Annotated in this window: 106 protein-coding genes, 5 tRNA genes and 2 CRISPR repeat arrays (2 of these 113 cut by a window edge); of the genes, 65 read left to right on the plus strand and 46 right to left on the minus strand. The window is 67.6% G+C overall.

The window, feature by feature from the left end; genetic code table 11:
• Positions 1-351: the 3' end of a L,D-transpeptidase gene (locus PFX91_RS03085; RefSeq protein WP_502888238.1), read on the plus strand. The gene continues 951 nt to the left of window position 1, outside the view; 351 of the gene's 1,302 nt are visible here — the last part of the coding sequence; its start codon lies beyond the left edge, outside the window; its stop codon occupies positions 349-351.
• Between the two features lie 95 nt (positions 352-446).
• On the opposite strand, the gene PFX91_RS03090 is transcribed toward PFX91_RS03085, so the two are convergent.
• The 4 genes from PFX91_RS03090 to PFX91_RS03105 form a co-directional block, all read right to left on the minus strand.
• Positions 447-1,097, minus strand: a complete 651-nt coding sequence (locus PFX91_RS03090) for a TetR/AcrR family transcriptional regulator (protein ID WP_285729243.1) — start codon at positions 1,095-1,097, stop codon at positions 447-449.
• A 750-nt stretch (positions 1,098-1,847) separates the two neighbouring features.
• The gene (locus tag PFX91_RS03095; RefSeq protein ID WP_285729245.1) at positions 1,848-2,090 is read right to left on the minus strand and encodes a hypothetical protein; all 243 of its coding nucleotides are present in this window, start codon (positions 2,088-2,090) and stop codon (positions 1,848-1,850) included.
• Positions 2,091-2,465: 375 nt separating this feature from the next.
• On the minus strand, positions 2,466-2,705 hold the full coding sequence (locus tag PFX91_RS03100) for an NADAR family protein (protein WP_502888239.1): 240 nt from the start codon (positions 2,703-2,705) through the stop codon (positions 2,466-2,468).
• Between the two features lie 44 nt (positions 2,706-2,749).
• Positions 2,750-3,538 carry a dioxygenase family protein gene (locus tag PFX91_RS03105; RefSeq protein ID WP_285729247.1) on the minus strand — a complete coding sequence of 263 codons (789 nt, stop codon included), beginning with the start codon at positions 3,536-3,538 and terminating at the stop codon, positions 2,750-2,752.
• A 79-nt stretch (positions 3,539-3,617) separates the two neighbouring features.
• On the opposite strand from PFX91_RS03105, the gene PFX91_RS03110 reads away from it, so the two are divergent.
• The 6 genes from PFX91_RS03110 to fxsT all read left to right on the plus strand — a co-directional run bounded on the left by PFX91_RS03110 (position 3,618) and on the right by fxsT (position 13,176).
• Positions 3,618-4,124 (plus strand): MarR family winged helix-turn-helix transcriptional regulator, encoded by a 507-nt coding sequence (locus tag PFX91_RS03110; RefSeq protein WP_285729248.1) that lies wholly within the window; start codon positions 3,618-3,620, stop codon positions 4,122-4,124.
• A gap of 183 nt (positions 4,125-4,307) precedes the next feature.
• The gene (locus PFX91_RS03115; RefSeq protein WP_285729249.1) at positions 4,308-4,748 is read left to right on the plus strand and encodes a DoxX family protein; all 441 of its coding nucleotides are present in this window, start codon (positions 4,308-4,310) and stop codon (positions 4,746-4,748) included.
• A gap of 225 nt (positions 4,749-4,973) precedes the next feature.
• Positions 4,974-5,936, plus strand: a complete 963-nt coding sequence (locus tag PFX91_RS03120; protein ID WP_285729250.1) for a S1 family peptidase — start codon at positions 4,974-4,976, stop codon at positions 5,934-5,936.
• Positions 5,933-7,480: an effector-associated domain 2-containing protein gene (locus tag PFX91_RS03125; RefSeq protein WP_285729252.1), complete on the plus strand. Its 1,548-nt coding sequence runs from the start codon at positions 5,933-5,935 to the stop codon at positions 7,478-7,480. The genes PFX91_RS03120 and PFX91_RS03125 overlap by 4 nt, the downstream gene beginning before the upstream one ends.
• Before the next feature lie 30 nt (positions 7,481-7,510).
• Entirely contained in the window at positions 7,511-8,689 is a 1,179-nt protein-coding gene (locus PFX91_RS03130; RefSeq protein ID WP_285729255.1) for an AAA family ATPase, read from the plus strand.
• Positions 8,686-13,176, plus strand: coding sequence for an FxSxx-COOH system tetratricopeptide repeat protein (gene fxsT, locus PFX91_RS03135; RefSeq protein ID WP_285729256.1), 4,491 nt, complete (start codon positions 8,686-8,688; stop codon positions 13,174-13,176). Before PFX91_RS03130 ends, fxsT begins: the two co-directional genes overlap by 4 nt.
• Positions 13,177-13,219: 43 nt before the next feature.
• Here the strand turns inward: fxsT and PFX91_RS03140 are convergent, their stop codons facing one another.
• Together PFX91_RS03140 and nhaA are read right to left on the minus strand one after the other, a co-directional pair.
• Positions 13,220-13,420, minus strand: a complete 201-nt coding sequence (locus PFX91_RS03140; protein ID WP_285729257.1) for a DUF397 domain-containing protein — start codon at positions 13,418-13,420, stop codon at positions 13,220-13,222.
• Between the two features lie 863 nt (positions 13,421-14,283).
• Entirely contained in the window at positions 14,284-15,555 is a 1,272-nt protein-coding gene (gene nhaA, locus PFX91_RS03145; RefSeq protein ID WP_285729258.1) for a Na+/H+ antiporter NhaA, read from the minus strand.
• A 233-nt stretch (positions 15,556-15,788) separates the two neighbouring features.
• Between nhaA and PFX91_RS03150 the strand changes: the two genes are divergently transcribed.
• Positions 15,789-16,667 carry an alpha/beta fold hydrolase gene (locus PFX91_RS03150; protein WP_285729260.1) on the plus strand — a complete coding sequence of 293 codons (879 nt, stop codon included), beginning with the start codon at positions 15,789-15,791 and terminating at the stop codon, positions 16,665-16,667.
• Between the two features lie 31 nt (positions 16,668-16,698).
• Here the strand turns inward: PFX91_RS03150 and PFX91_RS03155 are convergent, their stop codons facing one another.
• A complete protein-coding gene (locus tag PFX91_RS03155; RefSeq protein ID WP_285729261.1) occupies positions 16,699-17,034 on the minus strand; it encodes a DUF2795 domain-containing protein in 336 nt (111 codons plus the stop codon).
• Positions 17,035-17,273: 239 nt separating this feature from the next.
• On the opposite strand from PFX91_RS03155, the gene PFX91_RS03160 reads away from it, so the two are divergent.
• Complete coding sequence (locus PFX91_RS03160) at positions 17,274-17,525, plus strand: hypothetical protein (RefSeq protein WP_285729263.1); 252 nt, start codon at positions 17,274-17,276, stop codon at positions 17,523-17,525.
• 43 nt (positions 17,526-17,568) lie between these two features.
• Here PFX91_RS03160 and PFX91_RS03165 read toward each other — a convergent pair whose 3' ends face one another.
• Complete coding sequence (locus PFX91_RS03165) at positions 17,569-18,723, minus strand: undecaprenyl-diphosphate phosphatase (protein WP_285729264.1); 1,155 nt, start codon at positions 18,721-18,723, stop codon at positions 17,569-17,571.
• Positions 18,724-19,672: 949 nt separating this feature from the next.
• Here PFX91_RS03165 and PFX91_RS03170 point away from each other — a divergent pair.
• On the plus strand, positions 19,673-20,509 hold the full coding sequence (locus tag PFX91_RS03170) for a peptidoglycan recognition protein family protein (RefSeq protein ID WP_285729266.1): 837 nt from the start codon (positions 19,673-19,675) through the stop codon (positions 20,507-20,509).
• A 304-nt stretch (positions 20,510-20,813) separates the two neighbouring features.
• On the opposite strand, the gene PFX91_RS03175 is transcribed toward PFX91_RS03170, so the two are convergent.
• From PFX91_RS03175 to PFX91_RS03185, 3 genes are all read right to left on the minus strand, one after another.
• Entirely contained in the window at positions 20,814-21,134 is a 321-nt protein-coding gene (locus tag PFX91_RS03175; RefSeq protein ID WP_285729268.1) for a MerR family transcriptional regulator, read from the minus strand.
• 512 nt (positions 21,135-21,646) lie between these two features.
• Positions 21,647-22,504: a bile acid:sodium symporter family protein gene (locus PFX91_RS03180; protein ID WP_285729269.1), complete on the minus strand. Its 858-nt coding sequence runs from the start codon at positions 22,502-22,504 to the stop codon at positions 21,647-21,649.
• 38 nt (positions 22,505-22,542) lie between these two features.
• Positions 22,543-24,897, minus strand: a complete 2,355-nt coding sequence (locus PFX91_RS03185; RefSeq protein ID WP_285729270.1) for an arylsulfatase — start codon at positions 24,895-24,897, stop codon at positions 22,543-22,545.
• A gap of 1,063 nt (positions 24,898-25,960) precedes the next feature.
• Here PFX91_RS03185 and PFX91_RS03190 point away from each other — a divergent pair.
• From PFX91_RS03190 to PFX91_RS03230, 9 genes are read left to right on the plus strand one after another with little or no spacing between them, the layout of a single operon-like run.
• Positions 25,961-27,211: an AMP-binding protein gene (locus PFX91_RS03190; protein ID WP_285729543.1), complete on the plus strand. Its 1,251-nt coding sequence runs from the start codon at positions 25,961-25,963 to the stop codon at positions 27,209-27,211.
• A complete protein-coding gene (locus PFX91_RS03195) occupies positions 27,208-27,456 on the plus strand; it encodes an acyl carrier protein (protein WP_285729272.1) in 249 nt (82 codons plus the stop codon). Before PFX91_RS03190 ends, PFX91_RS03195 begins: the two co-directional genes overlap by 4 nt.
• The gene (locus PFX91_RS03200; protein ID WP_285729274.1) at positions 27,453-27,860 is read left to right on the plus strand and encodes an ectoine synthase; all 408 of its coding nucleotides are present in this window, start codon (positions 27,453-27,455) and stop codon (positions 27,858-27,860) included. Before PFX91_RS03195 ends, PFX91_RS03200 begins: the two co-directional genes overlap by 4 nt.
• Positions 27,861-27,907: 47 nt before the next feature.
• Positions 27,908-29,041, plus strand: coding sequence for an acyl-CoA dehydrogenase family protein (locus PFX91_RS03205; RefSeq protein ID WP_285729275.1), 1,134 nt, complete (start codon positions 27,908-27,910; stop codon positions 29,039-29,041).
• A gap of 14 nt (positions 29,042-29,055) precedes the next feature.
• A complete protein-coding gene (locus PFX91_RS03210) occupies positions 29,056-29,742 on the plus strand; it encodes a transglutaminase-like domain-containing protein (protein ID WP_285729276.1) in 687 nt (228 codons plus the stop codon).
• An 8-nt stretch (positions 29,743-29,750) separates the two neighbouring features.
• On the plus strand, positions 29,751-30,704 hold the full coding sequence (locus PFX91_RS03215) for a pseudouridine-5'-phosphate glycosidase (RefSeq protein WP_285729278.1): 954 nt from the start codon (positions 29,751-29,753) through the stop codon (positions 30,702-30,704).
• The gene (locus PFX91_RS03220) at positions 30,701-31,387 is read left to right on the plus strand and encodes an HAD family hydrolase (protein WP_285729279.1); all 687 of its coding nucleotides are present in this window, start codon (positions 30,701-30,703) and stop codon (positions 31,385-31,387) included. Before PFX91_RS03215 ends, PFX91_RS03220 begins: the two co-directional genes overlap by 4 nt.
• On the plus strand, positions 31,384-32,778 hold the full coding sequence (locus PFX91_RS03225) for an MFS transporter (protein WP_285729280.1): 1,395 nt from the start codon (positions 31,384-31,386) through the stop codon (positions 32,776-32,778). The genes PFX91_RS03220 and PFX91_RS03225 overlap by 4 nt, the downstream gene beginning before the upstream one ends.
• Positions 32,775-33,515, plus strand: a complete 741-nt coding sequence (locus tag PFX91_RS03230) for an aspartate racemase/maleate isomerase family protein (protein WP_285729281.1) — start codon at positions 32,775-32,777, stop codon at positions 33,513-33,515. Before PFX91_RS03225 ends, PFX91_RS03230 begins: the two co-directional genes overlap by 4 nt.
• 479 nt (positions 33,516-33,994) lie before the next feature.
• Here PFX91_RS03230 and PFX91_RS03235 read toward each other — a convergent pair whose 3' ends face one another.
• From PFX91_RS03235 to PFX91_RS03265, 7 genes are all read right to left on the minus strand, one after another.
• On the minus strand, positions 33,995-34,501 hold the full coding sequence (locus PFX91_RS03235) for a class I SAM-dependent methyltransferase (protein ID WP_285729283.1): 507 nt from the start codon (positions 34,499-34,501) through the stop codon (positions 33,995-33,997).
• Positions 34,502-34,512: 11 nt separating this feature from the next.
• The gene (locus PFX91_RS03240; RefSeq protein ID WP_285729284.1) at positions 34,513-34,665 is read right to left on the minus strand and encodes a hypothetical protein; all 153 of its coding nucleotides are present in this window, start codon (positions 34,663-34,665) and stop codon (positions 34,513-34,515) included.
• 119 nt (positions 34,666-34,784) lie between these two features.
• Positions 34,785-35,831, minus strand: coding sequence for a protein-L-isoaspartate O-methyltransferase family protein (locus tag PFX91_RS03245; protein WP_285729286.1), 1,047 nt, complete (start codon positions 35,829-35,831; stop codon positions 34,785-34,787).
• 26 nt (positions 35,832-35,857) lie between these two features.
• Positions 35,858-36,283 (minus strand): lasso peptide biosynthesis B2 protein, encoded by a 426-nt coding sequence (locus PFX91_RS03250; protein WP_285729288.1) that lies wholly within the window; start codon positions 36,281-36,283, stop codon positions 35,858-35,860.
• Positions 36,280-36,564 (minus strand): PqqD family protein, encoded by a 285-nt coding sequence (locus tag PFX91_RS03255; RefSeq protein ID WP_285729289.1) that lies wholly within the window; start codon positions 36,562-36,564, stop codon positions 36,280-36,282. The genes PFX91_RS03250 and PFX91_RS03255 overlap by 4 nt, the downstream gene beginning before the upstream one ends.
• Positions 36,561-38,384: an albusnodin/ikarugamycin family macrolactam cyclase gene (locus PFX91_RS03260; protein ID WP_285729290.1), complete on the minus strand. Its 1,824-nt coding sequence runs from the start codon at positions 38,382-38,384 to the stop codon at positions 36,561-36,563. Before PFX91_RS03260 ends, PFX91_RS03255 begins: the two co-directional genes overlap by 4 nt.
• 70 nt (positions 38,385-38,454) lie before the next feature.
• A complete protein-coding gene (locus PFX91_RS03265) occupies positions 38,455-38,601 on the minus strand; it encodes a hypothetical protein (RefSeq protein ID WP_285729291.1) in 147 nt (48 codons plus the stop codon).
• 251 nt (positions 38,602-38,852) lie between these two features.
• Here PFX91_RS03265 and PFX91_RS03270 point away from each other — a divergent pair, with 251 nt between their 5' ends.
• Positions 38,853-39,773: an AbiTii domain-containing protein gene (locus PFX91_RS03270; protein ID WP_285729292.1), complete on the plus strand. Its 921-nt coding sequence runs from the start codon at positions 38,853-38,855 to the stop codon at positions 39,771-39,773.
• Between the two features lie 41 nt (positions 39,774-39,814).
• Here the strand turns inward: PFX91_RS03270 and PFX91_RS03275 are convergent, their stop codons facing one another.
• The 6 genes from PFX91_RS03275 to PFX91_RS03300 all read right to left on the minus strand — a co-directional run bounded on the left by PFX91_RS03275 (position 39,815) and on the right by PFX91_RS03300 (position 45,768).
• A complete protein-coding gene (locus PFX91_RS03275; protein WP_285729293.1) occupies positions 39,815-41,014 on the minus strand; it encodes a helix-turn-helix domain-containing protein in 1,200 nt (399 codons plus the stop codon).
• Positions 41,015-41,066: 52 nt separating this feature from the next.
• A complete protein-coding gene (locus tag PFX91_RS03280) occupies positions 41,067-41,516 on the minus strand; it encodes an NUDIX hydrolase (RefSeq protein WP_285729294.1) in 450 nt (149 codons plus the stop codon).
• A 366-nt stretch (positions 41,517-41,882) separates the two neighbouring features.
• Positions 41,883-42,593, minus strand: a complete 711-nt coding sequence (locus PFX91_RS03285; RefSeq protein ID WP_285729295.1) for a 5-formyltetrahydrofolate cyclo-ligase — start codon at positions 42,591-42,593, stop codon at positions 41,883-41,885.
• Positions 42,594-42,608: 15 nt separating this feature from the next.
• The gene (locus PFX91_RS03290) at positions 42,609-43,817 is read right to left on the minus strand and encodes a helix-turn-helix domain-containing protein (protein WP_285729297.1); all 1,209 of its coding nucleotides are present in this window, start codon (positions 43,815-43,817) and stop codon (positions 42,609-42,611) included.
• Positions 43,818-43,930: 113 nt separating this feature from the next.
• Positions 43,931-44,812 carry a phosphotransferase enzyme family protein gene (locus tag PFX91_RS03295; protein ID WP_285729298.1) on the minus strand — a complete coding sequence of 294 codons (882 nt, stop codon included), beginning with the start codon at positions 44,810-44,812 and terminating at the stop codon, positions 43,931-43,933.
• Positions 44,813-44,817: 5 nt separating this feature from the next.
• Complete coding sequence (locus PFX91_RS03300) at positions 44,818-45,768, minus strand: hypothetical protein (RefSeq protein WP_285729299.1); 951 nt, start codon at positions 45,766-45,768, stop codon at positions 44,818-44,820.
• A 530-nt stretch (positions 45,769-46,298) separates the two neighbouring features.
• On the opposite strand from PFX91_RS03300, the gene PFX91_RS03305 reads away from it, so the two are divergent.
• The 7 genes from PFX91_RS03305 to PFX91_RS03335 all read left to right on the plus strand — a co-directional run bounded on the left by PFX91_RS03305 (position 46,299) and on the right by PFX91_RS03335 (position 52,931).
• Complete coding sequence (locus PFX91_RS03305; RefSeq protein ID WP_285729301.1) at positions 46,299-46,694, plus strand: roadblock/LC7 domain-containing protein; 396 nt, start codon at positions 46,299-46,301, stop codon at positions 46,692-46,694.
• Between the two features lie 77 nt (positions 46,695-46,771).
• The gene (locus PFX91_RS03310) at positions 46,772-47,056 is read left to right on the plus strand and encodes a helix-turn-helix domain-containing protein (protein WP_285729303.1); all 285 of its coding nucleotides are present in this window, start codon (positions 46,772-46,774) and stop codon (positions 47,054-47,056) included.
• Complete coding sequence (locus PFX91_RS03315; RefSeq protein WP_285729305.1) at positions 47,040-47,651, plus strand: hypothetical protein; 612 nt, start codon at positions 47,040-47,042, stop codon at positions 47,649-47,651. The genes PFX91_RS03310 and PFX91_RS03315 overlap by 17 nt, the downstream gene beginning before the upstream one ends.
• Positions 47,648-48,883 carry a styrene monooxygenase/indole monooxygenase family protein gene (locus PFX91_RS03320; protein WP_285729306.1) on the plus strand — a complete coding sequence of 412 codons (1,236 nt, stop codon included), beginning with the start codon at positions 47,648-47,650 and terminating at the stop codon, positions 48,881-48,883. Before PFX91_RS03315 ends, PFX91_RS03320 begins: the two co-directional genes overlap by 4 nt.
• Positions 48,884-48,932: 49 nt before the next feature.
• Positions 48,933-49,631, plus strand: a complete 699-nt coding sequence (locus tag PFX91_RS03325; RefSeq protein ID WP_285729308.1) for a class I SAM-dependent methyltransferase — start codon at positions 48,933-48,935, stop codon at positions 49,629-49,631.
• Positions 49,628-52,507, plus strand: a complete 2,880-nt coding sequence (locus tag PFX91_RS03330) for a beta-ketoacyl synthase N-terminal-like domain-containing protein (RefSeq protein ID WP_285729309.1) — start codon at positions 49,628-49,630, stop codon at positions 52,505-52,507. The genes PFX91_RS03325 and PFX91_RS03330 overlap by 4 nt, the downstream gene beginning before the upstream one ends.
• Before the next feature lie 10 nt (positions 52,508-52,517).
• A complete protein-coding gene (locus tag PFX91_RS03335) occupies positions 52,518-52,931 on the plus strand; it encodes a WhiB family transcriptional regulator (protein WP_285729311.1) in 414 nt (137 codons plus the stop codon).
• Positions 52,932-53,015: 84 nt separating this feature from the next.
• Here PFX91_RS03335 and PFX91_RS03340 read toward each other — a convergent pair whose 3' ends face one another.
• Entirely contained in the window at positions 53,016-53,273 is a 258-nt protein-coding gene (locus tag PFX91_RS03340) for a hypothetical protein (RefSeq protein WP_502888240.1), read from the minus strand.
• A 166-nt stretch (positions 53,274-53,439) separates the two neighbouring features.
• Between PFX91_RS03340 and PFX91_RS03345 the strand changes: the two genes are divergently transcribed.
• The 12 genes from PFX91_RS03345 (at position 53,440) to PFX91_RS03400 (ending at position 70,870) form a co-directional block, all read left to right on the plus strand.
• Positions 53,440-54,345 carry an endonuclease/exonuclease/phosphatase family protein gene (locus PFX91_RS03345; RefSeq protein WP_285729312.1) on the plus strand — a complete coding sequence of 302 codons (906 nt, stop codon included), beginning with the start codon at positions 53,440-53,442 and terminating at the stop codon, positions 54,343-54,345.
• A gap of 49 nt (positions 54,346-54,394) precedes the next feature.
• Positions 54,395-55,705, plus strand: a complete 1,311-nt coding sequence (locus tag PFX91_RS03350) for a tetratricopeptide repeat protein (protein WP_285729313.1) — start codon at positions 54,395-54,397, stop codon at positions 55,703-55,705.
• 41 nt (positions 55,706-55,746) lie between these two features.
• On the plus strand, positions 55,747-56,973 hold the full coding sequence (locus PFX91_RS03355) for a hypothetical protein (RefSeq protein WP_285729314.1): 1,227 nt from the start codon (positions 55,747-55,749) through the stop codon (positions 56,971-56,973).
• Positions 56,974-57,145: 172 nt separating this feature from the next.
• The gene (locus PFX91_RS03360) at positions 57,146-59,059 is read left to right on the plus strand and encodes an ABC transporter ATP-binding protein (RefSeq protein ID WP_285729315.1); all 1,914 of its coding nucleotides are present in this window, start codon (positions 57,146-57,148) and stop codon (positions 59,057-59,059) included.
• A gap of 843 nt (positions 59,060-59,902) precedes the next feature.
• Positions 59,903-60,724: direct repeats of the CRISPR family, unit length 30 nt; unit sequence GTCCTCATCGCCCCTGCGAGGGGTAGCAAC.
• Positions 60,725-61,155: 431 nt separating this feature from the next.
• Positions 61,156-61,830, plus strand: coding sequence for a CRISPR-associated endoribonuclease Cas6 (gene cas6 / locus PFX91_RS03365; protein ID WP_285729316.1), 675 nt, complete (start codon positions 61,156-61,158; stop codon positions 61,828-61,830).
• The gene (locus PFX91_RS03370; protein WP_285729318.1) at positions 61,827-63,233 is read left to right on the plus strand and encodes a hypothetical protein; all 1,407 of its coding nucleotides are present in this window, start codon (positions 61,827-61,829) and stop codon (positions 63,231-63,233) included. The genes cas6 and PFX91_RS03370 overlap by 4 nt, the downstream gene beginning before the upstream one ends.
• A complete protein-coding gene (gene cas7i, locus PFX91_RS03375) occupies positions 63,233-64,261 on the plus strand; it encodes a type I-B CRISPR-associated protein Cas7/Cst2/DevR (RefSeq protein ID WP_285729319.1) in 1,029 nt (342 codons plus the stop codon). Before PFX91_RS03370 ends, cas7i begins: the two co-directional genes overlap by 1 nt.
• Positions 64,258-67,467: a CRISPR-associated helicase Cas3' gene (gene cas3, locus PFX91_RS03380; protein WP_285729321.1), complete on the plus strand. Its 3,210-nt coding sequence runs from the start codon at positions 64,258-64,260 to the stop codon at positions 67,465-67,467. The genes cas7i and cas3 overlap by 4 nt, the downstream gene beginning before the upstream one ends.
• Positions 67,464-67,961 (plus strand): CRISPR-associated protein Cas4, encoded by a 498-nt coding sequence (locus tag PFX91_RS03385; protein WP_285729322.1) that lies wholly within the window; start codon positions 67,464-67,466, stop codon positions 67,959-67,961. The genes cas3 and PFX91_RS03385 overlap by 4 nt, the downstream gene beginning before the upstream one ends.
• Complete coding sequence (gene cas1b / locus PFX91_RS03390) at positions 67,961-68,941, plus strand: type I-B CRISPR-associated endonuclease Cas1b (protein WP_285729324.1); 981 nt, start codon at positions 67,961-67,963, stop codon at positions 68,939-68,941. Before PFX91_RS03385 ends, cas1b begins: the two co-directional genes overlap by 1 nt.
• 79 nt (positions 68,942-69,020) lie before the next feature.
• The gene (locus PFX91_RS03395) at positions 69,021-69,212 is read left to right on the plus strand and encodes a CRISPR-associated endonuclease Cas2 (RefSeq protein ID WP_285729544.1); all 192 of its coding nucleotides are present in this window, start codon (positions 69,021-69,023) and stop codon (positions 69,210-69,212) included.
• Positions 69,213-69,345: 133 nt separating this feature from the next.
• Positions 69,346-70,555: direct repeats of the CRISPR family, unit length 30 nt; unit sequence GTCCTCATCGCCCCTGCGAGGGGTAGCAAC.
• Positions 70,556-70,597: 42 nt separating this feature from the next.
• On the plus strand, positions 70,598-70,870 hold the full coding sequence (locus tag PFX91_RS03400) for a hypothetical protein (RefSeq protein WP_502888241.1): 273 nt from the start codon (positions 70,598-70,600) through the stop codon (positions 70,868-70,870).
• A 229-nt stretch (positions 70,871-71,099) separates the two neighbouring features.
• On the opposite strand, the gene PFX91_RS03405 is transcribed toward PFX91_RS03400, so the two are convergent.
• From PFX91_RS03405 to PFX91_RS03440, 8 genes are all read right to left on the minus strand, one after another.
• Positions 71,100-71,915 carry a class I SAM-dependent methyltransferase gene (locus tag PFX91_RS03405; protein WP_285729327.1) on the minus strand — a complete coding sequence of 272 codons (816 nt, stop codon included), beginning with the start codon at positions 71,913-71,915 and terminating at the stop codon, positions 71,100-71,102.
• A gap of 667 nt (positions 71,916-72,582) precedes the next feature.
• Entirely contained in the window at positions 72,583-75,261 is a 2,679-nt protein-coding gene (locus tag PFX91_RS03410; protein WP_285729328.1) for a Gfo/Idh/MocA family oxidoreductase, read from the minus strand.
• A gap of 25 nt (positions 75,262-75,286) precedes the next feature.
• Entirely contained in the window at positions 75,287-76,342 is a 1,056-nt protein-coding gene (locus PFX91_RS03415; RefSeq protein ID WP_285729329.1) for a phosphotransferase enzyme family protein, read from the minus strand.
• A gap of 49 nt (positions 76,343-76,391) precedes the next feature.
• Entirely contained in the window at positions 76,392-77,465 is a 1,074-nt protein-coding gene (locus tag PFX91_RS03420; protein WP_285729331.1) for a glycosyltransferase, read from the minus strand.
• Complete coding sequence (locus PFX91_RS03425) at positions 77,462-78,226, minus strand: hypothetical protein (protein WP_285729333.1); 765 nt, start codon at positions 78,224-78,226, stop codon at positions 77,462-77,464. The genes PFX91_RS03420 and PFX91_RS03425 overlap by 4 nt, the downstream gene beginning before the upstream one ends.
• Entirely contained in the window at positions 78,223-79,116 is an 894-nt protein-coding gene (locus PFX91_RS03430) for an MDR/zinc-dependent alcohol dehydrogenase-like family protein (protein ID WP_285729335.1), read from the minus strand. The genes PFX91_RS03425 and PFX91_RS03430 overlap by 4 nt, the downstream gene beginning before the upstream one ends.
• Positions 79,116-79,973: a phosphoenolpyruvate carboxykinase (ATP) gene (locus PFX91_RS03435; RefSeq protein WP_285729336.1), complete on the minus strand. Its 858-nt coding sequence runs from the start codon at positions 79,971-79,973 to the stop codon at positions 79,116-79,118. Before PFX91_RS03435 ends, PFX91_RS03430 begins: the two co-directional genes overlap by 1 nt.
• Positions 79,970-81,010, minus strand: a complete 1,041-nt coding sequence (locus PFX91_RS03440) for a phosphoenolpyruvate carboxykinase (ATP) (protein ID WP_285729338.1) — start codon at positions 81,008-81,010, stop codon at positions 79,970-79,972. Before PFX91_RS03440 ends, PFX91_RS03435 begins: the two co-directional genes overlap by 4 nt.
• A 165-nt stretch (positions 81,011-81,175) precedes the next feature.
• On the opposite strand from PFX91_RS03440, the gene PFX91_RS03445 reads away from it, so the two are divergent.
• Positions 81,176-82,306, plus strand: coding sequence for an NsdA family TPR-like regulatory protein (locus PFX91_RS03445; RefSeq protein ID WP_285729340.1), 1,131 nt, complete (start codon positions 81,176-81,178; stop codon positions 82,304-82,306).
• Here the strand turns inward: PFX91_RS03445 and PFX91_RS03450 are convergent.
• The 3 genes from PFX91_RS03450 to PFX91_RS03460 all read right to left on the minus strand — a co-directional run bounded on the left by PFX91_RS03450 (position 82,300) and on the right by PFX91_RS03460 (position 84,103).
• Positions 82,300-82,698, minus strand: coding sequence for a DUF397 domain-containing protein (locus PFX91_RS03450; protein ID WP_285729545.1), 399 nt, complete (start codon positions 82,696-82,698; stop codon positions 82,300-82,302). The two genes, PFX91_RS03445 and PFX91_RS03450, sit on opposite strands and share 7 nt — an antisense overlap.
• Positions 82,699-83,100: 402 nt before the next feature.
• A complete protein-coding gene (locus PFX91_RS03455; protein WP_285729546.1) occupies positions 83,101-83,283 on the minus strand; it encodes a DUF397 domain-containing protein in 183 nt (60 codons plus the stop codon).
• Positions 83,276-84,103, minus strand: coding sequence for a helix-turn-helix domain-containing protein (locus tag PFX91_RS03460; protein ID WP_285729341.1), 828 nt, complete (start codon positions 84,101-84,103; stop codon positions 83,276-83,278). The genes PFX91_RS03455 and PFX91_RS03460 overlap by 8 nt, the downstream gene beginning before the upstream one ends.
• 180 nt (positions 84,104-84,283) lie before the next feature.
• On the opposite strand from PFX91_RS03460, the gene PFX91_RS03465 reads away from it, so the two are divergent.
• The 5 genes from PFX91_RS03465 (at position 84,284) to PFX91_RS03485 (ending at position 89,745) form a co-directional block, all read left to right on the plus strand.
• Positions 84,284-84,796: an ATP-binding protein gene (locus tag PFX91_RS03465; RefSeq protein ID WP_285729342.1), complete on the plus strand. Its 513-nt coding sequence runs from the start codon at positions 84,284-84,286 to the stop codon at positions 84,794-84,796.
• Between the two features lie 970 nt (positions 84,797-85,766).
• On the plus strand, positions 85,767-86,624 hold the full coding sequence (locus PFX91_RS03470; RefSeq protein ID WP_285729343.1) for a replication-relaxation family protein: 858 nt from the start codon (positions 85,767-85,769) through the stop codon (positions 86,622-86,624).
• A gap of 1,018 nt (positions 86,625-87,642) precedes the next feature.
• Positions 87,643-87,915: a helix-turn-helix transcriptional regulator gene (locus tag PFX91_RS03475; RefSeq protein WP_285729344.1), complete on the plus strand. Its 273-nt coding sequence runs from the start codon at positions 87,643-87,645 to the stop codon at positions 87,913-87,915.
• Complete coding sequence (locus PFX91_RS03480) at positions 87,905-89,377, plus strand: tyrosine-type recombinase/integrase (protein ID WP_285729345.1); 1,473 nt, start codon at positions 87,905-87,907, stop codon at positions 89,375-89,377. Before PFX91_RS03475 ends, PFX91_RS03480 begins: the two co-directional genes overlap by 11 nt.
• Before the next feature lie 295 nt (positions 89,378-89,672).
• A tRNA-Lys gene (locus tag PFX91_RS03485) sits at positions 89,673-89,745 on the plus strand.
• Between the two features lie 309 nt (positions 89,746-90,054).
• Here the strand turns inward: PFX91_RS03485 and PFX91_RS03490 are convergent.
• The 4 genes from PFX91_RS03490 to PFX91_RS03505 form a co-directional block, all read right to left on the minus strand.
• Entirely contained in the window at positions 90,055-93,447 is a 3,393-nt protein-coding gene (locus PFX91_RS03490) for an NACHT domain-containing protein (RefSeq protein WP_285729347.1), read from the minus strand.
• A 451-nt stretch (positions 93,448-93,898) separates the two neighbouring features.
• Entirely contained in the window at positions 93,899-94,993 is a 1,095-nt protein-coding gene (locus PFX91_RS03495; protein ID WP_285729348.1) for a helix-turn-helix domain-containing protein, read from the minus strand.
• Between the two features lie 58 nt (positions 94,994-95,051).
• Entirely contained in the window at positions 95,052-95,717 is a 666-nt protein-coding gene (locus PFX91_RS03500; protein WP_285729350.1) for a hypothetical protein, read from the minus strand.
• A gap of 889 nt (positions 95,718-96,606) precedes the next feature.
• A complete protein-coding gene (locus tag PFX91_RS03505) occupies positions 96,607-97,749 on the minus strand; it encodes a PP2C family protein-serine/threonine phosphatase (protein ID WP_285729352.1) in 1,143 nt (380 codons plus the stop codon).
• A 324-nt stretch (positions 97,750-98,073) separates the two neighbouring features.
• On the opposite strand from PFX91_RS03505, the gene PFX91_RS03510 reads away from it, so the two are divergent.
• From PFX91_RS03510 to PFX91_RS03525, 4 genes are all read left to right on the plus strand, one after another.
• A complete protein-coding gene (locus tag PFX91_RS03510; RefSeq protein ID WP_285729353.1) occupies positions 98,074-98,460 on the plus strand; it encodes a PPOX class F420-dependent oxidoreductase in 387 nt (128 codons plus the stop codon).
• Positions 98,461-98,591: 131 nt separating this feature from the next.
• The gene (locus PFX91_RS03515) at positions 98,592-99,206 is read left to right on the plus strand and encodes a TetR/AcrR family transcriptional regulator (RefSeq protein ID WP_285729355.1); all 615 of its coding nucleotides are present in this window, start codon (positions 98,592-98,594) and stop codon (positions 99,204-99,206) included.
• 200 nt (positions 99,207-99,406) lie between these two features.
• On the plus strand, positions 99,407-99,667 hold the full coding sequence (locus tag PFX91_RS03520) for a PspC domain-containing protein (RefSeq protein WP_285729357.1): 261 nt from the start codon (positions 99,407-99,409) through the stop codon (positions 99,665-99,667).
• Positions 99,667-99,795 carry a hypothetical protein gene (locus tag PFX91_RS03525; RefSeq protein WP_285729359.1) on the plus strand — a complete coding sequence of 43 codons (129 nt, stop codon included), beginning with the start codon at positions 99,667-99,669 and terminating at the stop codon, positions 99,793-99,795. Before PFX91_RS03520 ends, PFX91_RS03525 begins: the two co-directional genes overlap by 1 nt.
• A 107-nt stretch (positions 99,796-99,902) precedes the next feature.
• On the opposite strand, the gene PFX91_RS03530 is transcribed toward PFX91_RS03525, so the two are convergent.
• Positions 99,903-101,207, minus strand: a complete 1,305-nt coding sequence (locus PFX91_RS03530) for an MFS transporter (protein ID WP_285729360.1) — start codon at positions 101,205-101,207, stop codon at positions 99,903-99,905.
• A gap of 253 nt (positions 101,208-101,460) precedes the next feature.
• Entirely contained in the window at positions 101,461-101,802 is a 342-nt protein-coding gene (locus tag PFX91_RS03535; protein ID WP_285729362.1) for a metallopeptidase family protein, read from the minus strand.
• A gap of 104 nt (positions 101,803-101,906) precedes the next feature.
• Here PFX91_RS03535 and PFX91_RS03540 point away from each other — a divergent pair, with 104 nt between their 5' ends.
• The 4 genes from PFX91_RS03540 to PFX91_RS03555 all read left to right on the plus strand — a co-directional run bounded on the left by PFX91_RS03540 (position 101,907) and on the right by PFX91_RS03555 (position 103,878).
• The gene (locus tag PFX91_RS03540; RefSeq protein ID WP_285729547.1) at positions 101,907-103,439 is read left to right on the plus strand and encodes a metallophosphoesterase family protein; all 1,533 of its coding nucleotides are present in this window, start codon (positions 101,907-101,909) and stop codon (positions 103,437-103,439) included.
• A 105-nt stretch (positions 103,440-103,544) separates the two neighbouring features.
• Positions 103,545-103,617 (plus strand) — tRNA-Glu (locus PFX91_RS03545).
• 87 nt (positions 103,618-103,704) lie between these two features.
• Positions 103,705-103,779: transfer RNA gene (locus PFX91_RS03550), tRNA-Asp, on the plus strand.
• A gap of 25 nt (positions 103,780-103,804) precedes the next feature.
• Positions 103,805-103,878 (plus strand) — tRNA-Phe (locus PFX91_RS03555).
• Positions 103,879-103,954: 76 nt separating this feature from the next.
• Here PFX91_RS03555 and PFX91_RS03560 read toward each other — a convergent pair.
• Positions 103,955-105,331: a replication initiator gene (locus PFX91_RS03560; protein WP_285729363.1), complete on the minus strand. Its 1,377-nt coding sequence runs from the start codon at positions 105,329-105,331 to the stop codon at positions 103,955-103,957.
• Positions 105,332-105,365: 34 nt separating this feature from the next.
• Here PFX91_RS03560 and PFX91_RS03565 point away from each other — a divergent pair, with 34 nt between their 5' ends.
• On the plus strand, positions 105,366-105,590 hold the full coding sequence (locus tag PFX91_RS03565) for a hypothetical protein (protein ID WP_285729364.1): 225 nt from the start codon (positions 105,366-105,368) through the stop codon (positions 105,588-105,590).
• 3 nt (positions 105,591-105,593) lie between these two features.
• Here PFX91_RS03565 and PFX91_RS03570 read toward each other — a convergent pair whose 3' ends face one another.
• Complete coding sequence (locus tag PFX91_RS03570) at positions 105,594-105,923, minus strand: hypothetical protein (protein ID WP_285729365.1); 330 nt, start codon at positions 105,921-105,923, stop codon at positions 105,594-105,596.
• 568 nt (positions 105,924-106,491) lie between these two features.
• Here PFX91_RS03570 and PFX91_RS03575 point away from each other — a divergent pair.
• The 3 genes from PFX91_RS03575 (at position 106,492) to PFX91_RS03585 (ending at position 108,555) form a co-directional block, all read left to right on the plus strand.
• Positions 106,492-106,776 carry an ATP-binding protein gene (locus PFX91_RS03575; RefSeq protein WP_285729366.1) on the plus strand — a complete coding sequence of 95 codons (285 nt, stop codon included), beginning with the start codon at positions 106,492-106,494 and terminating at the stop codon, positions 106,774-106,776.
• A gap of 297 nt (positions 106,777-107,073) precedes the next feature.
• Positions 107,074-108,057: an LLM class flavin-dependent oxidoreductase gene (locus tag PFX91_RS03580; protein WP_285729548.1), complete on the plus strand. Its 984-nt coding sequence runs from the start codon at positions 107,074-107,076 to the stop codon at positions 108,055-108,057.
• 102 nt (positions 108,058-108,159) lie between these two features.
• Complete coding sequence (locus PFX91_RS03585) at positions 108,160-108,555, plus strand: DUF6188 family protein (protein ID WP_285729367.1); 396 nt, start codon at positions 108,160-108,162, stop codon at positions 108,553-108,555.
• 110 nt (positions 108,556-108,665) lie between these two features.
• Here PFX91_RS03585 and PFX91_RS03590 read toward each other — a convergent pair whose 3' ends face one another.
• Entirely contained in the window at positions 108,666-109,439 is a 774-nt protein-coding gene (locus PFX91_RS03590; protein ID WP_285729368.1) for a protein phosphatase 2C domain-containing protein, read from the minus strand.
• Between the two features lie 117 nt (positions 109,440-109,556).
• Between PFX91_RS03590 and PFX91_RS03595 the strand changes: the two genes are divergently transcribed.
• Both PFX91_RS03595 and PFX91_RS03600 read left to right on the plus strand, forming a co-directional pair.
• Positions 109,557-109,784 (plus strand): hypothetical protein, encoded by a 228-nt coding sequence (locus PFX91_RS03595; protein ID WP_285729369.1) that lies wholly within the window; start codon positions 109,557-109,559, stop codon positions 109,782-109,784.
• 105 nt (positions 109,785-109,889) lie between these two features.
• Positions 109,890-110,699 carry an alpha/beta fold hydrolase gene (locus PFX91_RS03600; RefSeq protein ID WP_502888242.1) on the plus strand — a complete coding sequence of 270 codons (810 nt, stop codon included), beginning with the start codon at positions 109,890-109,892 and terminating at the stop codon, positions 110,697-110,699.
• 7 nt (positions 110,700-110,706) lie between these two features.
• On the opposite strand, the gene PFX91_RS03605 is transcribed toward PFX91_RS03600, so the two are convergent.
• A complete protein-coding gene (locus tag PFX91_RS03605) occupies positions 110,707-111,117 on the minus strand; it encodes an RNA-binding S4 domain-containing protein (RefSeq protein ID WP_285729371.1) in 411 nt (136 codons plus the stop codon).
• 95 nt (positions 111,118-111,212) lie between these two features.
• On the opposite strand from PFX91_RS03605, the gene PFX91_RS03610 reads away from it, so the two are divergent.
• The 6 genes from PFX91_RS03610 to PFX91_RS03635 form a co-directional block, all read left to right on the plus strand.
• Positions 111,213-111,287: transfer RNA gene (locus PFX91_RS03610), tRNA-Asp, on the plus strand.
• 75 nt (positions 111,288-111,362) lie between these two features.
• On the plus strand, positions 111,363-112,088 hold the full coding sequence (locus PFX91_RS03615) for an rRNA methyltransferase (protein ID WP_285729372.1): 726 nt from the start codon (positions 111,363-111,365) through the stop codon (positions 112,086-112,088).
• A gap of 395 nt (positions 112,089-112,483) precedes the next feature.
• Positions 112,484-113,296, plus strand: coding sequence for a nitrate reductase molybdenum cofactor assembly chaperone (locus PFX91_RS03620; RefSeq protein WP_285729374.1), 813 nt, complete (start codon positions 112,484-112,486; stop codon positions 113,294-113,296).
• Positions 113,268-114,206 (plus strand): DUF5996 family protein, encoded by a 939-nt coding sequence (locus PFX91_RS03625; RefSeq protein ID WP_285729376.1) that lies wholly within the window; start codon positions 113,268-113,270, stop codon positions 114,204-114,206. The genes PFX91_RS03620 and PFX91_RS03625 overlap by 29 nt, the downstream gene beginning before the upstream one ends.
• A 112-nt stretch (positions 114,207-114,318) precedes the next feature.
• Positions 114,319-114,606: a GNAT family N-acetyltransferase gene (locus PFX91_RS03630; protein WP_285729378.1), complete on the plus strand. Its 288-nt coding sequence runs from the start codon at positions 114,319-114,321 to the stop codon at positions 114,604-114,606.
• Positions 114,607-114,727: 121 nt separating this feature from the next.
• Positions 114,728-115,091, plus strand: partial view of an alanine/glycine:cation symporter family protein gene (locus tag PFX91_RS03635; RefSeq protein WP_502888243.1) — the 5' portion only. The gene runs 1,181 nt beyond the window's last position; 364 of the gene's 1,545 nt are visible here — the first part of the coding sequence; the start codon lies at positions 114,728-114,730; the stop codon falls past the right edge of the window.

Raw genomic sequence — 115,091 nt, forward strand, 5'->3', positions numbered from 1 at the left:
GGCATCCCCGAGGACGACCCGGGCGCCTACAACGTGGACGTGCAGTACGCGGTCCGCACCTCCAACAGCGGCGAGTTCGTGCACGAGGCCTCCTACAACGGCAGCATCGGTTCGGCCAACACCTCCAACGGCTGCACCAACCTGCGGATGGACGACGCCCGCTGGTTCTTCGAGAACACCCTGATGGGCGACATCCTGGACACCACCGGCACCGACCGTGAGTTCGAGTGGGACAACGGCTGGGGCTTTTGGCAGAAGTCCTGGGACGAGTGGCTGGCCGACAGCGCCACCGGTGAGCCTCAGGTCACCGACGGCTCCGGCACCCCCGGCTCCGTCCACGGCGAGCAGTAGCCGACGAGCGTCGCGCGAACGCGAGGGGCGGTGGGGTGCACCCCACCGCCCCTCGTCGTCCTCGCCTCCGGCACTCCCGAGGGAAGGACCTTCGCTCAGTCCCGCCGGGACAGCCGGGCCACGACGGCGTCTATCACCAGTTCGGTCACGGCCGCCATGTCGACGGCCTCGGAGTCCAGCAGCCACTGCACCTGGAGACCGTCCATCACGGCGATGATCGCCGTGGCCGCCGCCCGCGCCGGGGTGTGTCCGTCCGGTCCGGGTGTGCCCGCCTCCTCGCGGTGCCCCGGTCCGAGCCGCTCCAACACGGCCTCCTCGATCTGCCCGCGCAGCACCGTGTAGCGGTCGCGGAACCACTCCTGGGCCGGATGGTCGTCGGTGGCGCTCTCCGCGGACAGCACCGTGTACAGCCGGGTGGCGCCGGGACGGGAGGCGTTGCGCTCGGCGGTGGTCACCAGGTGGTCCAGCATCCGACCGCCGGACGGCGCGGGCTCGTCGTCGTCGCGAAGTTCCAGGACCGCGGTGAGCAGGTCGGTCTTGGATCCGAAGTGGTGCAGGACCCCCGCCGGGGTGATGTCGAGCATCGCCGCGATGTCGGCCAGGGAGGTGTTGTGGAATCCCTGGGAGGCGAAGGCGTCGGCTGCCGTGCGCAGGATCTGTTCGCGTCGGTTCGCCCGCCTGCGTGGTGTCGGGGCCTCGGTACCGGGCGAGGGTCGGGCGTGGGGATCGGGGGGTGTCTGGCTCATGCTGGCGCTCGCTTCCTGTGCCCGGGAGGGGCACCTCGGTCCCGTGGCCGGGGGTTCTCGGGGACCCGGTGTCCACGGTATCGGGGTTCCCGGTAAGCATGCTTAATGAGCGTTAAGTAAGCGGTGTCCCGGCTCGACGGACGGACCTCCCGGGGGCGCGGGGCCCATGACCCCGGACCCTCGCTTCCGGGACGCCCGGCTCCGGACCGAGACGAGGTGCGCCTGTTCGCCCGGTCGCGCGAGATGGGTTCCGCCCGGGAACTCCTCGGCCGAACCGTCGCCGATCATCGGAGCCGGGGACCACGCCCTCCCGCGGGATCCGCTGCGACGAGGTCGTCGACGGCAAGACGGTCCCTCTTGCGCGTCCGGCGGCCAGTACGGGCGGACTCCCGGCCACGACGCCCTCCCCGTCGTCGCGCGGGAGGACGAACGTGTCCTCCCGCGCGTGGTCGGTTCGCGGGGACATGTTCCGCTCCGCGACGAGAACGGTCTGCCGCCTCCGGGTCTTGGAAGGCGTGCGCCGCGCCGGCGCCGTCGATCTCCGCACGGCCGTCATGGTCAACGCCGGTGCTCGGCGCACGCGCGGGCCGTCACATGGCGCGGGCTCACCCCGAGTGCCGGGGAACCTACCGCCTCGTGGTCGGATCATCCGGTCGTGGCATCGCGCGTCGGCTCTTCGCCGAGGCGCGTCGATCCCGACCCGGGTTCCTCGGGGCGCGTCGGGCGGCCGGCACCGGCCGCCACCCCGTCTCACCAGGCGCGGATGCCACCGACCGGCGAGGGCAGGCGCTCGTTGAGCCAGGTCCAGGCGCCGTTGTTCTCGGTGAAGCGGCGCTGGACGCGCTCCACCTCGGTGAGGGGGTTGGCGAACACCTCGGTCCACGCCCCGGCGGTGCGTTCCTCCAGATAGAGACTGCGGGCGTCGGTACGCATGCGTACCGCCTGCAAGGTGTGGGAGGAACCGTCGCGCAACTGGATGCGGTAATAGGCCATGGGAAGTCCCTGGGAGTGTGGTTCGTCCTGGTCGGAAAGGACGGCGGTTTCCCGAACGTGCGGTGGACCGGTTTCCCGGGGCGTGCGGCGGGACGCGCTCTGGCGTGCCGCGAGGGTGTGCCTGAAGGGTGGCGGCGAGAGTGCCGAGACCCGGACTGCTCCGGGGAAACGGGCGCCGGCGCCGGGCGCCGTGCTGTTCCGTGTTCCTGAACCCTACTCCTGTCCGGAACCGTATGGGGACGGAAGCGGGGAGTTCGTGGAGGAAATCCGCGTGATCCGTTCGTGAAGAGGGATCTAGATTCGGAAAAAGAACATGTTCGCGTAACATTGCACGCAAATCGGTGTAAGCCAGTCCGGTGACTTCCGTGGTGACCGTCACGCGGCGGTGTCGCCGAAGAGGCGGGCCTTGGCGGCCATCACGTAGTGCTCCGAGGTGGGGTAGACGACCCCCGCCACGGTGAAGTCGGCCGGCCACCACTGGGAGAGGCAGGCCGCCGAAACGCCTCCGGAGGCCGGCGGACTGTGACCCCAGAAGCCCAGGTACTTCGCCGGCCCCGCGGAGGTGAGCAGTTCCTCCACCGTGCGGGCTCGGCCGGGCGTGCGTGCGCTCGTCATGAGGGACGGTCTCACAGGCGGTACCGACACCCGGGCGGCGTCCCTCAGTCGAACTGGAACGATCTCTTGGCGAGTCCGTGCCAGAACCCGTCCACCGTCGACAGAGAACTCCTGTGGTCGTCCAGCGCGGCGCCCAGGGCCACGAACAAAGGCGCGAAGTGGTCGCTGCGCGGGTGCGCGATCGTGGCGGCGGGGGCCTTGTGGCCGAAGTCCACCAGGGCGTCCACGTCGTGGTCGGCCACGGCCCGGTTCACCCAGTCGTCGAACTCCGTCGACCAGGAGGGCGCCCGTCCGTGCGCCCGCGGGGACATCTCGCGCAGATTGTGCGTGGTGAACCCGCTGCCGACGATGAGGACCCCCTCCTCGCGCAGAGGGGCCAGACGGCGCCCCAGAGAGAGGAGACGGGCCGGGTCGAGCGTCGGCATGGAGACCTGAAGGACCGGGATGTCGGCTTCGGGATACATCTCCTTCAGGGGGACGTAGGCGCCGTGGTCGAGTCCACGGTCCGCTTCCTGGTGCAGCGCACCACCTGGACCGGTGACGAGTTCACGGACGCGTTCGGCGAGCGCCGGCGCACCAGGGGCCGGGTACGTGACTCCGTAGTAGCGTTGCGGGAAGCCCCAGAAGTCGTAGGTCAGAGGGACTCCGTCCGCCGTGGCGCCGATGGTGAGCGGAGCGTCCTCCCAGTGCGCCGAGACGACGAGGATCGCCTTCGGGCGGGCGAGACCACCGGACCAGTCGGCGAGCTCCCGGGTCCACAGGGCGTCGTCCGCCAACGGCGGCGCACCGTGGCTGAGGTAGAGGGTCGGCATGCGTGAGGGCTGCTGTGACATGGACATCCTCCAGGGGAGATCAGATCTGTTGACCAGAACAAAGTTGAACTCTCAAGTTATTCCTGGAAAGGCGGATCCCGTGGCCGGCACGAGGTGGCTCGACGAGGACGAGCAGCGGACCTGGCGGACCTTCCTGGCCGCCGTCCACCTGTTGGAGGGGGCGCTGGACCGTCAGCTCAGACGTGACTCGGGGCTGCCCCACGCCTACTACCAGGCCCTGGTGATGCTGTCCGAGGCGCCAGGGGGCGAGCTGACGATGACGGAGCTGGCGAGGCTTCTGCGCTCCTCGCCCAGCCGCCTCTCGCACGCGGCGGCCCGCCTGGAGGGGGAGGGGTTGATCCGTCGCTTCAAGCGGCCCAAGGATCGGCGCACCACCATCGCCGAACTCACGCCGCGCGGGGCGGAGGTGCTTCGCGCGGCGGCGCCGGGGCACGTGAACGAGGTCCGGCGGTTGGTCTTCGACGCGCTCACCGGCGAGCAGGTCGAGCGACTCCACGGCATCTCGGAGGCGCTGCTCGCCGCTCTCGACCCCCACGGGGAGGAGCCGCGGTACACGAACCCGGGGGGTGCGGGGGACCGCGACTGAGTCGTGTTCTGTTCTTCTCCTTGAGCAGGGCGAATGGTGGTCGGGAGAATTTTTCGGCGGTGACGCCCTAGGTGTTCGCGCGCAATCGTATTACCATTCATTTCCCTGGGAAGGTCGTGAACTCGAGTTCTCTTCGGGATGTCGTCTTCTCCCGGGGTACCCGCTCACAGAACAGGACCCCCCATGAATGAGAATGCTTTCGTCTCCCACGCGGGCGATGCCGCGACGCTGCTGGCCAGAGCGGCCGTCGGCGTCGTCTTCATCGCCCATGGCTGGCCCAAGGCGACCGACCTCGACGGCACCGCCCAGGGGTTCGCCTCCCTGGGCATCCCCTTCCCCCAGTTCGCCGCGCTGCTGGGGGTGTTCATCGAGGTGGGCGCGGGCTTCGCGCTCATCGTCGGCTTCGCCCTGCCCCTGGCGGGCCTGCTGCTGGCGTTCATGATGGCCAACGCCTACTTCTTCGCCCACCTCGGGGATCCGCTGGTCGGCGGCTTCGAGTTCACGCTGGTCCTCGGTGCGTGCGGGCTGGCCCTCGGTTTCGCGGGCGGTCGCTACGCGCTGGACAGCCTCATGCCGTGGGGGCGCGGACGTCGCCGGCCTTCCGAACCCGTGTCGACCCGCTGACCGGGCCATACGGCCGTTCGCCAAAGGAGTCGGACGGCCGGGGTCACTTTTCTTTACTTGATCACCTTGATTCACAATTCGGACAGAAAAGCGGGCTCGTATATCTGTGGCGCTGCGTCACGCCGTGGCCTTTTGTGAATTGTGGGTAGAATATGTGCATAGTCGATCACGGGGGCGCGTCTCCGAGCCCGTCCCCGAAGCCCCCGCCCGTCGAACGGGAGCACAGTGTCCCACCCGGCCCTCCACGAGCCCGACTGGCAGCTGCGCGTCACCGATCGCCGCGGTACGGCCCTGCACGGAGCGGCGGTGCTGGTGGCGCCCGAGTACGCGCTCACCTGTGCCCACGTCGTCCGTGAGGCCGTGGCCGAGCCCCCTCACCACTCCGACCCCGGAGGAGCCGGCCCGGGAGGCGCCGGCCCCGGAAGCACCGTCCGCCTGGACGCGCCGCGCGGCGGCCCCCGGTGGGAGAGCACCGCCACGGTCGTCCTCGACGGCTGGTGGTGGGACACCGCCGCCCCCTGGGACGTGGCCGTCCTCCGCCTGGACAGGCCCGCCCCGGCGCGTCCCGCGACCTCGGCCCCGCACCGTGTCGGCGACCGCGTCCGCGTCCTCGGCTTCCCCCGCGCCGAGAACGGCCGTTGGGTGACCGGCCGCGTCGTCGGTACGAGCGGCAGCCGCCACGGCAACGTCCAGATCGACGTCGACTCCACCGCGGGCTTCACGGTCCTGCCCGGGTTCAGCGGCAGCGGCGTGCGGGGGGAGAGGACCGACACCCTCCTCGGCCTGGTCTGCGAGGCGTCGGGAGACGGCAGGGCGGGATGGATGATCCCCATGGAGGCGATCCCCCGGGTGTGGCCGTCCTCGGGGGGCGCCCCGGCCACGGACGGAGCCACGGTCGGTGCGAAGGAGGCGCTCGCACGCACCGCCAGGGCGATGACCGACCTGCACACGTTGCTCACGCCCGACATGCGTCTCGACTTCTATCTGGCGCTCGACCCCCGCCTGCGGCGCGGCCTTCGCGCGGACCAGGACATCCGGTCCTTCGCCACGCGGTTGGTGACCCTCGCCCACCACGAGTACGGGCTGCTGCGCGAGGTGCTCGACCTCCTCGACGAACGGGAGGAGGGCGGCGCGGGCATGCTCAGAGTCCGTGAGGAGGCGGCGCTCCTGGAGGAGGCGTCGCGGTGAGCGAGGTGACCGCCCCGGAGGAGGGGCGCCTCCCCCTGAACGGGGACGGACCCGGGGCGCCGCCCCCACCGGAGGACGACGAGGACCTTGTCGACGCCCTGTGCGAGATCCAGCACGTCTTCACCCAGGAGGCGCGCGAGCAGTTGGCCCGCAAACTGCCGACGAGCATCCGGCGGAACCTGCGACTGGACGGTCCGGCGGTCGGCTTCGCCAGGGAACTCGTCCGCCTGTGCCGGGACCAGACGCGCCTGGGCTGCCTCGTGCGCTGGATCCTGTACCTGGAGGAGGGCGGACGCGGCTCACGCCGGGTGGCCCGGGCCGCCGAGACCCTGATCCACGTCGAGGAGTGGGAACAGCTCGTCCACCTGCTGCCCGAGGAGACCACCCCCGCCGACATCCACCTTGTACGCGAGGAACTGCGACGGCACGCCCCCACAGAGGTCGCCGAGGCCTTCGAGGCCGCCAGGTCCGACCGGTTCGCCCCCGACGAGGCGCCGCCCGACACGGCCTGGGACAGGTTCGTGGACCTGGCCGAGATGTCCGTGCCCCGGGACGGCGAGCCTCCTCTGCGGGTCTTCTGCTCGCTCCTGCCCTCCTACCTCCCCCTGCCCTCCTGCCGGGAGCTGCTCCTGCTCTGGGGAGGAGGGCGTCGTGACCGGCCGACCATGCCCTCGGGGACACGTGTGCCCGCACGGCTGGTGGTCCACATCACGCAGTCCGAGGACAGGGACCGCTACGACATCGACTACTGGACGGTGCTCAGTGAGAGGAGGGGACAGGAGCCCGACTTCTGCTTCCACGGCCAGGCCCCGAGGCTGGCGGCGGAGAACCTCGGAGACCACGTGAGCGGCCTGCTCACCCTCATGGAGATGGACCATCGGGTCGGCCACCACGAGGGTCTGCGCGTGGAGCTGGTCGCCCGGATGGACCTGCTGCGCGCCCTGGAGGCCGAACGGTGGCAGGAGGCGGGGAAGGGCGGACAGCGGCTCGGAGCCCGGGCCGAGGTGGTCTACCGGGCCGAGGAGCTGGTGGACGAGGCCCGTGCGGACACCGCTGCGGCCCGGCGGACCTGTGCCCGTCGGTGGCGGAGTCTCGACGACGCGTGCGAGGTCCGGCACCTGGACACCGCGCACGAGCCGGAAATACGGACGAGGAAAGGCGGTCGTACCTATCGGGAACCATTGGCCCCACGACTACAGGACGATAGAATTCTGGTCCTCTCCGTCCCCTCGCATCTGGATGAGTGCCACATGACGGTCTGGGCGGCCATCAAGGTCGGGGTTCCGGTTGTGGTGTGGCGTTCCGCCGCTCACGGCCAAGGAATCGGACCATGGCTCAATCTGGGGAAGGTGGGGCGGGAGGTGAAAGTGTCACCCGACAGAATACGAGAGTTGCCGAAAGCACTCCACGAATCACGATCGGGATGCGTTTCGGTCGGCGATACCGGGTACATCGAAGAATGCTTCGAGGTCGCCGTCTTCTACCACGACTCCCTTCCGGTTCTGCCCTACCCCCGACAGATGACCACGCACAGCATCCGATAGCCCCCTTGGGCGCGGCTCGAAGGGCCTGCCATGACCACACCAGCCGAACCCGGATCGAGTAGTTCCGCGCCGGAATGGTGGATCTTCCACGGCACAGGCCAGCCGCGCGCCCACTTCGACGTGGACACCCGACTGCCCCCACCGCCCAGGTGGCGCGTCTACGGCGGGGGAACGGACCCCGGGGGAACCGACGGCGAGTCGGTCCTCTACGACCCCGGCCCCCAGGCCTCGCGGACCGGTACGGACAGCGAGCGTCATCTGGGTCCGGTCCGGCTCTGGAGCACGCCCGTCCCCCTCGGTCCGCACCGCCGTCGACTGCTGGACAAGGTCAACGCCGCGATCTGCCTGAGGCGCCCCCTGCTGTTGGTCGGGCCGCCCGGGGTCGGCAAGTCCAGCCTCGCCCACCAGATCGCCAGGGAGCTGGGCCTGGGTCGGGTCCTGCGCTGGTCCGTTACCAGTCGGAGCACCGTGGCCGACGGACTGTACACCTACGACCCGCTCACCCAGATCCACGACCTCAACCTGGAGAACGCCCGTCGACGGGCCGTCGGCGGGCCGGACCGCCGTTACGCGCGCGTCGGCGGCGCCGAGGCGCACCTGCGCAGCAGCGCGGAGTCGATCGGACGCTACCTCACCCTGGGCCCCCTGGGCACGGCGTTCCTGCCCACACGGTCCCCACGGGTACTGCTGATCGACGACTTCGACCTCGGTGACTTCGATCTGCCCGGCGATCTCCTCGATCTCTTCGAGAACGGTGGCTACGACGTCCCCGAACTGGGCAGGCTGGCCAACGTCGCCGAGACGATCCGTGTGGCCACGGACGACCCCGGGCGCACGGCGGTGGTCAGACGCGGGAGCGTCCTGTGCTCCGCCTTCCCCATCACGGTGTTGACCTGCAACGACGACAGGGACCTGCCCCCCGCCTTCCTGCGTCGCTGCATCCCGGTCCACATGGGGTTGCCCGACGAGGACGAACTGATCGCGGCCGTGGCCGGGCACTTCGACGGTGACCCGCCCCCCGGTACGCGGAGTCTGGTGATCGAGTTCCTCAACCGGAGCGCCGACGGCCAGACCCTGGCCGTGGACCAGCTCCTCAACGCCGTGCACCTGGTGGGCGCCATGGGAGGGGAACAGGGGGAGCCCGGGCCCGAGCAGGTCCGTCACCTCTCCGACCTGCTCTGGCACCGCCTCACGGAAACCCCGGGATGAGCCGCGAACACCAGCCGGGGGACGGGCGCCTCCGGGGCGGTGGCGACGGAACGGACGAGGCACTCGGACTCGGGGGGCTGGGTCTGACCCCCACCGAGTGGGCCGACGCGGTCCACCTCGCGGTGCTCCGGTCACGCGCCGAGGAGGTGCGGCGCGGTCGCCCCTCCTTTCCGCTTCCCCCGGAGGGGGGTCTCGCGACCGAGGCGGCGCCCGTCCGCCCCGACGGGCCTTCCGACACCGGGCCCGCGGCCACCGTCCGAGGGCTCCCCACATCCGGTGGCGGGGCGTCGGCGCCTTCCCGCGCCGGACCGGGCCGGTCCACGGTACGGACGTCGGGGGGACCACAGTCCTGGGAGGCCGACGCACGGCGGGGCGGGCCGCCGGTGGAGGCGCCGGGCTTCGTCCAGCCGGCGCTGGACCGGCGTCAGGAACTGGTCGCCGCACTCGCCCCGCTCGACATCAGGCGGCGGGTGGGAAGGGCGGACCTGGTCGACGCGGAGGGCACCGCGCGCAACTACGCCCGCTCCCTCCTGGACAGCGTGCACTGGACCGAGGAGGAACGCAGGGACGTCGGCGTGCCGGTGGTGCCCGAAACGCTGAGGCGGTGGGAGAGGACGACCGAGCTCACCCTCCTGGTGGACGACGGCGTCACCATGCTCTTCCAACGCGCCCTGGTGGAGGAGTTCGTCCGGTTGGCGCGCTCCAGCGGCCTCTTCCGTCAGGTCAGGGCCCTGTACTTCGACTCGGGGCGTACGGGCCGCCCGGTGCTGCGCGACGCGCGGGGCCGTTCCCGCCCTCTCGGCGACAGAGGGCGGACGGGGGTACGGGCCGCCCTGGTGCTCACCGACGGGCTCGGGGCGGCCTGGCGGGACCGGGACTTCCAGAACTGGATCGCCCGGGCCGCCGCCCGACGCACGGTCGCGATCTGCCACCTGCTCCAGCCACGACTGTGGCGGCGCGGCGCCATCGACACCGTGCCCACGGAGCTGGCGGTGCCCTGGCCGGCCCGACCCGGTGTCACCAACGCCCGCTACGTGCGTGAGCGCGCCCTCACCGATCCGACGCGAGAAGAGGAGGAGCCGGGGACCGGTGTGCTCGTCCCCGTGCTGGGGTTGAACCCCCGTTCCCTCCACTCGTGGGCGTCCTTCGTGGCGGCGCGTGGACGGACGCGGTTGTGGGCGCACACGGCGCGGTTCCCGGGGAACACGCTCCGCGGAGCGTCGGAGGAGCCGGCGGAGGAGGTCTTCGACGCGGAGAAGGAGGTCCGTCGGTTCCAACGGTCGGCCGGCCCGGAGGCCTTCGACCTCGCGGTGGCCCTGGCCGCGGTGCCCCTGGACCCGCGTCTGGTGGAGGCGGTCTGCGCGGACGTGCTCGGCCGTCCCACCCCCTCGGAGCTGACGGAGGTCTTCTTCAGCGGACTGGTACTGGTCCACGAGAGCGGACGAGGGGACGTACCGGTCCGGTGGGACTTTCGTCCCGGGGTCCGGCGGAGTCTGTTGGCGCTGGGCGGCCGGGTCTCCGACATCCGGCGGATGTTGGGACTGGCCTCCGAGCGACTGTGGCGGGTGGACCCGTGGTTCCGGACCCTCCGGCTCATGTTGCGGGGCGAAAGCGTCGACGCGCCGGAAAGTACGCGGGCATCCCATCACTGGGCGAATTCCATGCTTCCCGCCATGGAGAGCGTGGCCCTCGCCCGTCGTTACGCGGATCCCCTCAGGAAGTACGCGGGTGTTCCCGAAAAAAGGGGGACTCGTGACCCCGAGAGAACAGCGCGGGCCGGGGAGGAGACGCTCGTCGGTCTAGGATTATCTGAGGTTTCCGGATCTGCGCGTGTAGACGGGAATGGCAACTGGAAGGCGCGGAGCAGAATACCCTTTTCCGAACGGTCGGGTGAAAATACTCATATGACTACAAACCCGTCAATCGACGATAGGAAGTACAGTTCTGGCGAAGCGCAGAGCGATCGCACGTCCCGGCAGCCCACGGGCGGCCGGCCGCTCAACGCGGTCTGGGTACAGGTGCCGCGCCGCAACAGCGCCTTCACGGGGCGCGAGGAGCTGCTCTCCTCGCTGAGGTCACAGCTGGTCACGGGGCGCCGCCAGGTCATCACCGCGTTGAACGGGATGTCGGGGGTCGGCAAGACCGAGCTCGCCAAGGAGTACCTGTACCGCTACGCGTCCGACTACGACCTGATCTGCTGGATACCCGCCGCCCACAGCAACCAGCTGCGGGAGAGCTTCTCGGTGCTGGCCTCCAGGCTCAGGTTGGACAGCGCGGGCGCCGGCAGCGGACACGTTCTGGAGAACGTGCTGGAGGCCCTGCGGCAGGGCGTCCACTATCCGCGCTGGCTGCTCATCTTCGACAACGCGCAGGCCCGGTCCGAGCTGGATCCGTATCTTCCCGTCGGGGGCGAGGGCCACGTGATCATCACTTCTCGGGACTCCAGTTGGACGGTACGCGGCGGCGACGCCTACCTGTCCATCCGTGAGTTCAGTCGGAACGAGAGCATCGAACTGCTGAAGCGGCGTGGACCCGCGTCGCTGAGCGACCAGGAGGCCGACGAACTGGCGCGTGAGCTCGGCGACCTGCCGCTCGCGCTCAACCAGGCCGCCGTGTGGCTGCACGAGAGCGGCATGGACACCCAGGAGTACCTACGGCAGTTCGCGGAGAAGAGCGAGGAGATGCTCGCCCTCCTGCGCCCGGTGGACAGTTCCTATCCCGTGGCCGTGGCCGCGGCCTGGAACGTCTCCCTGGACCGTTTGGCCACCACCAACCCGGCCGCGCTGCAACTGCTCCAACTGTGCTCCTTCATGGCCACCGCGCCCATCCCCCGGACCCTGTTCAACTTCGCCCGGAGCATCGAGGGCCCGGCGGAACTGCGCGGTGCCCTGGAGGACCCGGCCAAACTCGGTATGGCCATCCGCGACATCGGGCGCAACAGCCTGGCCCACATCGACCACCAGCGCAACACCATCTCGCTGCATCGGCTGGTGCAACGCGCGGTGCAGGCGCCGATGAGCGAGGGGGAACGCGAGGAGCTGCGCCACTGCGCCCACCAGCTGCTGGGCCGTAACGACCTTCAGGTGACGGAGGTGAACTCCTCCACCCGTTACACCGAACTGCTGCCGCACGTGTGGGCCACCGAACTGTGGGACTGCACCGACCCCTGGGCGCGCAACCTGGTCACCCAGGCGTGCCGGATCGCGGTGGGGCGCCAGGAGTTCGACGAGGCCCGCAAGCTGGGCGAGACGGCGCACGAGTGGTGGCGGCGGCGGTTGGGGGAGCACCACCCGTCCACCCTCGGCATGGCGATCCAGGTCTCCACGGCGATGCGCGGTCAAGGACACCTGGAACAGGCGCTCGAACTGGGCAGGGCCACCCTGGAGACCCTGCGCGAGGCGCAGAACCCCGAGGACCCCGAGACGCTGGAGGCGGAGATCGAGCACATCCGCAGCCTGCGGTTCGTGGGTCGGTTCCAGGAATCCCTGAAGGCCGCGGCCGACGCCTACCAGCGGCGTGTGCGTCTCTTCGGCGAGGACGATCCCAACACCCTCATCACCGCACACCTTCGGGCCTTCACCCTGCTGCTCAGCGGCGATCCGCAGACCGCGGCCGAGCAGTACCGCGACACCCTGAGCAGACTGGAGGTCGTCTTCGGTCCCGAGCATCCCAGCACCCTCGGTACGAATAACGGCTACGCCGAGGCGCTGATGGAGAAGGGCCGGTATCGGGAGGCGGAGGAGGTCCAGACCGACCAGGTCGAAAGGATGATCGACCTGGTCGGGGACGAGGAGGACGTCCGCGTCCTCAGCAACCAGCGGACCCTGGCCGTGATGAGGCGTCGCGTCGGACAGCACGGCGGGGCTCTGCTGCTGTCGGAACGGGTCTGGCAGCGTTTCCGGGTGCGTTTCGGCCTGGACGCCAACGACACCATGTACGCCGCTCTGGTGCACTCCATGTCGCTGAGCGCGGTCAACCAGCACGACGAGGCCCTGGAACTGGCGCAGAGCACCGGAGAGCGCTACGTCAAGCTCCTCGGAGAGCGCCACCCCTACGTCGGCGCGGCCGACGTGAACCGGGCGATCATCCTGCGGAGACTGGGCAGGGTGGCTGAGGCACGGGCGTTGGACGAGCGCGCCCTGGGGGTGTTCCTGGACCGGGTCGGCGCGCACCACCCCAGCACTCTGGCCTGCATGGTGGACCTGGCCAACGACCAGTTCCTCATGGGGGACGTGCCCGGAGCCCGGGAGCGGGACGAGGAGGCGCTGCGCGGTTGTGAGGCGGTGCTGGGGGACCTGCACCCGTTGACCCTGTTGGCGCGACGCAACCTGCTCGTGGACCGCAAGGCCCAGGGCGAGGACGTCGACGCCGGTTTCCTCACCTTGGAGGGCGACTACCGCGAGGTCATGGGCCCGGACCATCCCGCCACGCTCAGCCTGCGCAGGACCGTGCGGGGTGACGCCGACATCTACCTCGCCCAGATGTGACCGGTGCGGTCCGGGACCCTGTCCTCCCGGACCGCGGTACGGCTCAGGAGTATCCGGCCGACCGGAGCAGGGAGACCCATTGGTGGGCGGGCATCTCCAGCACCGCGTGGCCCCTGTGGGCGGAGTCCCGGAGCCCGACCTGTCGTGTCGATCTCAACACGACCTCGACACAGGTCCCGTTGGGCGGGTCGTTGCTGTAACTCGACGTGCGCCACCGGCCGGGCTCGTGTCCCAGCCCCCTCACCGGAGCTCCCGTCCGGCCTGACTTTGCTGGTCACTTCTACGCACGTGGCGGCCTCGATTCTCCCAGTTCCACCATTGGACGCTCCTGTTTCCCGGGAATCCCGGAAAGCGCGATCGGGTTCGGATCCGGTTCTCTTATCTATTCTGCTGTTTCCAGGAACGACTTGTACATGCCCACTGAGGTGGTGATCATGTTGTCCGGTCTCGGACGTCCTGCGAAGGCCGCATAAGGCACGGGGAATGACGGGTTCCGGCATGCGGGATGAGGACCGGTGGGCTGCGGCTCGGACGAGCGGGGCTCCGCAAAGCCCGTACTGGCGGGCTTCGTGCCTGCCTTCCGGCTCCGACGGTCCCGACTTCCACGCTTGTGAACATGTCCTCCCGAGGGTCTTCGGGGCGATCACGAGCGCGCGGGGGTCGGTGAATTGACCGGCCTTCGCGGAACGAATCCCGACGTGGAAAAAACACGTGGACACGGTCGACCGGGCGCGGGGGAGTCCCGCCGGTTAATCCTCTGATTTCCTCTTTCCTGTGTTTCCGGAGTCCCGCCCCTCACACCCGACATTCCCCGGGGCGGGGTCCGGAACATAAGCGCGAAGGACGATTGCGCCAATGGGTCCACCGGGGTCATCGGTGGCGGAATGGGCCCGCGGAGGACCAGGAAACGGTTCGCGGCCCCGCGCCCCGGACCGGCGTCGAGGGATGAGGAACGCGTGACGGCGGTCCTCACCGTTTTCCCCTGGAACCTCGTTCCGTTTCCGGGCCAGACCGGAAGCGGCGGTGCCTGCGCTCCTGACGAGCGAAGGGGACGGCCCGCCTGTGACCGGAGGCGAGCCGTCCCCTTCGTGTGCCGTGTGCCGTGTGTCAGTCGGTCGGGCTTCCCGTGGGGTCGCTCCGGCGGCCCGCCTTCTGGTAGTGGCGAGAGCGACCGCCCAGGACGAACGCCGCCAGGAGGGTGGCGATCAGCGAGGCGACCAGTACGCCCGTCTTGGCGTGCGCCAGGTGTTCCGGGGAGTCGGCGAACGACAGTTCGGTGATCAGCAACGACACGGTGAAGCCGATGCCGGCCAGCTGCGACATGCCGACGATGTCGATCCACTTCAGGCTGGGGTTGAGTTCGGCCTTGGTCACCTTCGTGGTGAGCCACGAACCACCCGCGATACCGATCACCTTGCCGACGACCAGGCCGGCGATGATGCCCAGCGCGGCCTTGTCCTGCATCACCTCGCCGAAGCCGTCGAAGACCACGCCGGCGGAGAAGAACGCGAAGATCGGCAGAGCCAGACCCGAGGACCAGGGACGCAGCAGGTGCTCCACACGGTGACTGGGATCCTGCCGCTCACCGGGCAGCGTGGTGGCGCGCATCAGCAGCCCCATGGACACACCCGCGATGGTGGCGTGAACGCCGCTCTCGTGGACCAGCAACCAGATCAGTGCGGCCAGCGGCACGTAGACCAGCCAATTGGGGATCACCGAGGCGTTCAGTCTGGCGGCGAGCCCTCGGCCCCTCTGGAGGTACCAGAACACGCCCAGTCCCACGACGGCGGCCAGCAGAGCCAGGAACTTGATGCCGGAGGTGTAGAACACCGCGATGACGATGACCGCGCCCAGATCGTCCACGATCGCCAGCGTCAGCAGGAAGGTTCGCAGGGCCGGGGGCAGCCCGCGCCCGACCACCGCGAGGATGGCGAGGGCGAAGGCGATGTCGGTCGCCATCGGGATGCCCCACCCCTGGATGGTTTCGGGCGAGGTGATGTTGATCGCGGCGTAGATCGCGGCCGGCACGACCATGCCGCAGATCGCGGCGATGATCGGGAGCATGGCCCGTTTGGGATCGCGCAACTCGCCGTGGACGAACTCCTGTTTGAGCTCGTTGCCGACGACGAAGAAGAAGAGTGCGAGGAGACCGTCGGCGGCCCATGTCTCCAACGAGAGGTTCAGGTGGAGGGACTCCGGACCGAAGCTGAGTGAGCGCAGCCCTTCGTAGACCCCGCCGAGGGGGGAGTTGATCCAGACGAGGGCCAGAACGGCCGCGCCGATCAGCAGGAAACCACTGACGGTGTCACTACGGAGCGCGTCGGCGAGTCGTGAGAACACACCGTCTCCTCGGGAGCGCTCTACCGGGTCGATGCTCATGGGCACCCTTCTGGGCTGCGGCAGTAAGGACTCGCCGACCAGTCTTCCCGGCACACCTAGGCGCGAGGGCGCCTCGCCCATGTTCACCGAAGGCGGGTTGAATGTCCAACCAGCGGATATGTGCCCGTTCTTCTGCTGGCGCGCCCGAAATCCGATGAGTACAGTCTTGCGCAGGTGTGCCGGGAAGACTGGTCGGCAGACACTGTCGCCTACCGTGGAACAACAGGTGCCCCATGTCCGATGCTGGTCCCCAGGGTACGCGTATCTACCGCTCAGAGGCCGGATCTCGCGAGGTCCGCGCCTGGTGTGAACAGCGGATCGACGACTGGCCGGAGTTGTTCGCCCTGCCGGAACTCGACACCGAGCTCGGTTCCACCCGCGCCTTCCGGGCCTCGGGAGGGAAGGCCACCCCCGTACTCGTCCTGAGCGGTACCAACTTCAACTCGGCGACCTCCGTGGGCACGGCCCGGGTCATCGCCCGCGACCGCGAGGTGATCCTGGTGGACCTGCCCGGACAGCCGGGCCTGAGCGCCGGGGTCCGCCCCAGGACCGACCGGGCCTCGGCCTACGGGTCCTGGTTCAACGAGGTCCTGCCCCGCCTCACCGAGCGGCCCGTCACCGTGCTCGCCCACTCCCTGGGCGCGGTCGTGGCCTTGGCGGCCAAGCCCTCGCCCCTGCTGCACGCCATGGTCCTGGTGGGCCCGGCGGGGCTGACCACGGCGGCCATGAGTTCGGAACTGATGCGGGTCACCCTGCCGTGGGTGGTCAGCCCGCGTGACGACAAGAGCACCCGACTGCTCAACTTCCTGAGCGGCCCCGGCCAGGTGACGCGGGGCGTCCACCCCTACGCGCCGTGGATGACGCTGGTCGGACGCCACTGCCGGACCAGTCTGGCCCCGGGACCCCTGCCCCTGGAACACCTGCAACCCTGGGAGGGCACCCCGGTCGTCGTGGCCACCGGCTCCCACGACGTGTTCTACTCTCCCGCGCGCCTGCACGGTCCGGCCCGCCGCTTCCTGGACGCGGAGGTGACCGTCATGGAGGGCGCGGGCCACCTGGCCCTGAACGAGCAGCCCGATCGGGTCGCCGAACTCCTGCGGTCGGTCGACTGATCCGGCGGGCCCCGACCCGGGTGGCGTCCGTTCAGGACTTGCGGTTCTCGCCCAACTCCTCCTCGATGGGGTTGACCGGTCGGGTCTCCTTCATCGACTCGGACATACCGGGCTTGGTGTGTTCCCTGCGCTGCTGGGCGCGGGCGGACTCGGGACGTGCGTCCGTGTCGGAGCGGGGCAGGGGAACCGAACGCAGTACCTCCTCGGGCTCGCCGTAGTCGACCGGCGGCATCGACCTCAGCGCGCCCAACAGTTCCTCGTCGGCTCCCGAGTCCCGGGCGTGCGACACGATCCGGTCCTTGTCGGCGGGAAACGCCACCTCGCCCAGGATCTCGCGCAGTCCCTCGATGCCATGTCTGAGGCTCATGTCGGTCCCTCCGTCTCGTGTGAGGGCAGGTCCGCTCCACCTCCCGGTCAGCGGCGGTGAACGGCCTGACCTGCCAGGACACTCAGGGCGCCTACCCGGCGCCGCGCGCCCCCAATCGTCCGGGCCGGCCGGGCCGTGGCGACGTGGCACGTCCCATGGCGTACGACTCACCGGGTGTCGGTCCCCTCCCACCCGGGTAGCGGCGGGAAGAGGACCGACGAGAGAACGAGGGGGCGGCGGTGGAGACGATCCGTGCCGAGCACGTGGCTCGGCTGCTGCGTACGGAGGACGGCGACCCGGTGTTGATCGTCCGGGAGGGACGCGCCGAGGTCGTGGACGCGGCACGACTCGACGATCCGCGCTACAGGGGCGCGCTGCGCGTGGCGAGCCGCGGCGACATCATGCCCTCCGGTGGCCAGGAGCCGACCCGGGAGGAGACCGAGGCCCTGGCGCGCCGACTGGACTCCGCCGTGAGCCACCTCGGCGGCTGACCGTCGTCGGGGGCCCGTCGGGAGGGGCCGACGGGCCCCCGGCTCACCTGGACGCCTTGGGGTCGTACCGTTCCCCGGTGACCGGGTTGATGGCCTGGCCGGACGAGAAGTCGTAGTCCACGTCCATCCCCAGGCTCGAGTCGTGGTACAGACCGGTCTCGGGGTTGCGCGGAAGGCCCACCTCGGGATCGATCTCCCAACCGGTGACCGGATCGACCTCCGGTGTCGTCGGCTCCTCGGAGGGGTCGGCGGCGGGTTCCGTGGCGGGACTCTCGGAGGGGCCGTCGCCACCGGGTTCGGGCTCCTCTTCCTCTTTGTCCTGGGACGTCTCCTGTGTGGCGACGATGTCGCTCCGGGCGGGCTGGGACTCCGCACCGCTCTGCGGGTCGAGCACGCCCCAGCTCACCAGGGCCAGGATGACGATGCCCAGGCCCACGCGGTAGTAGACGAACGGCATGAAGCTGTGCGTGGAGATGAACCGCATCAGCCAGGCGATCACCACGAAGCCGACGACACCCGCGATGATCGTGCCCACGATGGTGGCGCCCCATCCGGCGTACTCGTCGCCACCGATGTCGGTCAGCTTGTACAGGCCCGAGGCGAAGACGGCGGGCAGAGCCAGGAGGAAGGCGTACTCGGCGGCCTCCTTGCGCTTGAAACCGAGCAGCATCCCACCCGTGATCGTTCCGCCCGAGCGCGAGACGCCCGGGATCAGGGCGAGGGCCTGGAACAGACCGAAGGTCAGACCGCGGGAGGCGGTGAGGTCCTTCAGTTCCCGGTGCTTGCGCGCGTACCTGTCCACCACGCCGAGGAGCACACCGAAGATGATCAGGTTCAGGGCCACCAGACGCAGGTCCCGGAAGACACTGTCGATCTGGTCCTCCAGGAGCAGACCGAGGACTCCGATGGGGATCGTGCCGAGGATGACGTACCAGCCCATGCGCGCGTTGATGTCGCCGCGCAGGTCACGGTTGACCAGGGACCTGGTCCACGTCGACAGGATCGACCAGATCCGTTGCCGGAAGTAGACCACCACGGCCAGTTCGGTGCCGATCTGACTGACGGCCGTGAAGGCGGCGCCGGGGTCGGGCCAGCCGAAGAAGGCGGACACCACGCGCAGGTGCCCGCTGGAGGAGATCGGGAGGAACTCGGTCAGTCCCTGGACCAGGCCCAGGATGATTGCTTCGAAGATGGACACGGCAGGGTCTGCTCCAGGTGCTTCGGTCACCCCGGCCGGGGCGGCGGGTCAGAGCGCGGTCGAGAGCGCTCGGAAATGGGAACGACCCAGGCAGCTTACTGAAAGTCCGGAACGGCAGGTCACTTCGGTGGCGCGGGACGGGGGCGGGAGGCGGACGCGGCGCGTCCGGGGCAAGGGACCGCCTTCGTGCCCGACCTCGAAGGCCGCCCTGGTCATGGCGCCGATCCGGGGTCGATTCCCCGAGTCCTTTGGAGTCGTCCTGTGGCGGTGTTCACGTGTGGAGGCCGTGTCCGTCCCGGCTCCGACGAGCCGTGTGAACACGCGTCCCGCCCGGACGCCACCGACGACCTCGGCCACGCCGGGGATCGGGACCACCGCGACCGGGTCGAGGATCCCGCGTGGGACCGGGGCGTCGGTCCGAGGAGGACCGGAGGCGACCCCACGCCCCGCGATAGGGGGCCCTGGGGAAGTGGGCCGAGGAGTCGTCCACAGCCTGTGGACATCTTCGCGCCACAGCGCACGGTGATACGGAGGCACGCGCCTTCCGAACCTCGTTCCGCGACCCGAGGGTGGGCGAAGAAGAAAGCGCGCACATTTCCACCGTCCGGAATAGCGGAGGCCTGACACGGGGTCGCGAGCCGTCCCCCGTCCCGTCCTCCTTTCCGGTGCGCCCGCCGGGTGTCGGCGGTGGTCTCCCACGGGCGGGGCCGTACGGATTCACGGAAAAAGCGCATGAAAAAGGAGGGATGTGACGATGGCGGCAGGGTCTTCCTCGGCCGATCCTCGATCGGCGCTAAATCATCGGTCGACTTCCCGCCAGAGGGGTAAAGCGTCGACATGCCGGCCGGAACCGGCCACGGAAATTCTCAATGTGACCCTTTGCGCACCTTGCGTGGTCTGTGTTTTGTTATGAACTGGCAAGTAACCACGCGAGCCATGAAGGACACCCATGACCAACACCCCACGGCCAGGGTTGAACAGACGCGGACTCCTACGCGGAGCCGCCCTCACCTCAGGTGCCGTCGCCCTCGGCGGGGCCCTCAGCGCACTCGGCGCGGCGAGCGCCTCCGCCCAGGCCACCGGCACGGGCGCCTCCGCCCAGGCGGCCAGCCCCTACCTGTACTGGAGGGGCGCCTGGGGCGCCCGCGCTCCGCGCAGTCCCATCCAGGTCCTGGCCAACGCGCCGCGCTACATCGTGGTCCACCACACCGCGACGGCCAACAGTACGAACTACTCGCTCGACCACGCCCTGGCCCTGTCCAGGTCGATCCAGAACTACCACATGGACCACAACGGCTGGATCGACACCGGCCAGCAGCTCACCATCAGCCGCGGCGGCCACCTCATGGAGGGTCGCGACCGCACCCCGGAGGCCATCGCGGCGGGTCAGCACGTGGTGGGCACCCACGTGGCCAACAACAACAGCACCTGCATCGGCATCGAGAACGAGGGCCTCTACACCTCCGTCGGCCCCACCCAGGCCCTGACCAACACGTTGGTGCAGACCCTGGCCTGGCTCTGCGGGGCCTACGGGCTCAACCCCCACGCGGCGATCCTGGGCCACCGGGACTTCAACGCCACCGCATGCCCCGGCAACGTCTTGTACTCGATGCTCCCCGAGCTGCGCAACCGGGTCACCCAGACCATGCGGGCCTACGACATCCCCATCGCCGCCCATCGTGCGCACGCCGAGGACGGCCCCACCTACCCGGCCGTACCGGAGGACGAACCGGACCACGAGTTCTACCACGGACCTGTCAGAGGCCCGGACGACTTCAGCCGCTGATCCCAAGGGACGCTTCCCCGTTCAGCGTTCCTTTCCCCACCCCCGAAGCGGTGCCCGCCATCCCCCGGCGGGCACCGCCCTTTTCCCCGTCCCCGCGTACGGGGACCCCGTCGACGGAATTCGGGTCCGGCCCCGCACGCCGACACCACGGCGAGAGACGCTCCCAGATCCGCCGGGAAGTGCCGCGGACCCCGGTGGAACACGCCGCCCGCAAGGAAACAGAAAGGCCCCACCCGACACGGGGCGGGGCCGGTCGCCAGGAGCGGGGAACGACCCGGCGAGAACACCTCGGCCGGCCCCGCCTTCAACCGGAAGGGCCGGCGGTGCGCAGCTCCTCGTTGATGCGCCGGGCCTCCTCCAACCGGTCCTCCAGGATGATGATCCTGCACGCGGCCTCGATCGGGGTGCCCTGATCCACGAGCTCACGTGCGCGCGCGGCGAGCCTGAGCTGATGGCGGGAGTAGCGGCGATGGCCGCCCTTCGACCGCAGGGGCTTGAACAGCTCGGCCTCGTCCAGGGCGCGCAGGAACGCCGGCGTGGCACCGATCATCTCCGCCGCGCTGCCCATGGTGTAGGCGGGGTAGTCGTCATCGTCGAATCTGTCGTCGGTGGTGGAACGTGACAAAACGCGTTTCTTCCTTCTCCTGTACTCCTGTACGCACGCCGGGGGCCCCAACGCCGTACGGCGCCGGGGCCCGAGAGTTCAATACCACCTACCGGCCTCTGCCGGTCTTCCGCTTCCCGAGATCACGCTGGGACGGGAAAGCGGGGATCGCGGTTGTGTGACCGTGCACCACCTTCTTCCGAACCGGGGCCTGCGGTATCCGGGCGGAACGGATCTCGCCCGGGCGATCCTGATGGCACCTACTCCTCTCGATCTCACTTCGTGCACTGCCTTCGACCGCGGTGCCATCGACCCCCGGCGCCGTACCACGAGCGCGCCGGTCGAGCCCTACCGCACCGCTTTCCACCGGCGTATCCGGTGGCCCAGCTGTGTGTCTCTGTGGCTACGACAGGAAATGTAGCAGCGCCCCGAAGGCATGTCTACACTCACCGATGTAGATTTCCGTGTGTCGTGTGGGCAGGTCCACGGACGCTCGGATCCTCGCGGCGGTCCTTCACCGAGAGAGATGGCGCTCACCGTGACCGCCCACTGTCACCGGCCTCGCTCCGAGAGAGCAGTCGGGCGGTGGGGAAGAGGATCGCCAGGCCGACCACGAAGCCGACGATGACCATGCTGATGGCGGTGGGGTCCTCCACGGCCTGGGAGGCGACGATGGTCGCGGCGGCGATGTTGCGCTGGCCGGTGCCGAGCCCGAGGACCTCACGGTTACGGTGATCACCTCCTCCCATGAGGTACCCGAGCATGAACGCACCCGCGACGAGGAGGGCGACCGCGACCAGCGCCCTCCAGCCGATGCCCGTGATCGCGTCGAAGTGCACGATCAGGGTGGTCAGCACCACCACGATCAGCGCGATGTTGGACAGGGGGCCGATCAACGGTCGTATGCGCAGGGCCCCTTCCGTCCACAGGGTCCGTAGGAGCAACCCCACCCCCAACGGGATGAGCATGGTCATCAGAAGAGGCTGGGCGATGGCGTCCGCCGGGGCCGCGATCCCCGGCAGCAGCACGGGAACCACCAGGGGCATGTACAGGACGGTCACCGGGAGCACGAGGATGAGCAGCGTGGCGGTCAGGCCGCTGTCGGCGCCGGCGACCTCGCTCAGTTTGATGACGAACGGCGCCCCGGCGGCCACGGCGATCAGTACGAGGCCGATCTCCAGGGAACCCTCCAAAGGCACGATCCGTAGGATCAGGAGCGCCAACGCCGGTACGAGCACGAAGTTCGACATCAACGCGCGCAGGACGTTGCGCACGTGTCTCAGCGGGCCGACGACCTCCCCGAGGGTGTGGCCGAGCCCCACCGAGAACATGGAACCGGCCGCGAACACCACGATCGCGATGTCGAGCATCGTCGTGAGAACCTCGATCATGGTCCCCCTCCACATGGGTCCGTGTCACGTGGGATCCCCTACTCCGTGACGAGGGCGGCCCGCATCCGTTCGTCCGTGGTGATCTCGGCGTCGTAGTCGTGGGAGCCCACGGGAATGGCGATCTCCACCCAGTTCACCTCTCCGGTGAACTCGTGGACGGTGTAGTCCGAAGTGACGGAGGAACCCTGGTCACGGCCGATCTCGAAAGGCTCGTCCGAGGCGAAGGGCAACGGTTGGGTGTGCTCGACCCGACCCTGGCCGACCTCCCGGTCATCGAGCAGCAGGCGTACCGTGCCGCCCTTGGCCACACCCCCACCGTCGTAGTCGAACTCCATCCGCAGATGGTGGGTGCCCTCGGGAAGAGGTTCGGTGCCTTCGACGTGGAAGCGGTCGACGCCGTAGAAGTTGTAGCAGTACACCGGCCGGTTGTCCTTGGCGTAGAGCGCCCAACCACCGGGCAGTCCCCCCTGGGCGGCGATGACGCCCTCACATCCGTCGGCGGGCACGACGATCTCCGCCGTCACGTGGTGGGACTTGTTCTTGATGTTGATCACGGAGAACGCGTTCAACCGGCCGATGCCGCGGTACAGCCGCTGCCGATCACCACGGGCCAGGACCGGCCGTTCCGCGCGGTCGGGGTCGGCCCGCTCGGCGGACCGGTCGTCGAGCGGGAGCACGTCGTACTTGGCCGCCTCGATCAGGAACAGACGCTGCAACTCGGCGAGCTTCTCGGGCCGCTCGGCCGCGAGGTCGCGGGCCTGGGTCCAGTCGGTGGTCGTGTCGTAGAGCTCCCACACGTCCTCGTCGAAATCACGCTGAGGCCAGTCCGGCACCGGCGGTGCGTGGGCGGTGACGGCGGTCCAGCCCTTGTGATAGATGCCCCGGTTGCCGAGGATCTCGAAGTACTGGGTCTCACGCCGTTCGGGTGCGTCCGCGTCGTCGAAGCTGTAGGCCATGCTGACACCGGCGACGGGCTGTTGGGCGACGCCGTTGACGATCTGGGGCTGAGGAAGACCGGCGACCTCCAGACAGGTGGGCGCGAAGTCGATGACGTGGTGGAACTGATGTCGCATCTCGCCCCGGGCCGTGATGCCACGCGGCCAGTGCACGATCAGACCGTTGCGGGTGCCGCCCCAGTGCGACGCGATCCGCTTCGTCCACTGGTAGGGGGTGTTCATGGCGTGCGCCCAGCCGAGCGAGTACTGCGGATACGACTCCGGGGTGCCGAACGTGTCGAGCTTGGCCCGGAGGAACTCCGGGGTCTCCACGTGGGTCATACCGGTCATGGTCAGCGCCTCGTTCCAGGTGCCGTTCAACGTGCCCTCTCCCGAGGCGCCGTTGTCACCGGTGATGAGGAAGATGAGCGTGTCGTCGAGCGCCCCCAACCGCTCGATCTCCTCCACCACCTGCCCCAGACAGTGGTCGGTGTGTTCGAGGAAGGCCGCGTAGAGCTCCATCTGCCTGGTCAGTACCGGCTTCATCTCCTCCGGCATCCGCGACCACGCGGGGATGCCCTCGGGGCGAGGGGTCAGCTCACTGTCCGGTGGGATGACCCCGAGCCGTTTCTGTCGGGCGAAGGTCTCCTCCCGGACCACGTCCCACCCCTGGTCGAATTCGCCGGCGTAACGATCCAGCCAGTCGTCGGGCACGTGGATCGGGGCGTGCGTCGCACCCGGAGCGAAGTACAGGAAGAACGGCCTCTCCGGGGCGAGCGCCCGCTGCTGACCCAACCAGCGTCGTGCCTTGGCGGCGAGGTCCTCGCTGAGGTGGTAGCCCTCCTCCGGTGACCGGTCCGGCTCCACCGGTGTGGTGCCCTCGGTCAGGCTCGGATGGAACTGGTTGGTCTCCCCGCCGATGAACCCGTAGAAGTACTCGAACCCGCTGCCCGTCGGCCAGCGGTCGAACGGGCCCATCGGACTCCACTCCCACGTGGGAACCTCGTGGCACTTGCCGAACTGGGACGTGGAGTACCCGTTCATGCGCAGCACCTCCGCGATCGTCGCCGCGGTGTTGGGCCGCAACGACGTGTACCCGGGCGCGGTCGTGGCCATGTCCGACACCGCGCCCATCCCCACCGAGTGGTGGTTGCGTCCGGTCAGCAACGCCTGTCTGGTCGGAGAGCACATCGCCGTCGTGTGGAAACGGGTGTAGCGCAAGCCGTTCGCGGCGAGTCGTTCGAACGTCGGCGTCCGACACGGACCGCCGAAGGCGCTGCTCGACCCGAACCCCGCGTCGTCGAGCAACACCAGCAGAATGTTCGGCGCGCCCTCCGGAGGCCGCAGCGGCGTGATGGGCTTGAACGCCAGGTCCTCCTGCTCCACGCTGACCTCCGGCGCTCCGGCAGGCCGCCGATCCGGGATAGGAAGAACCACGCGCTCGTACTCCGTGCTCATCTGGCCCCCATCAAAATCGATCACCATGTCCGGTCGGGCATGGTGGTCTTCACGGACGGCCTCGTCGAGACGCCGCCGGTTCGGATGTGGTTTTCGCGACTACCCTCCGTCTACCTGCACAAACTCGGTGTTCGGACTCCGCTCCCGGGGAGCGACGCCGTTCCCGGCACAGGTTTCGGGGGTTTTTCCAGCCCTGGGAGCGATGTCGTCGTGCGGGTTCGTGCCCGGAGAGCGAGCCATCGCTCAGATCGACCAGGGGCCATCCCGCGCCGTCTACGCCGCTGTCCACAGCAGGCCGGTCGGATCATCCGCGCCGTGCCGGTTCTTCGGCTCCGAGAAACAGGATGAGGACAGTTCACTGGGGGTGCACCGGAGTACTGGGAAGTCGAAGATGTGAGAGTTCCTGAGCTTCCAGCGGGCTCCGTTGCTTGTTCATGGGCTCTTCGGTCGGATCGCTACGAGATCGTGATCAGCGCTGACGCTTCACGATTCCGATTGTGAAACAGCCCCGTATCGCACCCCGCGCGGAATGTTCTCCGCTGCTCCGCCTGGCTGCCAGGGCACGGTACGGAGCCGACATGCCCGGTTCCGACGATGGAAGGACAGGATGTGCGCGAAGGCGCAGAACCAGTGGGGGCCTGTGTCCTCCGGGAGTCTTTGGCCTGACTATTCGAATGCGGAGGGCTCCCACGATCCTCCGCTTTTAAACCCTCCATAAGACTCTATTACCAAGTGTGCCGAAAATGGAACTCCGTACACTCTGATCCCGCAGTGGAAGCGATGATGTTCCGGGGCGTTGAAAAACAGTGCATCACGCCTGCTTGATCCGGGTGATCCCTTGTCTGGTTTGTGCTGTCAACCCAGTGGGAAAATTTCTGGTTCTGTAACCCTCTTGGCCGGAGTCGGCCACTTCCTGGAAAATTTCATACGCGCATGTACTCTTTTTGTGTTTCCCAGTCGAGGAGCCGAAAAAGCCATGGCCACCCCCGCCATCTGGGCGTCCATAGAGTCCCATGCCCAGCTTCGACCATATGCTGTCGCGCTGTGCTCACCAGACGTGAGCATGACTTATGGAGACCTGGCTGCCGCAGTACGGGCAGCGCCTTTCACCGCTTCCGGTCCGGTCCAGGTCGTTCGTGCCGACCGGGACGGCGGAGCCGTGGTCGAGGTCCTGGCGGCCCAGAGATCGCCGCGCCCAGCCCTGGTCGTTCCCCGCGGAGCAGGCCCCTCCTACATGGCCCGGCTCGACCAGGATCTGAGAGCCTTCGCCGCCGATCCCGGTGTCCTGTGGGGCGCGTACGGCCTGTGGACCACCACCTCCGGTTCGACCGGCAACCCCAAGATCGTCGCTCACGACCCAGACGGGATCGATCGTTTCGTCCTCTGGGCTCGGCAGCGCTTCGCACTGAGCCCCGACACGGTCTCCCTCAGCCTCTCACCCCTGAACTTCGACATCGCCACTCTGGACGTATGGGCGGTTCTGGCCGCCGGTGGGACGGTCGTCCTCCCGGCTCAGGAAGACCTCACCCGTGGCCCTGTCCTGGCCGAGGCCGCCCGCGTCCATGGTGTCACCCTGGTCCAGGCGGTACCCGTCGTTCTCCTCCCCCTGGCGCGGGCGGCAACCGCCCTGCCCCGGCCCCACACCGTCATATCAACCGGTGACTTCTTTCCCACGGAGGCCCTGCCCTCCCTCGAAGCCGCCTTTCCTGCGGCTGAACTCCTGAGCGTTTACGGAAGCACCGAGACCAACGACAGTTTCGTCCTGGACCTGCACACGGCGACCCCTGGTGCCCTGGGGAATCCCATCAGTGGTGTTCAGTACCGCATCGGCGCCGGCGGGGAACTCGTCGTCTCCACCCCTTTCCAAGCGCTGGGTTATGTCAACGCCCCTGGCGATGTGTGGTGCACGTACGAAGGGCGCCGCGAGTTCCACACGGGTGACCTGGTCGCCACCGGCAGGGACGGAGCCCTGCGCCTGGTCGGCCGGTCCGACCGGCAGGTCAAGGTACACGGCGTACGTGTGTCCCTCGACGAGGTCGAGGCCGTACTGCGCCACCAGAGCGGGGTTGTCGATGCCGTCGTCACGGCGCGGAGCAGGGACTCCGGTGATCGGGAGCTCGTCGCCGCCGTACTGGTCGAGTCGGGCTCTTCGGCGACGAACCTCTCCCTGCGCTCGGCCGCGGCCTCCTCCCTGCCCCGAGAGGCACTGCCCGGACGCCTCTTCCTCACCACAGATCCTTTTCCATTGACAGGTACAGGAAAGGTCGACAGGAACAGCACAATTAATCGATTCCTCGAGAGGTATCCAGTATGACCATGACGACCCAAGAGAGGGTTCGTGGGCACATCGTGTCTGTTCACGCACCCGAATTGGCGGAAGAAGAGATTCCCGGAGACTATGATCTCCTGATTAATGGGGTCATTGACAGTCTCGCGCTCCTTGAGCTCGTGGAGTGGATTCAGAAGGAGTTCGGTGTCTCCGCCATGGATACGGAAATATCCCCGACAGACCTCAGTACCATCGATTCTATCTCGAAATTCATTCATAAGAACACATGATCGGCCCACCGGGGAAGAGGAGAAAAATGATTATGCGGTCCCATGAGAACACCCTTTCCGTTGACTGGGGAAACGGCAGTAGCCAACGTCTCCTCGTTGAGGAGGATAATCTGGGGTTCACTGTTGCACACACCGTTGTCAGGGCGGGCACTGTGTCTAAGCTCCAGTACCGGAACCACTTAGAGGCGTGTTACTGCATCAGGGGCAGCGGAGCGGTCGAGAGCATGGACGGCAGTGTTCGCATCGACCTCTTCCCTGGAGTTCTCTACGCTTTGGACAAGCACGACCCGCACTTGCTCATCGCCAGTGACCACGAGGGCTTGGAGTTGATCAGTGTCTTCAATCCGCCCTTGCGGGGCGATGAGAGACACAGCCTCGACGAATCCGAATTCTCCTCCTACTGACCCGGGTTGCGAAAAGTATGGCGAGTACCACGAGAGGAACTCACTGTGTGGAGGGCGTTACTCCCGCCCTCATTCGCGAACGCATCGCGCACATCGCGCCCACCGTCAACGACGGGTACCTTGAGCGGGATCGCGCGGCGGCCTTTTCCATGGACCACTGGAGAGCGCTGGCCGGCACCGGTCTGTTCGGCTCCTGCCTACCCGAGGAAACGGGTGGACACGGCCACTCCCTCACCGAGCTCATGCAGACTGCCGAATTTCTCGGCCGCACCGTCCATGACGCGGGGTTGAACTTCAGCGCCGCCACCCATCTGGCCAGCACCGGTTTCGCGCTCACCCGTTTCGGGAGCGCCGAGCTTCGCAGTCGCCACCTGCCCGCTGTAGCCGACGGCACCTCCATCGGCTGCCATGCCATCACCGAGCCCGGTACCGGTTCGGACGTGCTTTCCATGTCCGCCATTGGCCGGTTCGACGGTGACCACATCGTCCTGAACGCCTCGAAGACCTACGTCACCAACGGGCCCCTCGCCGATCTGGCCGTCGTCTACGTCCGTACCTCCGATACCCCCGGCCCCTTGAGCCTGACCGCCGTGCTCGTCCCCAGGGGCACACCCGGTGCCCGGTTCGGTCCGATGCTGGACAAAGGGACCCTGCGTACCTCCCCCTTCGGGGAACTGCACCTGGACGAATGCCGACTTCCCCAGGCGAACATCGTCGGTGGCGCGGGTACCGGTTTCCTGATCTTGGACCAGGTGATGACCTGGGAAATCCTTATCGCTTTCACCATCAATGTCGGTGAGATGCGGCGCCGCCTGGACCGCGTCGTGGAGCGGGTGGTCACAAGACAACAGTTCGGACGCCCTCTCTCCGCCTTCCAAGGCGTACAGAACGCCGTCGTGGACATGCACATCGCCATCGAGACCGCCGGGCAGGCCCTCCGCACGGCGGGAGAGACCGTCGCCTCGGGGGGTAGGGCCACCGCGGAGACGGCGCTCGCCAAGATCCTCACCAGCGAGGCCAACCTCCGTACCGCACAAGCAGCGGTCGAGCTCTTCGGTGGCGAAGGCGTGCTCACCGAGACCGGTATGGAGATCAGTGTCCGTGACGCCCTGGGCGGCCCCATCTACTCGGGCTCCAACGCGGTGCAGCGGCAGAAGATCGCCAAGGCACTAGGACTGTGAGTGAAGGAAACACTGTGACCACCGCCAGCACTCTGACGACTCCCACCCATTTCCTAGATCACCAGAGCCCTGAGGTGCAGGATTTCGTGGACCGGACCCTGCCCGACCGCGACCTTCCGCCTGTCGAGGCCGCCGTACGATTGCACGACGCCGTGCGCGACGGTATCCGGTACGAGGTCTACGGCGCCGACCTCAGCCGGGAAGGCCTGCGCGCCTCCGCCATTCTGAGACGGGGCCAGGGGTTTTGCGTCCATAAGTCCATCGTCTACGCGGCCGCGGTCAGGGCGGTGGGCATCCCTTCCCGCCTCGTCTACGGCGACGTTCGCAATCACCTGGCCTCCCAACGCCTCCTCGACATCATGGGCGGAAGCCTCTTCACCTTCCACGCCCTGGTGTCGGTCCGGCTCGACGGCTCCTGGATACGCGCGACCCCTGTCTTCAACACCCTGCTGTGCCGCTTGTACGGCATCAAACCCCTGGAGTTCGACGGGCGCAGTGACAGCTACTACCACCCCTTCGATACCCAGGGACGCCGCCACATGGAGTTCGTTCGATGGCGCGGCGAATACGACGATTTCCCCTACGACACCGTCGTCGACGGAATCACCGCCAACCATCCCCGACTCGTCGGCCCAGACCTGATCACCGCCCGGGGTTCGCTCACCGACGAAGCCGGCCTTGAGCACGGAGAGAAGAAGTGACCTCGACCATGCCTGTCCGCTCCACTACCGTCGTCGTCTCCGAGGAGGTCGGCGCAGCTCTCGCATGCCGGGAACCCGTCGTGGCCATGGAGACCTCTGTGCTCACGGGCGGAACCTATCCGCACAACTTGGAGACCGCTCTGGCGGTAGATCAGCGAGCACGCGACGAGGGGGCCGTCCCGGCCCGTGTGGCACTCGTTGACGGCGTCCTGCGCGTCGGTGTCACCGACACCGAGCTGGAGCTTTTGGCCAAGGGGCCCGCCGAAGGCAAGATCAGCACACGTGACATGGCCGTTGCCCTGCACAACGGCGCTACTGGAGGCACCACCGTCTCCTCCAGCCTGGTCGGGGCCGTAGAAGCAGGCATCCGGGTGTTCGCCGTCGCCGGGATCGGGGGCGTGCACCGAGGTGCGGAGGTCTCCTTCGACATCTCCGCCGACCTCACCGAGTTCTCCCGCTCGCCGGTGGCGGTTGTCTGTGCCGGGGCCAAGTCCCTCCTGGACCCCGCTCTGACCCTGGAGTACCTGGAGACCGCTGGTGTACCCGTTATCGGGTATCGGTCCGACGAATTCCCCGGCTACTACACACGTACCACCGGTTGTCCCGTCCCCCACCGCCTCGACGACCTGGAGGACGTGGTCGGGGTCATGCACAAGCATTGGGCCGCGGTCTCCGCGTCTTCCGTACTGGTCACCCACCCCATCAGCGAGGAATGGAGCATCGACTCCGATCTGCTCAACAGCATGGTCGCGAGCGCTCTGGAGGAGGCCCGCGCGACCGGCGCTTCGGGGCCCGATCTCACCCCGTTCGTCCTCTCCGCCATCGCCCAGGCCACCGACGGGCGCAGTGCCCTGGTCAACCGCGCGGTCCTGGAGTCCACCACCCGCCTGGCCGCACGTCTGGCGGTCGTCGAGGCCTCGGTCCGCTCCCAGCACCGCATGGACGCGAAGGAGCGCACATGAGCTTCGTACGCGGTGTCCTCCTGGACCTGGACGGCACCCTGGTCGACACGCCCTCGGCGATCATGGACAGCTTCCATGAAGCCTGTGCCCCCTATGGAGCGGTGCCGCTGTCGTACGACGCGTCCGCCCTCATCGGTAAACCGCTCGACACGATCTTCCCTCTGCTTCTCCCACACGGGGATCAGCGGGTGTGGGAGGAGGCGAAGGCGGTCTTCCGTTCCTCCTTCGCCCGGCGCACCCTGACCGTGGCATCCTCCCTGGTGTTCCCCGGTGTCGACGCCCTGCTAGCGGACCTCGCCGCCAAAGGGACCGCGCTCGCCGTGGTCACCAGTAAGGTCACCCACAGTGCCCAGGAGCTGATGGAGGCCTCCGGGCTGGATCGGCACATCGACCTGGTGATCGGCCACGACCAGGCTGCCCGGGGCAAACCCGCCCCCGACCCCGCGCTGCTGGCCTGCTCCTCCCTCGGCCTGGAACCGGCCGAGTGCGTGGTGGTGGGTGATTCGCCTGACGATGCGGCCATGGCGGTCGCCGCCGGGATGCCGGCCGTCGGGGTCACGTGGGGCGTGTCCAGTGCCGCCGCCCTGCGCTCGGCGGGCGCCGCGACCGTCATCGACACCGTCTCCGATCTGTCCGTGCACCTGCACGGCCTTACGCACACTGCCGAGAAGGCGAAGAAATGACCTCCACCCCAACAGGACGCACGCGGGCCGTCGGCGCCCTCGCCGTGCTGTGTCTGGCGCAGTTCCTCATCGCGCTGGACTACTCGATCATCTATGTGGCCCTGCCCAGTGTGGGGACCGACCTCAACCTCTCCCCGTCCCTGCTCCAGTGGGTCGTCAGCGCCTACGCCCTTCTGTTCGCGGGTCTCCTGCTCGTGGGCGGGCGCGTCTGCGACCGGTTCGGCGCCAAGTCCGTCTTCCTGGTCTCGGTGATCGTCTTCGGTCTGGCCAGCGCCCTGGGCGGGTTCGCGCAGGACGGCGTCATCCTGCTCACGGCTCGAGGCACGCAGGGGTTGGCCGCCGCTTTCCTACAGCCGGCGACCATCGGACTGATCAGTGCGACGTTCGAAGCGGGCCCCGCGCGTTCGCGGGCCCTGGCCGTCTGGGGTGCGGTCGGCGCCTCCGGTCTCGCCGTCGGCGCCATTCTGGGCGGCGTCCTCACCGCGGTGTCGTGGCGATGGACCTTCCTCATCAATGTTCCCCTGACCCTGTTGGCCGCGGTGGGTGGTCTGCTGTTGCTGGCCGCAGCCTCCAAGGAGTACAGGAGCAACCGTATCCCCCTCCCCGCCGCGCTCCTGGGGACAGGTGCTCTCCTGGCCCTGGTCATCGGCCTGACCCTGGTCGCGGACCCGGACTCCTCCGCCGCCCGTACCGGCATGGCGCTCCTGGCGGCCGTGGTCCTGGGAGCTGCTTTCCTCGCCAATGAGGCCAAGTCCGACAACGTGATGGTGGATCGCTCTTTGCGCCGTACCAGATCGCTCAATGCCGGCATAGTGGCCACCTATCTGTACATGGCCAGTGTGGGGTCGGAGTTCTACCTGGTCACCTTGCTCCTCCAGGAGCTGGAAGGGTTCAACCCCCTGTACGCGGGGCTGGGTTTCCTACCACTGGCCGTTCTGGTCACCCTCGGGAACGTGGCAGCAGGGTGGGCGGTGGAGCGCACCTCCGCCGGCGCGACCATGACGGCGGGGTTCCTGATCAGCGCGGTAGGGCTGGTACTGCTCGCCCTGATGCTGGGTTCGGGCTCCTACGCCACCCATCTACTCCCCGGGCTGCTGCTGAGCGGGTTCGGCCACGGCGTCATCTACACCTCCATGTTCGTCATCGGCACCCGCGACGTGTCCGCCGGACACCAGGGCACGGCGGGAGCACTCATGACTACGTCCCAGTATCTGTCGGCCGCGGTCACGGTGGCTCTGCTGACGATCGTGTTGGGCCCGACGCCCGGAGCAGCGGAGTTCCGGTGGGCGTTCCTGCTCACCGCCGCGTTCGCCGTCGCCGGCATGTTGATCGCTCCTTTGGTCCTGCGCCGTGAAAAGACAGCAGAGAAACAGCCGGAGGTCCCCGCGTGACCCTGAGAATCGGTATTCTCGTCATTCACAACGACCCGGTACCCGAGGTCGAGGTCTGGTCCTCCGTGCGACCCGGTACGAGCGTGCATACGGCGCGGTTCTGGACACCGCGAGCCTTCGGCACCGAGTTCACCGGACGGGACCTCGACTCGCTCTTCGGTGACACAGGTCTGGACATCGCCGTCCGCCAACTGGGGGAGCTCGGTGTGCACGCACTCGGCTACTGCTTCACCAGTGCCAGCGTGTTCGGGGGGATCGCCTTCGACGCCGCTTTCGCCGAACGCGCGGAGAAGCTCGCCGGCGGGATCCCCGTCATCACAGCCGGCCAGGCGCTCCGCGAAGCCCTGGTGGACAGCGAGGCGGAAGATATCGCTGTCGTCGCTCCGCCCTGGTTCAGCGACGCCACGCTGGACGCTTTACGCTCATACCTCCCGGTGACCGTGCGGCAGATCATCCGCTTCGAGTTGCCTCCCGTCTGGGAAGGCATCGATCGGCCCGACCTCTTCGACCGCGGTGCGCGTCACGCCGTGGAGGCAGCGGAACTAGAGCGCCAGGTCCTTGAGGCCCTGGAACCGGAGGTCGGGACGCTCCTGGTCCCGGGGAGCGGGTTCGCCAGCCTTGCGGCAGCCGAACGGCTGCGCCGCTCATGTGGTCTACAGACCATCTCGGCGAACACAGCCCTCGTCCAGGCCTTAGAGAAGCGCCTTCCCCAGGAGGCTGCGATCCAGGTGCCCTGATCCCGGAAGCCGGCGACGGCCGCCTTGACCGGTACACGCGCGAAGGGCCTTCTTGGTACCGGTGTGGACGCACGTCCACTCTGGACCGGAAGGCTCTTCGTTCCGGCACATCCACGCCGGCCCCATGGCCTTACCCGCTCTGGCACTTCGCGCTGGAAGCCGACTCTGACCGTGGTTCCTACCGGGTGGCGTGCGAGGCACTCGACGGTTACTGGGAGCATGCGGTGTCATCTTGAGGGTGTTTCCAGTCGCCTGTCCGCACTCGTTCGTGGTCATCGGCTGCAACGCAGAACGACCTTCGTTATCGCGAGCCGGGGCGCGGTGAACGAAGAGCACACCGCCCTCGAACAGAGCCCGGCTCATGTTCTCACGACCGTGCCCTCCCGATGCGAGTACCAGGGCACACGGCAGGATCGAAGTTCGCGTATCGACGATCCTCATCGCCCCTGCGAGGGGTGGCAACTGGGGCCGATGACCGGCTACGACCTGTACCTGATGTCCTCATCGCCCCTGCGAGGGGTAGCAGCGGACCGGCTGCCGAGGCGCTCGTCTCTCAGGTCCACCGGTCCGGAGGTGTGGCCGAGGTCGGCTTCGGCGATGGCCCGCTCCGGATCGGGGACGTGGTACAGCATGTGCATGGCCAGCACCACTTCCACACTGCCGGTGCGCACCGGCAGGTGGGCGGCGTCAGCGCACACCACCGCTCCCGGCACGTTGCGCAGCAGTGATGCCGACAGATCCACCCCCACCACTGGGGTGTGGGGGCGTTCGGTGCGGATCCGGTCCAGATAGCGGCCATTGCCGCACCCGGTGTCCACCCACACCCCGGCACGGTCGCCGACGTGGTCCAGGACCAGGCCGGGCAGGTCGAAGCGGGGCCTTTGGTGGGCGTACAGGTTCTGGCGGGCGGCGAGTGGGCGATCGTCGCGGTAGGCGTGCCCGGTCAGCAGGTCGCGGTCGGTGGAGGCACGGGGGCGGTGGTCCATGGCCCACATCCTTACCGTTTCGGGGTCGGTGTGTGGAAGGGGGTGGCGGTGAACGCGACCAGGCGGTCGCGGATCTCGCGTGCTACGTCCGCGACGCTGCGTCCGGCCTGGACCAGGTCCAGGACCTTGCGGCGGAACTCGGCGGGGTATCCACGACGTCCCACGATGCCCTCCTTGAGGTCACGTGGTCCCAGGATCCAGAAATCCGACTCCGAAAAACGCAGGACACACCAGAGCCTCCATCACACCCGGCACGAAACACCACCGTGCGCAGAGCGCGTGTTCATACGGTGTTCCTTGGGTTGGGGTCTAGCATGAGCGTCCATCCCTGGTGGGTGGGTGTGGTGTGCGCGCCCAAGGTGTCGATCGTTGGTCGCCCGTGCTCCTTCCACTCCTGGATCAGTGCGCGGACGTATTCCAGGGCCGGTGAAGTAGCAGAATCGGCCACGAGTCGGGTGTTGGGGAACAGGGCGACGAATCCGGCGTTGTCGGTGGTGGTGATGCCGACCATGGTCTCCTTGCCGCGTTGGGCCATGGTCAGCCCGGCCGGTTTGTGGGCGATGGTCCAGAGCTTGAAGTGCTCGATCTCTGGCCAGCCGATATCGACGGGTTCGGTGTGGGCAGCGTTGAGCATGCGGGTGAACACTGCCTCGGCCAAGTCCTGGTCTTCGGTAGCGGTGAGCCAGGGGGCGGAGATGTAGGAGGGGCTGCGTTCGCCGTCGATGACGCGGGAGACGGTGGCGTATCGGGACCGGTTCAGGGCGGGGGTGGTCATGGGCACATACTGGCCCCGGGACAAGGTGATGGGTCCGGGGGTGTGGTCGTTGGCCACGGTGACGCGGGCCATGGCGGTGGAGTAGGCGATCGGGGCGCACACCAGCGGGGCCAAGATGATCCCGCCGGGGCGGACCTGTTCGACCCAGGCGGTGGGCAGGTGGGGCGGGGTGGTCCAGGCGACGAGCCGGTCGAACGGCGCGTGGTCGGGGGCTCCGGTGTAACCGTCTCCGGTCAGGGAGGTGATGGTGGTGTAGCCGGCCTGGTGGTGAAGTCCGGTGGCGCGGGTGATGAGGTCGGCTTCGACGTCCACCGACACCACCGTCCCTCGGGGACCGGCGAGCTCGGCCAAGAGCGCGGTGGAATAGCCGGAGCCGGTACCGATCTCCAACACCCGCATCCCTTCCTGGATGTCGAGGAGGGGCAGGTGACGTTCGATGACGGAGGCTGGGGTGGTCTGTCGAACAGCGCGTTTGTCGGTGCCGCGGTAGTGAGTCTCGTCCACTCGGGCCAGGGCTGCGGTGACGGTGGGCGGGGTGGTCGGTGTGTCGGTCATCAGGAATCCGGTTCGTTTCAGGCGGATCAACGGCATAGTGCTGTGGTCCACGGCCAGGCGGTGGTGTCGCCTTCTCCGACGGGGGTGCCGTCGGGGGTCTGGGCCCAGGCGTGGGTGGCCGGTGGATCGAATCGGCCGCCCAGGCACCAGTGGAGTCGGCGGCCGGTGAAGGCAGCGGCAAGAACCAGGGTCAGGGAGGTTTCCAGGCAAGCGACTCGGCCTGGCCACCAGGCGCCGGTACGGGCGCAGGCGTTCGTAAGCCGCGTGAGGGTCGGGTCCGTAGCGGTGGGGGTGGCCAGCGGGAGTCGGTGCAGAATTTCGATGGTGGCGATGGTAGCTCGAAAGGGCAGGCGGAGCAGGCAGATCGCGCAGATGAACGCCAGTGTGGCGAGCGCCTTGAACTTCCAGTTCACAGGCGTGCGCTGGTCGGGTAGGGCCATAGGGCTGGTCACCGGGCTTCCTCCATGGTGATGAGGCGCCGTTGGTGCAGATCGTCCAGGAGCGAGGTCAGGTCGGTATCCAAGCGTTCAGGGGAAACACCGAAACGGCCGGCCAGGGCCGCCAGTGCGTCGAGGTGGGTGCGACCTCCGGTGACGACTTCGTTCCAGTAGGCAGCGGCCGTGGGGTTGAGATGGGTCCAGGAGCCGTCGTGCAAGTTCAGGATCAGTGCACCGCAACCGTCCGGGTCCACCGCCATGGCGGCCCACCGGGTGGGGCGGACACGGCCGATCATGGCCTCTCTCCCACGGTGGCGGTGCGGTGGGTGTGAGGCCACCAGGTGGGTTCGTCTTTCAGGGAGCGCATCCACATTTCGGTGGTGATGATCTGGGCGAGGGCTCCCAGGGGTGCGGTGCGCCCGTCTACGGCCCGGTCCAACGCCGCCAGCACTGGTGCGGTCTCGATGACGCCGAGCTCACCCAAGTAGGCGGTGGTGAGCAGATCTCGAATGGCCGAGGCGTTGTGGCGCAGGCCTTGATAGGCGTGGGTGGTGAAGGCATCCTTCGACTCGCGCTCCCACACCCCTGACGGCAGCACTCCGGTCATGGCCTGGCGCAGGGTGGGCTTGAACCGATGTGCATCGGCACGAGTCCAGGAGGGCGCGGCCAGGGTGGCGCGCACGAGGGTGTTGTCCAGGAACGGGGCGCTGATGTCCACACCGAGGTCTTGGTGGGCGAGGTCTCGGAAGGTGGTGTGGCCGGCGGCGTAGTAGCGCAGGCCCCGGTGGTCGGCCCACTGCCCGGGCAGAAGCCTTTGATGTGCGTCGTGGGTTTCGGCGATGTGGCGGGCCTGGTGCGCCAGGAGGTGGCCCATGGCCGGGACGAGCCAGGCCGCAGTGGCGGTCGGGGCCGTCCAGGTCAGGGTGCGTTCCAGACGTAGGGGTCGGGTGCGGTGCTCCAGGTTGTCGGCCAAAGCTCGTAGGGCATCGGGGTAGCGGGTGCAGGCCAGGCGATGAACGGCGCGGGCGAGGCGATGGACGGGTACGCGCCACAGGCGGGCGTGGGCGAGAGTCTGGGTCCAGGCACGGCGGTGGTGGCCGCTGATGAGGAGGTCGGCCAAGTGGGCGGGGCCGGTGGAAAGGACGTTGTCGCCGCCGTTGCCGGTCAGGTGCACGGTGCTGCCTGCTTCGGCTGCGGGGGTGAGGTAGGCGCGGTGGCGGCTCCAGGCACGTAGGTCCAGGGCAGGGGTGTCGGTCGCAGTGATCTGGCGCAGGTTGGTGTAGGGCAGGGTGTCGGTGCCGCCGTGGGCGAGGTGATGGGTGATGGCGGGGGTGATGGCCGCTGCGGTGCGGGCGTGGTGCAGGTCGGTGTGATTACCCAGGCCAGATGTGGTGTAGGTGACGGCGTACACCTCGGTGGTGCGGGCGGCGAGCAGGGCGATGGCGGTGGAGTCCATGCCACCGGACAGGTCTGCGCTCACCTGTTCGCTTTCTGGGGTGCGCAAGGCGACGGCTTCGGTCAGGGCGGTGCGCAACCGTTCCGGGACCTGGTCGGGGTCCAGACCAGACAGGGGTGCGGGAGCGATGATGGTGGCGCGATCGTGGGCCAGGTGCAGGGTGTGACCGGGTGGGACCTGGTGGATGCCGTGCCACAGGCTGCGGGTGGCGCGCAGCTCCTCGACCAAAGGGGCGGCCATGTGCGCGGCTAACACCTCTACATCCAGCGCGGCGCAGGTGGCTTGTGCCAGAGGGCGGGCACGGGTGGCCCAGAACCACCCGTGGTCGTGATGGGTGTAGTAGAGCGGCCAGATACCAGCCAGGTCAGGAACCACCACGCTTTCTTGCCTGGTGGTGAGGACGGTGAGGTAGGAACCTGCCCAGTGGGTGAATACCGACCAGTCCCGAGTCCGCAGCGACTTCTCCGCTGCGGCGCGCAGTTCGGTGTCGTTGGCCGCGCAGCGGCCAACGACAGTGACAACGGCCTGGTCGGTGGTCACGCTGCGGTGCGGAGGCACGCCCATCATCCAGACCGGTATGTGGTGGTCGGTAAGGGTGACAGCCGTAGTGGGAATGGTGTGCGGAGGGTGGGTGTGGTGGTGTCCGGCGACCCAGCGCATCGACAGGGGCGTCCTTTCGAGCAGGGGAGTCGCCGCCCACCGTGTCGGTGGGCGGCGACAGGGCGAAGAGCTACGCGTCGTCGTCAACGCCGACACCGACGTCGGTGAAGTAGCGGTCGTTGTCCTCGCTGTCCTCGGGAACGTTGCCGAGGGTGTGGGTGTGAACGCTGCCGAGCGTGGTGGCCTGGGGCGGCGTGTAGGCGAACACGGCGTCCATGGAGTCACCTTCCCTTCGGATCTTCTGGGTTCGTCACGGCCAACGAACCCCTGTAATCACCGAAAGTAAGCGCGCTTCCCCACGAGAGTGAAGGGCCATGCTGTCCCCTTGGCCTGGCGGCGTCCGAGAGGGTAGGCCGTAATGGCCTACCCTCGCAGGTGAGGACCTTGGTCCAACTCTGCAAGCTTCACGTGTACGAGGCCTCCCCACCGTCGGCGAACCGTGTCGGTACCCGTCGCCATACTGACGAGATGAACATGCTCGATCAGATCATCCAGGAGGCGAGCACAAGCTCGATCCCCGTCGCTGACGTGCTGCGCAAGATGCTTGTGATGAGCTACCGCATCAAGTCCCAGGAGACGGTTACTTGGGTCAAGCACGAGCTCGATGGCTACCCCCGGGACGAAAGCGTGCGGCTACCGACCTACCGTGGCCCGTTCACCCTTCCAGTCCATGGAACCTACAGCGGTTATTACGGGAACAGTAGAACTGGCCCACTGGGTAGGCATGGAGTCCCCGAGAAGTACATCTCCGCCATGTTCGAGGGTCCGCTCACCGAACCCATCATGGAACTGGAAGCCTTGGCTGCGGGAGAAAACGACCCAGGATTTCAATGGAGTCCCGTGCTGATTGGTCAGTGGAACGTGTGGGAGGACGAAGGACGAGTCCCTCGATTTGAGGGGATGAACCTCATCTCGGCGCACGCTACTCTGCCCCGCAGCAAGGTCAAGGGGGTCATCGACAGCATCCGGAACAACGCGTTGACCTTCGCGCTGGAATTGCAGAGCTCCTACCCACAAGCTGGTGAGACCGATGGGCCGACCGTCCAGGACGCCGGGGTGCAACGCGTCGTCTCCGTCATGATCACCAACGTCTTCGGGACGGGCAACAACGTGGCCATCGGCGATGGCAACACCATGAACCTGACCGTGCAGCCGGGTGACCTGGAGGGCCTGCTCGACGCCGCAGCGAAACTGGGTCTGGACGAGAAGGCCCGCGACGAGCTGGTAGAGACCGTGACAGGGGATGCTGGACCGGAGGAGAAGAGATCCCGGTTGGCTGCGTTCGGAGAGCGAGTCAAACAGGGCGGTGTCTCATTGACCGGCAACATCACCGCCAACATCGCGGCAGCCAAGATCCTTGAGCTGGGAACGCAGTTCCTCGGCGGATGACCGGCTCCCTGAGCTCCTGACATAGCGATACCTGGGCCCCTTCACACCTCCAATCGGTGAGCGAGTCCGACGAGGTCTGGAGTTCGGCGTCCGTTACCGCGTTCCAACAGTGTCTGCATCGTGGTGTGGGTTTGAGGGTGGTAACGCACCCATTCGGGGGCGATACGGTGCGCCTCCAACAGTGCCGCTGTCGCCTGCTGGTCGTGTCGGAGTTCAACACGGGTGTGGGCACAGTTGAGTAGGTAGCGGGCTCGCCAGGACGCCGGCACTCCGCGGGTGGTGGGCCTCTGTCCGATGAGGTGGTGGGCCAGGTCCAGGTCGTCGAGTTCAACGGCGTCGTTGACGGCGGTCATCGCCACCACCCCGGGGCCGAACACCGCCCACTGGTCGATCTGATTGTGCCCGAGACGTTCTGCGGCCGATCGTGCCACAGCCGTCAGGTCCCGGCAGCGCCGTGCCCCTCCAGAACGGGCAGCCGCACCGGCGGTGTTGATGAGCAGAGCACCGAACACCGCCAGTTCCTCCTCGTTGGCGCCACTCCAGGGAGGCTCGACGGCCTCAGCGGCACGGGTAGCGATCTTTTCGGCATCATCCAGGCGGCCTTGGCGGCGGTAGACCCAAGACAGGAAGTTCGCGGCGGCCGCGTAGTGCAGGTGCGATCCGCTGGCGCGGGCGGCGGCCATGGCCCGTTCCACAGCCAAGAACGCCAGGTCCTTGTGGCCCAACGTGATCGTGATTCCGGCCGCTGCCTGGTAGGCGGTGGCCAAGACGCCCTCCGCTTGTACCTGTGCCTCTGCGCCACCCTCGTGGGCGGTGGCGCGAGCTTGGCTGATGAGCTCGGGCAGGCGGACGGTGACCTGGGTGTAGGCGCCGTCCTGGTAGAGCGCCCACACTCGTCGCATCTGCTCACACAACTCCGCCGGATCCGCAGGCGTGGGCTCGACGGGATCGGTCAGACCGAGCGCCTCGGGGGCGGTGAGAGCATGTCGGATGCCATCGACGGTCAGGAAGGGTTCGGCCGCGGCGCGCTGTTCGGGCGTGAACAGCGCGGCCGTAGAGCACTCCAAGGCGCTGGCGAGTGCGTCGAGGGTGGACAGGCGTGCGCTGGTACGTCTGCCCTGTTCCAGCCGGCGCACGACGTCCACGCTCACTCCAGCTGCGGCGGCCAGTTCTTCTTGAGTCAGAGCCCGCCTGCGTCGGTGTCGAACCAGTTGTGGACCGATGTGGGGGGAGGTCGGCACGGGCACCACCTTGTAGGTGACGGGGGCGACCACGGTTCTGGCCGCTTTGGGGTCAGTGTGCCCTGTCCCAGCCGTGGGTGGAGAAGGTTTCGCCTGACCGGATCCGGTCGATGATCGTGGCGATGTAGGGGATCGTGCTCTTGGGCAGGTCGCCGGGATCCTCCCAGGACAAGCCCGAGCACAGGTCGGGTTCCATGTTGGTCGGGGTTCCCTGCCAACGTGTGGTGGTGAAGAAGAACCCGATGCGGGTCTTGCCCTTGCTGTTGCGGTGATGGGCCACGTGCGCGCACACCAGGTCGGCGGGGTCGATGACCACGCCGAGCTCTTCTTTGAGCTCACGGGCCGCTCCTTGGAGTGCGGACTCGTCGGCCTCCAGGTGTCCGCCGGGGATGCCGTACTGGCCGTCGGCGAACCCTGTGGCTTGGCGACGACCGAGCAGAACCCGGCCGTCCTGGCGGGTGAGCAGAACGCACACGTCTACGGTGGGCTCGGCCCTCGTCATCGCTGGCTCCTTCGGTGACGACCGACATGGACGAAAGACGTTCCCAGGATGCCGCACCAGTTCCTGCGGCGCCGGGTGAGGGGGCAGGCCTTGCTCAGGAGTCGGGGGAGACAGTGTGGTGTCCCGCTCTGGCGCCCACATCCAGGGTTCTGCCCTTTGCCAGCGCTACCGGACCCGGGTCCAGTGCGGCCACCTCTCTGGTCCGGTGAGCACCTCTGTACCGCGTTTCTAGCTGTTCGAACCCTGTTCGGCTCCTGCCAGCGTCCTCAGTGCGCTCGGACAAGTGAGGCTTCGCTCCCTGGCGTCTTCACCACGTTGCCAAGAGTACGCGGGGGAGAGAACATCAGTGTGCACCTGCGCCGCGTCTCACTGAGCTCGTAGGTAGGGATGCAGCGCCGGGATGGTCGTTTTCTGTTCGGTGCTCAATGCGTCAACAAAGACGCCCTGGGGGCGGTGACGGGGCGGGCAGGTGATAGTGCGTGTCGGTGTCACGATGAGGTCGACGCTCGCATCGTGGGGCCCTTCGGGCAGCTCCTCGTCGAGGACCTGAAGGTCGTGCACGGTGGTGACGATCAGGGTCTGAGGCCCCAGAAGCCCAGCGTCGGCGAGCAGCCCCATCTCGATGTCGCTGTAGCCGGCTCCCTTACCGAGGCGGACTCCGGCGGTGTTGACGGCAACACTTCCGCACACGACCACGTCGACAGGGCGCATCTGGGATACCGACACCCGCGGAGCGTACTTGGCCGCCCACGCCTTGGTTGCTGAGACTCGCCCTGGTACGCCTAGAGCAAGGTCCAAGAAGTAGAAGGGCTGGAGGCCAGCCAGGCGGGGCACGGCCATGTACACCTGCTTGCCCGCATCGATGGCTACCGCTCGCACTTCGGTCTGGGCTTTGTCGGGGTTGGACTTGACCACGTGCGCGGCACGCCACCGCTCATGTTCGGTCAGGCGTTGAGCAGCCTCTGGTGCGCCGCGAAAGTCGGGGATCTTGCCTTGGACGCTGCCGGTCCGTCCTGCGCCTGCGGCGTCCATGCGTTCCCAAACGCGCTGGCGCACCTGGTCCTTGCTGGTGTTCATGTGCTGCTTTCGGTGTCAGGAAGCGAGGAAGGTGAACAGCCGATCGTGGACGTCGGCAACCCAGGGTTCCTGGCGCCACGGCCGTAGTTCGCGTGAGGCTGTGGCGACGAGCGGTAGGGCGCCGCCGGCCCGGGTGCTTTCGACCGTGTCCAACGCTTGCTGGAGGGACTGTACTGCTTGTTCGGGACGTCGTTGGCGTATGTGGGCCAAGGCGAGGTTGGCGACCACGATGGCTTGGGACTTGGCCCGCCCATCCAGCAGAGGAACAGCCTGTTCCAGAAGGGCTTGAGCGTGGCTAGGACGGCCTAGGGAGAGGTAGATGGAGCCGGCCATGCGCAAACGTCGCCCCGACCATTCGTCAGCGTCAAGGTCGGCTTGTTGCGCATAGGCGTCGGCGTCATCCAGATGGTGTTCGGCCTCGATACGGTTGCCCATGCGGGCGTGGACTTCGCTGATGTGCAGTGCCACCGAGGCTTGGGTCGCGGGGTGACCCTTAGCGGCGTGGGAGGCGCGTTGCGCGCTGGCCAGAGCTTCGTGAAGGTTTCCGCCGCTGCTGTAGAGAGGGATGAACGCACGGCGCAGAAGCGCTTTCGCGGCGATAGCGCGGTCCTTGCTCTCTTGGGCGGCCAGAATCGCTTCGTTCAAGTACATGGCTGCGGTGGAGCCATCCTTGCGATGGGAAGCGTCCCAGACGAGTTGTCCCATGAGCAGGGCTGATCTGCTTCTCAGACTCAGCAGCGTATGGAGTTGGGACGCAGAGTTGGTGCCGGCCCTGATGAGCGTGCTGTGGAGTTGTCCGGCTTCGGCGAGCACAGACGCTGAAGGCAGCACGTCGTAGTCGAGTTCCAGGCGTTGAAGTTCACTACTCAGCCAGTCAACGATGCCAGTATCCGCAGAGAGCAGAGGCTTCCACACAGGGTCGGGCTGCTGGGATGGGGGCGGCTGTGGGGAAAGCGGAATGTGGTCCCAGTCACCGCGGCCTTCGGGAGCTGCTTGGGCGAGGTTACGGTCGCGCTTTACGCGACTTCTCGTGTCCGTGTGGGTTGCGCCGAGTCCTTCCAGAGCCTGATCGATACGGCCGATGTTCTTCAGGCCCCGCTTGTGGCTGACGATGTTGGAAATCAGCGGCTGTGACACCCCGGCCATCCGCGCCAGAGCGTGCTGGGACAGGTTCGTGTGGCGCCGGATCAACCGGATCAAGGAGTCGACGTCCTTGTCCTGCACTGCCTGCCGTGCCTCGGGCAGCTCCCACAGCCACGCCGGGATGCACCTGCACCCGGCGTCGGTTCGGTTTCCTCGGGGTCGTCCGCAGTTGCGACACAACGGGCTCATCAGGGTTACCGGGTGATCCAACTGGTGGTGGTCTCGTCCAACGTGGAGATACGGTGCAGCAGCTGGTCGCGGGCGGCAGCGTCCCCACGGTCGGCGGCGCGCACGTAGGAGCCCAGGGTGTGCAGGTCGCGGATCCGGGTCAGGACGTCCATGCCCTCCCAGGTCGACAGGTCGTAGCCGTAGGCCTGGGAGAAGTCGTCCAGTTCGGCTGGGGTACGGCCGAAGCGTCTCCCCTGCCAGAGGTTGGCCAAGTCGAGTTCGCGGGGACCGTGGGCGCATTCGTCCCAGTCGCCCAGGGTGGGAATTCCCTGTTCGTTGTAAAGCACGTTGCCCAGCCAGGCGTCGCCGTGGACGAGTCCGGCGCCCAAGGGGAAGGTGAGTTCGTCGTAGGCCGCCAGCAGGTCCTTGATGCGCGCCTTGAGGCCGGCGATCATCTCCGGCGGCAGCGTCCTGGTGTGGTCCAAGGTGGCGTTCAGAGACGTCAGCGGAGCGAACTCCGGCAGCCCTGCACCCAGGGAGGGCGGTGGGGCGCCGAGCCGGTGTAGGTGGCCCAGCAGGTGGCCCAGGTCGGCCGAGGTAGGGGCGGCCCCCTCGGGTTGAGGGTAGTAGTGCCAGACGGTGGCGACCTGGCCCTCCTGAGCGAAGAGGGTGTCGACCAAAGGCTCGGTGACAGGCAGGCCTTGCTCGTGGAGCCAACGCGTGATGGTCAGCGCCCGCTGGGCGGCGACGGCGTGAGCGGCTGGCATGATGCGGACGATGGCGCGGGCGCGGGGCAGGAGCCAGACCTGGGTGCCATGGTGGCGCACGAGCGTGCTGGGCTGGGCGGGGGTGCCCAGATGTGAGGCGACCGCGGTCAGGAGGGCCGGTGGGGTGCTGGAGGCGCTCATGGTCTTCACGGTATCCGCAGCTGTGCCAGCGCGTCCCGGATCTGATGGCACTCCGCTGAGGAAACAGGGGAGCGTGCCAACAGGCGGGTACAGGACGCCAGAGCCGATCTCAACTGTTGAATGCGTGCGGGCGAGGGGGTGCGGGCCAGGTCGTCGATGGCGGCCAAGGCGGCGTCAGCGTCGCCCAGGAGCAGGTGGGCGCTGATCAGGTCGGCGCGGGCCAGGGTCAGGTCGCCGTAACTGCGTTGCGACGCCGGTCCGCTCTCGTAGGCGCCGATCGCGGCTCGGGCGCTTTGCAGGGCCGGTTCGGCGTCGCCAAGCAGGACGAGGGTGGAAGCGGTGTAATAGTCGCGTTTGGGGCGGGGGAAGGTGAAGATCCCCCCGACCTTGACGCTGAGGTCCTCGGGGTCTTCCGGGGCGTGGACGGGGCGGGTCTGGAGCTGGTCCAGGGCGGCGCGCGCGGTGGTGGCGTCGCCGCGCCGGGCTGCGGCGCGGGCCTTGATGGCGGTGATGCGCGCGAAGGACTGCGGCCCGTGAGCCAGGCGTTCGACACGATCGGCCAGTTCCAGAGCCTGAGTGGTGGGTTGCCAGTCGGCGATGAGGGTCCGGGTGCCCGCGGCCCAGCTGTGCAGGTGAGGGTGTTCGGTGTAGTCGGCGCAGCGGTGGGCGTGGTCCAGATGGGTCAGGGCCGCAGTGCTGTTGCCGCTGTCATGGGCGGCGTAGGCGAGCAACAGCTCGCAGGTGCCGACTATGACCAGCAGGTCGTGGGCGTGGCGGGGTCGTGCTCCCGCTTGGTAGTGGCCGAGCGCGGTGTTGCGTAGGGCTTGGACGCGAGGAATGAGAGGCCTCGAAGGGCTGCTCACGTAGGCGCCGGCCAGGCGGGCGAGCTGGTGTTCCAGGGTGGCCAGCGCGTAGTCATCGGTGTTGTCGGTGAGCAGTCTGGTGATATCGGGCATCGGTTCCATAGACGCTGGTCGAGCAGCGGAGGCGGCTGTTTTCGTGGTGAAGGAAAGGTGCTCGCGTTCAGGTGCTCCCAGTCCTTGTAGCGCTTGCTGGTTTCTCTTCACCGATGCGAGCACACCGCCCTTTTCGATGTCGCTCACCTTGGCCTGGGAAATTCCGGCCATCCGGGCGATAGGAACCTGTCCCAGACTGGTGTGCTTGCGTAGGGCACGGATCACCGTGGCGGCGTCGAGTTCAGCCACGGCATGTCGTACCTCAGGAAGACCCCAGAAGTAATCAGGAATGCACCCGCATGTGCCTTTTGTCCTGCTGTGTCCGCAGTTGCGGCAGAGTGCCATCGGGAACCGTCCTTTCCGTGTCCGGTCATCGTCTACCAGCGAAGGCGGAGCCGCATATAAAGAAACTGATCTTCTTTATCAGGCATCTGATTGCTTGCGGTTGTGCCGGGTCGTCACGCTGAAGATATGGACAACAGCCCTTCGCTGACGGGGGCGTTCCTTCCTTCGGAAAGAAAGGAGCGCCGATGACGTCCCTTCTTGCGACCACACCCGTGACCAGCCCGCTGCTGAGTGAGGTGCTCACCCGCCTACCCGGGGCCCGGCAGGTGGTGGTGTGCACCGACGCCGGTCTGGTGCACACCCTGGCCCCCGGCGCCGATCGCCGACAGGCCGACCAGCTCTCCATGCTCGGCGCCAGCCTGATCAACCTGTCCACCCACTTGGGTGAGCTCGGCTACGGCAGACCCCGACGTTTTCTCACCCGCGTGCCCGACGGGTGGCTGCTGATCTTTCCCATCGACACCCGTCTGCGCGCGGTACTCGTGGTCGATGGCACCACCAAGCTCAAGGACGCCCGCGCCTCCCTGGACCGGCTCGTGACCCGCTTCCTGGACATCTACCTGGGGGGAGGTGAGCTGTGAACGCCCCGACCGATCCCCGGCGCGGCCCTGCGGTACCGCCATTTCGCTCCCCTGACGACCCGTGTCCGCGCCTACTCGTGGCCGACCATGCCCTGGTGTTGTGCGCCCCTTCTCCCTCCCCCGAGGCCTTGGCCGGGTTGGACGATGTCGCGCACGCCATCTACCGGCTGTGTGCCGAACAGGCCCGAGGATCGGCGCCGTTGGTGGTCATGGAGATCGCCGCCCGGCTGAGTTACCCACGGGCCGCGACCACCACTCACCTGGGACGCCTGGCACACCTGAGCCTGGTGCAGTTGACCAACCCCCATGCGGCCACCACTCCCCATCATCTGCAGGAGGTGCTCGATGCCCTGCGCGCCTGAACCCGAAGCCGGCAGTAAGACCCCCGCCGCCCACAGCCAGGACGTGGGTGAGAGCGCATCTGTGCGTTACGCCCCCGGTCCCTGGACCAGCAGCAAGGTCCTGGTCACCGGAGCCGCCCGTGTGGGCAAGAGCGCGTTCACCGGCGCGGCCAGCGACATCGCGCCGGTCCGCACCATCGAGACCATTCCCAGCCCACGGGGTGATCAGGCACTCGTGCTCGACCTGGGGCGGATCACCATCAGCGACCACCACGTCCTGACGCTGGTCGGTGCGCCGCTACCCACGGTGTGGGACGGGCTGTGGCCGGACGTGGCCCGAGGAGCCCTGGGTGCCGTGGTGTTGGTCCACCCCGATGCTCCCGAGGACGGCTTCCCGGCGGTGGAGGCTTTGGAGGAGACACACGTGCCTTTTCAGGTCGTCGTCGCCCATCTGCACAACACCACCCCGGACGTCAACAAGGTCGGCCAGGTGCTGGAGGTGGAGCCGTCCCGGGTCACCGTGTGCGACCCGCGTAGCCGCGTCGCGGCTCGCTTCGCCATCGGTGACGTGGTGCGCTGCGCGCTGGCCCAGATGGCGGGGCAGGTGTTGCTGTGAGCTTCAAATGCCTGATTGTGGGTGCGGGCCAGTCGGGGCTGGTACTGGCGCATGCTCTGCTCTCGGCTGGTGCGGATGTGACGGTGGTCTCCAGCCGTAGCTCCCAGGATCTGCGCAGGGGCCGAGCCCAGATCACCCAGCTGACCCTGCCGCACGGGCTGGCCGTGGAGTCCTCCTACAACCTGTCGCTGTGGTCAGGGGTAGCGCCGACGTTCGACCAGGTGTCTTTGTCGGTGGTGGCCGATGAGACCTCCCAGGTCGGCTTCACCGGGACCCTGCCCGGTGTCGGTCTGGCGGTGGATCCGCGGGTCAAGCTCGCCGACTGGCTGGAGTTCTTCGAGGACCGTGGCGGCAAGGTCGTCATCCACGGCCTGACCGTCACCGATCTGGAGTTCTTCACCCGGCCCGGCATGTACGACGTGGTGCTGTTGGCCGTGGGTGACGGCGAGCTCGGCCAGATCCTGGACGACGACCACACCCGAGCTGCTGGCGCCGGCCGCGTACGCAACGTCACCCAGGCCTATGTCACCGACTTGCAGGCCCCTGAGGACCAGGTGTTGGTCTATTCCTGCAAAGAGGGCGAGGGCTATGTGGTGCCGACTCTGACCGCCCAGGGGCCGGTCCACTCGGTCATGCTCATCGGCCGTCTCACCGACGAAGGCAGGATCCCCACCCTGGACGGCGCTGCTGTGGGGGCCTCCATCCACCAGCCCGAGGCACTGCTGCGCCGAATGCGCGACATGCTGCGCATGAACCACATCCCTCTCTGGGAGCGGCTACACGAGGCCCAGCTGCTGGATCCTTTCTCTGTTCTGCTGAAGAGCGTCAAACCCAAGGTGCGCCGCCCGGTGTACACCTTCGGCCACGGCGGCTCCCTGCTGGCTGTGGCGGACACGGGCGTGAGCGTACCCCCGCAGTGCGGACAGGGATGGGAGGCATCTTCCCGATCGGCTCAGGTCTACGCCGATCGCATCCTGGCCCACGCCGAAACCGGGCGGCCCTTCGATGCCGATGTCCTCAACAGCATCTTTGCGGCCTACATGGAGCACAGTGGCGCCCACATCGATGTGTTCGAACAGTACGTCGACCGGTTCTGGACCGGCCGGCTCACCGAGGCCGAGCAGGACCTGTTCCAGCGCGCGTGCGCCGACCAAGCCGTCGCCGACGACTACGTGGCCGGGTTCGCCGACCCCGAGCAGCTCGTGCGCATGCTCCACCCCGCTCAAACCTGACCCCATCTGCGCTCTCCTCCTCCCCCTGATGCGAAGGGCTTGGTTCGTCATGCCTGAAAACACCCCGTGGGTGTCCGCACCCAACCCGGTGCTGTACAGTCCGGCCAACATCCAGCGCTACCGCAGCCTGGTCGTGGACAAATCCCACCGCTACGCCTGGCGACTCGACAACGACCAGTTGCAGGACCTGTACCTGAAGAACGTCTCAGACCGGCACCTGGAGATCGGTCCCGCCGATCTGCACTTCCTGCACCACACCCCCGCGCCCGCGATGGCACACGGCTGGCACGTGCACGTGCTCGACATCAACCAGGCTCCCTTGGAGGAGGCCAAGACCAAGCTCGCCGGGCGAGCCCAGGTAGATACGCACGAGCACGACATCCTCGTCGCCCCTTGGCCTTTGGCCGATCAGTCAGTGGACTCACTAGCGTGCGGCAATGTGCTGCACTGTCTGCCCGGGGCGAGGTTCCGTGCCAAGGCCGCAGTGTTCGACGAGATGGCCCGCGTCCTGACCGAGGACGGGGTGGCCTGGGGATACACCCTGCTGGGGGCCCATGACCCGGCGATCTCGCCCAACCCACTGGCCCGGCTGCTGATGCGCTCCTACAACAAGGCCGAGAACACCTTCCACAACACCGGTGACCGCTACGCCGACCTGGAGCGTGAGCTGCATTTGCGCTTCGCCCAGGTGGAGCTGTCGGTGATGGGCTGCGCCGCGGTGTGGGTGGTCAGGGGGCCGGTCCGATGAGAGCCGAAGTCGCCCTGCTGGGCATGGGGTTGCGTCTGCCCGGAGGCATCACCACCCCCGCCGATCTTGAACACGTCCTGCATCAAAGTCGCAGCGTCGTGGGGCCGGTGCCCGAACAACGGTGGAAGCGCATGCGTGAAGGCCTGCACCCCGACGAGGTCCCCGACCAGCCCTGGACGCTCGGGACCGTGGACGACATCGACGACTTCGACCACGCCTTCTTCTCCATCTCAACCGACGAGGCCGCCGAGATGGACCTCCAGCAGAAGAAGCTGCTGGAGGTGACCGTCGAAGCCCTGCAGGACGCCGGCATCCGCCCCTCGTCCATGGCCGGGACCCGCACGGGCGTCTACACCGGTGCCGCCTCCTTCGACCAGGCCGCCCGCGCATTCGCCACCGGGGCACGGTCCTCGGTGCACGCCGGATCGGGTGCGTCCATGTCGGTGCTGGCCAACCGGATCAGCTTCCACCTGAACGTGCACGGGCCGTCCCTGAACTTCGACAGCGCCTGCTCGGCCTCGGGCAGCGCGTTGCACTACGCGCTGCGCGACCTGCGCTCGGGTGCGGTGGACACCGCCATTGTGGCCGGGACCAACAGCCTGGACTCCGCACCCATCACCGCGGGCTTCCACAAACTCGGCGTCCTTGCTGCCGACGGCGTCTGCGCACCCTTCGACACCGATGCCCACGGGTACGTGCGCTCCGAAGGCATGGTCGCGGTGGTGCTGCGCCGCGTCGAGGACGTGGACCTGCGTGCACACCGGGTCTACGCCCACCTCGCGGGCAGCGGCCTCTCCCACGGGGGCCGTGCTCCGCACCTGGTGGCACCGCGCGCCGAACATCAGGCCCGTGCCATCACCGACGCCCTGGCCGACGCCGGACTCGTACCCGATCAGGTAGGGGTGGTCCACGCCCACGGCACCGGCACCAGGGCCGGGGATCTGGAGGAGACCCGCGGTCTGGCCCAGGGCTACACCGACCACCGCCCCGGCACTCCCACTTTGCTGGTCGGCTCCTCCAAGGCGGCCCTGGGGCACACCGAGGGCGCCGCCGCTCTGGTCGGGGTGTGCGTGATGGCGTTGGGGATGCACCGGGGCCGGGTTTGGCCCACCGTGCATCACACCCGCCCGTTGCCGCTGCTGGACAAGCGGGGCATACGGGTGCTCACCAGTGTCGAACCCTGGCCGTACAAGGACGGGGAGCCTTTGGCTGGAGGGGTATCCGCGTTCGGGTTCGGCGGTTCCAACGCCCACCTCATCCTCACCCCCGCGTCCCAGCCACCCGCCCGCAGTAGGCGTTCTTCGCATTCCCTGGTCCCGGCGCTGTTGCCGATCTCGGCACACACCCGTCCCGCGCTGGCCGACACCGCCGACCGGTGGGCCAAACACATCGGCGGCCTGGACATGCACTCCCTGGCCGCCACCGCGTTTGAGGGCCGCGACCACCACCGCCACCGTGCCGCCATCGTCACCGCCAACGCCGACACCGCCGCCCGGGCCCTACGGTGTCTGGCCCAAGGAACCCCGCATGCGGCGCTGGTGGGCCCCTACACCCCGACCGGGATGGTGCCCGAGCGTCTGGCGTTCGTCTACTCCGGGCACGGTTCCCACCACGAGCACATGGCCGTCGAACTCGCCGCCGCCCTGCCGGAGTTCGCCAACGCGGTCGACCGGGCCCGGCGCGCGCTGCAGGCGCACGTGAGGCGGCCGGTGTGGGCGCCTGGCGACACCCTGGACGACTTCGAGACCATCCAACACGCCGGATGGATTGTGCAGGTGGCGCTGACCGACACCCTGGCCATGGTCGGTATCCGCCCGGCTGCGGTGGTCGGTCACTCCGCTGGGGAGGTCGCCGCCGCCTACGCCGCCGGCGCCTTGGACTTGGAGCAGTCGGCCCGTGTCATGGCTGCCCGCAGCCACCACCTGTCCACGTTGAACGGTGCAGGGGGCATGCTCGCCGTGGCCCTGGACGCCGAACAGGCCCACCGGGTCGCCTCGGAGGCGGGGCTGGAGGTGGCCGTGGCCAACAGCCCGCACCTATCGGTGCTCTCCGGCCCACACGCCGGTTTGGAGCATGCCACCGTGCAGTTCGCCGAGCAGCAGGTGTGGTGCAAGCCCATCGCCGACGTCATCCCCGCGCACAGCCGCGCCGCCGAACCCCTCCGACCCGCTTTGGCCGCCGCGCTGGCCAACCTGGATCCGCGTCCGGCGCACGCCCTGTTCGTCTCCACCGCCACCGGTGCTCCGGTGCAGGGCCAAGAGTTGACCGGTGCTTACTGGGCCGAGCAGATCCGCCTTCCCGTGCACTTCACCGATGCCATCACCGTCCTGACCCGTGACCAGGTGACCGGCTGCGTGGAGATCGGCGCCCGCTCCGTGATCGCCGGGCACATCACCGACACCGCTCCCGGCACACCCGTGGCCACCGCTACTACCGACCCTGAAGCGTTCGTTCGTGCCCTGGCAGGACTGTACGTGCACGGCCACACCCCTACCCGACCCGTGTTCCCCGGCACCACGCCGACCATCCCACCTCCCCACTCCTGGAATCACTGCTCCGACACCGCAGCCCCCGCTTCGATACCCGCCATGCCCGAGCAGGTCACGGCCGAGGACGCCCAGGCCCTACTCACTGCGCTGATCACACGTACCAGTGGGGTCCACATCGACCCCGACCGTGACGCCACCGCCGACCTGGGATCCCTCGGTGTGTCCTCGCTGGACCTAGTGGCCATCACCGGACAGCTGCGGGGAGCTCACCCCCGGTGGGCGCACCTGATCCACACCGATCTAGCCCAAGCCCGCACGCTGACCAGGATCTGCGACCTGCTCACCCACTCCACCGCGGGCATGCGACCACCCCCCAAGAGGTGCTGACCGTTCTCCCGTGACCCCGGACAGCACCTCGGGTGTCCTCGCCCCGCTGCGGGGCGCCGGGCGAGGACACCCCACATCCCTCTTTTTCGCCTCCTTGGACCTGGACATGGACTCACCCTTCACCGAACACGCCAAATGCCGTGACGTTGACCCCGATGCGCTCTTCGTTGTGGGAAAAGCTCAGAACCACGCCAAGCTGCTCTGTCGCAGCTGTCCCGTACAGGCCGACTGCCTGGCCGAAGCGCTCGACAACCGGATCGAATTCGGCGTGTGGGGCGGCATGACCGAACGCGAACGCCGCGCCCTGCTACGCCGCCGCACGGACGTGCCCAACTGGCGAGAACTGCTGGAGCGAGCCCGATCGACCTACGAGCAGGCCCACCCGCCCCAGACCCGACGTCCATTCCCCGCCACCACCGTCTGAGAGGCATCTCAGACGGCCAAGTTGTCAAGCCGTGACCGCGAGATCGGAGGTGAACGCACGTTGCTCGTAGAAGACCTGACCGGTCTACAAGCAGTGGAACAGCTGCCCCAGCATCCGGTTGAACAGGTGCCGCTGGGCCTGGGCGTGCCAGTCACCACGGAAGACGTCTCGCAGCCGCTGGGCCTCTTCCTCGATGCCGCAGGAGCAGCCGGCACGTTTGAGCGCCGATCTGAGCTGGGCCGGCGACAAACGCGCGGCTCCGTTCGGGGTGGGCGCGACGGCCAGGACAGGGCGGACTTTGGCCCGCTCCAGGCCGTGCTGCTTGAACTGGAGCGCCTCCATGGCGGCCGGATATTAGTCGCGCAGCAGCGAGCGGCCCTGGTTACCCGCCTGGCAGATACACCCCGGCGAAACACACACGCGCTACACCGCCCACGCCCTTGCCTCCGAACTCAGAGCGCCCAGACATCCGCCCCCTCACCCCTGCATCCGGCGACAGGAGAAGCGCATGACCACGCATTCCACTACCGGTGAGTTGCCGGTGGCTCTGATCAACCTGGAAAAAGGCTTCGACAAAGGTCAGAGCCTGCACCTGCTGGACGAGGTCATGGCCCCGTGCACGCAGACCCACTCGGCCCTGATCGTGGTCAACGAGGCGTGCTGGCTCACCCCCAGACGCATCCCCGAGAGGGAGGCCGCGCACCGGCTCTCCCAGTTGTGCGGAACACGCTATGAGATCGTCACCGGCACTTTGGAACGCTCCTACCACCCTCCGGCGCTGCTGTGGGACACCAACCGGTTGCGCCTGGTGGAGTTCTCCGACGAACGCAGCGACTCCAGCCGGTGGGCGCACAACACGGCCCGCCTGGCCGCCGTCGACGGTTCCCACGCCGATCTACGGGTGGTCATCGCTCACTGCGACTACGCCTCCGGAGAACGCCGCATGATGGAGGCCCAGACCCTGGCCGCGCAAGTCCGCCCCGGTTGTCCGGTGCTGGTGGCCGGCGACCTCAACGCCACCGCCTCCGGCCCGCACCTACCCGACCGGGACTGGTCCCGGGTGCCCGCGCACAAACGCCACCACAAGGCCCGCCAACGTCCCGACGGCACCTTCGTCACCGACACCCGGGCCCTGGACGCCCTCATCGGGGTGTGGGACGAACAGGCGGGTGCCCGCCGTGGCGGGGTGGGCCTGCACGCCTTGGCCGAGACCGCCTGGGACCAGCAGGGTCGCCCCGACCGCGTGCTGGCTTCCACCACCTACTCGCACCAGGCGTTGCTCATCGACTGGCTGCTGGCCACTCCCGACATCGGCCTGGTGCCCGGCACCTACCGAGTGTGGGACGGCGATCCGGCCCACACCGACCACAAGCTCGTCACCGCCACCATTCGTCTGCCCGACCGAGCCCGCTAGCGCTCCCTGTCGGGCGCCCACGCGCCCCTGTACCGAGGACTCCTTCGACATGACCCAGCCACCACCCGCTCCCAGCGCCGACCGTGTGACCCAACTGGTTCGGCACCTGGTCACGCCTGACCGTGACGCAGCCGTCCTGCTCACCGCCCACCCGGGCCCGCACTGGACTCTTGAGCTGGCCGCAGCCCTGTGGGAACTACCTCTGCCCGAGGCACAGCACCGGCTGAAGCGGTTGGTGCAGTCAGAGCTGCTCATCTGCCACGACGACGAGCGCCACACCATGGCCACCGCGGTGCGGGCCGCGCTGGAGCGCACGGGTGCGACGGTGCTGTTGCCCGGGTGCCGGCACGCCCGCAGGCGGATGGTGGCTCACTACACCGAGCACGCCATCGCCGCCGACCTGGTCCTGGACCCGGGCCGGTGGCGGTGGCACCCTCCCATGGCCGAACAGGTCCGCCTCACCATGTGCGATCGGTTCACTTCACCCGCCCAAGCCCTGAGGTGGTTCCGGAACGAGCAGGACAACCTTCTCGCGGTGGTCGAACTGGCCCACCGCACCTCCCACCACCAACAGGTCGTCCTCATGGCCGAGGCGGTGAACACCTGGGATGAACGTCAACGCCCCCGCGGGATACGGCGGCTCTTCGAACTCGGTCTGGCCTCAGCCGAAGCGGTGGACGACGGCGGCGCCCAGGCCGTGATGCACCACGCCATGGCCTCCCAGCACCTGCGCCGTGGTGAACACGAGTCGGCTTTGGCCTCGGCCAATTACGCGCTCGCCCTGTGGAGCAGCGAGGACCCCCGGCGCTCCCATCCCTACCACGGACGCGGTCTGGCCCACTTCCACTTGTTGCTGAGCCAGGCCTACGAGCAGGTCAACGACCTGCTCATGGCAGCTCGCTACGCCGACCTGGCCGTGCGAATCAGCGAAGCTCCGGGGCACCCTCGTGACAGAGCGCTGGCCCGCTACCGCCAGGCGCTCGCCCTGTCCGTGGACGAGCGCTGGGCCGAGGCGGCAGCGCTGTTGCGCTCCGCCCTTCCTCCCCTGATCAAGGGCGGTGAACGGGTGTGGACGGCGCTTGTGCACCGGACGCTGTGTGAGGTGCTCATGGACCTGGGCCAGTACGAGGCCGCACATCAGCACGGGCACACCGCGCTGGACCTGGCCTCTCAGGAGGAGGTCCCGGTGGTGCGTGGACAGGTCCACGAGTCGTTGGCCTGGCTGGCTCACAAGCAAGACGACCTCGACCAGGCCCGCGATCACTTCGAGTGGGCGTGGGCTTCCTACACCCCGGTCGACCCCCAGCGCGCCGTGCGGATGCTCTCGTCCAGCCGCGAATTCACCCGACCCACCGCGTGAGCCACAACGCTCACCTTCACCAGGTAGGACCATCTGTGACCATGACTCGTGCCCACACCGCACTGGATCCCGCCGCCCGCACCCTGCACCAACTCCTGGCCTTGTTCCCGGGCAAGACCTTCACCGTCGAAGCCGCCGCCGCTCTGGCCGATCTTTCTCGCATCCAGGCCCAAGAGGTGCTGGACCACCTGGTCGGCCACCATCTGCTCACCCACACTGCGGGCCGCTACCGCCAGCGCCCTCGAGCCCGTGCGCACGCGCTGAGCGCGAGCCTCGACGTGCCCGCCCCCGACACCGGCTCGGCCCTGCACCGCATTCTGACCTGGTACCTGCACATCGCTTCGGCAGCCTCAACCGCTTTGGACCCTCACCGGTGGCATTCGGAGTTGCCCCCACCACCGCAGCCGACCCGGGTGTTCTCCTCCAACCACGCGATGCTCTGGTTCGCTGAGGAGCTCGACGCGCTGCGCATGGGTATGAGGCTGGCCGCCGACACCGGCCACCCCCGGCTGTGCTGGCAGCTCCATGAAGCCACCTTGCCCTACCTGCGCCTGCACCGCTCTTTCACCGTCTGGCAACAGACGGTCACCTGGGCCCGTGGCACTGCCCGCGCGGCGGCCGACACTGTAGGGCAAGCGGTCACCGCCACCAGCCAGGCCACCCTGACCCGAGCCCTGGGGCACACCGAGTATGCGGCACAGGAGTACGCCCACGCCCTGGAGCTGTGGGACGCCACCGGGCACATGCCGGGGTACGTGAACACCCTCATCGAGTACGGGCACCTGGAGGTACGCGCCGGCCGAGGTGGACGGGCACGGTTGAAGTTCACCGAGGCCGTGGAGCTGTGCCGGACCGACCCCGACACGTCCATGGACCTGGAGTTGCGGGCACGAGCGGGATTGGGCCAGGCCGCACTGGACATGGGTGAGGCCACCGACGCGCTGGCCTGCTTCCGCGACATCATCGAGGCTTCCTCCGCCGCCCCGGGACTACGGTTGCGGGCACTGACCGGCATGGCCACCGCCCACCTGTTGCGTGCCGACCCGGTCGCCGCCGCGCACGCCCTACAGTGGGCCGACCTGCTCATCCCCCTGGTGTCGGACCCGGTCGCCTCCGCCGACACGGACCTGATCCGCGCCCACTTGCACGCCGAGGACCCTGTTCTTCATCGCGCCCACCTGGTACGCGCCTACACCGTGCTGCGCAGCGTGGGCGACCCGAGAGCCAACGCCGTCCGGACGCAACTCAACACGCTTCAGGCGCCATGACCCCGTGGTCACGCGGCTGTCGATACCGGCAGTCGGCCACACACAGCGCGCTCCTTCCTGGCATCGCCAAAGCACTCCTTCCTCACCGGCACCACCGCCCTGTCCCCACAGGGAAAGAACACTTCGTGACCGCAGCCCTTCCCTCTCGCACGTCCACCCTTGGAGCACCCCAGTGGCACCACCCCAACCGCACGACCCAGACTCCACCGCCTCCGACACCGGGCTGGAAGAAGAACTCACCGCCCCCAAATGGCGACACTTCGACGGAGAGCTGGTACGTACCAGCCTGTGGACCAAACTGACCCGGATGCCCGCCCTCACCGCCTCCGCGCTGGCCTGGGCCTGGCGAGCCGACCCCCGCGACCTGACCCTGGCCCTGGCCGCAAGCGCCCTGGCCGCCGTCCTCGGCGCCCTCAGCCTGGCCTCGATCACCTGGGTGCTCGACGCCATGCTGGCCGAAGGACCCATCGCCCAGCGGGTGCACGCCGCCTTTCCCGCAGTGGTGGTGGTCGCCTCGGTCGCCGCCCTGGCCGGATCGGTACGCCTGGCCTCGGACTGGGCCCTGGCCCGGCTGGGTGCCCAGACCGAGCGGCTGGTCGAACTGGAGCTGTTCGACCTCACCACGAGAGCCCGGCTGGAGGCCTTCGACGACGAGGCCTGGGCCGACGCGATGTACCGCAGCCGTGACCGGGGCCTGTACGAGGTGCCTCATCTGGTGACCGCCTGCCTGGAAGTCTTCTCCGGCCTGGTCGGTCTGCTGTCCCTGGCCGGGGTCCTAGCCGTGCTGCACCCCCTCCTGCTCCCCCTGCTGCTGGTCAGCGTCGTCCCAGCCGGATGGGCGGCCACACGCGCCGCACGGATGGAGTACGACGCCCAACGGCGCCTGAGCACCGGCAGGCGCAGGCGATGGATCCTGGGCGACCGCATGGCCTCCCGGGACTCGGCCGCCGAACTGCGCTCCTACACCATGCGCCCATCCCTACTGGCCGACTACACCGCCCTTGCCGACCGCGAACGCGACACCATGCTGGGCGTGGCCTGGTACCAGACCCGGATACGCGCCCTGGGCAGCGCCATTGGCGGGCTGGCGACCGCGCTGACCTACACGGCACTGGGGGCACTGCTGGTAGTAGGGCTGATGCCGCTGGCTGCCGCGGGTACCGCGGTCCTGGCCCTGCAACGCTCCCAAGGGCAGATGCAGAACCTGCTGCACTCACTGAACCGGGTGTACGAGTCGGGGCTGTACTACGCCGACTTCACCGAGTTCTGCGACCAGGCCCGCGCTCAACTGCCCCCGCCCGCCACCGCCACCGCGGGAAAGCTGCACCGGGTGCAGGTGCGCCAGGCCACGTTCACCTACCCCAGCGCGGACCGGCCCGCGCTGGAGGCGGTGACGGTGCACGTGGACGCAGGCGAGACGATCGCGCTGGTGGGGGAGAACGGCTCCGGCAAATCCACCCTGGCCCGGGTGATGGGAGGGCTCTACCGACCCCAGGAAGGGCTCGTGACGTGGAACGGCACCGACTACCTCGCCCTGGGAACGGGGGTGTGCGACCGTATCAGCGTCATCATCCAGGACCACACCCGGTGGCCGATGACCGCCCGCCGCAACGTCACCATGGCCCAGGAATGCGACCGGCAGCGCCTCGACGCCGCCGCCCGGTTGAGCGGCACCGACCGGGTCGTCTCCTCCCTGCCCCGAGGCTGGGACACCCTGCTCGACTCCACGTTCGCCTCAGGAGTGAACCTGTCCGGGGGCCAGTGGCAGCGCATCGCCGGCGCCCGCGGTTTCTACCGCGACGCGGACCTGCTCATCGCCGACGAGCCGACCTCCGCATTGGACGCCAAAGGCGAAGCACGGTTCTTCACCACGATCCGCGCCCATGCCCAGCGCACTGGAGCCGCCGTCGTGCTCATCACCCACCGCATGGCGTCGGTGCGCATGGCCGACCGCATCTACGTCCTGGACCAGGGACGGGTCATCGAGCGCGGCACCCACAGCGAACTCATGGCGGCCGAAGGCCGGTACCACGAACTGTTCACCCTCCAAGCCGACGCCTACACCGACCCCGCGCCCAATCCGTGAACCCGCCCCGAATCCGGGATACCACGTCCTCATCGCCCTTGCGAGGGGTGGCAACACGACGAACGCGGCCACTCCTGTCACGGCCCTTCTTCTTCCTGGTGCCTTGGGGCGCGGCCGGCTTGATGCGTGTGGAGCGACCTCAAAGCGAGATGCTCGGCGAGGCGAAGACCCGGTCCAGACATAAGGGCACTTTCCGAACGACCACAGGGGCCCAGGCACGCGAAAACCCCAGGTCAAGGACCTTGGAAAGGCCCCTTGAACTGGGGTTTCATGGGTGAGCCCCCGGGGGATCGAACCCCGAACCCACGGATTAAAAGTCCGCGTGTGGATGGGGGTTATGTGCCGGTGTGGGGTGGTTTGTTCCGGCTCATCCGGGTGACGGTGTCCCCCTGTGTGCTACCGGAGACGGCCCCGTGCCGCCGTGTCCCGGAACAGCGGAGCAATTCCCGAGCATTTCACCGGGCTGATGAGGTGTGGATCGAGTCCGTTGGTGACTTGGGCTCGTCAGGGTGGAGTTCAGCGGATGGATGTCGTCGAGGCTTGGATGCGGGTTTTGGGGGAGCGGGTAAGGGTGTTGGGTGCCGAGGTTTTGTGCCGGGAGGTGGAGGCGGTTGTGGCCTGGTAGCGCATGTGGTGGTTCTTGTCGGTGGTGTGACGGACACTGTGTTCGCGTGGGGGTACGGGTACGCTTCAACGGCGAGATGGCGTCAGGTGAGGGGCATGGGTTGGTGAAGGGTTGTTTTCAGCGACTCGCCGGGCTCGTCTGCGCTACCGGAGGTTCGCTGAAAAACAAGGTTGTTTGGCCTGGTTCGCAGGCTGTGTGGCCTGCGGCTTTACTCTCGGGTCCTCATCGCCCCTGCGAGGGGTAGCAACGCGGACTGGTTGATCACCCCATCGAGTCGGGTCACAGTCCTCATCGCCCCTGCGAGGGGTAGCAACCAGAACGCCACGGCGTGAGCGAGATGGTTGCCCGCGTCCTCATCGCCCCTGCGAGGGGTAGCAACACGGCACTCCCGTCGAGTACGCACGGGGCACCTACGTCCTCATCGCCCCTGCGAGGGGTAGCAACCGGACCAGGCCGCCGACTACCTCCGCCAGGAGGTGTCCTCATCGCCCCTGCGAGGGGTAGCAACCACGTCAGATGCGTGAGAGCAAGGCGGAAGAGCGCCGGTCCTCATCGCCCCTGCGAGGGGTAGCAACAAGTACAGCCACGTGGACGCGGCGGCCGCGATCAGCAGTCCTCATCGCCCCTGCGAGGGGTAGCAACCTCTCATGTCTGAACGTGGCATCATCCAGGACCACTGTCCTCATCGCCCCTGCGAGGGGTAGCAACGGCGTGTATCCCCCGAGCGTCGTCTGTCGGTCCAGTCCTCATCGCCCCTGCGAGGGGTAGCAACCTGATGAGGCGTGCCGCCCCGTCCCAGCTGGTCAGTGTCCTCATCGCCCCTGCGAGGGGTAGCAACAGGCACCGCGAACAACGGCGGCGCCTGGTCAGGGCTCTTGTCCTCATCGCCCCTGCGAGGGGTAGCAACCTCATGACTGCGCATCAGAACACCAAGAACCAAGAACGTCCTCATCGCCCCTGCGAGGGGTAGCAACTGTGGATGGGGGTCAGCGGTCATCGACCCGTCCGGGGTCCTCATCGCCCCTGCGAGGGGTAGCAACACAGTGGGATTCAACCTCCAGCCCCAGCACCTACCTGCCCTCACCCTCCTGGGAGGGAAAGCAAGACGGTGCTCATAGAGGCTCTGTACTCCTTTAGACCCCATGCCTGAGCGGCAGCACAGCCATAACGCTCCTGCCCTTGGGGACCTTCCTTCTTGTTCATAGCTTCATGCAATCAATTGTTTCCAAAGAGCATCATCGAATACAAGTTCGAAATGGAATCGTCTTGCCGGGTAGCAGATCTGCGCCCTTGATGTAGCGCAAACCCCTTTTTTTGTCCTCAACCGGCCACAAGGAGGATCTTCCCGTTTCCCTGTCACTGCCTCTCTCTAATGTGAGCCTCCAACACGACCAACACGATTGTGAGGAGGTGTCTCATGCGCCTTCGAGTGGCAGTCCGTACGACGGCTACGTCCCTTGCCTGGGAGAACGTGCTTCGCCCGGGCCGTGGTCTGGTTTACGAACTGCTCTCCCGCGGGGCCCCCGAGATCGGTACCCGACTGCACGAACACGGCTGGGGGGAGACCGGCATGACCCCCTTCGGGCACAGCGCGCCCGAGTTCCCCTCGGCCCGACGTGCGAGGGGCCAGTACGCGGTGGGCGGGACAGGCACCCTGGAGTTCGGCAGCCCTCTGCCGCAGGTCCTTGAAGGTCTGGCCAAAGGTCTGGCCGGTCAGACGGTGGTGGACTGGGGCGGTACGGCACTGCGGGTCGACGCCGTCGATGTGCTTGCCCCACCGGACTTCGCGTCCGGCAAGGCCGTGCTCAGAACCTCCACCCCCGTGGTGATGAAGGGCTCAGGGCACAACGAGCACGGAGAGCGCACCACCCGCCAGGCGTGGGTGTTGCCGACCGAGCCGGAGTTCGCCGCCTACTTCGAGGCCAACCTGCGCCGCAAAGCCCTGACCGTGGGCACCGACCCCGACGTCAGCGTCCAGGCCATCACCTGGGTGGGCCCCAAACGCAGTTTCGCCGTGGGCAAGGGACACAAACCCGGAGCCGCAGTGGAAGCCGAACTCCACGGCGCCCCGGAAACCCTGCGGTGCATCTGGAGTTGGGGCCTGGGCCAGGCCAACTCCGCGGGTTTTGGGTGGGTGATCGCGTGAGCACCACGACCACCGGACTCAGCGTGCGGTTGACCGCGCATCCGCTCCAGCGGGTCGGCGCGTTCGCGCTGTCCTCGCTCGTGCACCGCAGACCCGTGGGGTTGAAACAGCTCGCCCATCCTGTGGAGCTGACCGAGCAGGACCTGCGCGCCGCGAACACGAACATGATCCAGGACCTGGACCGCACCACCACCATCGCGACGAGCAAGGAACCCGGTGGGTTCTGGTTGGGGGCCAGCTACCTGTTCTGGCCCAACTGCCCCATCAACACCACCAACCGCAAGTCCCTTCTGGGTCAGGGCCTCAAGGACAAGCTCGCCCAGTGGCGCACCTTGCCCGAGACCGACACCTTCCTGGACGCGCGATGTGTGTTGTGCGACCACCCGGCCTGCGGGTTCTACGGCAAGGTCGACGTTCCACTTCTGGAAAGCTCCTCCTACCGCAACACCACCATCCCCACCCATGAGGGGATGGCCCTGTGCCGGGGCTGCCTGCTGAGCTTCTACGCCCTGCCTTACGGGTGCGCGATCGGCGGCGGCCGGGCCACCGCACTGCACAGCTGGGACGACGACCTGCTCTGGGCGCTCACCAAGTTCCAGGTCGACCAGACCCGGAGCCAGGCGGTGGCCGGTGCACCGGCCGGGGAACGCCCCTCCTACGCCCGACAGCTCGCCGCGCTGAGCGGCCTGCGCGGCTATGAGGAGACGGTGACCGACGGGGTGGAGCTGATGGTCTTCACCAACAGCAACAAGGAACAGGACCTGGCCGTGCACGCCATGGACCAGCCCAGCACCGAGTGGATCCGTGACCTGCCGCGCGAACCCTTGATGTGGCTCGGCCGCACCCACCGGTGGGAAAAGGTGCCCGGTCGGTCCATGCTCGCCCGGAACCTCTTCGACCTTCCCGAACGGGTGGTCCCCACCGTCTCCCACTTCCTGCGTGAACGCGCCCTGGGCAAGGACGGTATCTGCGCCCAGACACCGTTGCTGTCCGCCACATGTTCCTCCTACGCAACGAAGGTGCTCCAGGTGTCCTCCACCGACTTGGACCAGATCGACCAGCTCGCCGCACGCATCGCCCATGTCCTCAACACCGAGGACGACAAGGAACTGAAGAAGTTCCTCCAAGCCCGTAAGAAGATCGCGACCCTGCGGGCCTGGTTGCAGCGCCAATCCGTCGAGCGGACGCTGCGCACCAAGGAGACCGAGCCGTTCATCACCCAGCGCCAGTGGCGGCTGCTCTTCGACGCCGAGGACCGGGTCTTCCTCCACCGGGATCTGCTGTTCATCGGGGTGCTCGACCACCTGCACGAACTCGAACCCACCTGGCGCGGACGCGACCACGACGACGTGTCCACCGACGACCTCATTCCCGACGCCGACCTGGATGCGGAGAACAACTGATGACCTACCTGGTGGGCAAGATCGCCCTGGACATCACCGCCGGTGCCCCCAACAACGGCCGGGGCGAGGACAACATGGCCAAGGTCAAGTACCTGACCATCGGACGCGGAGAGCGCGTTCCCTACATCTCCGCGCAGGCATTGCGCCGCTGGTGGCGTGACTCCCTGCCCGCGACCGAGAAGCGCTCACCCGTCACCCGGTCCGGTAGCGGCAAGAAGCAGCAGGCCCACACCGCGGGCCGCCCGGACCTGTACTTGGACGATGACCTGTTCGGCTACATGGTCGCGGTGAAGAAGGAAAACTACCAGCGCGATACGGTCCTGGCCACCGGAACGCTGGTCTCGCTGGCCTCCAAGCGCATCGTTTCGGACTTCGGCACGATGAGCCGGGGTTTCCCGGCCGACGCCGACCCGGTCATCCACGAACACGAGCACTACACCTCCGAGATGGCCGGGGACATGCTGTTGGACCTGCCGCGCGTGGGCACCTTCGAGCAGGACGGGGGAGGGCTGCGCCGGGCGTTGTCTCCTGTGGCGGCGGACGAGGCGGTCAAGGCCGGTGCCGGCGAGTACGTGCTGCGCGGCATCGGGTCGTTGCGTTTGCCGATCGAGGAGCGCCGCCGTCGGGCCGCGGTGCTGCTGCGCACCCTGGCCCAGGTCCAGGGCGGGGCCAGCCGGGCCCTGCACTACGGGGACCGTGCTCCTTCCTTCGTGCTGCTGGCCCCTCTCAAGGGAGGTAACAACCCCTTTACCCGCGTGCTGGCCACCGGACCGCAGGGGTCGTTCTTCGACGTGGACGTCTTCTCCGAGGAGATGCGGGCCCGGGCCGATGAGCTGGACGGTCCCGTCCACATCGGCTGGGCTCCGGGGTTCCTCGGCAATCAGCGCGAGCAGATCCGCCAGGACCTGGCCGAGGACATCGCCGAGGGCCGTGTGGTGATCGACCACCCGCGTACCGTTCTGGGCGCCCTGGCCAAGGAGATCGAGGCCGGGCAGCGCGACTCCTGGTTCGAGGACCCGGCCGTATGACCACCGCTCTGGAGATCACGATCACCGCTCCGGTGGTCTCGTTCCGCAACCCCTTGTACTCGGGCGTGCAGGTCACCCTGCCCTGCCCGCCGCCGTCCACCGTCGCCGGCCTGCTGGCCGCGGCGGTGGGCGGCTGGGACCGCATGCCCACCGACACTCGTGTGGCACTGGCCTTCACCGCCCGGGGCAGGGGGGTGGACCTGGAGACCTTCCAACCCCTGGACGCCGAAGGCAAGAAGAGGGACGCCACCCCCAAGGAGCACGAGTTCCTCGCCGACACCACTCTCACGGTCTGGGTGCTCGACCACCTGGACCTGTGGGAAGAGGCGATGCGTCGCCCGGTATGGCCGCTCCGCCTGGGCCGCAGTCAGGACCTGGCCTCGGCCCGCACCCGCCGCATCACCCTCCACCCGGGGGCGGGAATCCAGGGCCGTGCCCTGGTGCCCGCTGATGCCTCCACCTCGGGGATGCAGGTGCGCATGCCCCATGCCATCAGCCCTGATCGGTCTCGTATCCAGTGGGGCACCTACCGGTACGCCTCCCAGGGCAGCGCCGCGCAGATCGACTCCCCGCTGCGCACCGATGACGGCCAGGCCGTTGTACCCCTCAAAGCCGTGCACCCGCACGCCACCGCCGAGGACCAGGCCCATTTGCCGCACGCCCGAGCCACCGGTTCCGTGGCGGGTCACAAGCGCGGCGAGACGCCGACCGTCCAATCGCAGGCCACGGGCAAGGCGGTGGAGGCGGGGCGTTCCCAGTCCACCGCTGGCCCTCAGATCCACCTGCCGCACATCTGGGCCAAAAGTCCCGCACCCGGTCACAAGCGGGGCGAGGCTTTGACCACCCACTTGCAGACCACGGTCCAGGCCCTGAACCTGCTGCACGCCCGCGTCGGCACCCTCCCCGGCGTGGACGAGCGGTTCTGGACCTGGGCCCGTCTGGCGTGTTTGTTCCACGACGCGGGGAAAGTGCCGGACGGGTTCCAGACCATGGTGGGCAACCCCCCTCCCGCCCGACCGTGGGGCAAAAGGCACGAGATCTACTCGCTCGCCTTCGTCGACCACGTCCTCGCCCACCTGACGGAAGAGGAACGCACCTGGATCGGCCTGGGGGTGGTCACCCACCACCGTCCCCTGGCCGGTGGCGAGGGCTCCATCCGTAACGAAGCCCGGAATCTGGCCGACTTCCAACAGGTCCTGGACGGTTTCGGGCCCGTGGACACCGCCTCCGCCAACGACCTGGCGGCCTGGCTGGCCGCTCATGCCGCAGCGCCCACACCCGCATCCGTCACCCCAGCCGACCTGGCCCAAGCCGTACACCGGGCGCTGGACCGCATCCTCAAGGAATGGGAGCGGGGACAAAGCCCCAACGGGGACGACAAGGCCGGGCTGACCGCCGCCCTGCTCCAGGGAGCCGTTACCCTGGCCGACCACGTGGCCTCCGCCCACAGCCCCCTGCTCACCACACACCCGCTGACCGGCACCGACTATCCCAGGCGGCTGCGGCTGGAACTGGCCGGCAAGGGCAACAGCCCCTATCCGCACCAGGAACGGGCCGAGACCACCACCACGCACATGGCCATGCGCGCCCCCACCGGACAGGGCAAAACCGAAGCCGCCCTGTTGTGGGCCACCACCCACACCCGCGACCTGGGCACCGACACAGGCGGCACCCCCCGCCTGTTCTACTCGCTGCCCTACCTGGCCTCCATCAACGCCATGGCCACACGCCTGCGGCGTGATCTGGGCCAAGACCAGGTCGGCGTGGTCCACTCCCGCGCGGCGAGCTTCTACCTGTCCACCGCCTCCTGCGACGATCACAACGACGTCCACCAGCAAAGCGACCCCGATCAGGAACGCCGGCGGGCCTCCCGAGCCGTGGCCCAGTCCAACGCCAGCCGCCTGTTCCGGGAACTGGTGCGCATCACCACCCCCTACCAGCTCCTACGCGGCGCCCTGGGCGGCACCGCGCACGCGGCCACCCTCATCGACAGCGCCAACTCGGTGTTCGTCTTCGATGAACTCCACGCCTACGAACCCCGGCGCCTCGGCATGATCCTGGCCATGATGCGGCAGTGGGCCGACCTCGGCGGGCGGATCGGCATCATCTCCGCGACCCTGCCCGACCGGCTCCTGAAAACCATCCGCCACCGCCTGGGTGCGAACCACCGGTTGGAGCTGGTGGAACCCGACGCCGACTACGCCTGGCCGCGCCGCCACCGCCTGCACCTGCGACAAGAACACCTGACCGACCCCACGAGCGTGGAACAGATCAAGGACGCGCTACGCGCAGGGCAGAGCGTGGCCGTGATCGCCAACAACGTCGCCGACGCCTGGAACCTCTACGACCAGCTCGCACCCCTGGCCGAGGAACTCCACGGCCACGGAGCGGCGCTGCTGCTGCACTCGCGTTTCAAGACCGCAGACCGGACCAGGATCGAAAAGGCCATCCAGGACCGCTTCGGCACCCGCACCACGCCCCGCCGCCCCGGGTTGTTGGTGGCCACCCAGGTGGTCGAGGTGTCGCTGGACGTGGACTTCGACGTCCTGCACACCTCCGCCGCCCCGTTGGAAGCGCTCCTGCAACGCTTCGGTCGCATCAACCGTGTGGGTGCCCTGGAACGACCGGCGCCGGTCATCGTGCACCAACCCCACTACGCGCCCCGAGGCAAGAGCGGGCCGGAGTTCGCCGACCAGGTCTATCCGGCCGAGCCCACCCGGTTGAGCTGGGACATCCTGGCCCGCGACGACGGCCAGGAACTGGACGAACGCCTGTTCACCGCATGGCTCAACGACATCTACACAAGTCCCTGGGGTGAGGAGTGGCGCACCCAGGTGGAGAACTCCGCCCAGGACTTCCAGAACCATTTCCTGAACTTCCAGCAGCCCCTGAACGACACCTCTCGGCTTTCTGAGGCCTTCGACGAGATGTTCGACGGCGTGGACGGCATCCTCGCCCAGGACCGGCAGCACTACGAAGACGCCCTCCTGGGAAAGTCTCCGGGTGAGGAGCGGGGAACCGGCAGACTGTTGGCCTCGCAGTACCTGATCCCGCTGCCGCACTACGCACGTTTCCTGGGCACCTGGGACCACAAACTCAAGGTCCTGATCATCGACGCCGACTACGAACACGACCGCGGACTGACCGCGATCAGATCGGCATCCAGCACGACGGTGAACTCCTACCAACCCGGGGCGATCCTGTGATCGGAGCCGAAGACGTGGGCGGGGTGCACGTGAAGTACCTCTACCACTGCCCCCGCCAACTGTGGCTGTACGCCCGCGGATTCCGCCCCGAAGCCACCAGCGCCACCGTCCAACTCGGTGAGGCGGTTCACGAGACCTCCTACCGCCGAGCCCACCCCATCGACCTGGGCTCGGCACGCCTGGACGACCTCGACGGCGACCTGTGGGTGCACGAGATCAAATCCTCCTCACGCGCCACCCCGGCCGACGAAGCCCAGGCCGTCCACTACTGCTACCGGCTCCGCCAGGTCGGAGTCGACGCACAAGGCGCGATCCTGCACTACCCCAAGACCCGACGAACCCGACGCATGCCCTACGCACCTGAGTGGGACGACCGCGCCCGAGCCGACATCACCGCCGTCCTGGACACCATCACGCAGACCACATCCCCAGACCGGCTCACCAGATCGGCCTGTCGGGGATGTAGCTACTTCGACTACTGCTGGAGCCAGTGATGCCCACCGCCGCACGAACCTACTGGCTCACCTCCAGCTGCCGGATCCGCCGAAAAGACCAGTCCCTGCTCATCGAACGCGAACACGGTGAGGACGTGCGCATCCCCATCACCGACGTGCGCGACCTCATCGCCTGCAAACCCGTCGACATCAACACCTCCGTGGTGAGCCTGCTCAACCAGCACCGCATCAACGTGCACCTGCTCAGCTACTACGGGGACTACTCCGGTTCTTTGACCGCTGCGGAAACGGCCACCTCCGGAGAGACCGTCATCGCCCAGGTCCGCCTGGCCACGGACCCGGTGGCCTCGGTGCGCATCGCCCGCGACCTGGTGCGCGCCACCGCGTTCAACGTACGCCGGGTCCTGGATCGGGACCTGCTGTCGGGGCCGTATGCGGTGTTGAAGGAAAAGTCCGAACAGGCAAAGGACGCAGCCTCGCTGATGGGTATCGAGGGCAACTTCCGCCGCTCGGCGTGGGCGGTGCTGGACACCAAACTGCCCGAGTGGCTACAGCTGCACGGACGTAGCCGACGCCCGCCCAGGAATGCCGGGAACGCCTTCATCAGCTACGTCAACGGCATCGTCTACGCGCGCTCGCTCACGGCTTTACGCCTGACCCCGTTGCACACCGGGGTGGCTTTCCTGCACAGCACCATGGAACGCCAACGGCACTCGCTGTGCCTGGACCTGGCGGAGGTGTTCAAGCCCCTGTTCGCCGAACGGTTGCTGTTGCGGATGGCCAACCGCAACCAGCTCAAGGAACACCACTTCGACGTGGACTCCAACCAGGCCATGCTCAGCGACACCGGCCGCAAACTGGTCGTGGCGGCGGTACGCGATGAGTTCGCCACCAGCGTCAAGCACCGCGAACTCAACAGGCCGGTCGCCTACGACGAGCTGATGTACCTGGAAGCACTCAAACTCACTCGGGCGTGCCTGGAGGGCGAGACCTACAAACCCTTCCGGATCTGGTGGTGACACGGCCGTGCACGTAGTGGTGGTCTATGACACCGCGGTCGAACGCAACCCGCAGATCCTGCGAACATGCCGGTTGTAACTGCACCATGTTCAGCGCAGTGTTTTCGAAGGACAGCTCAGCGCCGCGCAGATGAAGCGGTTCGAAAGAGCGGTGAAAGATGTGATCGACGACAGCCATGACCATGTCATCGTCTATACGTTCCCGCCCGGGGTGACTCCGCAAAGAGCGGCTTGGGGGATAGCGCGTAGTGCTCCGAGCGACATCTTGTAGCAGATGTGTCATGGGAAGGGGAGAATCCGGGTTTCAGCGACACGCCGGGACGGGCTGCACTACCGGAGGTCCGCTGAAAAACAGCCTCGATCCAGCAGTCTGGGGGTCCTATGACCTGCGGCTTTACTCTCGGGTCCTCATCGCCCCTGCGAGGGGTAGCAACTGGGCCCCGCCGGTAGCGGTAAGTCCTACGTGGTCGCGTCCTCATCGCCCCTGCGAGGGGTAGCAACGTATTCTCCCCGGCGCGCACCTGGACCGCCTGCTCAAGTCCTCATCGCCCCTGCGAGGGGTAGCAACCTTGACTGCTCATCCGTCATTGCCTAGGTAGGCCGTCCTCATCGCCCCTGCGAGGGGTAGCAACAGAAGTACACCAAGAAGGTCCGCGACATCTCCAAGGTCCTCATCGCCCCTGCGAGGGGTAGCAACACGTAGCCCCGGCGCAGGATCGCCTCCGGGACCTGCCGTCCTCATCGCCCCTGCGAGGGGTAGCAACGATGCGCATCGCGGCCTGAGCCTCCCCCGTTTCTGGGTCCTCATCGCCCCTGCGAGGGGTAGCAACACTTCACTCTGCCCGTCCGCCCCCGTTCCACCGAGGTCCTCATCGCCCCTGCGAGGGGTAGCAACCACCCGGCCTCGGTCACGTAGTCCGGCAGCACGAAGGTCCTCATCGCCCCTGCGAGGGGTAGCAACGGAAGAAGAGCCTGTGTACACCCCTAAGGTGTCCATGTCCTCATCGCCCCTGCGAGGGGCAGCAACTGTAAAGACACAAAGGTGGGCCGCCCTGGCCAGAGGTCCTCATCGCCCCTGCGAGGGGTAGCAACTGCAGCAGCCCGCACTCGGTGCAGGTGCATCGAGCCGTCCTCATCGCCCCTGCGAGGGGTAGCAACGGGAGGCACCCGTGTTGACCTGCGGGTGCCTCCTTTGTCCTCATCGCCCCTGCGAGGGGTAGCAACGACGCTTTGCCGGTGCGTCCCGCCCGGGTGGTGGGTCCTCATCGCCCCTGCGAGGGGTAGCAACTACAGCTGCGCCGGGCCGTCCGGGGCCGCTATGGGTCCTCATCGCCCCTGCGAGGGGTAGCAACGGGTGGGCGCTGGTGCAGCCGCAGGCGGGCTCTTGTCCTCATCGCCCCTGCGAGGGGTAGCAACGCGGTGTGCAGGGACGCGGACACGGCAGTCTGCCCAGTCCTCATCGCCCCTGCGAGGGGTAGCAACGTCACGGATGAGTAGCCGAGAGTCGGTCACGGACAGGCGTCCTCATCGTCCCTGCGAGGGGTAGCAACATGATCCACCTCGACCAGGTGACGACGCGGTCCGGTCCTCATTGCCCCTGCGAGGGGTAGCAACATCCAGGACGCGCCGAGCTTGGCCTTGATCTCGTCGTCCTCATTGCCCCTGTGGAGGGGTAGCAGCGGACCGGCTGCCGAGGCGCTCGTCTCTCAAGTCCACCAGTCCGGAGGTGCGGCCGAGGTCGGCTTGGGCGACGCCATCACGGGTGTGGTCGCGGACAACCAGGGCGCGCACAACAAGACGAGCGACTACTTCTTCATCGACACCGTAGGGCGGACGCAGTTGATCGCTGAGAGCGCCAAGTGGTCTCATACGGTTGTCACCGACCAGACGGAGAAGGAAGACCGGGCCACAGAGCCGCCCCGACACTGACGGACAGGCCATGGCGGAGACCGCTTCGGCATGGGAAAGGCAGCGGCATGTCTTGGGTCCTGTGAAGCCGTGTTCATGGTTTCTCAGGCCACGGCGCTCGGTCGTCTGTTCTCGAACTCCGCCGGCCGGGCGGTCCGCCACTTCCGACCCCTGAGGTAGAGGGCGGATGCGAGTGGTGGGCAACTCGCGACCAGCGGCATGGACAGCCGGCCATCTGTCTCGTGCTGAATCATGGTGTGCGGGGGCTGCGGGCGAGGATGAGTCCCTGGTGGGTGGTGATGGTCAAGGGGCCCTGCTCGAAGCGGGCTGCCAGGTCGTGTTCGACCTGGGCCAGGGTCGCATCGAAGGGCACCCCGGATTGATCGGCCCACGCCCGGTAGGAGGCGAAGTGAGCAAGGGCCGGCCCGGGATCCTCCAGTGTGATGTGGCCGTGCAGGTCGATCACGGTGACGTCGTCGAAGTACCGCCCCATCACCTGCGGTGCTTCTTCGAGGGGGAAGTGGTCGGAGAGTTTCATCCTGCGCGGCCCCTGGCCGGTGCCCAGGACCGTGCCGGCCGCTCGGGACCACCACAGGTCCAATTCGGCCTTGTCGTCGCGGGCATTGGTGGAGGCCACCAGGACACCGTCGGGCGTGAGGACGCGGGCGGCTTCGGCGATAGCCCGCGCTGGATCGGGGACGTGGTACAGCATGTGCATGGCCAGCACCACCTCCACACTGCCGGTGCGCACCGGCAGGTGGGCGGCGTCAGCGCACACCACCGCTCCCGGCACGTTGCGCAGCAGTGATGCCGACAGATCCACCCCCACCACTGGGGTGTGGGGGCGTTCGGTGCGGATCCGGTCCAGATAGCGGCCATTGCCGCACCCGGTGTCCACCCACACCCCGGCACGGTCGCCGACGTGGTCCAGGACCAGGCCGGGCAGGTCGAAGCGGGGCCTTTGGTGGGCGTACAGGTTCTGGCGGGCGGCGAGTGGGCGATCGTCGCGGTAGGCGTGCCCGGTCAGCAGGTCGCGGTCGGTGGAGGCACGGGGGCGGTGGTCCATGGCCCACATCCTTACCGTTTCGGGGTCGGTGTGTGGAAGGGGGTGGCGGTGAACGCGACCAGGCGGTCGCGGATCTCGCGTGCTACGTCCGCGACGCTGCGTCCGGCCTGGACCAGGTCCAGGGCTGACTACGTCGATGAGAGCGGGGAACGTTTCGCGACCACTTCGGGGAACGGTCTGTCGTCATCCGCACCGGCTGGTGTCGATGAGTTTGGGGAACGCCCAGCCTCGGAGTGTGAGGAGTTCCCTCCGAGGGCTCGGTGGCAGAGCGCGTGTGGAAGGTGCGCTGCGCGTCCCGTCCGACTATCTGGAAGGGATCGCGGCGTACCGCCCCGGACCACGACGTGCGGGGGCTGGTGTCACCTGCGGGGCGGCATGCCGCACTGAACCCCGCGGCGTGGTGTTCCCCGAACTCATCGACATGCCCAAGGCCATCTCGGATGCGTTTCCCATCGTGATCGAGATTCGTTCTCACTACTCGTCGACAAAGCCATCCAGGGCCTTGCGGCGGAACTCGGCGGGGTATCCACGACGTCCTACGGTGCCCTCCTTGAGGTCACGTGGTCCCAGGATCCAGAAATCCGACTCCGAAAAACGCAGGACACACCAGAGCCTCCATCACACCCGGCACGAAACATTGGCCGGTCTCCAATCTGGGGCGCGGGACTCATCCGTGGGCGGCCGAGGGCTGAGTGAAAAGGGGTTGGTTGGCGCGGAGCAGATCTGCGATCGCCGAGATCCTGTGCAGGCTGCTCAGGTCCGGGTCGGCCATCGGGCCGGTACCCAGCAGCTTGGTCGTGGCATCGCGGACGGCGGTGTGCAAGGGGGAGTCGTCGACAACCTCCTCGTGAAGGGTCACGCCATCCCGTTCGGCCTGGACCAGATGGCGGTTGAGACCTAGATGGTCGCCTCCGGGCAGGGTCACCGGATCGAAGAACACGGTGAAGCGAGTGCGCCCGGCATGGATGGTGACTTTGCGATGCCGGTCGGTGAAGGGCCGGGATGCGTCAGGGGTGGTGCGGTGGCCGACGGCCAAGGTGGGGGTGGCGATGCTGGAGGTCAGATCGATGTGCAGTGGGCCGGTGGGTAGGGACAGATGCGTGCGTTCGGTCAGGGCGGAGACGAACAGGTCCTTGTGGTAGGTGGCCAGGAGGTCCGTGTTGGCGGGCGCGGTGGCGAAGTAGGCGGTCCCGGTCTGCTCATCCAGCAGGCCGCGCAGGACGGTGAGCATGTGCAGCCACTCATAGCCGAGCACCCCGTAGGAGCGGTCCACGAACCTGCCCAGAGCGATGTCGGCACTGCGGTCCTTGACGAAGGTGACCGCCACGTGGGTCGGCGTCGGGTCTGGCTCGAACCGGTCCATCACCTCGCGTAGGACGTCGAGGGCGCGAGCGTGCCGATACTGATCGGTGACCACGATCCTCGCCTCGGGATGGGTCTTCAACAACTCCTGGAAGTCGCTGATCTCGTGTCCCAGGCAGGCCGGCTTTTCCAGCAGTACCCGCGCCTGAGGGTCGTGGGCAAGGATGGAGCGCAGAACGGGCAAGTGGTCGGTGGTGGGGGTGCACACCGACCACAGGCCGATGGAGGAGCGCACCGCGGGAGGCAGCCCGTCGACCCCGTGGGGGAAGCTCCGGTAGGTCTTGGGCAGGTCCTGGTGCTTGGGGTCGATGACGGTCAGCTCGGCGCCCTGTTCGGCGAGGATCTGGGTGTGCAGGCGGCCGATCTTGCCGTAGCCGACCACGCACGCCGACGTCCTCACAACCGGGTTCGCAAGCGCGCGTCCCGGGGTTTCGAGTGTGGTGGGCGGGGGCTCGGCGGCCAGGTAGGTGTCGTAATAGGCCTGGTACAGGCCCGATTCGCGGACAATGTGGTCCACCGGTTCGGTGTGCACTCCGGCGCTCAGGTGCTCGTGGAGGGAGGCCAGGGCATCGGCGGCCACGAGGGTGCCGGCGCGGTAGGCGTCATAGCCCTGGGTGGGGATGGCGTCGGCCTCGAACAGGTTCAGGCTGCGTCCGTTTCCCAACACGGTTACCTCACAGCCGTGGGAAAGCCGGTAGCGTCGACCGATCCCTGGCACCTCGGTTTCCACCCGAACGGTGTGGGGGTGTTCGGCCAGCAGGCTGAAGTCGGCGCTGGCGAACGGTGCCAGGAACGCTCCTGACGGTAGTAGGCTCAGCGCCTCCTCGGTCAGGGCACGCTCTCCGGTGGTCCCGGCGATCACGACCGGACGCGCCCGCTCCAAGGCCCGGGTGAGGGTGGGGTGGGTGGTCTGTCCGGCTTCGGCCGCCTCGATCAGAGCGAGCGGGTCGGGGTCGACCACGTGCACTTGGCAGCCCTGGTCGGCCAAGGCGCGGGACAGGCGTGACCCGAGTGCGCCGTGACCCAGAACGAGAACGGGGCGGCCGATCATCTTGACGGCGGGCACAAGGGCACGCAGCCTGCGCAGGCAGGAGTCGGCGATCTCGGCATAGCCCAAGCGAAGCTTGAGGGCAGAGCGGGCCAGGTTGAACACGGGGATGTCCACCTCAGCGTCTTTGATGCGTTTGAGTCCGGAGACGGTCAGTTCCACCGCGGCGTCCACCCGATGGGCCGCGTCGGCGCGTCCGTATCCCTGGGCGATGAGACCGCCGTCGTCGATGACCATGACACGGCGGTCGTCTTGGTGGGCGGTCTTGATGAAGGCGTCCATGGCACGGCGGCCTTCGGCGAGTTCGGCGGCGTGGGTGTGGGGCGCGTTGATGGTGGTGTTGTCCAGCACCCCGCTGGCACAGCCCAGCTGGCGCAGGGTGGCGTGGATGCGTGCGCGCCGCAGGGTGGCGTCGCCCTTGTCCAGGGCGTAGATCCACTGTGCCGGTACCCCGGCGCGCAGCAGGGCCTGGATCAGGCCGAGGGTGTTTTCGACGTAGTGGTCGCGGACGATGATCGCCCAGTCGGCCAGGTGTGAGCGGTCGGGGGTGAAGCGGTCCAGGAGCGGCATGGCCGCGCTGATTTGTTCCTGTTCGGTGTGGGTGAAGCAGGCCAGCGCTTGGTTCAGGGCTTCCGTGAGATCGGTGGCGGCGGTGGCGCCTGTGGGCTGGTGGTGGATGAGGATCTCGACCTGATCGGCGGGCACGGTGTGGGTGAGGGTGTCGGGTGCGGTGGGGGTGTGTGGCCTCCAGCCCACCCGCAGGAGCGGATCGTCCTCGTGGTTCTGCTCGGTCAGAAGCAGTCCGTTGGGGGTGCGCACCAGGTGCAGGTGGTGGCGGGCTGCGATGTCGGTGGCCTCTTGGGCGACCCGTTCGGGGGTCAGGGGTCCGTGCAGCACCGTCCAGGTCCACGGAATGGTGGTCGTCTGGGGGGTCATGGTCGTCCTTCTTTCACATAGGGTGTCACAGGTGGCGGGCCAGGTCGTTGAGCATCCTGTCGATGTCCGCCTGGTGTTCCAGCAGGGTGCTGGCGGCTTGGTGGCGCAGGAGCCAGAAGTCATCGAGCGCCGCCTGGTCGATGCCGGGTGCGAGGTAGTGCTGTTTGACCCCGTACAGGCTGCGCAGGAGTTGGATGAGGGCGATGCGCCCGCAGGCGCGTACGTCCGCCGCGGTGGCGCCGGGGTTGGTGGCGAGGTAGGCGGCGATGAAGGTGCGGGCGGCAGCCGGCCAGTCGTGGCGGCTGGTGACGGTGTTGGGGTAGAACGCCATCCGGCCCAGGTCATAGGCGAGCAGGTCGGGGCGGGGTGGTGAGAAGTCCAGGACCGCCGACAGGTGCCCGTCGGTGAAGAGGAGGTTGACGGGGCTGTAGTCGCCGTGGAGCACCTGCACCGTCAGAGTCTGGGGGATCTGAGCGGCCAGGTCCGGGAGGTGGGTGAGCATGGTGCGCCGCTCGGCCAGGGTTCGCGCTGCGGGAGCGTCGAACGGGTCCGTGATCCCGGTACGGGTGCGGTCGTCGATGACGCCCAGGAGGCGGTCGATCGTGGAGTCAAGGGCGGACACATCGATGGTGCGCCAGGACCGCAGGGGCACGGTGGCATCGGTATCGGCGCTCCGGGGCAAGACGGCGAACACCGCATGGATGCGCCCCAGTACACGCCCGGCTTGGGCGCACTCGCTGTCGCCGAGGTCGGTCACCACCGTCCCGGGTATCCACTCCCAGACCGAGAACGCCACCGCGGTACTGGTATCGACCGTCTGGCCGTCTTGGTTGTAGATGATGCGGGCGACGGGAATGCCGTGGCTTCCGGCGAGTTCGGACAGGCCGATCGCCTCGCGTTCGGCGTCCAGGTCGGTGCCTGCGGGGTAGGTCTTGACGAACATCTGTCGGTCGCCGCTGCGGGCGCGCAGGTTGAGGGTGTTCTGGCCTACCCCCACCCGGGTCAGAGAAGGCGTGGGCAGGTCGTACCTGTGGGCCAAGGCGGGTGCCACGATCTCGTCGAGGTCGGTGGGTTGGATCATGCGGCAGTCCTCATCGTGCGTGGTGGTCGAGGCCGCGGCCAGGGCCGCCTCACTTGTTCTCCCACAGTTCAGCGGCCAGGTGGGCGTAGACGGCACCGATGTCCCGCCAGCGTGCCGTTCCTTGCTGTCGGCCTCTGTCCACCGGGGCTGGGAAAGGGTGTTCGTCCAGAGCGGCGAAGACGGTGGTGGGGCCTTCGTGGGGTGGGTAGAGCAGGCGGGGGTGGGCGTCGGTCATCTCACGGATCGCGGGTAGGTCGGGGGCGATCACCGGCACGCCGAAGGAGAGGGCGGTACCCACCGAGCTGGGGTGTAGGACGCGGGTGAAGAATTCCCAGGGCCCGTCGGTGCGGTAGGGGCACAGGGCGACGTCGGCAGCGGCGTACAGGGTGGGCACGTCCTGGGTCTCCACCCGCTCCGCCAGCAGGTGCACGCGCTCTTCGTGACCGATGATGCTGTGTTCCAGGTCCGTGACCAGGCCAGGGGTGCGTTCTGGGCCGGCGATGAACAGGTGGGCCCGCCATGTCTGTTCCAGGAAGACCCGCGTGGTGGCGGGGAGGTCCTTGTAGTCGGTGAGGTTGCCCAACACCAGAACGGCGGGGGTGGCGGCGCGCATCCGGTCGACCATGCCGGCCAGGTGTACGGTCGGCGGCCTGGGGGTGGAGCGGTGGGTCAGGCCGCCCCATCCGGCGACGGTGATCGGAGCTTGAGTCAAGGAAGCGAGATGGTGGGCGTCGGCATGGGTGTGGGTCACCACGGCGTCGGCCAGCTCCAAGACCCCGTGGGCGGCGATCCGGTCAGCCTCCCCCGGTGGTGCTCCGTCGATGGGCAGCAGGTTGTGGACGGTCCAGGCCACCTTCCACCCGGCCTCCCGCAGCGCGCGCAGGTGGGTGAGCATGACTTCGGCCGCCGCCACGGTGCGCATGCCGTCACCGCCCCGGTAGAGGCGTTTGAGTCGGTGGAGGTTCACCACCCCCGGCGGCCCGGAGCGGTCGTGCAGGGCGGGCAGGTCGGGGGTGAACTCCGGGGCCAGCTCAGGGGCGTGAGCGTGGAGTTCACGGAAGTAGGGGCTGGGCCAGGTGGGGTAGTCGGTGATGATCACCCACGGCCGCGTGTGTCGGATCACGGTGTCTCCCGGTCGATGTGGTTCCACCAGGCCGTGTGGGACCGGTGAAGGCGTGCACAGGTGTGGGGGGTGCGCTCGGGGCCGGTCCACTCCAGGGCGACCTCCACCGTCTGGCCGTCGTGGATACGTTCGGCGACGCGGCGGGCGACGAGGGTGTGGGTGGTGTCGGCCAGTCCCGACCCGTCGTCGCTCAGGTGCAGCACCCGCGTGTGGGGCCACAGCCGTTCCAACCGGTCCATGGCTCCATCGCCTCCGTTGGCGAGGGCCCGGGCGAGTTGGGTGGTGTCGGCCAGCAGGCTCACCCCGTGGTGGGTGAGCAGGTCGCCCAGTGCTCGTTGCGGGCCCGTTTCCAGCCAGCCGGGGTGGTGGAGTTCGACCACCAGCGGCAGGCTCACCTCGACCGGTTCGCCGACCAGGTCGGTAAGCGGGTGGCAAGCCAGCAACCGCACCCACCCGGCGCCCAAGACCTTGGCGGCTGCTGCGAGCGCGGCCAGCTCCTCACGGGCCTGGTGGCGTTGGCGGGAATCGGTGCCGTACACGTGGGCCAGGTCCACGTCGGCGGTCACTCCGGTGATGGGAACTGTCTCCCGAGCGGCTTCACACCAGCCCAGGAGTTCTCCAGAGTCGCGTCGGGCCAGGTCGAAGCCGCGAGGGCCGCCGCGCAGGTGCACGAACCCCATGTCGTGGGTGTGGGCCCATGCCAACAGGTCGGGCACCGAAAGCCCGCGTACCGAGATGCTGTACAACCCCACCGGTGTCATGTCCACTCCCACAGCACGATCGGTTCGGTGGGCCTTCGACCGCGGCGCAGGTCGGCGTAGAACTCCGGGGCCTGGCCTGCGGGTAGGGAACGGCACCAGGACGCCAACAGTCGTTGTTCGTCAACGTCGGCCAACCAGCCCAGGACCCGGTCGAACGTGTCCTGGTAGGTAGGGTCACCCGGGGTGATTCCGGCGAGTTCGTGCATCCCCACCACCACAGCCCCGGACCGGTGTACGGCGAGCGCGTCCAACGCCGTGTCGGTGTCGGGGGTGCCGAGCAGTCCCACCACCGTCCCCGGCCCGGCCACCTCCAGAGCCCTTTGGGGCTGGCCGGTGGCGTCTACGACCAGGTCCGCCCGACCCGTCTCAGGCCGCGTCATGCAGGCCAGGCCGGGCAGGTGGGCGATGGGTGGAGTGTCGGTGCGCCGAGTCCACAGGCGGATCCGGTCGGCGCCCCGGCGCCGCAGCTCCAGGACGCATCCGGCGGCCACCGGCCCCGACCCGACCACCACGGCCTCGTCAAGGTCGATGCCCTCAGGCAGGCGAGTCAGGCCACAGGCGGCCATGAGTTGGAAACGCCCCATCGCAACCAGGTGGGCCGGGAGGCGGCCGTCGGCCTTCACCGCTCCGGGAATGTGGGGGGTGAAGGCGGCCCCGTGCGCGCAGGGCGCCAGAATCCACCCTCCATCCGGAGTACGGGCCATGTTCATGTACCCGGCATCACGGTCGGGGCCGTGCTCGGTCTGGGCGAGGTGGCGCAGTTCGGTTCCTGGGCTCAGGACGCTCACCTGGGCACGGACCATCCCCGGGGCGCTGGGAGTGAGAGGGAGCAGTCGGGCGCGGCCTTGCGTGAAGCGCACCCGACCGGAGGTGGACAGCGGCATGCTCATCACCCCTGTCCCACGGTCGAGACGGAGCTGGTGATGTCTTCGACGGCCGCGGCGATCAGGTGCGGGTCGCCCCACAACCCCGTCAACGGGAGCTGGTCTGAGGCGTCGTCGACCAGCGCGGCGCGGAGGCGCACCTGCGCCTCAGTCTCCACCAGGCGCAGCGGCTCCGTCGTGCTCACCCGATCCACCAGATGGGCGCTGGCACCCCACCACACCGTGGTCGAGGTGTGGGTATCCAGGCGTTCGACGGCGACCTCGGACAGATGGGGGTCGCCGTCGACCCGGATCCAGATGGCCGTGGCCATAGGAACGCCGTTTCTGATCGGCGCGGGTGGCCACAGGTGGCGCAGGTCCGCCGTCGCACTGTTGGGACGAGGGTGGGGGAAATGGGGGAACCAGCGGGCGGTGGGGGCGGTGCGTACCACGAACGCACTGGTCCCACCCACGAGTCTGGCGCCGTCCTGGCTGATGTGGACGAGGGCGACGTCGCCGGCCACCGGGTTCCAGCCGCGCAGGGCCAGCGCGGTGGTCACGAGGGTCTTGCCCGCCCCGTGCCCGCCCAACAGCAGTACGGCGCGAGCGCCGTCAGGGGTGGTCAGGGCGGTGGCGTGTACGCACACGGTGTCGTGGGTCAGGTGGAGGCGGTGCAGGTGGGCGTTGATCACCCTGCGGGCCTCGGCTCGCTCATCCAGGCCGCTCACATCCACGGCGGTATCGGTGTCGGGGACCGGTACGGGCAGGGTCGCAGGCACCCCGGGGATGTGGGGGGCCAGGGTCGGCCACCACCGCAGCAGACGCTCATCGGCCTTCACCCGCAAGGTACGTTGCGCACTGGACAGCTCGAACACCTGGTTCATGAGCGCACCCCCGCACCTGGAGGTAGCGCTGGCGACAGCGCCTCCCACACCGGGGCGGTGGGCAGTGCTGCCGAGTCTGGGATCGTCAGATCGAACCCGTCCACGTCAGTGAAGACCTTCTCCCCGCTCCTAGGCGGAAGGGTCGGCGCCGCCCCGGTCAGACCCAGCAGGTCGCTGGTGTAGAGGCGTTGCACGGGGATGTCACCAGCGCTCACCTCGGCCATGTTCCGGGACCTTTGCGTCCAGGGACGGCAGGAGGGGGTCGGCGTGGGACCGGAGCGGACGTGCACCACCGTTCCCAAGGGGGTCGGTGGTGCGTGGGTGAATCCCAGGGTGCGGTGCTCGGCCAGGCTCAGCACCAGGCGTCTGCGCTGGGGGCCGCCCACCATCCTGCCGATCTGTTTCGAGGAGGGTGCGTTGAGGCCGTGGGGCAGGCACACCCGTGTCGGCCATCCCACCACGGTCCCGTCCGGGCCGACCATGACCAGGTCATCGGCCATGAAGGTGGCCCCCAGCTCCCGGCAGGCCCGGTGAGCGAGCGTGGACTTACCACCCCCTGGTACCGCGACGAACAGCACGGCAACGCCGTTGAGCGCCACGGCTGAGGCGTGCAGCATCCGCCGCCCGCACGCCGAGAGCCGGGACGCGAAAAAGGTCTTGGCCAGCCACGCCGACCAGTGCGTCTGGTCGGTGTAGGTGGAGGAGACCATCAGCCGGGTCAGGCGTCGCCCCCGGTCGACCTCGATGGCCACCGGTGCGGACTGGGGCCGGTAATAGCCCACGGCCCGCAGTCGCCCGTTCTGGTTGCCGGTGATCGTCAGGGACGGCCCGCCCGGGCGCAGCTCCAGCCGGGGCCACGCCCGGCTGTCCTCAAGGACGGGGTGGCCGGGCAGAATGTGCAGGGACCAGTTCGGGTCCGGCCCGGGACGAAGTCGTTCGCACGCCTCCCCCATGGCCGTGACCACGTGGTCGACATGCCCGGCCTCGGGTGAGGCCACCCCCAGCCGTAACCCGTCCAGCAGTAGTTGGACGCCCACGTCACCTCCCGCATCATGTTTTCGAGACGCCGACGCGGGTGGAAACACCCGCGCTTGGATCACCATCTCCAGGCTCCCCGGCGACGCTGCGAGGCCGCCAGTGACGATCACGGATGAACACGGACGTTCGCGGGAACCCCTCGTAGAGCGAGGGAGGATCCCCCTATGACGACTTCACACCAGGCCCCCCGTCCGGCGTGGGCTCGGGCCCTGCGTGAGGCACGCACGGACCTGGGGTGGGACGTGCACCGGCTCGCGGTGGAACTCCTACGCGCCGCCGGCCCCGAGGCCACCGCCACGACCGAGTCCCTGACCAGGCGCATCCGGGAATGGGAGGCGGGCCGCAGCACCCTCCGCGAGCGCTACCGTCTGCTGTTGGCCCGCGTGCTCCAAGTGGACGCCGAGGTGTTCACACAACAACCGGTGGGAAGCGGCGACGCGGCCAGGGTGCGTGCGATCACCTCCAACGTCATCGCCTTGGATGAGATGACCGGCGGCGCAGATCTGCTCCCCATGGCGGTGCGTACCGCGCGCTCGGCGCACCAGGCCGCGTGCACGTCCGGAGCCGCAGAGATGGCCTCGGCTGCCGCTGAGGCGTTGCAGGTGGCCGGTTGGTCGGCGTTCGACGCCGACGAACACCTGTTGGCCAGGAGATTGACCAGCGCCTCGGTTCTGACTGCACGGGCTGGTGGGGATCGCGGTAGCGAGCTGTTCGCCTTGACGCAGTTGGCGATGCAGGACGCCCATGAACACCGCCCTGATCAGGCCCGGCAGGTGTGCGAGCACACTCTCGACGAGCAGCTCTCCCCGCGGGTGCGGGGCCTGTTCGAGTTGCGGTTGGCTCGGGCCCAAGGGCAAGAGGGAACACCTGGCCGGGCAATGGAGACGCTACGCCGAGCCCGTTCGCGGCTGCGGGGTGAGGCCCAAGACCGTGATCCGCCGTGGGTCTGGTGGATCACGGAGGCGGAACTGGCATGGCACGAGGCTATGATCCACGCCGACAACGGCGCTTGGGGCCGGGCGGTGGAGTCGTTCGAGAGCGCTCTTCATGGGCGGCCTGCCACCTACCACCGTGGCGCCCTCAATGACGCCTCCCACCTCGCGCATGCTCTGGTGCGGGTGGGGTCATGGCAGGGCGCTCAGGAGGTGCTGGCCAAGGCGGTGATTCCGATGTTGGGCCACATCCGCTCGGGACGCACGCAAGCTCTGCTCGTGCAGGTCCAGCAGTTCGCGAACCAGACCAAAACTCCAGCATCGGTACGGGAGCTCGCCGACCACGCAGCCTCGGTTCAGTAGCGGCCCACCCGGCCCATCCTTGCGTAGGCCTCGCTGGTGTGGTCCTCCTCGTACTGGCGGCGCTCGTATTCTTCACGGGCTTTGGGGGTGAACAGCGGGGAAGGGAACCACTCGGCGGGCTGGTCGGCGCGTTCGCGTTGGAGGGCGATCTCTTCTTCGGTGAGGTGTTCTTCGGGGATGTCGAACTCTCCGTCGCGGACGCCGAGGGTGAAGGCCTCCCATTGGGCGGGGGTGAAGAACAGAGTGCCCTTCTCGGGTGACTTGCCGTCGCGGACGGCGCGGAAGCCGTCGTCGAACTCGGCGACCTCCACGGTGGCCTCCGATTCGGGGTCGGAGAGTGAGGAGCGCATCCATACCGCGTCCGTGATGTCGTGCCACTTCTCGTTCCCCATGGCCTCGGGAGGGAGTTCAGTGGTGCTCTGCTCGGTCACGTTCTCCTCCTGGAGAGGGTGTCGTCGGGGGTCTGCTCGCGCTCTCGCAGGGATGCCCGCTTTGTAAGCTGATCAGCGAGGTATGGAACCGGCTCTCCAGGACCGTGGGCACCTGGATCCGCAAAGCCCGTGACGTGACAGGAAAAGCCCTGCCTGAGAACACGCTCTGGAACCCTGCCCTTCGAAGCGCGTAGAGAGTGTCTGGCCCTCATCGCCCCTGCAAGGGGTAGCAGCCCAGAGCACACAGGGCAGCCAATCCTCATCGCCGCAATGACCAATACGCACTGTTACTGGATAGGTCAGAAGTGACCTGGTAAGGGAGAACCCCACCGGGGCCTACAGGTTGCAGTGGATGGAAAGTCGCTATTTCCCGCTGTCGGCTTGAGACAGGGAGAGAAGGAATGCTCCCCAGGACTCCAAAGTGAAGGTGAGCTGGCCGCGTACACGGTTCTGGGTGTCTCGCACGTCCGCGCCTGTGCTGTGCTGGCGGACCTCGACACACTCGTTCGACCCGCCGCTGTAACTGCTCTTGTGCCAGTCACTCATCATCGATCTTCCTCATCTCGTCGCGGACGGCCTGCAAGGTCTCCTGCGGGTCGCGAGCTGCTCCCTGAAGGGCCGTGAACAGCAAGCGGCTACGAAAGATACCAGCGGAGTCGGTGATGATCCGCCCTTCCTCGGCCGATTCCATGTACACCACCTCCGGTTCGTCAGTGGTGGTGATGATCCGTCGCGGGCCTGAGTTTCCCGCATGGCGAGGAGAGTTCGTCGGAACCATCTGCACAGTCAACCGGTCGCGGTCTACCAGGTCGGCGACATGAGCGAGTTGCTCTCGTTGGATTTGTGAAGAGCCGTAGCGACGGGCCAGCACGCTCTGGTCGATGATCAGCCAGAGCGAGGGAAGTTCGGCCTTCGCCATGCGCTCTGCGCGTTCCCGACGCTCCTTCGCGAGGGCTCGAACCTCTCGCCCGGACAGCCAGGGAGACCCGTAGCGGATGAGCGCGTGAGCGTACTCCTCCGTCTGCAAGTAGGAAGGGAACACCAGGGGCTGGTACTCGTACAGGGCGTCGGCGGCGTGGGTGCGCTGGGTGACCTCGTGCAGCCACACCTGGCGGCCGGAACCGGTCAGCTCCTCCCAGAGCTTTTCCAGCCTGCCGTCGCTCGCCAGGATCTCGTCCAGGAACTTGCGCAGCCACGGCCGGGCCATCGCCCGGCCGTTCTCGATGTCGGACACGTGCGAGTCGCTGATCGTGGTGCCGCGCAGGCTGACCCGCCGGGCCAGCGCCTGCTGGGTGAGTTCGGCCTCCCCACGCAACCGGCGCAGCTCCCGCCCGAAAGCCTTCAGAACGCGTTCGTCTGTGTGCATAAAACCATGGCAGCACATCGAACCCCAGCCCGTGGGGCATTCCACAGAATTCCAGCACCGTATGGAAGATTCGGGAACTCTCCGCCCGGACTTCCCCCGGAAAAGGGCCCGACCACATCCTTTCTTCGTGGACGCAACAGCAGCGATCACGGCCACGGCGAAAGGACCCGGTGGAAATCCATGACCACGACCCAGACCTCCCTCGACCTGCCCAGGCGCATCCGCCACACCGAACCCGACACCAGCGGCCTGGTGTGCGGCCACCACCCCCACCACGTGAAGGCGGCGCGCCGCTGGGCGGCGCAGGCCACCAGGACCACCCCCTCGGCCGCCCACCCGCTGCTGGTGTCCCTGGCCGAACTGCACGCCAACGCCCTGCGCCACACCGCCTCAGGACTCCCCGGAGGCCGGGTACGGATCCAGATCCAGCGGAGCCCGCGCCTGTTCCTGCTGTGTGTGGGCGACGACGGTCCCAAGCCCGGGGAGCGGGCCACCGTGCCCGCCGCCTCGACGAGGCTCGGCTCGAAGGTACGGGCGTTGTCCTTGGCCGAAGGCGGGTACGGCCTGGCGCTGGTGGACGCGATGGCCCTGTACTGGGACTTCTCCGGGAACAAGGGAGGCCCGTTGACGGTTCGTGCCGCCTTCGACCGTTCCGGGCGGACCCGCCTGCCCCTGGGAACCCCAACGCGATGACGTTTCCGAGCGGCAGGTATTGAAGAACCTCGTTCACCCAAGTGAACATCGACCAGCCCTGCGGAAGCGACGCCTTTTCCGCAAGGTTCGGGTCTTTATGCCCTTTGTGTGGTGTGGGTGGGAAGTGCGGTTTCGGGTGGCGTACGAACCCGGGACCAATGACACCCATCCATGCAGCACACAACAGATGACAGAGAAAGTGGAGGCGCCCCGGCCCGGTGTTAGCGGCACCAAGCCAGGGCTGAATCCCCACCTGACACAAGCAGGAGGAGATCGTGGAGAAGCCTAGCGGTCGGCACCGCAAACCCGTCCGAGGATGGGCACAGCAGGTGCGGTGGCTGTTCGGTGCAATGCTCGCCGCGGTGCTGTGCAGTTCCGTGGACGTCCGGCGACCGGAACGGCGCCCACTGCCAGCGTCTCGCTCGGGAGTACGGGAACACCCGAGGTCCTTGCCCGCCACCGGGACCGTTGTGCCTGGAGTGCAGAGGCCACGTTCGGGAAGTGCTCTGGCCGCAGCCCGACACCCACGCCCGGTTCCCCGGCCGGTGCGGGTACCGCGACCGCGTGAGCCCCACCCCTCCGATCAGGGCTGGTGTGTCGATGACGACGGGGTACGCGGAGTACGCCCCTACCTGTTCCACCGCCCAGGACCGGCACCTCACTTTCGGGAACGGGTGCCGGCCGGGCCGGGAGAGTTCGATGAGCTGGCCGGCCTGGTGAGGACCTGGCTGGCCACCCGACGCTGAGAAACCCCACCTGATCTCCTTGGGGCGGTGCCACATGCGTGGTGCCGCCCCAAGGCACTGAGGGGCATGAGCACCCACCGAACCCGCAGTGGACTCGCACCTGGGGACCCGAACCGGGGAAACCGGTGGGTAAAGGTTCTGCCTCCCGGTGTCGAATCCGCCCTCTTCCTCGGCTTCTTCAACAAGTGAGAGGCGAAGAACAGCCAAACCCAGGGAGGATGTGCGTGAACGACTACGACAAGACGCTGATCCGGCTGGCACCCCGGATCACCGACCGGGACCGGCAGATCCTGACCGGCTTGTGGGAGCACCAGGTGCTGACCACCCACCACCTGCACCGCATCTACTTCCCCGACACCGGTCCACGCCGTGTCCGCTTCCGGCTGCTCACCCTGCACCGCTACGGAGTCATCAACCGGTTCCGCCGCCACGCCCACGACCGCAACGCCCCCGACCACTGGATCCTGTCCCCCACCGGAGCCGTACTGGTCGCCCTGCACCAGGGCAGGGAACCCGACGCGTTGAAATTCCGCTCCGACCGTGCCCTGGCCATGGCGCACTCCCCCCGGCTGAACCACATCCTGGGCCTGGCCCAGACCCGGGCGCGCTTCGCCGAGAGCGCCCGCCAAGCCGGCGCCTGCTTGCGGAAATGGTACGGAGAACGCGAGTGCGAGCGTCGATGGGGCACCTACATCCGCCCCGACGCCTACGTGCGCTGGCAGCAGGACGAAGCAGTGGTGCACGCGTTCGTGGAGTACGACACCGGCACCGAATCGCTCTCACAACTGCGACGCAAAATGACCGGCTACACCGCCCTGGCCCACAGCAGCGCCCTGTCCTCCATCGTGCTGATCCTGGTCCACTCCGACCAGCGCGAGGACAACGCCGCCCGCACGCTCGCCGCCACCTGCACCGGCACGGTCGGGGTGTACCTGACCACCCACCACAGACTGGACCACCAGGGGGCCGCCGAGCCGATCTGGCGCCTGGCCTCCTGCACAGACCGGGTACCTCTGCGCGATATTCCCCGCGCTTATCCCCTCCAGAGGGAGAGCACCGCGCTGGAAGACGAAGAGCGGTGAACACCCGGGCCAACGGGTGGGCCTGTGACTGGGCCTGCATCTGCTCCGTTCGGGCCTCCGCGTGGCGGTCCGGCCTTGGGTGGACCACCCCTGACAACAGTCACAGTGCAGGTCACGCGGGCTTGGGGGTGGTCCACCGGCCGCCCCGGCTGTCTACCCCAGGAGGTAGTCCTCTTCACGTGGGGCGGGCGCGCCACGGGGTGTGCGGGGGCGTGAATGCCCCCGCACACCCTCACCCGCAGGTCATCACCATCCACGGTGCTCCGCTTTTCCTCTGCTGGAAGCTCTTGCCGCCTGTCGGTTCTGGTCTTTCCCGTACTGCTCCGTGCTGGTGGCGTGGTGCGGTCAAGATCAACCGGCCGGCCAAGGAGGACGGCGGCGTGTCCACGCTTCTCACGCACCGCTCTCACGGCGGCGCGGGTCTGCTCATCGCTTTGCCGGGCGAGTGGTGGCGGTGCGGTAAGGGCGCGACCTCGCGGTCGCCGATCGCATGTCGCATCCAATTCCGGGCTTCCCTCTTAAAGGACATCAGCAAAGGGGAAGAGACTTCTCTGATCGGCAAGAAATCAGGTGGCTTCACGTTGGTCTGTGATGGTTCCATCCCCGGATGGAGACCCTCTGTTTCCTGCACACCGACGACGAACTCCTCAATGAGACCGCTAACAGCGCCAACCTTTTGTGCTGGACCACAGTTCTGGGCCATACGTGATCATCGCTGGGCAGGGCGGTGTGGGGCCTACATGCGCCCCACACCGCTCCACAACCCAGCCCTGCCCCTCAGGACCCAGGTCTGGGTCGCTAGGCCGACACGGGCCACACAGCGCCCAAGCCAGGAGAAACGGCATACCACCCGAAACGGATGGGTGGTGGACAGGAGCATGAATCCGTTGGTGGACAGACCGAATCCGCTTGAACTTCTCGGCGAGGTTGAGCGTGGATGCGTGGTGCCCCGCACCACGCGGGGTCGCGCACCGCATCCAGGCAGGTCACAGGTGGTGGGGAGGTGGGAGAGGTGGGCATGAACCCTCAGATCATGCTGGATGAGGTGGGCTCGTTGCCGGTGGTGCTGGACCCGGTCACTGCCGGGCGTCTGCTGGGGATGAGCCGCACCACTACTTACCGTCACCTCAAAGCGGGCACGTTTCCCGCTCCCGCTTACCGGGTGGGACGGTCCTGGCACATCCCGACCGCTGGAGTCCTCCTCCACCTCGGCCTGGACCCCAACACCTTGCTGGAATGCGGGTGTGGTGCGCGCCGCAACGAACACCAGGAGGCCGACCTTGGCCGCTAATGAAGGTTCCACGTTCAAACGGTGCGGATGCCGCGACGAGATGACCAACAAGCTCCTCGGCACAAAGTGCCCGCTCCTACGCCGCCGCACCGGGACCTGGAGCTCCACCCACGGCCGATGGGGCTACCAGATCGAACTGCCGCCCACCCTCCAAGGAAAGCGGCGCCAAGCCCGCCGTATCGGACTCCCCAGCCAGGAGGACGCACTGGAAGCACTCCAGCACATCCGCTCCTTGCTCGACCTGGCCGAGAGCGACCACGAAACGCTGGTGCAGATCGCGGATGTGATCCAGGGCTCGATCAAAGCCCGTGCTCCTTTGCCTGCCCTGCGGGAGGTGCAGCGGCGTATCAACGTCGGGGTGGACGTGCGCACCGAGGTGCCCACCGTCGAGCAGTGGCTACACGAGTGGCTGCGAGACAAACCCGGCCTGACCGAGAACACCCGTCGCTCCTACACCGGCCACATCCGCAACCACCTCATCCCCCACCTGGGAAAGATCCGGGTGGACAAGCTCCAGGCCCGCCACGTGGAGGCGATGTTCGCCGCCATCGAGGAGACCAACCAACACGTGCTGGAGTGCCGCGAGGCCGACGACGTGGCCGTACGGGACTCGGTGAAGGGCAAACGGGTGGTGTCACTGACCACCAAACATCGCATCCGCGCCACCTTGCGCAGCGCCCTGTCCGACGCTGTGCGCCGCCCCGACCTGCCGGTCACCGTCAACGCCGCCTCCCACGCCCGGCTGCCCACCTGCCCTCGCAAGAAGCCACTGGTGTGGACACCGGACCGGGTCGAACAGTGGCAGAAGAACGGCACCGTCCCCGGGGAGGTGATGATCTGGACCCCGGAGCAGACCACCCGCTTCCTCGCCCACGCCCGCAAGTACACCTGGCTGTACCCCATGTTCCACCTGATCGCCGTCAAAGGACTCCGACGCGGCGAAGCCGTAGGGCTGCCCTGGGCCAACACCCGTCTGACCGACGCCGAGATCGACATCCGCACCCAGATCGTCCAACTGGGCTGGCAGACCCACACCTGCACACCCAAGAGCGCGGCCGGGGAGCGCACCATCACCCTGGACACCGACACCGTCCGCATCCTGCGCGCCTGGCGACGCCACCAACTGGAGGCCAAACTCGCCGCAGGAGCCGACTGGACCGACACCGGATTGGTGTTCACCCGTGAGGACGGCACCGCCTGGCACCCGGCACAGGCCACCGACTGGTTCGCCCGCATCGCCCGCTCCGCCGGGTTGCCGCCGATCAGCCTGCACGGGCTGCGCCACGGGGCGGCGTCGATGAGCCTGGCCGCCGGAGTGGACGTCAAGGTCGTCTCCGCCGAACTGGGACACGCCACCACCCACTTCACCCAGGACACCTACCAGACCATGTTCCCCGACGTGGCCAAGGCCGCAGCCGAGGCCACCGCGGCGATGCTCAAACCCACCGCCGCCAGGGCATAGACACCACCACACCACCGGCCCCTGCTCGAGCACACGCACCACCGCCCGAGCAGGGGCCGGTGGTGTGTGCGGCCCTTCGCCCCGGCCTTCCGGCCAGCCTGATGGTTTGTCCTGCGAGGTCAGATGCTCGGTGATGGCTCCGCTGTCGCCGCTACGTCTCCTCAGCCAGGGACCTGGAGTGTTCAACCGATGAGGAGGCTTCGGTCCTGCGGGGGCCGTCAGACGCCCAGAACCCGTGTGGCTGCGGTAGAGTTGTCCCCGGCGCAGGCTGGGAGCACGCTCCGAGTCATGTCGCGGGCCTCTAGCTCAATCGGCAGAGCAACGGACTTTTAATCCGTGGGTTCGGGGTTCGATCCCCCGGGGGCTCACTCCGGTTTTCCCTTACAATCCCTCCTTTTCAAGGGTGTAAGGGTATCCTCGAAGTTGCTTTGAAGCCATCCACAGTCGCTTTGTGGATTCACTATCATTCTTTTTTTATTGCAATCGCAAAGGGTCGGGCCGGCAAGGCATTTTTCTCCTATGGCCTGAGCAAAGAGGCTTTTGCTAAACGGGGTCATCCTTATTGTATCATGCAATGTGCTATGTCCAGCTGCGGTTGGGAATTGGTCGCTTCATGATTTCTGTCGATGTCCCGTGCTGGAGTTCATCGAGAGATCCTGATAAAGGATTTCTTGTAGTTAAATTCTTCCGGCATCTCCGTGGAGATAAACATCAGGGTGGGCCTCAAATATAAACCCCTGAAATGCTTCCCTGTTGCGAACTTCTTGCCCCTTGAGGATGTAAACAGATAGGTTTTTTAATTCCGAGATCGGGGAAAGGTCGATTCCTGGGCGTGAGCTCACAAGGCTGAGGTGTCGAAGTTTAGGAAGCGAAGCCAGTGGAGTCAGGCTCTGAAGATTGACGCACCCATCCAGGTAGAGAGCTCTCAACTGAGTCAAGCCGGACAGGGGCTGCAGGGTTTGCACGCCCGACCCTGTCAGCGACAGGAGCTTTAGTCCTTCCTGGGCACGAAGAGGGTCGAGATCGATGCTCGGCCCCAATCCATCGAGAACCAGCTCCTTGATATTTAGATTAGAAATCGCTTCGATGCTAGAAACCCAAGAGCAATAACCTAGGTTCATCGAGTTGATTCTGGGTGCCCGGGCCGTCACTTCAGTAAGGCTGCAATCCAGGTTCGATCGCGTAAGGCACAATGATTCTATGCTCTCTGAAAGAGGAAGCAGATCGACCTCTCGGAGTCCTGGGCAGTTATAGAGCCACAGCTTTTTCAGTCCATCCTGAGTCCGGAGTGGTGAGTAGTCTTCGATGGAAGACAAATTCCTCAGGGTTAGGTGTTCAAGTCGAGTTATTTGGGAAAGAAAACCTATGCTCCTGATGCCCGAGATTCCAATATTGAGATCCTTTAGTTTTGTGAGGTGGGTCAACGATTCTACGTCGGACGAATCGTCAAGTTCGGCACCAAAGCGCTCTATATTTTTCCCATAGTGGCGCAGAGCGGAAATCTCTATTGGTTCTGTTCGAGTGATGCTTAGGTATTTCACGTTGGGCGTTCCTCTGAGGAAGTCCAGGTTCCGCAGCTGAGGAATATCGACCATGAGGGAACGAAGCCCAGAAATGTGGCGTAGAGAAGCAAGCTGCCGATGAGAATCGACGAAGATTGCCGACTCCTCTGAGAGCATGTCCGCGAGGATGAGACGTGCGTACTCATCGGGGTCGAAGTACTTCCACGCACTTTCTAGCTCCATGCGCACCTCGGCACGGGGGTCTTTCCGATAGCCCGCGAGTCGCTCCAAGGCTCGGGGCCCGTTGACCAGTGCCGCTGCGTGTACAGTTGCCGCTGCCTGTTTCTCAGTCAGCCCGTCTAGGCTCTCCGGCAGTCGGTCGAGCACTACCTCTCCAGCGGTGGAAAGCGACCGTGCGGTCGCCCTGTCCCTGGGTGGCACCATCTCGTCCACACAGGCGTGGATTTTGTCCCGAAGTTCCAGCGGCACCATGGGAACGGTCTCCAAGCAGGCAGCGAGCAGCAGCTTCAGGTAGCGGGCCCGCTGGGGCTCAGCAGCAACCCGTGCCAAGACCCCGCTCAACAGTTCTCTCAACTGCGGGCCGTTGGCGTGTCCGGCCGCCATGATGACAGTCTCCCGCCAACTGGCTAGGTGGGCGCGGGCAATTAGGTACTCGATGTCGTGGTCGTACACTGCCTGCTTGGCTGTCAGGTACTCCTGGACGGTTCGATGCACGAAGTCCACTCGACCATCCACCGGTTCCCGAAGTACCCCGCTCCGTTCCAAAAGGTACTCAATCACTGTCTCTGGAGACCCGTGCACGCCCTGCATAGTCGCGGTCCGCTCCTCCACCTCGCGAAGCACCACCGACTTGGGCAGCTCGGTGCGTTGAGAGGACGACAGACGCCAGGCCAGCCCCTGAAGCATCCGGAGCTTCTGCTCGTAGTCCAGCTCTAGGTCACTGAAGGCCGGGATGTGCCGTTCGTCGTCGCGTCGGTCCAGCAACATGGCCAGAGTGGCCGCATACAGACCCATCCGGTCCCGAGGCAGCCGAGTGGCGTGGTCGAGGTTCAGCGCGCACAGCATCGCTGCCAGCAGGGGAGTTGCGGCCAAGGAACGCAGGTGAGGTGCGCTCTCGAGACGGGCCAACAGTTCAGCCTCGTAGCGTGGCAGCTCCTCCGCCTCACAGGGCAGCCCAGGCGAAGCGCTGATCGCTTGATGCCACTGACTGACCAGTTCACGCAGGTCGGCGGGCCCCATCGGCATCAGGTGGGCGGTGTCGAACGACTCCCCTTCCAACCAGCGCGCACTGGCGGCTGCGGGTCTGCTGGTTACCACGACTCTGACATCGGGGAAGGTCGCCAGCAGATCGCGGAGCCATTCGGGCACTCGGCGGCGTTGGGAAGCAGAGAGTTCGTCCACCCCGTCGACAAGTAGCAGGGCGCGCCCGGAGGAGAGCCGTCGGTGGACCCAGCCACGAGGCATCATCCCGGTCAGAGAGTCGGCCACACCCTCCAGAAAACGTTCCGGACGCGGGAGGTGCCCGTCGGCGTGGCTACGCAGCTTGATTAGGAACGGGGTGTAGCCGTTCCACACCCCCAGATCCGAGTCGAAGCCTCCGCGCACGGCGGTGATGGCCAGCCAGCGCAGCAGTGTGCTCTTGCCTGAGCCAGCCTCGCCCCGGATGAGAGTTCGGCGACGACCACCCAGAGCACTCTCTACTCGCATGGTGGCTGTCTCGGACGCCTTCTCCCCGTGGAGCTCTTCGGTCAGGGGAAGGTGGCCATAGTGCTGGTCACGGGTATGGCCGGTGTGACGTCGATCCTCGGTGGACACGCTCAGGCTGATGTAGGCCACGCTCAATGAGGTTCGCGGATGGTAGCGACGTATCCGGACCCCGAAGAGCTCCACGTGGTCGAGGGTACGGCTGATGTGGTCGGCATAGCGGCGACTGAACTCCTCATCGTCGTCTGTGCCCTCGGGCGCATCCAGGCTGCGTTGCGGCAATCGAGCGAGCACTGTGGAGACCTGCTCGGCCAGACCGGTCAGTCGGGAGAGCGTCTCCGCCGATGCGCGCGCAGGGAACTGGGGAAGGGAGATGACGATCCGGGCCAGGTCCTCGCAGCATTCCTCCAAAAGGATCTTGAACAGACGGGCTCCTGCCTCGCCCAGTTCAAAACGCAAATCCCGGTGAGGCATGCGGGCGAGGATTTTACGGGTGAGAACGACCGGGTCGACATCGGCGCCTATCAGCTTTTCGTCTGATAGGTCGGCCTGCTCTAGGGTGTCGGTCAGCTCGGCTAGGACCGCCGCGCGGTCCGCGTCGTCCAGGCCGCGGAACTCCTGCTGACACAGGGGTATCAAGCGATCCGCCACTGAGAGTGCGATGCTCTCTAGTTGGAGCTCGACCCTTCGGCGCAGGAGGGTGTCCCGGAACGTGAGCCTGATGAGCTCGGTCAGATCCTTGTCTCGGTCGGCGGCGGTGGCTCGCTGTGCTAGCCATATCGATCCCGCTCTTGTGCCGACCACCTTGGCTACGCCCAGCGCGGCCGTCTCTACCATCGCCATGTGTATCCCTGGGGGCTTGTCCTTCGAGGGGTGCGCCAGGCTGGTGAGGTAACGGAATCCCTTGGAGGACAGCCGCTTCAGCCCAGACCCTCTTGACGATAAGGGGTACTGACGACATGTGGTAGGAGAACAGAAAACCTGCTTCGAAACTCTCCGCAGTACACGTAGACAGCTACGCCCAGGCATGGCCATCTCTTCAGCGAGGGCGCTCTGGTCGCGGCAGAAGGGACGGTTGTCGGGGATTTTGGACTAGCACAGCGCACACTTCATCGAAGCAGTCTTTCATACCTCTACCATGTCCCAGAACTTCTCAGAACGGGGAACAGGGGTAGCACCTACAGCACGACAGGAGTTCCCAGGGCCGGAACTCGGCCTCGAAGCCGTGGGCCCCAGCCCAGAGCGGCTTGTGCGTACTCTGATGACCGAGTGCGGCTGCATGCTATCCCGGCGTCTATTTGCTGGGCACGATCCGTAGCACAGGCTTCCGTGCTGAGGTCTTGCCTCTCATATTCGAACCTTGTTGTGAGGTGAAGGACAGTCCGAACATGAGGCTGTTCAGTTCGGTAAGGGGAATGTGCAGTTGTTCGGCCACCGTGGCGGGATTTTGACCTTGCCTGCGCAGGAGCGTGAAGATCTTGGGAAGTACCTGGGAGGTCTCCCTGCGAATGCCGTCTGGTTCGCTGCGCCGGTACCCCATCTCGGCGAGCTGGCGACACGTGGATCGATATTGCCAGTCGGTGAGCAGTCCTAGGTCGTGGAGCCGGTGTGCTAGGGCCATGGCCGAGACTCGCCAGATGGCCTTGGCCTTGAGGATCTGGTCCACCTGACTGCCTGCGGGCATACGGGCCACTACGTCGGCGCGGGGCATGAGGAAGGCGCTGGCGAACTGGTTGGCCTCACGTTCGGCCTCAGGGCCGTTCAGAGGACGTTCGTGTCCGTGTATCACCAGGTGGCCGAGCTCGTGGGCGGCGTCGAAGCGTCCGCGTTCACCGCTCTTAGCCGTGTTGAGGAACACGTAGGGAACGGAGTCGCGCCAGAAGCTGAACGCGTCCACTTCTTGGTGCTCGGTATCCAAGGAGAACACACGGATGCCGTGGGCCTCCAAAAGGTGCACCATGTTCGGGGCCGCGGTGTCACCCAATTCCCACATGGACCGCACCATCTCCGCTGCGGCCTCGGGCGAAGGCTTTCCGTAGGTGGGTACCGACGGCTCGGGCAGGGTGAAACGTGCGGTGAGCCAGTCGTTGAACTCGATCGCTAGCGCGGCTTGGGCGCGTACGGCCTTCTGCTTGCGCATCGAGGTCTTGGTGCGAGCGCGGAAGGCTACTGCCTTGGAGGGTACTTCTTCGACCTCGTCCGCGCCGAGGAAGGCGGGTGGGAACCCGAGAGCTTCGGCGATCTTCTCCAGAGTTTCTCGGGTGGGAATGGCGTGGGCGTTCTCGTAGTTCGACAGGCTCTGCTGGGATATTCCGGCCATTTGCGCCAACCGCGTTAGAGTCAGTGCTCTGCGCTCCCGTGCGAGTCGGATGCGTGATGGCGTGGCCATAGTGTGTCGCCCTGTCAGTTTCCGGGCCGGCCGGGTGCATTCGGCCGGGGTGCTCGTCTCAACGGAAGTCGATCGGGATATCGACCCCGTCTGGTCCTTCGTCGTCCTCAGGGAAGATGACCGCATCAATCTCTACCGGGGGCAGGTAGATGCGGTCGTACCAGTTGAGGATGCGTCCCCGCTTGTCCGGAGGGTGGGGCAGGGACAGTTCACTATGCCAGACGGTGCGCCCCCTGCTCGGTTCATGGATGCGGTAGGCCAGGAAGATCCACACCTGCACGTCGTCCAGGTCGGCCAGTTCCATCGGGTCTGGCTCTGAAACCTCGATGGGAAGTGAGAGCTGGTCAGCTTCGCGACCATCAGCTAGAAGAAGGCGACCGTTGGGGCCTCGAGGGTGCTTGTTGTGGGGGGTGGCATGCGGGTTACCAGTGTTGTGGTCACCGGTGAGTGTCTGGAAGGCCAGGGTGCGTTCGGGGTTGATCGTGAGGTCGATCTGCAGGTGATAGGCGTTCCCCCAGCCATGGCGCGCCTTCTGCTCTGACCTTAACCCAGCGAGGCGTTCTTGGTAGGCGTACCACCCCGGTGCTGATTTGCCGTGGTCGCCGGTGGCTCGACGCAATCCGGCCTCCCCCATGCGTAGGGCCTTGTCCATGACTGGCCAGGAGGTTCCCAGTCGGGCCAGGCGTTCGTGGTATCCGTCTGGTTCAAACGCGAGGTTGAGCAACAGGCACCTCTCAACATGGATGACTTGAAGAAAACTTACCACGTTCGTGGTTGAATTTCTTAAAGCGCAGGGCGGCTTGCCCGGATCGTTCGGTGTGTTCACGGGCCAGGTACAGTGGTCCGGTTCGCCCTTGTCGCTCAGGTGTTCACCGTGTAGTCGTAGTTCCCAGCGGTGATAGCTGGGTCAAACAACGCAGGTACTCGCTGTGGTGGTCACCAGCGGTGTTCAGTTCGGGCATACCCGAATCCACAACGTCACTGCTCCGCTGTTTTTGTCATCGGTACCGGCGCGCCCGGGAGCGAGACTGCAGAAAACCGAACGGGGCCCTCTCGCCATGAGAGTGGCTGTGGACTGTTAGTGGGCGAGGGGAGGGCGTCTCAGCCAAGACTGTTGGAACCGGAGTGGAGCACACAAGGGAAGGCCTTCGAGGAAGTGGCAGCACGGGCAAGGCTGGCGAGCATACATCGAGCGGAACCAAGGTGAAATGGGCACCCGATTTATCCACCGAACCCGCTCTGAACTGCGGGTCTATCACGGACAAACGGTGTGATCACGCTTATTAAAAGTCCGTTGCTCTGCCGATTGAGCTAGAGGCCCGTGGACTGTCCCGAACTGCGGTCCGGACCAGCGCCGGGACAACTCTACCGCAGCAGCACGGGTTCTGGACGGTCGGTTCGCTCGGTGAAGACGGGTTCTGTTCCCCTCCCTGGTACCCCGGACCCGTGACTCGTGCGGGGGACGGGGGCTTGTGTCCCACCCTTCCACACCCTCACCCGCTCTATGGCGAGTATCACTACGGTGTCGCCTTGTCGGAACCCTCCAGCACCACCAGGCAGTGGATCCGGGCCGACCGGCGAAAAGGAAAGTTCGGGCCCCTTTCGACGACCCGTCAGGAGCCGGACGGTCGGTGTGCGACCGCACCGTGCCCCGAGCGCGAGGAGTCGCCTGAGTGGTCGGCCGGGTCCCGGGTGATCACGAGCACCGCCGTGTCGTCTCCGAGGTCGTCGGTATGCCGGGCGAGTGCCGTGAGCAACGTGTCCAGTATGACGGTGGGGTTCGGGGGAAGAGGCCTGGCGAGCGGGGGGACGGGGTCGAAGAAGACGCCGTTCCGGTCCTGGGCCTCGGTGACGCCGTCGGTGAACATGACGAGCGTGGCACCGGGAGGCAGCTCGAACCAGTCCATCGGGACATCGTCCGGTTCGGCCAGGTGGCCCAGGCCCAGGGGCAACGACGGCTCCTTCGGTTCCAGGGCGGTCACCGTGCCTTCGTGGACCATCAGTGGTGCCGGGTGGCCCCGGTTCGCCATGCGCAGCACGGAATGGTCGGAGGAGACCTCGGCGATGATGGCCGTGACGAAGTTCGTGTCCGAGTCCGTCCCTGGAAAGTTCTGCATCAGAGCGTCCAGGCCTCGAACGATCTCGGACAGGTCCTCCAGGTAGTAGGCCCCCGCCTGGAAGCTGCCCAGCAGGGTGTTGACGCTGGACACCGCTCGCATGCCCTTGCCGCGGACGTCGCCGATCACGAACCGGACGCCGTGGGGGGTGTCGTGGACCGCGTAGAGGTCGCCACCGATCAGGGCCTCCTTCTGTGCCGACCGGTACCGAGCCGCCACGGTCAGGTCTCCGACGCGCTCGGGCACCAGGGGCAGCACCGCGAACTGCACGGCCTCCGCCACCTCGCGGAGCGTCCGCAACCGTGCCCGCTCGTGAGCGAAGATCCGGTTGAGGAACGCGGCGACGAGGGTCAGGACGCCGATGGTCACCAGGCTGATCAGTTCGGGACGGCCGAAGGAGCCGCCCCCATGGAGGTAGGAGAAGAACGACCCCAGGGCGAGGGCCGCCGCACCACCGGTGAACGTCCAGGCCAGTGACACCAGGGGAGCGGCGGCCACGGGGACGGCCGCCAGGAGCGGGAACGTGTTGGTGGCCGGAGACAGCAGCTCGATCACGATCACGGCAAGGAGCAGGAGCGAGGGCACCCAGCGGGCCGCCCTTTCCACCGTGGAGAAACGGCCGCGTTCAAAACGTTTCATCCCTGCGACCCTCAAGTAGTCCGAGCTTCAGTTCCGAGGACGTCTCCGCTGAAAGCTACCATCCGATCACCCTCTGTGTTGTCCGGGCTTCACATGCCTCGACGTGCTGCGAGCCCGGACGAGGAGGAACGTCCGAGACCATGCCGGGCCCGCCCGGGTGGTCGGCGGCGTGAGGAGGGTTCCAGGTGTTCCGACTTCTCACCATACGGCCCTGACCTGGCGAAACGGTGAGCGAACCGATCCCTCCTCGGGCGCGTCGCCACGTCCGTGGAGGGGCGCGTTGGTGTATTCGGTAGGACACACCCGATCGATCGAGGGAGCACCATGGCCTTCTCCGAGAAACAACAGAACGTCCTGCGCAAGCCCGCGCTGGGGCACGTGGCCACCCTGGGGCCGGACGGTGCGCCCCATTCCAGCCCTGTATGGATCGACTGGGACGGACGGTTCCTCAAGTTCAGTCAGACCACCACCCGCCAGAAGCTGCGCAACCTCAAGCGCGACGGTCGGATCTCGGTGTCGGCCACCGACCCCGACGACCCCTACATGTACGTGGAGGTCCGCGGCGAGGTCGATCGGGTGGAGGAGGACGAGGACAAGGCCTTCATCAACGAGATGTCCCAGAAGTACCTCGGAAAGCCCTACCCGGGAGGCAACGCCGAGGAGGAACGCGTGATCGTCTACGTCCGTCCTCACCGTTTCGTCGGCCGGTAGGACGTGCGTACGGCCCCTTCGGAGGGGCCGTATCCCCATGCCCCCGGTACGGGTCGCGGACTCCTGAGAGAATGGCCCGTGGACGGACATCGCACGAGCCGCGGAGGTCGACCGTGCTCGGGGGAGGACCATTGGGGCTTCGCGAACGCAAGAAGCAGGCCACACGCCGCGCCCTCCGGGACGCGGCCGTGCGCCTCACCCTGGAGCGGGGCCTGGAGAAGGTGACGGTGGAGGAGATCGCGGCGGAGGCCGACGTCTCCACCCGGACCTTCTTCAACTACTTCGGGACCAAGGAGGACGCACTCCTCGACGATCTCCCCAGGGGCCCCGACGAGGAGGCACGGAGGGAGTTCGTCGACGGCGGCCCCACCGGAGACTTCGTCGAGGACCTCATCACCGCCCTGATCCGCTTCCTGGTCAGCACCGACGACCTCGCCACGCAGCGCGCCGACATGCGTCTGCGCAGGCAGCTCACCGAACGCGAACCGCAGCTCGTACGCGGCGTGCTCGCCCGCTTCTACGAGATGGAGGCCGAACTCGCCGCTGCCGTCGCGGAGCGGACCGGCGCCTCCCCCGAGGACGACCGTCCGCTGCTGATCGCCGCCGCGGCCATGTCGGTGATGCGCCACACCATGAGGCGCCTGCACTTCTCCGAGACGGAGGAGGCCGCGGAAGTGCGTGCCAAGGTCCGCGAGGCCTTCCGCCACCTGGGTGAGGCCTACGGGCCCTTCGCCTCCGATGACTGACCGGCCCTTGAGGCTCTCACACGTGTGCGACACGACCGGGGACCCCCGGTTCCGGTGCTCTGGCGCCTCTTTCCCGAGGGGATGTCCGGAGTGTCCCGCCTCGACTTCAGGGCTTCGCCGAGAGGGCTCGGGGGCGTTTCAGGGAAGGCCCAGGGCTGTCCCGGATGGGAATCGTCGTGGGGAGCGGGCAGGGTGGAGACATGAACGAGAGCTATCAGAACAAGCGCTTCCGACGCAGCGGATCCGACCGTTACCTGGCCGGCGTGTGCGGTGGGATCGCCGAGTTCCTCAACATCGACTCCACCATCGTCCGTCTGGTCTTCGTGGTCCTGACGGTCCTCGGCTTCAGCGGCGTCTTCGTCTACATCCTGGCCTGGCTGATCATGCCGGCCGAGGGCGAGAAGCACTCCCTGCTGGAGCAGATCATCCGTAACTTCCAAGGAAAGCCGAGCCAGAGCTGATGTGGACCCTCAGAGCGCATCCGGGGTGGAAGCGCCGTGAATTGCGTGTTCCGCGGGAGGAGCGCGAGGTCGAGGAGACCCGTGAGACCTCCGCGGAACACGGCGCCGAACGTCGGCGGATCGGCTGAGCAGGCCGACCGTACGAAGAGTCGAACGTACGAAGAAGGGACCCTCCCGTGGGGAAGGGCCCCGGGTCCCGCCCTCAGGAGGGGGACGTGTTCCACCACTGCTCGCCCTAGGCGGGCTCCTCGGTCGCGTTCATCCGTTCGATGGTCTCCCCGGCCATCCGTGACCACGGAACCGCCAGGAGCAGCGCGCAGAGCACGCCGAGGGCGCCGACCGTCGCGATGACGATGCCGGTGCCGAACTGCTCTGCGAAGAACCCCGCGATCAGGATGCCGACACCCTGCGCGGCCTGGAGCCCCGCGGCGACCAGCCCGAAGGCCAGCCCGCGTCCTTCCTTGGGCACGCACAGCACGAACGCGGCGTTGGCCACGAACTGGTAGGAGGCCGCGACGCCGCACAGGGCCAGGCTCGTCACCATCAGCCACAGGGGCGGGTCGGCCAGCCAGACCAGGAGTGGAACGCTGGAGAGCACCGCCAGCGGACCGAGCAGACGCATGCGGGTGGGCGGTGCGATGACGCGCGTCAGCACGAGCCCGCCCAGGAAGGCGCCCATCGACGGGCCGGCCATGAGGAAGCCCGTCGCGGTCGGGCCGGCGCCGACCTCGGCCGCCATGGGGTTGGCCAGGCCGAAGGGGATGCCGTACAGACCCGCCAACCAGGCCATCAGCGCCAGGGTGCGCAGCCGGGGGTCGCTGAAGACCAGCTTGGCGCCGTCACGGGTCATAACGAGGAAACCGGGACCGCCCTCCGCCTCCGCGCGGGGCGAGGGGCGCGCTTTGACCCCCATCAGCACGATGAGGGCGGACAGCACGAAGAGCAGGCCGGTCGACATCACGGTGATGTTGGGTCCGGCGAAGGTGACGATCACGCCGCCCGCGACCAGACCGGAGAGGATGCCGATCTGCGTGGTCAGTTGGATGATGGCGGTGCTGGCCACGTAACGCTCGCCCTGGACGATCTCGGCCATCATCGCCGCTCGCGCCGCGGAGAAGGGGATCGAGGGCACCACCGAGCAGAACAGCAGTATCCAGACGGCCCAGATCGGCATGCCCGGGATACCGATGGGCACGATGACGAGCGCGCGCACGAGGTCGCAGCTGATCATCACCCGACGGCGGGGGAAGAGGTCGGCCAGTCCGGCGATCAGGGGGCTGATGATCGGCGGTAGGAAGGTCAGGGCCAGTGTGACGCCTGCGGCCAGTGCTGAACCGGTCACCTGGAAGACGAGGACGCTGGTGGCGATGTTCAGCAGGTTCGTGCCGATCATCGACAGGGCGTGCGCGAGCCAGACGGAGCGGAACTCACTGATCGCCATGACGTCGCGGTAACTACTACGCCAGTCATCGTTGTCGGGGGCGCTGGAGGACTCGTGGTCTCCGTTGTCAGGTGTGTTCTCGAGGCGCGGATTGGCCACCCGGCACTCCCTTACTTGTTACAGGGTTGTAATCACGCTGTGTCGTGTCCCAATGACCAACCGTCCCGGAAGGTGAGCTGGGTCGCAAGCGGTTCGGGGGAATTCGTGGCTGATTCGTTGCTGTGGGTAAGGAGTGTCCAAGTGGATCGAGTTTTTCCCTCTGGAGATCCGGAGGATCGTCGCGTTCGATGGAGGAGTTCACGTAGGCGATCGCCATGGGTGCGGGCGCGTACGTGAGCATCGTCGCCCAGGGTCACCCCCAGCCCAGTTCGTGCAACCGAGCGTCATCGATTCCGAAATGATGTGCGATCTCGTGCACCACGGTCACCCGTACCTCCTCCACCACCTGTTCACGTGTCTCACAGAAGGCACAGATGTTGCGCCGATAGATGAAGATCTGGTCGGGCAGCACACCGAAGTAGGCGTCTCCCCGCTCGGTCAGCGGGATGCCCTCGTACAGGCCCAGCAGCCCCTCCGGGGACTCGTCCTGGACGGTGATCACCACGTTGTCCATCAGTTTCGCCAGTTCGGGCGGGATCTGGTCCAAGGCGTCGGCGACCAGTTCCTCGAACTCCCTGTGTGTCAGTTCCACCACACCGCCATTGTGCTGTCTGGGCGGGACCGGCTGGAAGCGACATAACACTCTGGAGGGGAGGAAATATTGGGAACGGCCCTCCACGACGGCATGATGGGGATGTGTTGTCTTGGGAAGCGATCCGCGGGTACGACCTCCGTGGAGCCCTCCAGCGGCTCCGCGGCACCTTCGACCGGCTGCGCAGAGGGCGTGCGTGGAGGTGGGGATGTGTCGTCTTGGCGGGGTTGGCCGGAGGCTGGCTGGGCCTGGCCCTGGGCGGCCAGGTCCTCACCCCCATCGGGCCGGCGGACGTCACCCTGGGGCTGAGTCCCCAGTGGCACGGTGAGACGGTCGTCAACGTGGCCCCGCTGGGGCAGTTGGCGTTCGACACCCACAGCGCCCCCCTCAAACTCGAGGCGACCATCTCCGACATCCGACTGTCCGCGGCGGAGGAGGCCTTCGCCGACCCCGACGCCATCAACCGCATGGCCGCGGGCATCGGCTCGGACCTGCGTGACGGTGTGATCGACCTGGTGGTGCGTGCGCTGCTCGCCGCGTCCCTGGGCGCGGCCGTGGTGGGGCTGCTGCTCTTCCGGAACGTGTGGCGCGCCCTGGCCAGCGCGGGCGTGTCGCTGGGCGTGCTCGTGGCCTCCGGCGCCGTGGCCGCCAACACCTTCAACCCCAGCGCCATCGCCGAGCCTCGCTACACGGGCCTGATCGCGGGCGCCCCGCAGGTGGTGGGCAGCGTCGAGGAGGTGGTGGGCCGGTTCAGCCAGTACCAGGAGCAGTTGGCGGGACTGGTCGGCAACGTCGCGACGCTCTACGAGGCCACCTCCTCCCTGCCGGTGTACGAGGAGGACGAGTCGGTGATCCGTGTGCTGCACGTGTCCGACATCCAACTGAACCCGGCCTCGTGGAGCATCATCCGCACCCTGCTGGAGCAGTACGGGGTGGACATGGTGGTGGACTCCGGGGACCTCACCGACCGGGGCAGCGCGGCCGAGGACGTGTTCGCCGACGAGATCGGCGGCCTGGACGTTCCGTACGTGTGGGTACGCGGTCAGCACGACTCCATGGGCACGCAGCGCGCGGTGGAGGCCCAGGAGAACGCCGTGGTCCTGGACGGCGACGTCCGGGAGGTCGGCGGACTGACCTTCTACGGGTCGGGGGATCCCAGATTCACCCCGGACGCCACCAGGCTCAACCCGGACGCCGCCGGAGTGGCCGCCCAGGGCGAGGAGGAGGCCGCGGAGGTGATCGACTCCAAGGAGGACGTGGACGTGGTCCTGATGCACACGCGTACACAGGCGGAGGCGTTCGACGGTGTGGCCCCGCTGGTGCTGACGGGCGGCGAGCACATACGGTCCACCTACCTGACCGACCTGGGAACCAGGTTCCTGGTGCAGGGGTCCACCGGAGGCGCGGGGTTGAGTGGTCTTGATCACGGCTCGGGTCGCCCGACCCCCTACCAGGCCTCGGTGCTGTACTTCGACGCCGAGACCGGGCGCCTCCAGGCCCGCGACGACATTGACCTCGGCGGCGTGGGGCTCACGTCCGCACAGGTGGAGCGGCAGATCGAGCCCGAACCGCAACGTCCGGTGGGCGAACCCGAGGAGAGCCCCGAGGACGAGGCGACCGAGGCCGAGCGCACACCCTGACATGTGCGTTCCTCAGGGAGCGTGGACCGGAAGAGGAGGGGTGTGTTGGGCATGACCGCTTTGGTGTTGGTCGGGTATCTCCCCTATGCTTGACCTGTCACACGGGCCCCCATCGTCTAGCGGCCTAGGACGCCGCCCTTTCAAGGCGGTAGCGCGGGTTCGAATCCCGTTGGGGGTACGAGGCGGTTCGAGCACTGCCGAGGATCTGGCAGAATGGGAACCGCAGCAACGCGCAGGCCACGGGTCGGCGTGACAATAGAATCAAGGTCCTGTGGAGCAGTTAGGAGTGCTCGCCACCCTGTCAAGGTGGAGGCCGCGGGTTCAAATCCCGTCAGGACCGCCGCCGCCGAGCGATCGGCGGATGCGGCTAGGTAGCTCAGTTGGTACGAGCGTCCGCCTGAAAAGCGGAAGGTCGGCGGTTCGACCCCGCCCCTAGCCACCCAGACTGAGCAGCACGAACGCCCGGAAGCCGATAGGCCCCGGGCGTTTTTGACAGCTACGCGACAGCAACCCGGTCATCCGAGTGCGTCCCCGAGCTTGCCCAGCGCCCGCCGCTTGTCATCGAGCGAGGCGTGCGCGTAGATGGTCATCGTGACCCCGATGTCGCTGTGGCCGACGATCTCCCGGACCACCTGCGGCGGCACCTCCAGGTTCAGCAGCAGCGTCACGCACGTGTGCCGCAGGTCGTGGAAACGCATCCCCTCCAGGCTGGCTGCCCGCCGCAGCGGCTCCCAGCTCCGGCGCAGGTTGTCCGGCTCTAGGGGAGTCCCTCTGCGGGAGGGGAAGACCAGCCCGTATTCCTCCCAGTCGGGGAAGGCGTCCGAGCGTTCGAGGAACTGCCGCTTCCTGTGCGCCTTGAGTGCGTCCGCGCAGATACCGGGGAGCGGCACGGTCCGCGCCGAGTCCTCCGTCTTGGGCGGCACCAGGGACAGCTTCCCGCCGACCCGTTGCAGGGTGTGGACCACCTCCAGGCGTTCCGCCTCCAGGTCGATGTCACACCAGCGCAGCCCGAGCAGTTCACCCCGCCGCAGGCCCAGGCACAGCGCCAGGACGTACAGGGCGTGGAACCGGTCGTTCTCCGACGCCTTGAGCAGACGCCGGGACTGGGCGACGTCCAGGCCCCGGTTCACCGCGTAGCGCGGCGGCGAGACCTTGACCAGGGACGCCACGTTGCGCGGGATCAGCTCCTCCCGCACCGCGGTCTGTAGGGCGTTACGCAGCACGGCGTGGATCGACTGCACCATGCGCGCCGACAGCCGGTGCCCACAGCACTCGGGCCGGGGGAGCGCGCAGCAGCGGGGTTCGTCCCGGGCGGCGTCGGTGCCGTTGCGGCAGCACTGGCACAGTTGCCGAATGTTCGTGACGAAGGTCCGCACGTCCCGCGCGGTGAGCTTGGCCGGCCGTTTCTTCCCCAGGACGGAGACGAGGTAGCGGCGGATGACGCCTTCGTACCCCTGCACCGTTTTGGGGCGGCGTTCGGCGCGCACGACGTGTTCCAGCCAGTAGTCCAGGTACTCGGCCGACGCCGTTCCTGTGACGGCGAGGCGGTCCCGTTCGGCGATGACCATCGCCCGCTGTTCCACCCAGGCCTGTTGCTCCTCGGTGGGCTGGTCGGGTTCCACCACGGGTTCGGTGGTCAGGTGCCAGCCCTCCTCACACTGGGTCCGCCGCAGCGACCTCTTCCGCTTGGCGCAGGCAGGACACCGCGATTCCAGCGTGGACCCGCACGGAACGTCGATCACCTCGGTTTGGCCCGTGGCTATGTCGGTACGTCTGAGGGAGACCGGCCGTATGCACGCCCCCTTGTCGGCGGCGATTTGTTCGGCGATCTCACGCGCCAAGGGTTGAGCCAGACGCTCAGCCCGAGTGCTCTTGCCCGTGGGAGTCGGCATCAGAGCCCCCCGACAGCAACCGCGAGGTGAAACGATGAAGCCGCTCTATCTGGGCTGGCTGTACCTGTCTTTCGGTCTGCTCTGGGCCGGTGGAGGCATCACACAACTGTGGTTCGCGGAGCAGACCACTCATCTGTGGTTCTATCCGATTCCCGCGCTGGGTTTCTCGGCCATCGGGGTCGTTTGCTTCCGTCAGCATCGACAGGCGCGCTCTCAAGCCGCCTCCTCAGGTGAAGAAGCGGAGGAGCCCGACGCGTAACCCTCAGCCATGGCGGTGATGTCCTCGTCCGAGACGCAGGAACGCCACCTCATCGAGCAGCACCACGACGAACGGGTCATCGGTGGTCGGGATGTGGGAGCGCTGTTCTCCCACGTAGTGTTCGGCCCGCTGCCGCCTGTCGGCCACGGCCCGTTCCAGCGAGGCCACGGCGGATTCGCCGTCGTCGGCGTAGTGCGCGAACAGGTCCTTCCCGTGGGTCGGCTCCATGCGCTTGGGCTCGATCGCCCGCACCTGCGCCGTCCCGTCGGCCAGGAAGAGGAGCGTGGTCCAGAACGTGGACCGAATCACCGATTCCTTGCCGGTCTCGGTCATCCCGACCACGAGCACTCGAGTTCCGAACAGCCGTGGCAGTCACGAGGAGCCGTCTTCACGTCTTCCCATGACCAAAGGCGTCGAGGTCCACGTGGTGGGTCATCGGGAAGACGTTGATCGCCTTGGCCAGGGGGTCGTGGTGGGGGAGGCCCAAGGTGATGTCCACGGGCCGTTGGTCTCGACGCGGCGGGAGGGGATAGCGAAGCCGTGCGCCGGTTCGGTAACGCGGTGCTCAGAGTCGGCCGGGGAGGTTTCGGTGACGAATGAGACGCGTACCTGGCCGACCCATGAGTCACACCGGCGCGGCGGACACGGGCGAATAGTGGCGTTCCTGTAGAACTCTGTCAGTCCGGAGGTCGCCGGCACGGGTTGCCAGTGGCGCCTGTACACCGCCACGTGCCATCAGCAAGCGAGCAGACGCAGGGTGGCGTAGGTGCGGCAAGGGTCCGGCAAGGTTCGCCACCACACCAGGAACACCACGGCAACTGTGTCTCACCGGCAGGCGGGGTTGTGCAAGCGCGCGGTCCATCACAGGTGGTTCTACGGCCGCCCCGATCAGGTCACGGTTGTGCGCGCGTTCGTCGTCGATCGCCCGGTGGTGGACGATGCCGTACTACTCACGAGCGAGCTGGCGACCAAGGCCGTCCAGCACACGCCGTCCAATCTTCCGGGAGCAGGGTTCGGCGTCCTCATCGAGCACGAGCACGGCCACAGCGTGCGCGTCACCGTGCAGGATGGCGGCTCGTATTTCGACGCCCCGTATGTGGCGCAGCCCGAACCCGACGCCGAACACGGTACGGGTGCGGTCGCGGTGTCTGTTTGCTGTAGCTGCGAAGTGCCGGCGAACTGCTAGTGGCGCCAAGTCTTGCAGTTGGGACCGAGGCAAGCTTAGAGGGCGCTGGTGTGGCGGCGAAGTCGCCGAGTTGGGCTGTAGGGGATCAGGGCGGCGGCGCAAGTGCCGTCGCTCGGGCTGCGGGAGGAGGCCCCGCCCCTCGACCCGGCTCCGCCGCACAGGGGCGCGTCGTACGCGTGAAACCGCACGTAGTGGCATACGAGGGGTCGTACCGGCGGAATAGAGCACAGCCGGCGGGGGCTGTCCCTGGTGTACGCCCCTGACTTTCGCGAGCATAAGGAAACTCCGACGTTGTCTGTGCCCTTGAGCATCCTCGACCTGGTCTCCATCTCCGACGGGTCCACCGCCAGTGAGGCCATCGCCGCCTCGATGGAGTCCGCGCGCCACGCCGATCAGCTGGGCTATCACCGACTCTGGTTCGCCGAGCACCACAACACCCCCAACCTCGCGGCCAGCGCCACCGCCCTGCTGATCTCCCAGGCCGCCTCGGTCACCGAGCGGATCCGGGTCGGTTCCGGTGGGGTGATGCTGCCCAACCACGCTCCGCTGATGGTGGCCGAGCAGTACGGGACCCTGGCCAACATGCACGGGAACCGGATCGACCTGGGTCTGGGACGGGCTCCGGGAACGGACATGATGACCGCGAAGGCGTTGAGCCGGTCCTCCGCCGAGCCGCAGGCCTTCGCCCAGAACATCTACGACATGCAGGGCTGGTTCGGTGAGAACGGAACCGCCCACAGCGTTCCCATCGTGTCCGCCGTGTCGGCCGGGACCGAGGTGCCCATCTGGGTGCTCGGATCGACGGTCAACGGCGCCTCCATCGCCGGGCAGTTGGGGCTGCCGTTCTCCGTGGCCTCGCATTTCGCCCCGGACCAGCTCGACGACGCCATCCAGGTGTACCGGAACGCCTTCACCACCGATGCTCCCACCGCCCAGATCGACGAGCCCTACGTGATGGCCGGGATCAACGTCATGGTGGCCGACACCGACGAGGAGGCGCAGCGGCAGTTCACCGTCGTGGAGCAGATGTTCCTCGACATCCAGACCGGGAAGCGGAGGAAGATCCAGCCTCCGGTGGATCCGGAGACGCTCGCCGGACAGGGCGTTCGCGACCACCCCATGCTGCGGATCAAGGCCGTCGGCGCGCCTCAGACGGTGAAGGCGCGGATGGAGGAGTTCGTGGAGCGCACCGGCGCCGATGAGCTCATCACCGTCACCTACGCGTACGACCCCGCCGTGCGGGACCGTTCGCTGCAACTGCTCGCCAAGACCTGGTTCTGACCCGGTGGGGCTCTTCGTCGACGGCGCGAGACCGGAGCGCGCCCCTTCGCCTCTGGCTCCCGCGCGGAGCGAGGCAAGGCCACGTGTGCGGCTGGAGGTCCGGTGAGGGTTCCCGTGGAGTTGGTCGGTGCAGAGGTCGCACGGACGTCCTTCGACCACCAGGTCAGGGTCCTCTTCCTCCGTCACGCCTCCGATGGCCGCGTCCGTCTCGACGGTGAGCTCGTCATCGAGACCGAGCTGTCCCTGACGGACGCCGCCGGAGGTCGGGTCCTCCTGACACCGGGGACCGGTACTCGGCTGGCTCCCTTGCTCGGTCTGTTCGCCAGGACCGTCGTCGGAGTCGATGTCACCGGGCGCGGCACCCTGCGCCTGGACTTCGACGATGGCACCGTGCTGGGGGTCGACCCGGATCCCGACCACGAGTCGTGGCACCTCACCGGTTTCGGGTTCGAGCCCGTCCTGGTGGGTCCGGGAGGGGAGACCGGCTGGCGGCGCTGAGCGGCCGTGGCGCCGCGGGGGTGGCGGGGTCCCTCGGGGCACGGTGACGCCGTGCCCCGTCTCGTGGCCGTTCGTGGGCACCTGGCGTCCACCCCTGTGCCCGGGGCCGGTCAGGCCCGTGTCCAGATCAGGGCGGTGGCGTCGTCGCGGTCCTTGCCGCGCGGGTGGCGCCGCTGGTCGGGGTCCCCGCTCTCCATGGCGCGGACGTGCTCGATGATCGCGGCCGGGCCCGCGCCGACCCCCAGGGCGTAACAGCCCTCCCAGGTCTGGGAGCCGAAGACCTCCACACCCCGGGTGGCGCCGTCGGTGAGGGCGGCCCATCCCCGTAGCCCGGTGAGGGGGAGCGACCCGACCAGGGCTTCGTCGGCGGCCCGGGGGTCGGCGCCGGCGGTCCAGAAGCCGCCGGGGACGTTGCGGTAGGCGCGTATGGCCGATGGAGGCCGTCCGCGCCGTGCCAGGTCGGCCCGCAGGTCGTCCAGGCGGGTGTCGGTGAGCGGCTGGACGCTTCCGTCCGTGTGCTCCAGCAGGAGCACCGAATCCGACAGCACCAGGTGTTCCAGGTGGGGCCCACGGAAGCGGACCATGACCACGGTGGCCGAGGGCGTCTCCTGCTCGGAGAGGTCGCAGGTGTCCCGGTGCAGGCCTGAGACCGTGGTGACGGCCTCGGCCAGGATCTCCCGCAGGGGCCGCTCACCGGCGACTCCGGCGAGGAGCAGGCCGCCCAGGCGGCGGGTGAACCAGGCGACCCCGTGGACGCAGCCGATGTCGGTGTCGGGTGGTGCGCTCGCTCCGTCCAGGAGTACGGCGCCGTCGGCCGTGATGGCGACGAAGTCCTCGTTGTCCCGGTCGGGTGAGCCGGGTTCGGTGGCGAGGTGGAAGGGCATGTCGTTGCTCGATCCCCGTGTGGTGTCTGTGGTCGTGTGAGTCGTGCGGTCCGGAACGTCCTACCGTGGGGGATCGGTGCCACCCCCGCCCCCTCGGCGCCGAGGAAAGGGAGTGCCGTGCGCGTCGTGGGAGTCATGAACCTGGTGATGGCGCTCGTGTGGGTGCCGCTCGCGGTCCTCGAACCCTATGAGGTCAGTGGCACGGGAGGGTTCTTCCGGATCTTCAACGCGGTGGTCTTCTCCGTGGCCACCGTCGGGTGGGTGGTGGAGGAGGCGGTGCGGTACCGCGGTCGAGGGGGAGGGGGCCGGCGGCGGTCGCCCCTGGTGGAGGAACCCGCCACGTAACCGCAGACCACAGCGCCGACCGGGTCCTGGCCCCCGCGTTGGACGGCCTCCCACCGTCGCCGGTCCCAGGCCCCGGAGCACCCTCGGTGTCCGGTTCGTTGGGTAGTGTCCGAACCCGTGAGCCATGTGACCGCCTCTGACGGAACCCGTGTCTGGTTCGACGTCCTCGGGGAGGGCGAACCCCTCCTGCTCCTCAACGGACAGTCCCTCGACCACGAGATGTGGGACGGCGTGCACGCCGACCTGGCCCGGCGCCACAGGGTCGTCCGGATGGACTTCCGTGGCACCGGCGGCAGCGACGCGCCCCTCGGTGAGCCCTACACCTTCGACCTGTTCGTCTCCGACGCCCTCGCCGTCCTGGACGCCCTCGACATCACCCGCACCCACGTCTACGGCTTCTCCATGGGAGGCAAGGTCGCCCAGACCTTCGCGGCCACGGTGCCCGAGCGCGTCGGGGCACTGGTGCTGGGCGCCACCGCGCCCGGAGGCGTCCACGAGGTCGAACGCCCGAGGTCCTCCACCCTGGCGCTGCGCCAGGCCGGGACGGCGGCGGGGCGCGACGCGATCGCCGAACTCTTCTACACCCCCGCGTGGGCGGCGGCCCACCCCGACACGGTCACCCGCGTTCTGCCGCGTGGGCCGTTGCGGGCCCAGCGCCTGCACTTCGGTGCGAGCAGCGGTCACGACGGCTGGGACATGCTGCCCGGTATCAAGGCGCCGACCCTGGTCGTGCACGGTGAGGACGACGTCCTCACCCCGGTCGGCAACGCCGTCCTCCTGGCGGAACGGATCCCTGACGCGCGACTGCTGGTCCTGCCCGGCACGCGTCACGGCTACCTCCACGAGGACGCGGCCAGGGCCACGCGTGAGGTCCTGGACTTCCTGGCCGAACACGCCGGCCTGGCGGACGCCTGAGGGCGCGCTACGGCGAAGGCGGAGGGAACTCCTTGCGCAGGCGGTCCAGCATCCTCCGGTCACGCTTGGTCGGTCGCCCGGCGCCCCGTTCGCGCCTGAGGACGGGGCCTGTGGCCTGCGGTGGCGGGGCCGGTGTGTTGTCGACGTAGCAGCGGGCGGCGAGTGGCGCGCCCACACGCTTTTCGATGACGTGGCTCACGTCGACCATGCGGGTGGTTCCGTGCAGCCGGACGCGGACCTCGTCCCCGACCTTGACGGGGGTGGCGGGCTTGGCCGGACGGTCGTTGACGCGCACGTGTCCGCCACGGCAGGCCTGGGCGGCGTCCGAGCGCGTCTTGGTCAGGCGCACGGCCCACAGCCAGCGGTCGACCCGGGTGCTCTCCGGACCAGGAGGCAGGGGGGCCGATGACTCGTTCACGCCGTTTCCTCTCGATGTCTGGGGCGTTGTCGGCCACTTTAGGCGGCCGACGGTACGAAGCGCTCCAAAGTCGCGCTAGAGTTGTACCGCAACGAGGTCCTGTGGAGCAGTTAGGAGTGCTCGCCACCCTGTCAAGGTGGAGGCCGCGGGTTCAAATCCCGTCAGGACCGCATGAGGAAGGCCCGGTGTCCACTGGCACCGGGCCTTCGGTGTTTCTCCGACCGACACGGGAAGGCGAAGGCACGTTGAGCTACCGGTACGCCGTGGAGCGGACCGACAATTCGGCCCTGGCCGGCGGACACGTCCTGCGGTCCGCGCCGGGGTTCCCGGGTTTTCCGGTGCGTCTGGCGAGCGAGCTCTTCCAGCGGGCCATGGTGCACGTCGGACGGGAGACCGTGCGGCTGTGGGATCCCTGTTGTGGCAGCGGGTACCTGGCGACGGTACTGGGCCTGCTGCACCGGGAGGAGATCACCCACGTGCGCGCCACGGATGTGGACGCCGACGCGGCCCACCTGGCCGCGCGCAACCTGCGCCTGCTGACCGCGGAGGGCCTGGCGGAGCGCGAGGAGGAGCTGCGCCGTTCGGCGCGGGACTTCGGACGGGTGGCGTTCGTGGAGCGGGCCGTGGCCGCGCGGAACCTGGCGGCCGATCTGGCGGCGCGGGGAGGCGACCTGCCCCATGAGGCGGCGGTGGCGGACGTGTTCTCCCTGGAGGGGGCCGTGGCGGCCGACCTGGTGGTGACGGACGTGCCCTACGGCGAGATGACCCGCTGGGCGGGGGCGGTTCCCGAGGGGGACCCGATGGGGGGACTGCTGGCCTCCTTGGGGCGGGTCCTGCCCGAGCACGCCGTGGTGGTGGTGAGCGCCCGGACCCGACGGATCGCGTTGCCGGAGGGCGTGCGCGCGCTGGAGCGGGTGAGGATCGGCAGCCGTGCCGCGGCCCTGGTCCGTGCTCGGGACGTCGCCCCCTGAGGGCGACCGCAAGAGACCGCCGGTGTGGGCGGTGGGTTCTCGTGGGGGGTGTTCGGCCCCTCGGTGTCCGCACGGACCCCCGGGGACGGGTTCGTGGTGGGCGGGCCGGTGTCTTTCCGAGGTCGGCGCGCCGGGGGTGGTGTGAACATGGCGTTCTCCGACGGTTTCGGTGCGTATCGGTGTGTGACACGTGACATTCGTCCTGGATGAGGCATATTCGTGTGATGAGAGCGGTGGTGTTCCACCGTGTCCTCCCACACAGTGACTCCCGGGCGCACCCGACGCCCGACCCGGCCTTCCGGGGACCGATGATCGTCGGTCCCCGGACTCCTTCCCAGACGGCGACACTGACGACGGCAGCGGCGGGAGCGCCGCACCGCGTGAGGGGGTCAGACATGAGCACCACCGCCGACGGCGCCGACAGGGGCGCACCGGACAGGGCGCGTGCGGGCACACGTGCGGTCCGGTGGCTGGAGGCCGACCGCGCCGCCCGCAGGGCCCATCGACGCGCGGTCACCCACCAGGCCGCCTCCTCCCTTCTCGGCTATCCCGACCAGGCCTTCTTCGAACGACTGCCGCTGGTGGCGCGGGCGGTCGCCGAACTGCCGTGGGGGCCGGTCCGCCTCGGTCTCCGCGATTTCTGCGAGCACGCCTCCACCACCCCCGAACAGCGGTTGTGCGAGCACCACACGCACGTGTTCGGCGCCGACGCCCGCAGGGACCCGCGTCTGACACGCCACTGTGACCTCTCCCCGGAGGAGGTCGTCGGGACCTACGCCGAGGCCGGATGGCCGGTACCCGACGGCGAGGCCCCCGACCATCTGGCGGTCGTGTTGGAGTTCACCGCCTGGTCCGACGAGGGGGAGGCGTTGCTGTCGCGTCTGCGACCGGGGCTGGAGCTGCTCGGTGAGGCCCTGCGCGACCACGGCACGCCCTACGCCAGGGTCGTGGACGCGGTGCGCGCCTCCCTGGCCGAACGGTGCCAGGACGACTGGGGCCCGGTACGCCGCCGATCACCGGAACTGCGGACCCGGGTCCGCGTCCGTGACCACCCCGATGGAACAGGGGCGGAACCGCCCGTGACGGGAGTGGAGGCGACGCCGGTCCCGCCGCCTCGGAACGTCCCCGGCCCCGAGGGCCGCACCACAGCCGATGCCCACGACGAGGAGAAGAGCGACCATGGAACTGTTCCCGGCCTTTCCCCTTGAGTCCTGGTACGACACCAAACAGACCCTGCACCGCTTCGAACAGATCGTCGGCAAGGTGCGTCTTCACCACAGTCCACGACGCAACCACTGGTGGCACGTGCCCTTCCACCTCACCGGAAGCGGCATCACCTCACGTCCCATGGGCCTGAGGGACGGCAACCCGATCTTCACGGTGGACTTCGACTTCGTCCGCCACCAGCTGGTCGCCTCGACCCTGGACGGGGCCACGATGTCCTTTCCGCTCCAGGGCAACAGCGTGGCCTCGTTCTACCTCAGGTTGCAGTCGGCGTTGGACGCTCTGGGGGTGGACGGCGGTATCCCGTCGGCGAGTCCCTTCGACCTGCCCGACGCCGACCGCCCGTTCGCCCAGGACCACGAGCACGCCACCTACGTTCCCGAGCAGGCCAACCGGTACTGGCGAGTGCTCAGCCAGGTCAACATGCTGCTGGAGGAGTTCGCCGCCGGTTTCTCCGGCAAGACCAGTCCCGTGCACCACTTCTGGCACACCTTCGACATCGCGGTCACCCGCTTCTCCTCGCGTCCGGTCCGGCAGCCGGAGGAGGTCGGGCAGATGGTGCGGGAGGCCTATTCGAGGGAGGTCGTCAGCTTCGGTTTCTGGTTCGGCGACGACACCGTCCCCGAACCCTGTTTCTACTCCTACACCACTCCCGAGCCCGAAGGGCTCACCGAGCGACCGCTGCGCCCCGACCAGGCCGAGTGGGTCGCGAGCGGTGGCGGGCACCTGGCGCTGCTGCGCTACGCCGACGCGCGTGAGGCGGACGATCCGTGGACCACCGTCCTGGAGTTCCTGGAGAGCGCCTACCAGGCGGGTGCGGGGGCGGCCGGATGGGACGTGGAGGCGCTGGCCTGCCCCGGCGGGATCACCGATCCCTACCTCGCAGGCCATTGACCTGGAGGTCGACAGCGGATATCCCAGGGTGTGCGTGGCAGATATGTGTGGGAACGTGGGCATCGGGCCCACGCGCAGTCTCCTGCGCGCGCACGAGGGAGCAGGGAGTGCCATGGATCTGAAGGTCGTCGACGTTCCGGAGCGGTCGCGTTACGAGGCGAGCACCGACGGAACGGTGGTGGGGTTCTGCGCCTACCACCTGATCGACAAGGGCGTGTACGCCCTGCCGCACGTGGAGGTCGATCCGGCCTACGAGGGAAGGGGCGTGGGCAGCCTCCTCATGCGCGAGTCCCTGGACCACATCCGGGAACGTGGACTCAAGGTGGTGCCGATCTGCCCGTTCGCCCGGGCCTACATCGAGAAGAACCCCTCCTACGCGGACCTGGTCCACCAGGACTGAGGGGTCGGTCCCGCGGGTCCTCCCCTCAGGACCCGTCCTCCGGGGTCGGGGGCGTCGTCACGGGAACATCACCATCTGAGCACAGCGCGTTCTCGGCGGTGATTCCGTCCATGCCAGGGGTATGTGGGGGCGATTGTCCTCTGCCGGAAGTCGAAGGAGTTCCGCCCCCGTGTCAGTCGCAGACGCCTCCCCCACCCTCGGCGCCCGCCTCACCGAGGCCATCGGCACGTTCAACAACGATTTCTTCTGGGCCTGGTTACTGATCCCGCTGCTGGTGGTGGTCAGTCTCTATGTCACGGTCCGCACGGGCTTCGTCCAGATCCGCATGTTGCCGGAGATGTTCCGGACGCTGCGCAGCAGACCCGAGATCGCGCCCGACGGCAAGAGGGCCCTCTCCTCCCTCCAGGCGTTCATGATCTCGGCCGCGGCCCGCATCGGAACGGGCAACATCGTGGGCGTGGCCGTCGCCATCTCCCTGGGCGGGC

Source organism: Nocardiopsis sp. ATB16-24 (genome assembly GCF_030271535.1).
Classification (GTDB): domain Bacteria; phylum Actinomycetota; class Actinomycetes; order Streptosporangiales; family Streptosporangiaceae; genus Nocardiopsis.

Coding starts and splice junctions, on each gene's coding strand:
- PFX91_RS03090 (WP_285729243.1), bottom strand. CDS start 1,097: ATGAGCCAGACACCCCCCGATCCCCACGCCCGACCCTCGCCCGGTACC.
- PFX91_RS03095 (WP_285729245.1), bottom strand. CDS start 2,090: ATGGCCTATTACCGCATCCAGTTGCGCGACGGTTCCTCCCACACCTTG.
- PFX91_RS03100 (WP_502888239.1), bottom strand. CDS start 2,705: ATGACGAGCGCACGCACGCCCGGCCGAGCCCGCACGGTGGAGGAACTG.
- PFX91_RS03105 (WP_285729247.1), bottom strand. CDS start 3,538: ATGTCACAGCAGCCCTCACGCATGCCGACCCTCTACCTCAGCCACGGT.
- PFX91_RS03115 (WP_285729249.1), top strand. CDS start 4,308: ATGAATGAGAATGCTTTCGTCTCCCACGCGGGCGATGCCGCGACGCTG.
- PFX91_RS03130 (WP_285729255.1), top strand. CDS start 7,511: ATGACCACACCAGCCGAACCCGGATCGAGTAGTTCCGCGCCGGAATGG.
- fxsT (WP_285729256.1), top strand. CDS start 8,686: ATGAGCCGCGAACACCAGCCGGGGGACGGGCGCCTCCGGGGCGGTGGC.
- nhaA (WP_285729258.1), bottom strand. CDS start 15,555: ATGAGCATCGACCCGGTAGAGCGCTCCCGAGGAGACGGTGTGTTCTCA.
- PFX91_RS03150 (WP_285729260.1), top strand. CDS start 15,789: ATGTCCGATGCTGGTCCCCAGGGTACGCGTATCTACCGCTCAGAGGCC.
- PFX91_RS03155 (WP_285729261.1), bottom strand. CDS start 17,034: ATGAGCCTCAGACATGGCATCGAGGGACTGCGCGAGATCCTGGGCGAG.
- PFX91_RS03170 (WP_285729266.1), top strand. CDS start 19,673: ATGACCAACACCCCACGGCCAGGGTTGAACAGACGCGGACTCCTACGC.
- PFX91_RS03180 (WP_285729269.1), bottom strand. CDS start 22,504: ATGATCGAGGTTCTCACGACGATGCTCGACATCGCGATCGTGGTGTTC.
- PFX91_RS03185 (WP_285729270.1), bottom strand. CDS start 24,897: ATGAGCACGGAGTACGAGCGCGTGGTTCTTCCTATCCCGGATCGGCGG.
- PFX91_RS03190 (WP_285729543.1), top strand. CDS start 25,961: ATGACTTATGGAGACCTGGCTGCCGCAGTACGGGCAGCGCCTTTCACC.
- PFX91_RS03195 (WP_285729272.1), top strand. CDS start 27,208: ATGACCATGACGACCCAAGAGAGGGTTCGTGGGCACATCGTGTCTGTT.
- PFX91_RS03200 (WP_285729274.1), top strand. CDS start 27,453: ATGATCGGCCCACCGGGGAAGAGGAGAAAAATGATTATGCGGTCCCAT.
- PFX91_RS03215 (WP_285729278.1), top strand. CDS start 29,751: ATGCCTGTCCGCTCCACTACCGTCGTCGTCTCCGAGGAGGTCGGCGCA.
- PFX91_RS03220 (WP_285729279.1), top strand. CDS start 30,701: ATGAGCTTCGTACGCGGTGTCCTCCTGGACCTGGACGGCACCCTGGTC.
- PFX91_RS03225 (WP_285729280.1), top strand. CDS start 31,384: ATGACCTCCACCCCAACAGGACGCACGCGGGCCGTCGGCGCCCTCGCC.
- PFX91_RS03235 (WP_285729283.1), bottom strand. CDS start 34,501: ATGGACCACCGCCCCCGTGCCTCCACCGACCGCGACCTGCTGACCGGG.
- PFX91_RS03245 (WP_285729286.1), bottom strand. CDS start 35,831: ATGACCGACACACCGACCACCCCGCCCACCGTCACCGCAGCCCTGGCC.
- PFX91_RS03255 (WP_285729289.1), bottom strand. CDS start 36,564: ATGATCGGCCGTGTCCGCCCCACCCGGTGGGCCGCCATGGCGGTGGAC.
- PFX91_RS03260 (WP_285729290.1), bottom strand. CDS start 38,384: ATGCGCTGGGTCGCCGGACACCACCACACCCACCCTCCGCACACCATT.
- PFX91_RS03265 (WP_285729291.1), bottom strand. CDS start 38,601: ATGGACGCCGTGTTCGCCTACACGCCGCCCCAGGCCACCACGCTCGGC.
- PFX91_RS03270 (WP_285729292.1), top strand. CDS start 38,853: ATGAACATGCTCGATCAGATCATCCAGGAGGCGAGCACAAGCTCGATC.
- PFX91_RS03280 (WP_285729294.1), bottom strand. CDS start 41,516: ATGACGAGGGCCGAGCCCACCGTAGACGTGTGCGTTCTGCTCACCCGC.
- PFX91_RS03285 (WP_285729295.1), bottom strand. CDS start 42,593: ATGAACACCAGCAAGGACCAGGTGCGCCAGCGCGTTTGGGAACGCATG.
- PFX91_RS03295 (WP_285729298.1), bottom strand. CDS start 44,812: ATGAGCGCCTCCAGCACCCCACCGGCCCTCCTGACCGCGGTCGCCTCA.
- PFX91_RS03300 (WP_285729299.1), bottom strand. CDS start 45,768: ATGCCCGATATCACCAGACTGCTCACCGACAACACCGATGACTACGCG.
- PFX91_RS03305 (WP_285729301.1), top strand. CDS start 46,299: ATGACGTCCCTTCTTGCGACCACACCCGTGACCAGCCCGCTGCTGAGT.
- PFX91_RS03315 (WP_285729305.1), top strand. CDS start 47,040: ATGCCCTGCGCGCCTGAACCCGAAGCCGGCAGTAAGACCCCCGCCGCC.
- PFX91_RS03325 (WP_285729308.1), top strand. CDS start 48,933: ATGCCTGAAAACACCCCGTGGGTGTCCGCACCCAACCCGGTGCTGTAC.
- PFX91_RS03330 (WP_285729309.1), top strand. CDS start 49,628: ATGAGAGCCGAAGTCGCCCTGCTGGGCATGGGGTTGCGTCTGCCCGGA.
- PFX91_RS03340 (WP_502888240.1), bottom strand. CDS start 53,273: ATGGAGGCGCTCCAGTTCAAGCAGCACGGCCTGGAGCGGGCCAAAGTC.
- PFX91_RS03345 (WP_285729312.1), top strand. CDS start 53,440: ATGACCACGCATTCCACTACCGGTGAGTTGCCGGTGGCTCTGATCAAC.
- PFX91_RS03350 (WP_285729313.1), top strand. CDS start 54,395: ATGACCCAGCCACCACCCGCTCCCAGCGCCGACCGTGTGACCCAACTG.
- PFX91_RS03355 (WP_285729314.1), top strand. CDS start 55,747: ATGACTCGTGCCCACACCGCACTGGATCCCGCCGCCCGCACCCTGCAC.
- cas7i (WP_285729319.1), top strand. CDS start 63,233: ATGACCTACCTGGTGGGCAAGATCGCCCTGGACATCACCGCCGGTGCC.
- cas3 (WP_285729321.1), top strand. CDS start 64,258: ATGACCACCGCTCTGGAGATCACGATCACCGCTCCGGTGGTCTCGTTC.
- cas1b (WP_285729324.1), top strand. CDS start 67,961: ATGCCCACCGCCGCACGAACCTACTGGCTCACCTCCAGCTGCCGGATC.
- PFX91_RS03405 (WP_285729327.1), bottom strand. CDS start 71,915: ATGGACCACCGCCCCCGTGCCTCCACCGACCGCGACCTGCTGACCGGG.
- PFX91_RS03410 (WP_285729328.1), bottom strand. CDS start 75,261: ATGACCCCCCAGACGACCACCATTCCGTGGACCTGGACGGTGCTGCAC.
- PFX91_RS03415 (WP_285729329.1), bottom strand. CDS start 76,342: ATGATCCAACCCACCGACCTCGACGAGATCGTGGCACCCGCCTTGGCC.
- PFX91_RS03425 (WP_285729333.1), bottom strand. CDS start 78,226: ATGACACCGGTGGGGTTGTACAGCATCTCGGTACGCGGGCTTTCGGTG.
- PFX91_RS03430 (WP_285729335.1), bottom strand. CDS start 79,116: ATGAGCATGCCGCTGTCCACCTCCGGTCGGGTGCGCTTCACGCAAGGC.
- PFX91_RS03435 (WP_285729336.1), bottom strand. CDS start 79,973: ATGAACCAGGTGTTCGAGCTGTCCAGTGCGCAACGTACCTTGCGGGTG.
- PFX91_RS03445 (WP_285729340.1), top strand. CDS start 81,176: ATGACGACTTCACACCAGGCCCCCCGTCCGGCGTGGGCTCGGGCCCTG.
- PFX91_RS03450 (WP_285729545.1), bottom strand. CDS start 82,698: ATGGGGAACGAGAAGTGGCACGACATCACGGACGCGGTATGGATGCGC.
- PFX91_RS03455 (WP_285729546.1), bottom strand. CDS start 83,283: ATGAGTGACTGGCACAAGAGCAGTTACAGCGGCGGGTCGAACGAGTGT.
- PFX91_RS03460 (WP_285729341.1), bottom strand. CDS start 84,103: ATGCACACAGACGAACGCGTTCTGAAGGCTTTCGGGCGGGAGCTGCGC.
- PFX91_RS03465 (WP_285729342.1), top strand. CDS start 84,284: ATGACCACGACCCAGACCTCCCTCGACCTGCCCAGGCGCATCCGCCAC.
- PFX91_RS03475 (WP_285729344.1), top strand. CDS start 87,643: ATGAACCCTCAGATCATGCTGGATGAGGTGGGCTCGTTGCCGGTGGTG.
- PFX91_RS03490 (WP_285729347.1), bottom strand. CDS start 93,447: ATGGCGATGGTAGAGACGGCCGCGCTGGGCGTAGCCAAGGTGGTCGGC.
- PFX91_RS03495 (WP_285729348.1), bottom strand. CDS start 94,993: ATGGCCACGCCATCACGCATCCGACTCGCACGGGAGCGCAGAGCACTG.
- PFX91_RS03505 (WP_285729352.1), bottom strand. CDS start 97,749: ATGAAACGTTTTGAACGCGGCCGTTTCTCCACGGTGGAAAGGGCGGCC.
- PFX91_RS03510 (WP_285729353.1), top strand. CDS start 98,074: ATGGCCTTCTCCGAGAAACAACAGAACGTCCTGCGCAAGCCCGCGCTG.
- PFX91_RS03520 (WP_285729357.1), top strand. CDS start 99,407: ATGAACGAGAGCTATCAGAACAAGCGCTTCCGACGCAGCGGATCCGAC.
- PFX91_RS03525 (WP_285729359.1), top strand. CDS start 99,667: ATGTGGACCCTCAGAGCGCATCCGGGGTGGAAGCGCCGTGAATTGCGT.
- PFX91_RS03560 (WP_285729363.1), bottom strand. CDS start 105,331: ATGCCGACTCCCACGGGCAAGAGCACTCGGGCTGAGCGTCTGGCTCAA.
- PFX91_RS03565 (WP_285729364.1), top strand. CDS start 105,366: ATGAAGCCGCTCTATCTGGGCTGGCTGTACCTGTCTTTCGGTCTGCTC.
- PFX91_RS03570 (WP_285729365.1), bottom strand. CDS start 105,923: ATGACCGAGACCGGCAAGGAATCGGTGATTCGGTCCACGTTCTGGACC.
- PFX91_RS03590 (WP_285729368.1), bottom strand. CDS start 109,439: ATGCCCTTCCACCTCGCCACCGAACCCGGCTCACCCGACCGGGACAAC.
- PFX91_RS03620 (WP_285729374.1), top strand. CDS start 112,484: ATGAGCACCACCGCCGACGGCGCCGACAGGGGCGCACCGGACAGGGCG.
- PFX91_RS03625 (WP_285729376.1), top strand. CDS start 113,268: ATGGAACTGTTCCCGGCCTTTCCCCTTGAGTCCTGGTACGACACCAAA.
- PFX91_RS03630 (WP_285729378.1), top strand. CDS start 114,319: ATGGATCTGAAGGTCGTCGACGTTCCGGAGCGGTCGCGTTACGAGGCG.